Genomic DNA, 87,163 nt, shown 5'->3' with positions numbered 1-87,163 from the left:
GTGGTGGTGGGTGCCGTGGTCGTGGTGGTGGGTGCCGCGGTCGTGGTGGTGGGTGCGGTGGTGGTGGTGGGTGCCGTGGTCGTGGTGGTCGGTGCAGTGGTGGTGGGTGCGGTCGTGGTGGTGGTCGGCGCGGTCGTGGTGGGGGGCGCCGCCGTCGTGGTGGTCGGGGTGGCGCTGTTCGTCGGTGACGGTGTCGCCGTCCCCGCCGAGGTGCTGGTCCCGGTCGAGGGCGCCGCGGACGAGGTGGTGGTCGCAGCAGGGCTCGTCGGAGGTGGTGGCGTCTCCTCCGGTCGCACCGTCGTGGCGGGCGCCGGGGCGAGCGGCGTGTCCGTGGCCTCCTGCGGCGCAGCAGCCCCGCCTCTGCTGGTCCGGCGCTCGTCGGACGGCAGCGGCGCCGCGGGGACCGGCGGGGCCGGGACGGTCATCGGCTCGGCACGGTCGGAGGCCTGCCCGTCCGCGACCGAGGTGTCGGGGTCGGCCGCCGCCTGCGCACCTGCGGCCCCGCCGTCCGCGGAGTCCTGCGCGGCCTGGACGACGCCGACCCCTCCGAGGAGCACCGCCACGAGGCCCGCACCGGCCAGGAGGTGCCTGGCCCTCCGGGGCGCCCGGTGGGACCGGGCGGTCGCCCGACCGAGGCCCACGAGGCCCGCCAGGCCCGCGAGCCGCCGTGGGCGGGGGAGAGTGGCGTGGACGGCCGGGCGGGTACCCGGCCCGGCCCGGCCCGGTGGGGGTGGCGCGGAGGTCGGCGCTGCGAGGAGCCCCGCCGCCTGACGGGCCTGGATGCCGGACTTGTCCGACAGGGCCAGCTGCGGCAGGAACAGGAACACCAGGAAGCCGGCCGCGGCCACGGCGGCCACGACGAGGAACACCAGGCCGATGGAGTCGGCGAACCCGGTGCGGAACGGCAGCGCGAGGGAGCCGGGCAGGTGCTGGACGAAGGAGGTGTCCGACAGGTCCCCACCGGTGGGCAGCCGACCGCTGCCCACGGCGTCGGACACCCGGGGGTCGGTCGCCGCGGACGCGGTCACGGCCGCCCCGATGTCGGTGGGCAGGCGGCTGAAGAGCACCGACAGGAACGCCGCGGTGCCGATGGTGGCGCCCATCTGGCGGAAGAAGGTGACCGACGAGGTGGCCACGCCCAGCTGGGAGGGCGCGACAGCGGTCTGCACCGCCAGCACGGCGGGCTGCATGTTGAACCCGAGGCCCACCCCGAGGAGCACCATGAGCGGCGCCAGCGCCAGGACCGAGGTGTCCGCGCCGACGATGAACGACAGTGCGGCCAGCGCGACGGCCATGAGCACGGTGCCTGCCAGGGGGAACACCCGGTAGTGGCCGGTCCGGGAGATGGCGACGCCCGAGCTCGAGGCGCCGATCGCGATGCCGACGACCAGCGGGATCATCTGCAGGCCCGCGACCGTGGCGCTCGAGCCGTGCACGATCTGCAGGTACTGGGGGAGCAGCAGCAGGCCGCCGAACATGCCGGCGCCCACCACCGTGCTGCCCGCGGTGGCGACGGTGAAGGTGCGGTTGCGGAACAGCCGCAGCGGCAGCAGCGCCTCGTCGCCGTAGGCCCGCTCGGCGAGCAGGAAGAGCCCGAGACCGACGGCGCCGATCGCGTAGCACGTCAGGGCGTCGGTGGAGGTCCAGCCCCAGGTGCGGCCCCGCTCGGCGACGAGGAGCAGCGGCACGATGCAGGTGACCAGCGCCAGGGCGCCGGGCCAGTCGATGCGGTGCTCGCGCCGCTCGTGCGGCAGGTGCAGCACCCGGAACACCGCGGCGAACGCCAGCAGGCCCAGGGGCACGTTGACCAGGAAGACCCACCGCCAGCCCGCCACGCCCAGCAGCTCGGACCGGCCGGCGAGGAACCCGCCGACGAGCGGTCCCAGCACGCTCGAGGCGCCGAACACGGCCATGAAGAAGCCCTGGTAGCGGGAGCGCTGCCGCGGTGGCACGACGTCGCCGATGATCGCCAGCGCCAGCGACATCAGGCCGCCGGCGCCGATGCCCTGGACCGCGCGGAAGGCGGCCAGCTGGGACATCGAGGCGGCCAGCCCGCACAGCACCGAGCCGAGGACGAAGACGGCGATGGCGAACAGGTAGAACGGCCGCCGGCCGTAGACGTCGGAGAGCTTGCCGTACAGCGGCGTGGAGATCGTCGAGGTGATCAGGAACGCCGTGGTGGCCCACGCCTGCAGGTCGTAGGCCCGCAGGTCGTCGGCGATGGTGCGGATGGCGGTCGCGGCGACGGTCTGGTCGAGGGCGGCGAGGAACATCGCGACCATCAGCCCGGCGATGATGGTGAGGATCTGCCGGTGGGTGAAGGCGCCGTCCTCGCCCGGTGCGGCGGCGGCCGCGCGCGTCTCCCGGCGCTCGGCCGCGCTGGGGGAGTGACCCCGGGTCACGAGCCCGCCCCGGGGGACGGGGCGGCCGGCCCGTGGCCCGTGGAGCCGGTGAGCCTCGTCGCCGGGGCCACGATCCGGGACGGGTGCCAGGTCATGCTGCTCCTCGGTGCGACCGGTTCGCCGGTGACGACGGGCACGCGTCGCGGGCGGCTGCCGGCGTGTCGGCGACGTCCCCGGCGGATCCGGCTGCTGCTGCCCGACGGGGTCCGTGGGTCAGGACCGGCCCCACGCTAGGGCCGCTGTGGAGACGACCACATCCGTCGCAGGTCGCGTTCCGGGCATCCGACTCCCGTGTGGGGGGATCACGGTCCCCTGCGACCCGAGGAGTGGGTGGTCGCCGGGTCCGGCGTCGCACGAGCGGGACGCCGAGCGCTCGACGACGGCGCGGACGGGACGTCCGGCCAGCGAGGACGACCGCCTGGGACCGGGCTGTGCGGGCCGGCCCGGTCGGCGTGCGGCCGACGTGCGGCGTGGTCGTGGGGCCCTGGGTGGCCGGCGCGGGTGCCGCGGTGCTCGGCCTCCGGCGGCTGGTGCGCGCCGTCCGCGGCTGACGGTCCGGCCTCAGATCCGCCCGCGGCGCTGCAGGCCGACGAAGGCCAGCCAGCCGAACGGGGCCGGCAGCCAGAAGGTCGCCACCCGGAAGGCGAGCACCGCCGCCAGCGCCGGGGCGAGGGGCACCCCGGTCGCGGTCAGGCCGCCGACCAGCGCGGCCTCGACCGCGCCCAGCCCGCCCGGCGTGGGCGCCGCCGAGCCGACCGTGGAGCCGACCAGGTACACGACCGCGAGCGAGGACAGGGCGAGCGAGGTCGAGAAGGCGCGCAGTGACGCGTCGAGCGCCAGCACGTACCCGCCGTTGAGCAGCAGGACGCCGAGGACGGCCGTGCCCAGCCGGCGGGGCTCGGTCGCCGCGGCGAGCAGCTGCGGAACCGTGCGCCGGACCAGGGGGTCCACCCGCCGGCGCAGCGCCCGCCGGGTGCGCGGGACCGCGACCGCCACCGCGAGCAGGACGCCGGCGGCCAGCAGGACGGCGAGGACCGGCCCGCTGGGCAGCAGCGAGGGGCGCGACGGCGAGACGCCGCTGGACCAGCCGCACACCACCAGCAGCAGCAGCGTCACCGCGACGGTGACCACCTGGCTGACCGCCACCGAGGCCGCCGCGGTGGCGGTGGGCACGCCCGAGCGCTGCAGGTAGCGGATGCTCACGCCGACGTGCCCGACGGTCGGCGGGGTCACCAGGGTGACGAACGCCGACGACAGCTGCACGAGGGTGGTGCGGCCGAGGGGCAGCCGCTCGGGGACGAAGGCCAGCAGCCCCAGCGCCGCGCCCACGTAGGTGAGCGCCGAGCCGAGCACCGCGACCGCCAGCCAGCGCCAGTCGGCCTGCCGCAGCGCGGTGCCGATGCCGACGTCGGACAGCTGGGTGACCAGGACGTGCGCGCCGACGGTCGCCCCCGCGACGCTGACGACCGTGCGCCCCCGGATGCGCTCGAGCCGGGGCGGCGTCACCCGGGGGGCGTCGGGGCCGCCGAGGGCGGCGCGCAGGTCCTCGAGGACGGGTGTCCGGGCGGCCGCCCGGCGGACCGGCCGGGTCAGCGCGAGCGGCTGCAGCAGCGCCGCCCACCGGGCCTCCTCGGCCGGCCCGGTGGCGTAGCCGGCGCGCAGCGCCGCCACGGCGGCCGCCGCCCCGGCCGGTGCGGCCACCGCGACCAGCAGCGCCACCACGTCGAGGTCGCGCTGCAGCTCGCCGGCGGCCGGCTGGGCGTCCCGCAGGTCGGTGAGGCCGGCAGTGCCGTCGGCGAGGAGGACGACGGCGTCCGCGGTGAGCGCGCCGTGCGCGATCCCGGCCCGGTGCAGCCGGCGCAGCGCACCGAACCCGGCGGTGAGGGCCGGCACCCCCGGCGCGTCGTCGCCGGCCAGGGGTGCGCCCGGCAGGGGCCGCTCGACGAGGACGAGTGCCGGCCCCGCCGGCAGCAGTGCCAGGACCGGGGGGACGGCGACCCCGGCCGCGCGGGCCAGGCCCGCGACCAGGGCCCGGCGCTCGAGGACACCGCGCAGCGAGAGCGCCGGCCGCCCGACCGCCGAGGTGCGGAACCACAGCACGCGCCAGGCGCGGCTGGCGAGCGCCACGCCCCGCCGGTCGGGGTCCACCACGGTCAGCACGAGGTCGCCTCCGGCGTCCGCGGCGGCCCAGCGCACCCGGCCGGCGGCCTCCTCCAGCGGCCGCATGCCGCCCACGAGCGCGATGCCCGCCTGCGCCAGCGCCGCGGCGACGAGGGCCTCCGGCGGGCGGGCGGGGGCGACGCCGACGGCCACCCGCACCGCCAGTCCGGCGGCCGTGCCGAGCAGCACGGCGGCGACCGCGCCGGGCACCGTCTCGCTGCCCAGGGCCACGGCGCAGCCGGTCGCGGCGAGCAGCGCCGCGGCCGCCGGAACGGTCAGCCGCCCGCCCCGCGGCAGGTCCGCGCCGACCAGCAGCCCGACGGCGGCCGCGACCGGGACCACGGCCGAGTCGACCGACGGCCCGAGCGGTGTCACCCAGCCGGCCTCGCCCGCCTCCTGGGCGGCCACCGCCAGCCCGGCGCCGAGGGCGCACGCGGCCGCCGCCGGGAGCAGCGCCCCGCGGCGGTGGCGCAGTGCGTCGACCACCACGGCGGCCAGGACCCCCAGCACGGCGAGCGACGCGAGGGCGTTCGCGGCCGACAGGACGGCCCGCGGCAGGCCGCGCACCCCGTCGGGCACCGTGGTCCCGGCCGCGGCCGGCAGCAGCGCGGACAGCGCGCCGAGGGCCGCCAGCAGGCCGAGGGTGGCGGCCAGCCGGGCGACGTCGGAGGGGCGGCGGACCCGTGCCCGGGGGGACGCCGGACCGCCCCCGCCGTCGCCGTCCACGGGCAGCAGTATCGAGGGGCCGCCCACGGCCGCCGCCCGCCGCCCCGGGTGCCCGGCCACGACGGGACCGGCTGCGGGACGGGACGGGCGGCGGGCTCCGCGCGATGAGTCCCGGTGGGGTGGCGGGTCTCACCTGCACCGGCAGGTCCACCCGGCCGGGGCACCCGAGAGGAGCGAGGACCCGTGGGCAGAGTGGTGGCGAACGCGATCACGTCCCTCGACGGCTACGTCGCCAGGCAGGACGACAGCATCGGCCCGCTGTTCGACTGGCTGCAGAACGGCGAGGTCGCCCTCCCGACCCCCGCCGGCGACTTCACCGTCCACCTGACCCCGCCCAGCGCGGAGCACTGGCGGCGGTGGACGTCCTCACTGGGGGCGCTGGTCTGCGGCCGGACGCTCTTCGACGTGGCCGGGGGCTGGCAGGGTCGGCACACGCTCGACGTCCCCGTCGTCGTCGTGACGCACCGGCCTCCGACGGACTGGGTCGCGGCGCACCCCGACGCCCCGTTCACCTTCGTGACCGACGGGGTCGGGGCCGCGGTCGCCCGCGCCCGGGAGCTGGCCGGCGACCGGGTGGTCGCGGTCACCGGGGGGACCGTCGCCCGCCAGTGTCTGGACCTGGGGCTGCTCGACGAGGTGGCCGTCGACCTGGTCCCCGTCGTGCTGGGGGAGGGCAACCGCCCCTTCTTCGGCCGGCTCTCGTCCCCGGAGGTCCTGCTGGGCAACCCGACGGTGTGCGTGCCGGGCGACCGGGTGCTGCACCTGGTGTTCCCCGTGCTGCGCTGACCCGGCGGGTGCCGCCGGGCCTGCCGGGGGAGGAACGCCGGCCGTCAGCTCCAGGTGGTGGTCAGCCGCACGCTGACGCCGTCCGCGTCGCGGCGGATGGCGACGTGGTCGCACAGCTGCCGGGCCAGCCACAGCCCCATGCCGCCGTGGCTGAGGTCCGCGCCGTGCGCGGGCCCGTACCCGGCGAAGGGGTCGTCGAGACCGGAGCCGGAGTCGCGGACGGTGGCCACCACCCGGCCGGGGGCGGTCCACAGCCGCAGGCCGGCGGGGAGGGTGCCGTGCCGGACGGCGTTGGAGGTCATCTCGTCGACGGCCAGGAGGAAGTCCTCGAGCACGTCGTCCGGCCCGTCGACGGTGTCCAGCCAGGCGCGCACCCGGCGGCGCAGGCCGGTGTAGTCGCCGATGTCGTCGTCGGCCAGGGCCGGCGGCGTGGACTCCAGCGGCTCGACCGGTACCGGCAGGCTGCGCAGGTAGGTGGCCGGGTCGAGGAAGTCGGGGTTGGCCGACCGCCCGTCGGCGGTGACCAGCCGCGGGTGCGTCTTCCGGACCGAGGCCAGGATCGGCGCGGGCAGCGCGGCGTCGAACACGCACAGGCCCCACAGCGGCCACGGGCGCAGGGCGGTGTTGATGACCGCCTCGTAGGCCTGCCACTCCCGCCAGTCGGCGGCCGTGGTGCCGTAGTCGGTCTCCCCGACCACCCGCAGCCGGTGGCCGGGGGCGGCGTGCTCGTCGGCGAAGCGGCGGAACGCGGTGATCGCGGTGGGCGTGCGGGCGCGGTAGAGGGCGTGCCGCTCGACGACGAGCACCCGCGGGTCGTGTCCGACGGCCTCGCGCAGCGGCCCGGTGGTCGCCGGTCCGGCGGCGACGAGCGCGGCGTCGCCGGCGGCCAGCCCCTCGAGCAGCCAGGGCGCGGCTACGGCGGTGAGCGTGTCGACGTCGTCGTAGACGAGGGCGTCGTGCCGGTAGCCCGGCGACCTGCCGCCGGTGGCCGGGACCGGGCCGCCGGAGCCGGGCCGGTCGGTGTTCGTGCGGTGCACTGCTGCTGTCCCCTCGTGTGCCGGCTGCCGCGGTGCGAGCCGACGCGCAGACGGAGGCACCTGGACCCGTCTACCCGACGCGCAGCGACTCACGCTCGCGGCCGCCACCGGGGCCTGCGGGACCGGCGTGGCGGGTGCGCGGGGACTGGCCGGTGGGGCGGCGCGGAGGACGGCGTCCCGGCCACCGGAGGGCGCGGACGTGCAGGTCGATGGCCTCGTGGCCTGGTGCGCCATCAGGGACTCGAACCCCGAACCCGCTGATTAAGAGTCAGCTGCTCTGCCAATTGAGCTAATGGCGCGTGTCTCCCGGGCTGCCCCGGTCACGAGGAGGAACGATACCAGCGCCCGGGTCGGTCCCGTCGGGGACCACCTCCGCACGGACCCCACCGCTGCGCAGCAGCGGGGACACTGGGCACGCCGGCTCCGGCCGGAGCGGCGCAGGGGACAGGGGAGACGACGAGGGTGCGACGGACAGCGGCGCTGGTCACGGCGGGGGCGATCGCCCTGCTCAGTGGGTGCAACGGGACGGAGGACGCGCCGGCGACGGCGGCGCCGACCACCGCTGACGCCGCCCCGGCGCAGGTCGAGCTGACCCCGGCCGACGGCGCGACCGACGTCGCCCCCGGCGAACCGGTGGAGATCTCCGTCACCGACGGCGAGGTCACCGAGGTGACCGTCACCGACGGGTCCGGCGCCGAGGTGCCCGGCGCGGTGGCCGACGGCGAGACCGAGGGCAGCGAGGTCTGGACGCCGGAGACCCCGCTGGACTGGGGCACCACCTACACGCTCACCGCCGCCGCCGAGAACGCCGACGCCGAGCCCGCCGAGGCCACCAGCACGTTCACCACGGTGACCCCCGAGGACCTCACCACCCCCGCGATCGGCCCGCTCGACGGGCAGACCGTGGGCGTGGGCATGCCGATCCGCGTCTACTTCGAGGAGCCGGTGGTCGACCGGGCCGCCGTCGAGAGCCGCCTGCTGGTCACCAGCTCGACGCCCACCGACGGCCGGTGGAGCTGGTCCAGCGACACCGAGGTGCACTTCCGCCCGTCGGAGTACTGGCCCGAGAACACCGACGTCACCCTGGAGGCCGACCTCTACGGCGTGGAGATCGGCGCGGGCGTGTGGGGCGAGCAGGACCGCACGGTGGCCTTCACCATCGGCGAGCGGCACGTGTCGATCGCCGACGCCGCCACCCACACGATGGAGGTCTACGACGGCGACCAGCTGGTGCAGACCTGGCCGATGAGCGCCGGCAGCCCCGACAACCCGAGCTACAACGGCCCGCACGTGGTCACCGAGCTCAACGCCGACCGGGTCATGGACTCGAGCACCTACGGCGTGCCCGTCGACAGCCCGGGCGGCTACCGGACGCCGGTGCAGTGGGCGGTGCGGCTCTCCGACAGCGGCGAGTTCGTGCACGCCGCCCCGTGGTCGGTGGCCCAGCAGGGCCGGGAGAACGTCTCGCACGGCTGCATCAACCTCTCCACCGACCGCGCCCGCTGGTTCTTCGACTTCTCCCAGCCGGGTGACGTCGTCGAGATCCGCAACTCCTCCGCGGGCACGCTCACCTCCGACATCTCCGACTGGACCGTCCCGTGGGACGAGTGGGTGGCCGGCAGCGCGCTGTCGTGATCGTGGTTTCTCCCGGGCCGACCGCGGGCACCACCTGGGCGTTTTCCTGGGGAGGGAGCGTCGTGGACACCTGGTTGATCGTGCTGATCGTCGTCGTCGCGCTGGTCGTGCTGGCCCTGGTCGGGCTGGCCCTGGCCAAGCGCAGCCGCGTGGCCTCGGCCCGCCGCCGGGAGCAGCAGCGCGCCCAGGCGCGCGAGCACCTGGAGGAGGCACGGCTGCGCGGGGTGCAGGCGGAGAAGGAGCAGGCGCTCGCCGAGGAGCAGGCCGCCCGCGCCCGCCGCGAGCGCGCCGAGGTCGAGGAGCGCACCCGGATGGCCGAGCAGGAGGCGCGGCAGCGGGCCGCCACCGCGCAGGAGCACGCCAGCGCCGCCGAGCGGCTGCGGGCCGAGGCCGAGAAGCTCGCCCCGGGGCTGGCCGACCGGCAGGACCGCGGCAACCACGTCGTCGACCGTGACCCGGCCGGCAACCACGCCGTCGACCCGGACGCCACTCGCCGCATCGACGGGGCCCAGGCCCCGGTGACCGGCGACGACCGCGGCGGCGCCACCCGCCGCTGACGGCGGCTCCTCCGCTCAGTTCCGGTGACCGCCGCGGTCCCTCCTGCGGGAGGGGCCGCGCCGGCCCCGGGACGACCGGAGGGGACCGTGGCCGACCTGCTCGCCATCGGCACGCGCAAGGGGCTGTGGCTGGCCCGCAGCGACGACGACCGCCGCACCTGGACCCTGGACGGGCCGCACCTGCTCGCGCAGGAGGTGGCGGCGGTCGGCATCGACGTCCGCGGGCCCGTGCCGCGGCTGCTGGCCGGCGTCCAGTACGGGCACTGGGGACCCACCGTCACCTGGTCCGACGACCTGGGCGCCACCTGGTCGGAGACCGACGAGGGCGCCATCCGCTTCCCCGCCGACACCGGCGCCGCGCTCGCCCGCGTCTGGCAGCTGCGGCCCGACACCGCGCAGCGGCCCGGCGTCGTGTGGGCCGGCTGCGAGCCGCACTCGCTGTGGCGCAGCGAGGACGGTGGCCGCTCGTTCGGCCTCGTCCGCGGGCTCTGGGACCACCCGCACCGGCCCGGGTGGGAGCCCGGCGGCGGGGGCGGCGCGGTGCACACCGTGCTGCCGCACCCCACCGGCGAGCGCCTGGTGGTGGCGATGAGCACCGGCGGCGTCTACGTCAGCGAGGACGGCGGCGGCACCTGGCGGCCGCGCAACGCGGGCATCGGCGCGGTCTTCCTGCCCGAGCCCGCGCCGGAGTACGGCCAGTGCGTGCACAAGGTGGCCGTCGACGCCGGCGACCCCGACCGCCTGTACGCGCAGAACCACTTCGGCGTCTACCGCACCGACGACGCCGGAGGCGCGTGGACCTCGATCGCCGAGGGCCTGCCGGCCGACTTCGGCTTCCCGGTGGTCGCCTCGCCGACCACGCCGGGCACCGCCTGGGTGGTGCCGCTGGTCGCCGACGCGCAGCGGGTGCCGCCGGGCGGGCGGCTGCGGGTGCACCGCACCCGGGACGCGGGCGCGACGTGGACCGAGCTGGGCGCCGGGCTGCCCGACGCCGCCTGGACGGCGGTGCTCCGCGACGCCGTCTGCGTGGACGGGGCCGACCCGACGGGCGTCCACCTGGGCACCCGGGACGGCTGCGTGTGGTCCAGCCGCGACGAGGGCGAGTCGTTCACGCTGGTCGCCGACCACCTGCCCGACGTCCTCTGCGTGCGCGCGGCGCGGCTGCCGTGACCGTCGAGGTGCTGCTGCCGGGTGTGCTGGCCGACCTGGCCGGCGGCTCGCGGCGGCTCGCGGTGGACCCCGCCGACCCCACGCTGGCCGGGCTGCTCGACGCCCTGGCCGCCCGGCACCCGGTGCTCGAGCGGCGGATCCGGGACGAGGCGGGCGCGCTGCGCCGGTTCGTCAACGTCTACGTGGACGGCGACGACGTCCGCTTCGCCGCCGGGCTGGCCACGGCCGTGCCCGCGGGTGCGGTGGTGCAGGTGCTGCCCTCGGTGGCCGGCGGCTGACTGCCGGTCAGAGCTGGGCTCAGAGCAGGGCCAGGGTGGCGCACTCGGCGCACAGCTGCTGGTCCTCGTAGCCGTCCGGCGGCCACTGGAGCTGCTCGTCGACGGCGACGTAGGCGCCGCACAGCGACTTGCGGCTGCGGCCGGTCACCCGGCCGATCGTCGCGTGCGCCGGGCCGATCTGGCGGGGCTGCAGCCCCTCCGGGCTGCCGACCGAGCCGACCATGACGACCGCGTGCGCGGTCCCGTAGGAGTAGGCGGTGGTCATGGCGCCAGGGTCCGAGCCCGCGCCGGGCCGGGCCAGCACCTGCCGGTGCGTGTCCGGCACGCGGCGGCTCAGGCGACCCACCCGCCCCACCCGGCACGGGTGCCGCGCCGGCCGGGGGCGGCGGGGACGATGGCGGGGACCGGGAGGAAGGGGGAGCGGGTGCCGCTGCCGCGCGCGCTGGCGCCGCTGCGCTCCCCGGCCTACCGCCGGCTGGCGGCCTCCCTGGCGCTGTCGCTCGTCGCCAACGGCGCGTGGGCGGTCACCGTCGTCTGGCAGGTGGTCGCCCTCGGCGGCGGCCCGGCGGAGCTGTCGCTGGTCAGCGGGCTGTCCGCGGCGGGGACCCTGGCCGCGGCACTGCCCGGCGGGGTGCTGGCCGACCGGGTGCCGCAGCGGCACCTGCTGCTCGCGGTGACACTGCTGTCGGCGGTGCCGGTGGCCGCGGTGGGTGGGCTGTCGCTCGCCGGCGTCCTGCCGCTGCCGGTGCTCGCCGTCGTCGGCCTGCTCGGCGGGGTGGCGCTGGGGCTGCACTACCCGGCCTACTCGGCGCTGGTGCCCGCGCTGCTGCCGCCGGAGCAGGTCCTGGCGGCCAACGGGCTCGAGGGGGCGCTGCGCCCGGCGCTCTACCAGGTGGCCGGGCCCGCGGCGGCCGGGCTGCTCGTGGCCGCGCTGTCCCCGGGGGCCGCCTTCCTGGCCACCGCGGCTGCCTCCCTCGGCGCGACGCTGTGCGTCCTGGGCCTGCCGCTGCTGCCGGTGCACCGGGGCGTCGCGGCCGGCCACCCCGCGGGGGCGCTGCTGGCCGACTGCCGCGAGGGACTGGCGTTCCTGCGCCGCACCCGCTGGCTGCTGGCCACCCTGCTGTTCGCCTCGCTCGTGCTGCTGCTGACCACCGGGCCGCTGCAGGTGCTCGCGCCCTTCGCCCTGCGCGACCGGGCCGGCGGCGGCCCGGTGCAGCACGCGCTGGTGCTGGCCGCCTTCGGCGTCGGCGGGGCGCTCGGCTCGCTGGCCGTGGCCTCCCGCCCGCTGCCGCGCCGCTACCTGACCGCCACGACGGCGCTCTGGGCGCTGGGCTGCCTGCCGCTGGCGGTGTTCGGCACCGCCGAGCGCGTCTGGCCGATGGTCGCCGCCGGGCTGGTGGCCGGCGCCGGCATCCACGGCGGCCTGGTGGTCTGGGGCACGCTCCTGCAGCGCCGGGTGCCCGCCGCGCTGCTCGGCCGGGTCGCCAGCCTCGACTTCGTCGTCTCCGGCGCCCTGGTGCCGGTGTCGGTGGCACTGGCCGGGCCGCTGAGCGAGCGCGTCGGGCTGCCGGCGACCTTCCTGGTGGCCGGGCTGGCCCCGCCGGCGCTCGCCGTCCTCGTCCTGCTGGGAGCCCGGCTGCCCGCCGACGAGCGCGCGCACCCGCTGGACCCCCGGGCGGCGACGCCGGAGACGGCCGGGCACTGAGCGGGCGCGCGACCCCTTGCCCGCGCCCGGCCGGGGCGGGCAGGCTGGACGGCGTTCCGGGCCGGGTCGTCAGCCGGGAGGCCGCCGTGGAGGCGCACGTCGGGGACAGGATCGTCGTCCGTTCCACGCACCAGGGGGAGCCGGAGCGCACCGGCGTCGTCCTCGAGTGCCACGAGCCCGACGGCGGGCCGCCGTACCGGGTGCGGTGGGAGCCCGACGGGCACACCGGGCTCTTCTACCCGGCGGGGACCGCGGCGGTCGTCGAGCCGGACCCCTCGCAGGGCTGACGCGGAGCGGTCCCCGTCAGGGGATCGCGACGGCGGCGCCGGTGACGCCGATGCCGCTGCCCGGGTCCTGCGGGACGTCGACGGTCAGCCGGCTGGGGCGCCCCATGTCCGCGCCCTGCAGCACGGTCACGGTGGCCGGCGGGGTCACCAGCCCCAGCTCGCGCAGGTACCCGCCCAGCGCGGCGGCGGCCGCCCCGGTGGCCGGGTCCTCGACCACGCCGCCGGGCGGGAACGGGTTGCGCGCGTGGAAGGTCGTCGCGTCGGCCCGCCAGACCAGGTCGACGGTCGTCCAGTCCCGCCGCTGCATGAGCGCCGCGAGGGCGTCGAGGTCGTAGTCGAGCGCGGCCAGCCGGTCCCGGGTGCCGGCAGCGAGGACCGGGTGCCAGGCCCCGGCGTAGGCGACCCGCGGGGGCAGGGCGGGGTCCAGGTCGGCCGCGGACCAGTGCAGGGCGCGCAGCAGCTCGCGGAGGTCGTCGTCGCCCAGGGGGACGGACGTCGGCGCGACGCTGGTCAGCGTCGCGCGCCAGGACCCGTCGTCGGCCCGGGCGGTGCGCACGTCGACCGGCCCGGCGGGGGTGCGGTACAGCAGCCGGCCGGCCCCGTGGCGCTCGGCGTGCGCGACGGCGGAGGCGATGGTGGCGTGGCCGCAGAAGCTCACCTCGGCGCGGGGGCTGAAGTACCGGACGTCGAGGCCGTCCCCGCGGGGCAGCAGGAAGGCGGTCTCGGAGTACCCGACCGCGGCGGCGGTGGCCAGCATCTCCTCGGGCGTCATCGCGGTCGCGTCCAGCACGACCCCGGCGGGGTTGCCCCCGGCGGGGTCGGTGCTGAAGGCGGTGTAGCGCAGCACCTCGGGGCCGGAGGAGGTGCCGTCGGTCTGGGCTCGGTGCTCGGTGGTGGGCATCGGAGGACTCCACGGGGGCTCGGCGGGGGCTCGGCGGGCGGTGACCGGGGGCCACCGCCGCACCCAGGGAACCCGACCGTCCTGTCACCCGCCTGTCACACCCCCGGCGGGAGGGGCGGGGTCACGGGACGACCTCCTGGCGGGCGTCGATCCAGTACTCGGTGATGCGGCCGCCCTCGACCCGGTAGGTCGCCCGCCCGTGCTCGACCACCCGCCGCCCGGGGGCGCCTCCCGTCCCGGCCGCGCCGGTCTGCCGCCAGGCCGCCTCGACCCGGCCCGCCGCGGCGGTGACGCCGAGCACCTCGAACGTCCACGGTCCGGCGGCCGCCTGCATCTCCCGCACGTGCGCGGCGTACTGCCCGGGCGCGCGCCCGACGACCGCGCGCACCGCTCCCGGTGGGCCCTGGTGCGCCTGCACCCGGGGAGCGAGGTAGCGGTGCGCGCGGTCCGGGCGGGCGCCGGACCGGACGTCGCGCAGGAAACCCCGGACGACGTCCGCGGCGGCGCGCGGGTCGCCGGGCACGGTCACAGCTTGGCCGCCAGCCTGCGGGCCTCCTCGTGCGCCCGCTCCCGGGCGGTGTCGGCGTCGGCGGTGGCCAGGTTCGGCCGGAAGGAGACCTCCTCGACGTCGGAGACGCCGGCCCAGGCCAGCCAGTCGCGCAGGTAGGGGCCCTGGAAGTCCGACCCGAAGGCGGGCCCGCGCCCCGGGCCGTAGACGGCGCTGGTCAGCAGCAGGACCGCCTTCTTGCCGGTGAGCAGGCCGGTGTAGCCCTCCACGGGGTCGAAGCCGAAGACCATGCCGGGCTGGCTGACCACGTCGATGAACTGCTTGAGCACGTAGGGGATGCCGGCGTTCCACATCGGCACGCTGAACAGGTAGCGGTCGGCGGAGTCGAACCGGCGGAAGGTCGCCGTGGCCCGCTCCCACGCCTCGGCCGCGGCCCCCTCGGGCTGCTGCCCGGCGAAGACCGCCATCTTGCCGGCCGCCGCGGCCGGGCCGAACTCCGGCAGCGTGCCGTCCCACAGGTCGAGGGTGTCGACGGTGTCCAGCGGGTTCAGCTCGCGGTAGGTGTCGAGGAACGTGGCCGCCAGGGCCAGCGACTCGGACCGGGCGCCACGGGGTGACGCGGAGACGTGCAGCAGACGGGACATCGTTCCTCCTCGGGTGGACCGCGGCCCTGCGCCGCGTTCGTCCCGACCCTCGGGCCCGCCCCTGTCACGGCCCTGTCACGCGGGTGTCACCAGCCGCGCCGGCGCCACTGCTCCAGCGAGGGCCGCTCCCGCCCGACCGTGGTGGCCGGCCCGTGCCCCGGGTGCACCCGCACCGCGCCGGGCAGGGAGGAGAGCAGCCGCTCGACCGAGGCCATCACCGTGGCGAAGTCCGACAGCGGCCAGCCGGTCAGGCCGGGACCGCCGGGGAACAGGGTGTCGCCGGTGAGCAGGTCGTCCCCGGCGCGCAGGCACACCGACCCCGGCGTGTGCCCGGGGGTGTGCAGCACGTCGACGGCCAGCCGGCCGACGGCGAGCGGGACGCCGTCCGCCAGCGCGGCGTCGACGTGCCCGTCCCAGCCGGGGACCGGGGTGGGCGCGCCGGCGGGTGGCCGGTCCTGCCCCCAGTCCCACTGCCCGTGCGCCCGCAGGTGCGCCAGCTCGTGCGCCCACACCGCGGCCTCCGCCGGGTGGGCGAGCACCGGGCAGCCGTGCCGGGCGCGGAGGGCGCCGACGGCCTGCACGTGGTCCCAGTGGGCGTGGGTGAGGACGGCGGCGACGACGCGGCGACCGGCCAGGGCCGCGGTGATCCGCGGCTCGTCGTCGCCGGGGTCGACGACGGCGGTGTCCCCGGTCCGGGCGCAACCGAGCAGGTAGGTGTTGGTCCGCAGCGGCCCGACGACCAGGCGGGTGAGGACGACGTCGTCGTCGCGCCGCAGGACCTCGGCGCTCACCGCGCCACGTGCCGCGCCTGCGGTGGGTTGGTGTAGACCCGCTCGCACCGGACCAGCACGGCGGTGCGGCGCTCGGCCGCCATGACCCGGTCGTACTCGTCGAGGTCGTCGTGCGTGCCGCCCGCCGCGGCGAAGACGTGCCGCAGCAGCAACCGCTGCTCGTCGGCGGTCAGGCCCAGGCCGGGGTCGTCCGGGCCGGCGAGGTCGACGTCGCCCTCCACCGCGACCCACTCCCACCCGTGCCGCAGCACCAGGGTGAGCCGGCCGCGCCGGCGCAGGTTGGCGAGCTTGCGCGTGCCGCCCCGCGCGACGAACGCGACGACCGGCTCGCCGTCGGCCGGGTGGGCGACCACGCCCGCGTTCACCACCGAGGCCTGCACCCCGCCGTCGGCGCGGGTGGTGGCCACCACCGCGAGGCCGTGCTCGGCGGCGACCAGCCGTCGGACGAGGTCCAGGTCGGCGTCCATGGCGGTAGTTTCGCGCCGTCGCTGTCACGGCGCTGTCGGGGAGGAGCGCGGGTGGACCTCCTCGTGCTCGGCCCGCTGGAGGTCCGGCGCGACGGGCGGCCGGTGCCGGTGCGCCGGGGCCGGCCCCGCCGGCTGCTGCTGTCGCTGCTGCTGCGCCGCGGCGACCCGGTGCCGCAGGAGACCCTCGTCGACCAGCTGTGGGGCGACGAGCTGCCGGGCGACGCCGACAACGCGCTGCACGTCCTGGTCAGCTACCTGCGCCGGACCGTCTCCGGGGAGCGGCTGCGGATCGACCGCGCGCCCACGGGGTACCGGCTCGTCGTCGACCCCGGCGGCGTCGACGCGTTCCGGTTCGAGGAGCTGGTCGCGCGGGCCACCGCGGCCGAGGACGACCCGGCCGCCCGGTTGCGCGCGGCGGCGGAGGCGCTGTCGCTGTGGCGGGGGCCGGCGCTGGCCGAGGCGGCCGACGACGCGTTCGCGCAGGGCGACCTGGCCCGGCTCGGGGAGCTGCGGGTGCAGGCGCACGAGCTCCGCGGCGCGGCGCTGCTCGCCCTGGGCCGGCACGACGAGGCGCTGCCCGACCTGGGCCGGCTCGTCCGGGAGCACCCCTTCCGGGAACGGCTGCACGGCCAGCTGGCCCTCGCCCTCTACCGGGCCGGGCGGCAGGCCGACGCGCTGGCGGCGCTGGACCGGGTGCGCTCGGCGCTGGCCGAGGAGCTCGGTCTCGACCCGGGTCCGCAGCTGCAGGAGCTCGGCCGGCAGGTCCTGCGCCAGGACCCGGGCCTCGACGCCGTGCCGGCCCGGCGCGCGGTGCCGGCGGTCGTGCCGGGGCCCCCGCCGGCCCCGCAGTCGCCGGCCGCCCCGGAGGTGCCGGCGGCGCTCACCTCGCTGGTCGGCCGCGGGGACGACGTGGCCGCGGTGCGCGGGGCCCTCGCATCGCACCGGCTGCTGACCCTCACCGGCCCCGGTGGAGCGGGCAAGACCCGGCTGGCCGCGGAGGCCGTCCGCGCACCGGCCCCCGGCGCGGCGGTGTGGTGGGCCGATCTCGGCGCCGTGCCTGCCGGAGCGGGGGTCGAGGCCGCGGTGGCGGCCGCCACCGGCACCGGCCTGGCCTCCGCCGAGGACGCCGCGGCCGAGCTGCGCCGCTGGGTCGGCACCCGGGAGGCGGTGCTGGTCCTCGACACCTGCGAGCACGTCGCGGACGCGGCCGGCCGGCTGGTCGCCGTCCTCCTCGCCGGGTGCCCGGGGCTGCGCGTGCTCGCCACCAGCCGCCGGCCGCTGGGGGTCCCCGGTGAGCTCGTCCGGCCGGTGCCCCCGCTGGCCCTGCCCGACCCCGCCGGGGGGCTCGCGGTCGTCGCCGCCTCGCCCGCGGTGCGGCTGTTCTGCGACCGGGCGGCCGCCGTCCGGCCCGGCTTCGTCCTGGACGAGGGCAACGCGGGGGACGTCGCCACGGTGTGCCGGCTGCTCGACGGCCTGCCCCTCGCCATCGAGCTGGCCGCCGGGCACGCCGCGGCGCTGAGCCCGCGCAAGACCGCCGAGCTGCTCGGGGACCGCCTGCGGCTGCTCGGCGACGGCGACGGGCGGTCCGGCCGGCACGCCGGGCTGCGCGCGGCCGTCGACTGGAGCTACGGCCTGCTGTCGGAGGACGAGGCGCGCTTCCTCGACCGGCTCTCGGTGTTCGCGGGGGCCTTCCCCCTCGAGGCCGGCGTCGAGGTGGCCGGCGCGGGCCTGCGGGCCGACGGCCTCCGGCTGCTGCTGAGCCTCGTGCGGCAGTCCCTGGTCACCGCCGGCGACGACCGCTTCCGGCTGCTGGACACCATCCGGGCGGCCGCCGCCGCCCGGCTGGCCGCCGCGCCCGACGACGCGCTGGCCGCCGCCGACCGGCACGCCCGCTGGTACGCCGGGTTCGCCGAGGACGCCGACCGCACCATCCGCGGTGCCGACCAGGCCGGCTGGCTCGCCGAGCTGCGCACCGCGCGGGCCGACCTGCGCGCCGCGCTGCAGCACTGCCTGCGCGGCCCCCGCCCCCTGCCGGCGCTGGGCGCGCGGATCGTGTGCTCGCTGTCGTGGTGGTGGTCCTACGAGGGCTCCTTCGCCGAGGCGCGGACCTGGATCGCCGAGGCCCGGGCCGCCGGCCCGCACGAGCCGGGCACCGACGCCCGGCTGCACCTGGCGGCCGGGATGCACGCCGAGTCCGTCGGTGAGCTCCGCGTCGCGGAGGAGGAGTGCGCGGAGGCGGCCGCCGGGTTCGCCGCGATCGGCGACGTCCGCGGCGAGGCGCGCAGCCTCCTGCACCTGGGCACCGCCCGCTGGGCCCTGGGCCGCCCGGCCGAGGCGGCCGCGGCCCAGGACCGGTCCGTCGCCCTCTCCCGGTCGGCCCGGCACGACAGCGGCCTGGGCCTCGGCCTGGTGCTGCGCGCCCGCACCGCCCTCGACCAGGCGGACACCGTACTGGCCCGCGACCTGCTGCTCGAGGCCCGGCACGTGCTCCGGCGCGCCGGGGACCGGCACCTGGTCGGGCTCTGCCTCGACCAGCACGCCCGCACCTGCCTGGCCGACGGGGCCGTGGCCGAGGCGGGGGTGCTGGCCCGGGAGGGGCTCGACGTCTTCGAGTCGGTCGCCTACCCCGAGGGCGTCACGGCGTCGCTGCAGACCCTGGGCCAGGTCCACCTCGCCCTCGGTGACCCGGCGGCCGCCACCCGCGCCCTGCTGCGGGCCGCGGCGACCGCGGTCGACCTCGGGCACCGGGCCGCGCTCACCGAGAGCCTCGAGCTCCTCGCCGAGGCGGCGGCCGGCGCCGACCCCGGGGCCGCGGCCGGCCTGCTCGGCCACGCCGAGCTGCTGCGCACCGCGGGCGGCCTGGCCCGCACGGCCGCGCAGCGGCGGCGGCTGGACGGCTGGCAGCCGCGGCTGCGCCGCACGCTCGGCGAGCGGTACGCCGCGGAGACGACCGCGGGCAGCCTCGAGTCCGTCGAGGACCTGCTCGCCGCGGTCCGTCCCGCGACCGCCGCGGGGTCCCGGAGGGGGGACACCGCCCCCAGCCCGGGCTCGGCCGGCTGACCGGCCCGGGGGAGGGGCGCCCGGGTTCAGCGCAGCAGGCGCTCCACGTCGGCCCACGACCCTGCGACGGCGGCCACCCCCACCTCGGACAGGGCCCCGGCGCGGTCGCGCCGGTCGGCCTCGGGGACGAACTGCAGGAGCCCGATGGTCGGGTAGCCGGCGGCCACCGCCGACCGGGCGCCGTTGACCGAGTCCTCGACGGCGACCGCCTCGGCCGGTCCCACCCCGAGGGTGGCGCCGGCGTAGGCGTAGACGGCCGGGTCGGGCTTGCTGGTCGGCTCGGTCAGCGAGTCCTCGGCGCTGAAGCGGCGTCCGGGGTCGAACAGCGCGGCGAGCCCGGTGACCTCCAGGCAGGCGGCCAGCCGGGAGGAGGCGCTCGAGGTCACCGCCGCGAGCGCGAACCGTCCGGACAGGCGCTCCAGCGGCGCGCGCACCGCGGGGTCGGGGCGCAGGACCGTCCGCAGGTGGGCCGTGACGACGTCCTTCTCCTCGGCCACCCACTCCTCGAGGTCGGAGCGGGTGAGCTCCCGCCCGTGCGCGGTGGCCAGATCCCCGGCGGCCGCCCGGAAGTTCTTGCCGTTGGTCATCCGCTGCAGCTCGTCGGGTGCGTAGCTGCGTCCGGCCCCGAGGCCGGCGAGGAAGCGGTTGGTGACGCCGGCCGACGCGGCGTACGCCGGTTCCTCGGACGGGAACAGGGTGCCGTCGGCGTCGCAGAGCAGGGTGGTCACCGCGGCCGGGTCCAGCGGGCGGGACCGCCCGGCGCTCACGCGTGCCCCCCGCCGCCGAGGAACTCCGCGACGACCTCGCGCGGTCCCTGCCGATCGAGGGCGGACAGCGCCTCCTGCACGCAGCCGGCGAAGCGCGGGTCCTGCCCGACGTGGTCGAACACCGACTGCTCCGACAGCAGGGGCGCGGCGTCGGCGCCCGCCTCCTGCGCGATCGGCACCAGGTCCATCCGCGGCCCCTGCACCGGGACCTCGTCCCCCGCGTAGTCGTGGCCGCGGAGGAAGCGCAGCCAGCCGGCCACCGCCACGCACAGGAGCCGGTGCGGGCGCCCGTCCTCCATCGCGGCCCGCACGGACGGCAGCAGGTAGTTGGGGATCTTGGTGGAGCCGCGCCGGCCCAGGCGGGACAGCTGGTCGGCCATCCGGGGGTTGGCCAGCCGGTCGAGCAGCGTGGCCTGGTACTCGGCCAGGTCGACGCCGGGGACCTCGGGCAGGGAGGGCGCGATCTCCTCGGCCATGAGCCGGGTCAGGTACGCGCGGAACACCGGGTCGGCCAGGACGTCGGCCGTCGTCCGGTAGCCGGCGAGGTAGCCCAGGTAGGCGATGGCGCTGTGGCCGGCGTTGAGCAGCCGGGTCTTGACCGTCTCGTACGGCGAGACGTCGTCGACGAAACGGACGCCGACCTGCTCCAGCGGCGGGCGGCCGTTGCAGAAGCTGTCCTCGACGACCCACTGGCGGAACGGCTCGGTCACCACCGGCCACCGGTCGTCGACGCCGGTCCCGGCCGCGACGGCGTCCCGGTCCTCGGGGGAGGTGTTGGGCGTGATCCGGTCGACCATGCTGCTGGGGAAGGCGACGTGCTCGTCGATCCACGCGGCGAGGTCCCCGCCGCGGTCCCCGTCGCGCAGCCGGGCGAAGGACACCACCGCGGTGCGGGCCGCGGTGCCGTTGGACTGCATGTTGTCGCAGGAGAGCACCGTGAACGGTGGCAGCCCGGCCTCCCGGCGCCGGGAGAGGGCCTCGACCAGGTAGCCGAAGACCGTCTCGGGCGAGCCGGGGTCCTCGAGGTCCCGGGCGACGTGCGGGTCGTCGGCGTCGAACTCGCCGGTGTGCGCGTCGACGCGGTAGCCGGTGCCGGTGATGGTCAGCGTCACCACGCGGGTGCGCTCGTCGGCCAGTGCGGCCAGCACGGCCTCCGGGTCGTCGGGGCCGTACAGGTAGCGGGTCAGCGCGCCGACGACGGTGGCGCGGTCACCGTCGGCGGCGCGCTCGACGACGGTCCAGAGGCGGTCCTGGCCGGCGAGGACCTCGCCGATCTCCCGGCTGTGCAGGCCGACGCCCACCACGCCCCAGCCGGTCTCGCCCCGGCGGGCGAGCTCGTCGAGGTACACGGCCTGGTGGGCGCGGTGGAAGCCGCCGACGCCGATGTGCACGATGCCGGGGCGCAGCGCGGCGCGGTCGTAGGCGGGGACGGACACCTCGGGCGGCAGGTCGCGGAGGGTCCGGTCGGACAGGGGGACGGCGGGAGCCGCGGCCCGGGTCTGGGCAGGCGTCATGGGGATCTCTCGGGGAGGAGCGGCGGGACGGGGACGCTGTTCACCCCTGGCCGCTCAGGCTCTGTGCCCAGCCACGGTCCGCGCCAACCCGGGGCGGGGCGGGTGTCGGGCACGTCCTGGCGGCGGAGGCCGGCTACGGGGTGGACCGGCGGCCGGGAGGTGGCGGTCGCGCGCTGACCGCCGCACCCGGCGCGTTACGGGTGGGTTTCGTCCGGATCGGGCTGGGCATGTGCCCGACCGGCACGGCCGGGTGCAGAGACGCCGCCTCGCGAGCCGGGCTCGACTCCGGGTGGCGACACGTCGTGTGGCACAGCAGGTCCCGTCCGCCCTCCTCCGCGTCGGTTCCCGCGCGGGACGGACGGGCACGCCGTGGTCGCGCGGTCTGAGTCGCGGCGGCGGCCGCTGGCCGCCGTCCCGACGATCACCGGCACCCCCCGGCAGCCGCCGTCGCAGCACCAGCTGCGCGGCATGGACACCGATGCGGTCCTGGACCTCGGGTGGGGCCGGCTGGTGTTCGGCCAGACGTTCGCCGACCCCCGGCGGCTGGTCGGGACGCTGCGCGACGAGGCGGACGGCCGCCGGGACATCTGCGTCTACCCGCGCGACCCCCAGGTGCTGGTCGGGCTTGCGCCCGCGGACCTGTTCCTCGACCCCTCGCTGACCTTCCGGCTCGACCTGCACCGCTACCGGCCGCGCCGGGAGCTGATCCCCGACGTCTTCGTGCGCACGGTGACCTGCCCGGACGACGTCGCGGAGGTCGAGCGCATCGTCCGGCTCGCCGGCATGGTCCCTGGGGACCCGGCCACCGTGTGGCACAACCACTCGACCCGGACGGTCCGCTACCTGGTGGCGGAGGACCGGCGCTCCGGGCGGGTGGTGGGCACGGTCACCGGTGTCGACCACGTCCGGGCGTTCGGCGACCCCGAGGGTGGCAGCAGCCTGTGGTGCCTGGCCGCGCACCCGGAGGAGGCTCCGCCCGGCACGGGGGAGGCGCTGGTCCGGGTGCTCGCCGAGCGCTACCTCGCCCGGGGCCGCAGCTACCTCGACCTCTCCGTGCTGCACGACAACGCGCCGGCCATCGCGCTGTACCGGAAGCTGGGCTTCCGCCCGGTGCCGGCGCTCGTGGTCAAGTGCCGCAACGCGGTGAACGCGCCGCTGTTCACCCCCGCCCCGCCCGGGCTCGACCGGCTCGGCGCCGGTGCGCGGCTGCTCGCCGACGAGGCGCTGCGCCGGGGCGTGCGGGTCGAGGTGACCGACGCCGACCGCGGCGAGGTGCGGTTCACCCTGGGCGCCCGCAGCGTGCTGACGTGCGGGTCGCTCCCCGAGCTGACCTCGGCCGTCGCGCTGGGCCGCTGCGAGGACCAGCGCGTCGCCCGCCGGGTGGCGGCCGGCGCCGGGGTCCGCGTCCTCGACGGCGCCCCGCCTCCCGGCGAGGACGTGCGGGTCGTCGTCATCGACGCCGAGGTGGTCGCCGCCGGGGTGCGCCGGCCGGCCGCGGTGGTCGGCGACGGCGTCTCCGACCTCACGACGCTCGTCCGCAGGGCCGCCCGGCGCCGGGACCGCACCACCGGTGGCCGGTCGCGGCTCCCGCTCGACGACGAGACGGCCGCCGCCGTCGCCCGGGCCGGCTGGGCGATGGACGACGTCCCGCCGGCCGGGGAGCGCATCGCCGTCCGCCCGGGGACGGACGACGGCGGGACGGTCGAGGACGTCACCGGCCGGCTGCACCCGGAGATCGCGGCGGCCGCCGTCCGCGCGGCGGCCGCCCTCGGTCTCCCGGTGGCCGGCCTCGACCTCCGGGTCCCCGACGTCGAGCAACCCGGTCACGTGCTCGTCGGGGCCGACCCGCGGCCCGACCTCGCCGACCACCGCCTGCGGCCCGTCGCCGCCCGCTTCCTCGACCTGCTCCTCCCCGAGACCCGCCGCCGCTGACCGCCGGTCCGGTCCGGACCGCGGCGACCGACGGCACTCCTCCCTCGACCTCGAGGGGACCGCCCGGTCCGCGGACGGGGCCCGGTGGGTGCCCCGCAGCGCGAGGAGGCCCCGGTCAGTCGCCTGACCGGGGCCTCCACCGCGTGGGGTGAGTGACGGGGCTCGAACCCGCGACACCCAGGATCACAACCTGGTGCTCTACCAGCTGAGCTACACCCACCGCGTGCCCGCCCGGAGCGCGCGGCGCCGGGGAGCAGGGACGAGAATACCGGAGCCGGTCAGCTGCCCGACGCGGCCGGGGGGTCCTCGCCGGCCGCGGTCTCCGGCGGGGTGGCGTCGGCGGCGGTGAGGACGTCGGCGAAACCGCCCACCACCTCGCCGGCCGCGCGCTGGGCCTGCGACGTCGACGGGCCGGGGGCCTCGACGAACAGCGTCCGCCGGTAGTAGGCCAGCTCGCGGATCGACTCGATGATGTCGGCCAGCGCCCGGTGCGCCAGGCCCTTGGACGGCTGGGCGAAGTAGACCCGCGGGAACCAGCGGCGGGCCAGCTCCTTGATCGAGCTGACGTCGATCATCCGGTAGTGCAGGTGGTCGTCGAGCTCGGGCATGTCGCGGGCCAGGAAGCCGCGGTCGGTGCCGATCGAGTTCCCGCACAGCGGGGCGGTGCGCCGCTCGGGCACCCACCGCTTCACGTAGGCCAGCACCTGCTGCTCGGCCTCGGCCACGGTGAGCGTCGAGGCGCGCACGGCGTCGGTGAGCCCCGACTTCGCGTGCATCTCGGTGACCACGTCGGCCATGCCCTCGAGGTCGGCGTCGTCGGCCGAGATCACCAGGTCCAGGCCCGGGTCGAGGACCCGCAGCTCGGAGTCGGTCACGACCACCGCGACCTCGATCAGCTTGTCCCGGGTGAGGTCCAGCCCGGTCATCTCGCAGTCGATCCAGACCAGGTGCCCGCCGCTCTCCGCCACGACGGTCGACCCTACGTCCCGTCCGTCCCGCCCGCCTCGGGGCACCGCCCTCTACCGCACCCGCCACACCGGCGCCACTCAGGGGGTCGGCCGGAGCGGCCCGCGCCGCTACCCTCGGCGCAGCCCCACCCCGCACACCTGGAGTGCCCGTGCCGCAACCCGTCGTCCCCGCCCGAGCGGTGCCAGCGGCGCCGTCCTCGCCGGCCGCCGGGTTCCGGCACCCCGTCGCGCTGCTGCGCTGGCTGTGGCTCGCCTACATGACACCGGGCCGCCCCGGCCGCCCGACCGGCCAGACCGAGCTGCGCTGGATCTACACCGCGTGGCTCGGCGCCTTCCTGCTCAAGATGCTCGGCTCGTCGTGGGACGTGTCCTGGCACTTCAAGTGGCTGCGCGACGACCTGGCGCCCCCGCACCTGCTGAACTCGGCCGGCACCGCCGTCGTCGTCGCCCTCGTGGTGTTCCACAGCTACAGCGGCTACGGCGTCGACCGGCGGGCGCTGCGGCTCATGCAGTGGGGGATCGGCACCTTCCTGGTGGCCGTCCCGGTCGACATCGTCAACCACCGCGTCAACGGGCTGGACATCACCAGCTGGAGCCCCAGCCACGCGCTGCTCTACCTCGGCACGGCGGTGATGCTGGCCGGCGCCGTCCGCGGCTGGTGGCTGTACGCCGCCCCGGGCCGGGTGCGCGACCTCGTCTCGCTGGGCCTGTGGCTGTTCTTCGTCGAGAACGTGCTGTTCCCCAACCAGCACCAGGAGTACGGCGTCCTGTCGCTGCGCGCCTACGAGGCGGGGCGGACGACGGCCGAGCCGCAGCTGCTCGACTTCGCCGTCGCGCAGGGGCAGACGCCGACGACGTTCATGCTGCCCGTGCCCTCCTGGGTGCACCCCGCGTGGCTGGTCTGCGCCGGCCTGCTGTCGCTGGTGGTGGCCCGCCGGGTCGTCGGCCTGCGCTGGACCGCCACCGCGATCGCCGGCGCCTACCTCGCCTACCGGGCCGTCGTGTGGGCCGGCCTCGTGGCGCTGGACTTCCCCCCGTCGGTGCTGCCGTTCGTCCTGCTCGTCGGCGCGGTCTGCGTCGACCTGGCGGTCACCTCCCGGGTGCCGGGCTGGGCCGCCGCCCCGGTCACCGCGGCCGCGGTCTACGCCGCCGGTACGCTGCAGGAGCACACCGGGCTGCTTCCACCGTGGGACCTCGGCCTGTGGTCGACCGGACTGGTCGTGGTCGGGTTCACCGTGCTGTGGACGGGCGTGGACATGGTGGCCCGCAGCTCCTCCTTCGCCCGCTGGTCACAGCCGCTCGAGCCCGGGCGCCCCGAGGACGACGGCACCGCCGCCCCGTCCGCGCCCGGCGGCGCGTCGCCGCGTCGAGGGGCGGGACCGGACCGTCACATGTCGTAACGTCGGCTCCGGCCGACACCGTCGCCGGCCCGCCGGGCCCTCGACGAGCTCCCTCGCGCCCCCGAGGCGCCCGCCCCTGCACCCGACCCCCCGGAGGACCACGTGCTGGCCCTGACCCCGGCGCCGCTGCAGACGGCAGGGGAGCACGCGCTCTTCGCCGAGCTGACCCGGTGGGACCGCGGCGGCACCGTCCGCGGCGCCGTCGTCGCCTCGATCCCCGTCGTCGACGGACCCGTGGAGCGACGGGTCTCCGACGCCGTGCTGTTCGTGCCCGAGGGCCTGGCGGTCGTGCGCATCGTCGAGGTGGTGCGCCAGAGCGGCGTGGTCACCGCGACCCCCGAGGGGTCCTGGACCATCGGCCCCGGCGCCGGTCCCGGCGAGGTGCTGCAGCTGGCGGGCGGCGGGTCGACGCCGCTCGACGGGCTGATGCGGGCCGGCATGGACGCCGCCGTCCGGCTGCGCCGCGCCGGTCTCGAGCCCGGCCGGATCGCCCGGCTCACCGTGCTCGTGGGCGACCTCACCGGCCTCGTGCCGGCCGACGGCGACCTCGGGGAGGGCGACCAGGTCGCGCTGCTGGAGCCGCGGTCGCTGCTGCTCGGCATCGCCCGCTCGGCCCGCTACGCCGGCGTGGACAACCCGCGGCTGTGGACCACCGCCGACGTCCGCGCCGCGCTCACCGCGCTGGGGCTGCCGGGGCGCGGGCCGTCGGTCGAGGAGCTCAACGGCGAGGGGTTCCCCTACTCGCCCTACGTGCTGCGCAAGCGGGAGCTGCTCGCCCCGGCGGCGATGGCGGCCAGCCCGGCGATGGGCGGGGGGAGCGCTCCTGCCGCGGTGCCGCTGGTCGACCCGGTCGCGGCCGCGGCGGTCGCCGCCGCCGCGATCCGCGCCGACGAGGAGGCCGCGGCCCGGGCGGCGGCCGGCCTGGCCGCGGCGGAGGCCGCGATCCCGGTACCGGCTCCCGCCCCGGCCGCAGCCGGGCCCGCGCCGGCCCCGCACCCGCGGACCGCCCGCTTCACCGCACCCGCCGCCCAGTCGGGCGCGCCCGTCGCCCTCGTCCCGGCTCCCGCTCCCGCACCCGCCGCCGCCCCCGTGGCGGTCGCCGCAGCCCCCGCCCCGGCGCCCGTCGCCGTCCCCGCCGCGCCGCCCGCCGAGGCGCCCGCCGACGAGACCGGCGGTCTCGGCGGGCTGTTCGGCGACCTCGGGGCCGACGCGCCGCCGGTGCCCGAGCCCGCTCCCGCGGCGGCCGCGCCGGTCCCGCCGGGTCCGCCGATCCCGCTGGTCGGGCCCCGGCGCCGCTCGCCGGCCGCCCGGCGGCGGCTCGCGCTGCTCGCGGCCGGCGCGGCCGCCGCGGTCGTCGCGGTGGTGGCCGGGGTGGTCGGCCTCACCGGGGGCGACGACGACGCCGCGGCCGCCGGGACCAGCCCGGCGGTGGCGAGCTCGGCCCCCACGGCCGCGGAACCGGCGCCGCCGCAGCCCGGGGACCGCAGCGTCGTCGGTGGCCGCGGCTACGTGCTCCAGCAGGTGCGCACCGAGCACACCTGCACCGGCAACGCCTACGGCGACGTCGCCGACTTCTTCGAGTCCGGCGACTGCGCGGGCCTGTCGCGGTCGCTGTGGTCCACCGACGTGGGCGGCCGGGCGGTCGTCGTCTCGGTCGCCGCCGTCGACATGGGCGACCCCGCCGGCGCCCGCGCGCTGCGGGCGCTGACCGACCGCGACGGCAGCGGCAACGTCAGCGACCTGCTGCGCGAGGGGGTGAGCTACCCGGGCGGTCCCGCGGAGCTCTCCGGCGCGGAGTACGCCAGCACCACCGAGGGCTCCGTGGTCACCATCGTGGAGACCGCGTGGGTGGCCCCGGGCGGCACCGGTGGAGCGGCCGACCTCGACGTCGTCGCCGGTGAGGGTCTGTCGCTGCCGGTGCCCACCCCCTGACCGGCTACGCCGTGACGTCGACGAGGACCTTGCCCACGGCGCCCTCCTCGACGGCACGGTGCGCCTCGGCGGTCCGCGCCAGCGGGTAGACGTGCAGCGGCAGCCCCGCGTCCTCGCCGACCCGCACCGCGCCGTCGAGCACCGCGCTGTCCACGTCCTCGACGGCGAGCACCTTGGCCCGCTCCGGCTCGGTGTAGACCAGCACGAAGTGCCACTGCGCGTTCGCGCTCATGTGCGTGCGCACCGGCAGCGTCACCTCGTCGCCGCCGTTGTTGGCGTAGACGGCCACCGCGCCGTGCGGGCCCACCAGCTGCGCGTCGACGGCGGCGTTCACCGCGGGTGCCACCTCCACCACCACGTCCACGCCCTTCGGCGCCACCTTGCGCACCTCGGCCACGACGTCCTGCTGCCGGTAGTCGACGACGTGCGAGGCGCCGGCCGCGGCGGCCAGCTGCGCCTTGCGGGGGCTGCTCACGGTGGCGACGACGGTGGCGTCGGCCCAGCGGGCGAGCTGGATCGCGGCGTTGCCCACCGCGCCGGCACCGCCCTGCACGAGCACGGTGCGCCCGGTGAGCGCACCGGGGCCCAGCCGGTCGGGCAGTGCCTCGCCGAGGGTGAGGCAGCGGTGCGCGGTGAGGAAGGGGATGCCCAGCGACGCGCCGAGCTCGAAGGAGGGGGCCTCGCCCAGCAGCACCGCCTGCCGCACGGGCACGACGGTGTACTCCGCCGCCGTGCCCCAGCGCCGCTGCCAGGCCGCCTCCCACACCCACACCCGCTGGCCGGTGACGGCCGGGTCCACGCCCTGGCCCACCGCCTCGACGGTGCCCGCGCCGTCCTGGTTCGGGGTTTGGTGGTCGCCGGCGAGCGCGCCGGCGGTGGCACCGGAGCGGGACTTCCAGTCGGTGGGGTTCACCCCGGAGAACGCCAGCCGGACCCGCACCTCGCCGGGGCCGGGATCGGGCACGGGGAGGTCGACCAGCTCGAGGACGTCGGGACCGCCGGTGCGGCGGTAGCTGATGGCACGCACCCCGCCACCTTGCCCCGCTCAGGCGGACGGCACGACCTCGGGGGCGGTGCGCTCCCGCTGCACCCGCCGCCAGTGGTAGACGTACAGCGGCCCGGCGAGGAGCAGCGTGGTCCCGGCGCCGACGACCTCGAGCACCTCGTAGCGGCGCTGGGAGTCCAGCGACTGCTCGGCCAGCCGCTGCTCCTCCTCGTCGTCCAGCGTCGGGTCGCCGAAGTAGCCCACCCCGGGGTCGGGGTAGGCGATGCCGACGACGCCCTGCACCAGCTGCACGGTGGCGAAGATCGAGATGACCAGCGTGACCAGGCAGACCAGGTAGAGGTACACGTTGCGGAGGGTCAGGCGCTCGGCCACGGAGGCTCCCGTCGTCGGCCGGCGCAGGCTCACCGGCGGTGGCCGCCATGGTCCGCAGCCCGGCCCGGCCGCGGCGCCGACGGTCCGTGCCGCGGCCGAACCGTTACCCGGTGCCGCCGCCACGGGATGATCGGGCGGTGCGGCACCGGCTGGGGAGGGCGGCCCTGGTCGCCGTGCTGGTGGTGAGCGTCGTCGTGGGCCTGCTGTGGGCACTGCAGCGCCGGCTGGTGTACCTGCCCGGTGCCGGGCCGGTCGGGACCGCGGCCGCGGCGCTGCCCGGCGCCCGCGACGTCACGCTGACCACCGCCGACGACCTGGAGCTGGCCGCCTGGTACCTGCCCGCGGCCGATCCCGACGCCCCGGCGGTGCTGGTCGCCAACGGCAACGGCGGCCACCGCGGGCTGCGGGCCCCGCTGGCGCGGGCGCTGTACGCCGAGGGGCTGTCGGTGCTGCTGTTCGACTACCGCGGCTACGGCGGCAACCCGGGGAGCCCGAGCGAGGCCGGCCTGGCGCTGGACGTGCGGGCCGCCCGCCACCACCTGGTGGCGGACGCCGGGGTCCCGCCCGGGCGGCTGGTCTACCTCGGCGAGAGCCTCGGCGCGGCGGTGGTGACCGAGCTGGCCGCCGAGCACCCGCCGGCCGGGCTGGTGCTCCGCTCGCCGTTCGTCGACCTCGCCGCGGTGGGTGAGGTGCACTACCCGTTCCTGCCGGTCCGGGCGCTGCTGCGCGACCGCTACCCGGTGGCCGAGCGGATCGCCGCCGTCCGGGTGCCGACCACGGTCGTCCTCGGCACCCGGGACACGGTCGTGCCGCCGGAGCAGAGCCGCGCCGTCGCCGACGCGGCCGCGGACCTGCACCGCCTGGTCGAGGTGCCCGGCGCCGATCACAACGACGCGGTGCTGCTCGACGGCGAGCAACTGGTCGCGGCCGTCGTCGAGCTCGCCCGCGGCGGCTGAGCGAGGACGCCCCCCTGGTCGCGGAGCCGGCGGCCGGGGCGGGGGAGGTCCGCGCGCGGTCGTGCTCTGCCCACACCTGGTGGGCAGAGCACGACCGACCGCGGGAGGACCGCCGTCCGCCGTCCCTCAGGCCGGTGAGACGGACAGCGTGAGCCGGCGGCGGCCCTCCTCGGATCGGGCGGTGCGCAGCCGCTCGTCGGTCGGGGTGCCGTAGTCGGTGGTCCGCTGCCGGGCGGGCCGGCCGATGGACGCCGCGATGGCCTCCAGCTCGGCGATGGTCTTCAGCGAGCCGTTCTCGCTGCCGGCCATCCGGCTGATCGTCTCCTCCATCAGGGTGCCGCCGAGGTCGTTCGCCCCGCCCTGCAGGACCGCCCTGGTGCCGGCCTCGGCGAGCTTGACCCACGAGGTCTGCACGTTGGCGATCCGGCCGTGCAGCAGCAGCCGGGCGACGGCGTGCACCGCCCGGTTCTCCCGGACCGTGGGCCCGGGGCGGGCGACGCCGGCCAGGTAGATCGGCGCGTTGTGGTGCACGAAGGGCAGCAGAACGAACTCGGTGAACCCGCCGGTGGCGTCCTGCTGGGCGGCGACCGTGCGCAGGTGCGCCACCCAGTGGGCGGGGGTGTCGACGTGGCCGTACATCATCGTCGACGTCGTCGGCAGGCCGACCCGGTGCGCGGTGCCGATGATCTCCAGCCAGGTCGCAGCGGGCAGCTTGCCCTTGGTGAGCACCCAGCGGACGTCGTCGTCGAGGATCTCCGCCGCGGTGCCCGGGACGCTGTCGAGCCCGGCCTCCCGCGCCGCGGTGAGGAAGTCGGCGAACGACAGCCCGGTGCGGGCGGCGGCGTTGACGATCTCCATGGGGCTGAACGCGTGCAGGTGGATGTCCGGTGCGCGGCGCTTCACCTCGGCGATCAGGTCGAGGTAGGCGGTGCCGGGCAGGTCGGGGTGGATGCCGCCCTGCATGCAGATCTCGGTGGCGCCCGCGGCCCAGGCCTGGTCGACGCGGTCGCCGACCTCGGCGAGCGAGAGCGTGTACGCGTCGGCGTCGGTGCGCCGCTGGGCGAAGGCGCAGAACCGGCACCCGGTGTAGCAGACGTTGGTGAAGTTGACGTTCCGGTTGACCACGTAGGTGACGTCGTCGCCCACGGTGTCGCGGCGGACGGCGTCGGCCAGCGCGCACAGCGCCTCGAGGTCGGCACCGTCGGCGCCCAGCAGCGCCAGGTACTGCGCGTCCGACAGGCCGGCCGGGTCGGCCTCCGCGCGGCGCAGGGCGGCGTGCACCTCGGGGTCGCCGACGGCGAGCGCGGTGGAGTGCCCGTCGCGGGCGGCCGTGGTGCGCTCGCGCAGGTCGGCCCAGTCGCCGTAGACGGCGTCGAAGTCGCTGCGCCGGTCGCTGCTGCGCCCCACGGTGTCGACCTCGACGTGCAGGTCGGTGCGCCCGGTGGACACCCACGCCTCGTCGGGCTCCTGCCACGGCAGCCCGGCCGGGACCCGCTCCTCGACGGCCAGCCCGTCGGGCCCGGCGAGGGCGGCCACGTGCGGGCGCACCCGCGGGTCGAGCCACGGCTCGGGCTCGAGCACGTAGCGCGGCTGGGCGGCCAGCCGCTCGCGCAGGGTGAACCCGCCCTCGGCGGACAGCGCCGCGAGCTTGTCGGTGTTCGGCCACGGGCGCTCGGGGTTGACGTGGTCGGGCGTCAGCGGGCTGACGCCGCCCCAGTCGTCGACGCCGGCGCGCAGCAGCAGGCCCAGCTCGGTGGAGTCCGACAGGTTCGGCGGGGCCTGCACCCGCATCCGCGGCCCGAGCAGCAGCCGGGTGACGGCGACCGCGGCCGCGTACTCCTGCAGCGCGAGGTCGTCGTGCGCGGCCATCGCGGTGCGCGGCTTGGCGCGGAAGTTCTGGACGATGACCTCCTGCACGTGCCCGTGCCGCTGGTGCGCGGCGCGGATCGCCAGGATCGCCTCGACCCGCTCGGCCGGCGTCTCGCCGATGCCCAGCAGCACGCCGGTGGTGAACGGGACGGCGGAGCGGCCGGCGTCCTCCAGCACCCGCAGCCGCACGGCCGGCTCCTTGTCGGGGGAGCCGAAGTGCGGGCCTCCGGGCTGCGACCACAGCCGGGTCGCGGTCGTCTCGAGCATCATCCCCATCGACGCCGACACCGGCTTGAGCCGCTGCACCTCCTCCCACGTCAGGACGCCGGGGTTGAGGTGCGGCAGCAGCCCGGTCTCCTCCAGCACCCGGACCGCCATGGCCCGCAGGTAGGCCAGGGTGGAGTCGAAGCCGTGGGCCTCCAGCCACTCGCGCGCGACCGGCCAGCGGTCCTCCGGGCGGTCGCCCAGGGTGAACAGCGCCTCCTTGCAGCCCAGCGCGGCACCGTCGCGGGCGATCTGCAGCACCTCGTCGGGGGAGAGGAACGGCGCCTTGCCCTCCCGGCGCAGCTGCCCGGGGGTGGTGACGAACGTGCAGTAGTGGCAGCGGTCGCGGCACAGGTGGGTGAGCGGGATGAACACCTTGCGGCTGTAGGTCACCACCCCGGGCCGCCCGGCGCTGGCCAGCCCGGCGTCGCGCACCCGGGAGGCGGCGGTCAGCAACCGGTCCAGCGGCTCGCCGTCGGCCAGGCCGCGCGCCGACAGCAGCACCTCGGCCTCGCCGGCGTCGAGGGTCACACCCCGCTCGGCGCGGGCGAGGGCGCGCCGGAGCGCGGACGGCACGGGGGTCTGCGGCTCGCTCATCACCCGCGACGCTAGTAGACGGACCCTCCCGCCCCCAGCCCTCGCTCCGCTCGCGCCGGGCCCCTGCCAGGGGGCCGACCGCCCGCGGCTACGTGGCGTCGACGTAGCGGCCGCGGAGGCGGAGCAGGGGCGCAGCGTCCTCCCGCAGCACCGGGACGCCGACGACGGCCAGCAGCGCCAGCACGTGGTCGCCGGCCGGCACCAGCCGGTCGAGCCGGCAGTCCAGCCCGACGACGCCGCCGTCGAGGACGATCGCGTCGCTGCCCGGCGCCCGCGACCACGGCACCGACTCCAGCAGGTGCCGGGCGCCCGGCCGCCCCGCGGAAGAGAACCGGCTGGCCAGGATCGCCTGCCCGGCGGCCAGCACGGTGAGCGCGCACGACCCGACCGCCTCCAGCACCTCGGCGGGGTAGCCGTCCGCGGCCAGTCCCACGGCGACCAGCGGCGGGTCGGCAGAGACGCTCATCACCGAGGTGACCGTGGTCCCGACGTCGTCGGTGTCGTCGCGGACGGTCATCAGCGCCACCCCGGCGGGGTGGTGGCGCAGCGCGGCGGCGAAGTCGGCGGGCGACACGGACATGGCCGCCAGTCGACCACACCGAGCAGGATGGGCCGGGTGAGCAGCGCAGAGCAGACCTACGACGTCGTCGTGCTGGGGGCCGGGTCGACCGGGGAGAACGTCGCCGACGTCGTCGTCCGCGGCGGCCTGTCGGCGGTGCTGGTGGAGGAGCACCTCGTCGGAGGCGAGTGCTCCTACTACGCGTGCATGCCGAGCAAGGCCCTGCTGCGCGGCACCGAGGCCCTCGAGGAGGCGCGGGCGGTGCAGGGCGCCGCGGCCGCCGTCACCGGCGAGCAGGACGTGGCCGCGACCCTCGAGCGCCGCGACTCCTTCACCCACGACTGGGACGACAGCAGCCAGGTCGGCTGGGTGGAGGGCGCCGGCATCGGCCTGCTGCGCGGCACCGCCCGGCTCGACGGCGAGCGGACCGTGGTCGTCACCGGCCCCGACGGCGCGACGACGCGGCTGACCGCCCGGCACGCCGTCGCGGTGTGCACCGGGTCGGAGGCCGCGGTGCCGCCGGTCGACGGGCTGCCCGACGTGCAGCCGTGGACGCCGCGTGAGGCCACGAGCGCCAAGGAGGCACCGCGCCGGCTGCTGGTCGTCGGCGGCGGCTACGTCGGCTGCGAGATGTCCTTCGCCTGGAACGCGCTCGGCTCGCAGGTCACCCTCTTCCAGCGCGGCGACCGGCTGCTGCCCGCCGCCGAGCCGCAGGCCGGCGACGCGGTGGCCGCCTCGCTGCGCGACCACGGCGTCGACGTCCGCCTCGGCGCGCACGTGAGCGCCGCCCGCCGCGACGGCGACGAGGTGGTGCTCACCGTCGACGGCGGGGAGGTGCGCGGCGACGAGGTGCTCGTGGCCGTCGGCCGGCGGGCGCGCACCACCGCGATCGGCGTGGACACCGTGGGTCTGGAGCCGGGGGAGTACCTCGACGTCGACGACACGCTGCAGGTGCGCGGGCTGTCCTGGCTCTACGGCGTCGGTGACGTCAACGGCCGCCGGCAGCTCACCCACATGGGCAAGTACCAGGCGCGCCAGGCCGGGGCGGCGATCGTCGCCCGCGCCCGCGGCGAGGAGGTCTCCGGCGCCGACTGGTCGCCGCACGCGGCCACCGCCGACCACGCCGCCACGCCCTCGGTCGTGTTCACCCTCCCGCAGGTGGCCAGCGTCGGGCTGACCAGCGCGCAGGCCCGGGAGCGGGGCCTGCCGCACCGGGTGGTCGAGCACCCGATCGGCTCGGTGGCCGGCGCCTCGCTGTTCGCCGACGGCTACGAGGGCACCGCGATCGCCGTCGTCGACACGCGGCGGGAGGTGCTGCTCGGGGTCACCTTCGTCGGCCCCGCGGTGGCCGAGCTGCTGCACGCGGCCACGGTCGCCGTCGTCGGGGAGGTGCCGATCGCGCGGCTGTGGCACGCGGTCCCGGCCTACCCGACCGTCAGCGAGATCTGGCTGCGGCTGCTCGAGGCCTGGCGCGGCTGACGAAGGACCCCCCTGCCCCCCGCCACTCGCTCCGCTCGCGACGGGACCCTGCAGGGGGGCCGTTCCAGCACGTCACCGAGGGCGTGCTGGAGTGGAGCCGTGCCCGCACCGTCCCGTTCCTCCTGGCGGCGCTACGTCGCCCTCGGCGACTCCTTCACCGAGGGGCTGGCCGACGCCGACCCCGACCGCCCCGGTGAGTTCCGCGGCTGGGCCGACCGGCTCGCCGACCACCTCGCCGCCGCCGGTCCCGGCCTGGAGTACGCCAACCTGGCCATCCGCGGCCGGCTGCTGCACCAGGTGCTCGCCGAGCAGGTGCCCGTGGCCCGCGCCGCGCGGCCCGACCTGGTCAGCCTGGTGGCCGGCGGCAACGACCTGCTGCGGCCCGGCGCCGACCCCGACCGGCTGGCGGCCGCGCTGGAGGAGGCGGTGGCCGGGTTCCGGGCCGACGGCGCCGACGTGCTGCTGGCCACCGGTGTCGACCCGCGGCTGACGCCGATCATCCGGCGCACCCGCGGCCGGGTGGCGGTGTTCAACGCCTCGCTGTGGTCGATCGCGGCGCGGCACGGCGCCGTCGTCCTCGACCAGTGGGGCGCCGACTGGCTGCTGGACTGGCGGCTGTGGGACGGCGACCGCATCCACCTCACCGCGGAGGGCCACCGGCGCACGGCCCTGGCCGCGGCCGCGGCGCTGGGTGTCCCGGTCGCCGACGACGGCGGCTGGCGCACCCCCCTGCCGCCGGCGCCGCCGCGGGCGCTGCGGGCGGCGCTGGCCGAGGAGGCCGCCTGGGTGCGCGGCTTCGTCGCACCGTGGGTCGCCCGGCGGGTGCGCGGGCGCTCCTCCGGTGACGGCCGGGCACCCAAGCGCCCGGTGCCGCTGGCGCTCCCCTGACGGTCAGAGGCGGCGGCGGCCCTCGCCGGTGGGCGGGTCGTCGTCGACGACCTTGAGGAACGGCCGCGGCGAGGGCGGCGGCACGGTGTCCTCGAGCGGGAAGAGGTCGATGCCGTCGGCGCCGGCCGGGAGCCCGCGGACGTCGTCCCGCACGGCCTCGAGCTCGCCGGTGACCGCCTCTAGGACGGCGGCGGCCTCCTCGGCGGCCCGCTCGACCAGCGCCTCGGCCGTCCGCGCGCCGGTGCGGCTGGGCAGCGGCGCGGGCCGGCCGAAGGCGTAGCCCTGGGCCATCGCGCAGCCGTGCCGGCGCAGCCAGTCGGCCTGGTCGAGGTCCTCGATGCCCTCGGCGATCACCTGCAGGCCCATGCCCCGGCCGAGCTGCAGCAGCCCCTGCACGAGCGCGGCGGTGGAAGGCTGGGTGACGACGTCGGCGACGAAGGAGCGGTCGATCTTGACGGTGTGGATGGGCAGCCGGTGCAGCGCGGTGATCGCCGAGTAGCCGGTGCCGAAGTCGTCGAGGGCCAGCGTCACGCCGCGCTCGGTCACCTCCGACACCGCCTGCAGGGTGGCCTCGGCGGCGAACAGCGCCGTCGACTCGGTGATCTCCAGCTCCAGCCGCTCCGGCGGCAGCCCGGACCCGTCCAGCGCGGCGGCGACCAGGTCGCTGAAGCCGGGCTCGGCCAGGTGCCGGGCGGAGACGTTGACGTGCACGCGCAGCCCGGCCGGCCAGCCGGCGGCGTCGTTGCACGCCTGGTGCAGCACCCACGCGCCGAGCCGGGAGGTGAGCCGGTTGTTCTCGGCGGCGTCGAGGAAGGCGCCGGGCGGGAGCAGCCCGCGGGTGGGGTGCTGCCAGCGGATGAGCGCCTCGTAGCCCAGCAGCGTCTCGTCGGCCAGGGAGACGATCGGCTGGTAGAACAGCCGCAGCTCGTCGCCGTCCAGCGCCCGGCGCAGGTCGGTCTCCAGCTGCAGCAGGTCCACCTCGTCGTCGGTCAGGCCGCCGTCGTGCACCTCGATGCGGGCCCGGCTGCCGTCCCGCTTGGCGCGGGTCAGCGCGTTGTGCGCCTGGCGCAGCAGGTCGTCGGGGGCGACGTCGGAGCCCATCGTCAGGCCGACGCTGGCCGACAGCACGATCTCCCGGCCGCCGAGCTGGAACGGGTCGTCGAGGACGGCGAGCAGCCGGTCGGCCAGCGCGCGCAGCCCGTCGAGGTCCTCGACGTCCTCGGCGAGGATGAGGAACTCGTCGGCGCCCAGCCGGACGGCGGTGTCCTCGACGCGGGTGCTCCAGCGCAGCCGGTCGGCGACCTGGCTGAGCAGCTGGTCGCCGGCCTCGGTGCCGAGGGTGTCGTTGACCGCCTGGAACCGGTCGAGGTCGAGGTGCACCAGGCCGACCTGCAGGCCGCGGCGGCGGGAGAGCGCCAGCGCGTGGTTGAGCCGGTCGGTGAGCGCGCGGCGGTTGGGCAGCCCGGTCAGCGGGTCGGTGAACGCCCGGCGGACCAGGTCCTCCTCGGCGCGGCGGCGGTCGGTGACGTCGACCAGCGACAGGACGACGAACTGCGGCTCCCCGGTGCTGCGGTGCACCACGTCGTGCGACTGCTGCACCCACAGCTCGCTGCCGTCGGCGCGGCGCAGGCGGCGCTCGCCGTCCTGGCGCAGCCACGGGTCGAGGCCGGGCACGGCGCCGGTCCCGCCCTCGGGCACGGGGGCCTCGTCGGGGTGGGCGAGCAGGTCGACGTGCCGGCCGACCATGTCGTCGACGCCGCGGCCGGCCATCGCGCACAGCGCGTCGTTGACCACGAGCAGCCGGCCGTCGAGGTCGACGAGGGCCTGGGGGACGGGCGAGGACAGGAACAGCGCACGGAAGAGCTGGCCGCGGTCGGCCAGCAGCGTGTCGATGGCCCGCAGCCTCGTCCCCGCCGGGCCGCTGGGCTGCCCGGGCCGGTCGTCCCGGGGGCTCGGCACGTGGGGGGCGCTGAGAGTCACCCGGACAGGGTGGCCGACCGCGCGCCGGGAGTGACGGAACCCGTGCCCGGAATGTCGTGGTCAACCGGTCACACCGGGTGATGAGACCGTCCCACCGGGAACACCCGCCCCGTCGGGCGCGCTGGTGGGGACGTGACTCCTGGCACGGACAAGCGGATCGGGTTCCTGTCGTTCGGGCACTGGCAGCCGATCGCCGGCTCGCAGGTGCGCACCGCGCGCGACGCCCTGGTGCAGAGCGTCGAGCTCGCGGTGGCCGCCGAGGAGCTCGGGCTCGACGGCGCCTTCGTGCGCGTGCACCACTTCGCCCGCCAGCTCGCCTCGCCGTTCCCGCTGCTGGCTGCCATGGCCGCGCGGACCTCGCGGATCGAGGTCGGCACCGGTGTGGTCGACATGCGCTACGAGAACCCGCTCTACATGGCCGAGGAGGCCGCGGCCACCGACCTGCTCAGCGGCGGCCGGCTGCAGCTCGGGGTGAGCCGCGGCTCCCCGGAGACGGCGCTGCGCGGCTCGGAGGCCTTCGGCTACGTGCCGCCGGAGGGCTCCTCGGACGCCGACCTGGCGCGCGAGAAGACGGCGCTGTTCCTCGCCGCCGTCCGCGGGGCGACGGTCGTCGACGCCGACCCCGGGATGACCGGCGGCACGCGCGGCCGGCTCGCCGTGCAGCCGCAGTCACCGGGCCTGGCCGACCGGGTCTGGTGGGGTGCGGGCACCCGGGCGACGGGGGAGTGGGCGGCCCGTCAGGGGATGAACCTGATGAGCTCCACGCTGCTGGTGGAGGACACCGGCGTGCCCTTCGACGAGCTGCAGGCCGAGCAGATCGCCCGGTTCCGCGCCGCGTGGGCCGAGGCCGGGTGGGACCGCGAGCCGCGGGTGTCGGTGAGCCGCAGCGTCGTCCCGGTGGTCACCGACCTCGACCGCGCCTACTTCGGCGAGCGCTCCGGCGAGGACCAGGTGGGGCTGCTGGAGGGCGTGCGCGCCCGCTTCGGCAAGAGCTACGTCGGCGAGCCCGACCAGCTGGCCGAGGAGCTGGCCAAGGACGCCGCCGTCCGCGAGGCCGACACCCTGCTGCTCACCGTGCCCAACATGCTCGGTGTCGAGTACAACGCGGCCCTGCTGGAGAACGTCGCCCGGCACGTCGCTCCGGCGATCGGCTGGGTGCCCGCCGGCTCGCGCTGACCGACGCGCGCGAGCGGCCCAGGACCCGGGTGGGTCCTGGGCCGCTCGTCCTGCGTGGCGCCCGGGGTCAGGGGGCTCGGCTCAGCTGGCGTCGAAGGTGACGTTGCCCTCGGCGTCGACCAGGGCGGTCACGGTGCCCGTGTCGGTCGGGTCGTCGACCAGGGCCGCCTCGCAGGTGAGCTCCAGCCCGTCGGCGGCGACCAGGACGCTGCGGTCACCGGCGTCGCAGGTCGAGGTGACCTCCAGACCGGCCTCCGAGGCGAACTGCTCGGTCAGGAGCGCCTCGACGTCGGCGACCTGGACGAAGACACCGGTGCTGTCGATGCGCACGTTGCCCTCGTCGTCGGTCTGCTCGACGGTGTAGCCGACCTCCTGGCCCTCGACCATCGCGGTGCACTCGGTCACGGTGCCGGCGGCGAGCTCGACGTCCTCGGGGCAGCTGACGTCGGTGACGGTGACGCCGGCCTGCTCCTCGGTGAGCGCGGCGATCTGCCGCTCGGCCTCGGCGGTGTCGAGGTAGCTGGTGCTGAAGAGGAAGAAGGCGCCGATGCCGAGGCCCGCGACGACCAGGACCGCGACGATGCTGCCGACGATCGCGCCGGTGTGCGACTTCTTCCGGTGCTGCGGCCCGCCGAAGCCCCCCGGGGCCCCGTAGCCCGGGGCGGGGAACGGCGGCGGCCCGTAGGGGCCGGGGCCCTGCGGGTTCGGGGCGCCGTAGCGGGGGTCGTGGATCTGGGTCACGTGGGACTCCTCGATCGGTCCCGGGCCGTCCCCGGGTGCTCGGGGAGCACCGTGCCGGGACCGACTTGCAGCGCCCTGGCAGGCCACTTGCAGGGCACCGACCACCGCCCGCGCCCGGTCGGTTCGGGAGCCCGCGTACGAGGCGGTGTCAGGGCAACCGAGGAGTCCGCAGGGAGGTGGGCACCTGCTCCAGGTCCTGCGGGACGGGCCGTGGAGTGTCGGCGAGGAAGGACCGTCCCAGCCATCGGGGAACGGTGCGGCGGGCGGCGGGTTGGCCGTCGATGACCACGTCACCCGACCGCAACGTCTCGCTCCAGCTCGAGTCCCCCCGCCACAGCAGGGTGAGGGTGCGCAGCGTGGTCCGGACGTGCGCCCACACGTCATGGCCCTGGTCGAAGTCGCAGATGTCCACGCCCTGTCTGCGGATGACCATCCACCAGTGCCGCACCGGGGGGTCGACGTCGGAGAAGCTGAAGCTCAGCACCGTGGTGGTGTCCGGCACCGCCTCCAGGTCGAGGCTGCGTCGAATGTCCCACAACAGGTAGTACGGGTCCAGGTCGTCGTCGTGCAGTTCCTGCATCCAGCGAAGCCCCCAGCGGCCGATGGCCTCGAGGATGGGCATGAGTTCCTGGCCCGCCGGCGTCAGGTGATAGGTGACCTGCCTACCCTCGCAGTGCCGCTGGACGACTCCGGCTCTGACGAGGGTCTGCAGTCGCTTGGACAACAGGGTCGGCGACATCCGCGGCACACCCCGGCGCACCTCGTTGAAGTGTCGGCTGCCCAGCAGGAGTTCCCGGAGGACGAGCATCATCCACCGCTCGTCCAGCACTTCCATCGCCTTGGCGATCGGACAGAACTGCCCGTAGGTGGTGGGCACACCTCACGGTAGGCGGCCACGGGCCTCGGCAGTAGTACAGATCCGGTACTGGACTGCTACAGGTCCTGAACTGGAGGACGCCTCCACCTCGCCGCCACGCTCCTCCTCGTACCTCCTGTCCGCACGGGGAGACCCACCGAGGAGAACGACATGAGAACCGGATCGATCGTCCGCCGGGCTGCCGTGGCACTCGCTGCCGCGGTGACGACCGCGCTCACCGTCCCCGGGCAGGCCCAGGCGGCTGTCTTCCCTCCTGATCCTGTTCGCCTCACAGCCCCGGGCATCGACTTCGGTGACAACACGTGGGTGCTCGGAGCGCCCCTCGGGTCGGGGTCGGTCACCTGGGACGTCAACCAGTACGGGTTCTACCAAGCGACGTTGACGGGACGCCTGCACCTCGACAACGTCCCGCTCCAGTACGGCCGCATGCACATGGAGTACTTCGACGGGGCCGGGAACTCCCTGGGGACCCTCCATGGCGGTGCAGTGCGGGCCCCCAACAACAACAGCCACAACAGCTGGTCGGTGGACCTCCACTCGCCGGACCAGCTCCAGGTCGTCCAGGTGGAGATCTGCACGGAGACCAGCAGCAACGGCACCAGCTGGGCGCAGAGTCGCTGCACGGGGAGACTGCTGCTCTAGCCGCCGCCGGTCCTGCGGTCCCGATCGACTGGGGGAGCGGCCCACTGCACGACCCCTGTCCGGTGGAGTCCGAAGCCCCCCGCGCGGTGACCCGGGGGACGGGGAGGGCCTGCCGGTCGGCGGGCGGCATCGACGAGCTGCCGAACGGGTGCCGCCCTCACCGGCCGGCACGTCGTGGCGACCGCGACCCCTCGACGGGGTGCCCAGCGCCCTCACGTCTCGGCCGGCCGGTCGGATCGACAGCCGGGAGACCAGGTGCGCCCGGCAGGGATCGAACCTGCGACCAAGTGCTTAGAAGGCACCTGCTCTATCCGCTGAGCTACGGGCGCTCGGGTGCCGATGATGACACCGCTCAGCGACCGGCCGCGCCAGGCCACCGACGGGACGGGGTCGCGCCGTCCACAGGGCCGGCCCCGTCCACAGTCCGCCTGCGGTGTCGCCCGCCGGTTCCCGGCCGGGCCAGGGTCGATCCCGGGCCGGCGTGGTGCCGGTCCCCGAGAGCCCGAGGAGCACCGTGAACGACACCCACGTCACCGTCGTCGGCAACGTCGTCGACTCGCCCCGCCGCGTCAACCTGCAGAACGGCGCGGTCACCAACTTCCGCCTGGCCTCCACCGCCCGGCGCTTCGACACCCAGTCGCAGGCGTTCGTCGACGCCGGCACCTTCTGGGTCGACGTCGAGTGCTGGAACGACCTGTCCGGCAACGTCTCCGGCAGCGTCGCCAAGGGCGACCCGGTGATCGTCCAGGGCACGCTGACCACGCACAGCTGGGAGGGGGAGAGCGGGCGGCGCAGCACTCCGCGCATCCGCGCCCTGGCCGTCGGCCACAACCTGAACCGCGGCACCGGCGTGTTCCGGCGCACCCGGTCGGAGCGGTCGGCGGAGCCGCTGCCCGCCGGCGACGGCGGCCTGTCCGGCGAGGGCCTGCCCGGCGACGGCGACCTGCCCGGTCACGGCCTCGTCCGCGGGCGGGACTACGAGACGGCCCCCGAGACGTTGCACGGACTGGACACCCACGACCTCGCCACGGAGCCCGCGCACGCCTGATCGCCCGGGCTGGGAGGATCGACGGGGAGGACGCACGCGGGCGGGCCGGCACCCCCGGCCCGCCCGCCACTCGCGAATCGACGGAAGGCCTGCGAAGCCCAGTGGCTCAGTACATCTACTCCATGGTCCGTGCCCGCAAGGCGCACGGCGACAAGGTGATCCTCGACGACGTCACCCTGTCGTTCCTGCCCGGCGCCAAGATCGGCGTCGTCGGGCCCAACGGCGCCGGCAAGTCGACGGTCCTGCAGATCATGGCCGGTCTGCAGCAGCCCTCCAACGGCGACGTCGTGCTGGCGCCCGACGCCACCGTCGGCATCCTGCTGCAGGAGCCGCCGCTCAACGAGGAGCTCGACGTGCGCGGGAACGTCGAGGAGGCGGTCAAGCCGCTGCGCGACGCGCTGACCCGCTTCGAGGAGGTCAGCGCGGCGATGGGGGAGCCCGACGCCGACTTCGACGCCCTGCTGGCCGAGCAAGGCGAGCTCATGGAGACGATCGAGCAGCACGACGGCTGGGAGCTCGACGCCCGCATCGAGCAGGCGATGGACGCGCTGCGCTGCCCGCCCGGCGACGCCGACGTGACCGTCCTCTCCGGTGGTGAGCGCCGCCGCGTCGCGCTGTGCCGGCTGCTGCTCGAGGCGCCCGACCTGCTGCTGCTCGACGAGCCCACCAACCACCTCGACGCCGAGAGCGTCGCGTGGCTGGAGCAGCACCTGGAGAAGTACGCCGGCACCGTCGTCGCCGTCACCCACGACCGGTACTTCCTCGACAACGTCGCCCAGTGGATCCTCGAGCTCGACCGCGGCCGCGCCTACCCCTACGAGGGCAACTACTCCACCTACCTGGAGACCAAGGCGGCCCGCCTCAAGGTCGAGGGCGCCAAGGACGCCAAGCGGCAGAAGCGGCTCAAGGAGGAGCTGGAGTGGGTCCGCTCCGGCGCCAAGGCCCGCCAAGCCAAGAGCAAGGCCCGCCTCGCCCGCTACGAGGAGATGGCCGCAGAGGCCGACAAGTTCCGGAAGCTGGACTTCGAGGAGATCCAGATCCCGCCGGGCCCGCGCCTGGGCAACGTCGTGGTCGAGACCGCCGACCTCACCAAGGGCTTCGGCGACCGGCTGCTCATCGACGACCTGACCTTCACCCTGCCCCGCAACGGCATCGTCGGCGTCGTCGGCCCCAACGGCGCCGGCAAGACCACGCTGTTCAAGATGCTGGTCGGCGAGGAGAAGCCCGACGACGGCGACATCAAGGTCGGCGAGACGGTCAAGATCTCCTACGTCGAGCAGTCCCGCGGCGGCATCGACCCCAAGAAGACGCTGTGGGAGGTCGTCTCCGACGGGCTCGACCACATCAAGGTCGGCAACGTCGAGATGCCCTCGCGGGCCTACGTCGCGGCGTTCGGGTTCAAGGGCCCCGACCAGCAGAAGCCGGCCGGCGTGCTCTCCGGCGGTGAGCGCAACCGGCTGAACCTGGCGCTGACGCTCAAGCAGGGCGGCAACCTGCTGCTGCTCGACGAGCCCACCAACGACCTCGACGTCGAGACGCTCACCAGCCTCGAGTCGGCGCTGCTGGAGTTCCCTGGCTGCGCCGTCGTGGTCAGCCACGACCGGTGGTTCCTCGACCGCGTGGCCACCCACATCCTCGCCTACGAGGGTGAGTCGAAGTGGTTCTGGTTCGAGGGCAACTTCGCCGACTACGAGAAGAACAAGGTGGAGCGGCTCGGTCCGGAGGCGGCCCGCCCGCACCGCGCCACCTACCGCAAGCTGTCCCGCGACTAGGAGGACCTCCCTGCCCCCGCTGCTCGCGAGCTCGCAGCGAGGCCCTGCAGGGAGACCGTTCCAGGACGTCACACGGCCGGCCGGAGCACCTGCTCCGGCCGGCCGTCGGCGTCTCGGGGGACGGCGACCGGCACCACGCCGCCTGCGGCCGGTCGCGGCGATGCGGCAGGGTGGGCGCCGTGCGGTACACGGTGCAGGTCCCGATGCGCTGGTCGGACATGGACGCCTACGGCCACGTCAACAACGTCGTCCACCTGCAGTACTTCGAGATGGCGCGCGTCGCGCTGTTCTTCGAGCGCGCCTCCCTCGAGGAGCGCACCGGCCTGCGCCGGGGGACGGTCGTCGCCGCCCACGACATCCAGTACAAGCGGCCGGTCGTCTACTCCGCGCGCCCGCTCGACGTGCAGGTCTGGGTCTCCGGCATCCGCGCCGCGGCCTTCACCTGCCACTACGAGGTCTTCGACCACGAGCAGCTCGCGGTCACCGGCAGCACCCTGCTGGTGCCCTTCGACTTCTCGATCGACCGGCCGCGCCGGCTGACCGCCGACGAGAAGGAGTTCCTCACCCGCTGGCTCGACGAGCCCGCCACCCCGTGACCCAGCAGCCGGGAGCGTCCCCTCCGCTCGTCGACGTCTCCGCCGCCGCGGACCCGGTCGCGGCCTTCCTCGACGCCGCCGAGCGCGGGCACCTGATCGCACTGCGGACGTCGGGCACCACCGGCCGGTCCCGGGCCGTCGTCCGCACGCCCGCCTCGTGGACCGGCTCCTTCCCGCACGTCTCCCGGCTGGCCGGCCTGGACGCCGGGGCCCGGGTGTGGGTGCCCGGCCCGCTCGCGGCGACGATGAACCTCTTCGCCGTCGTGCACGCCCGCTGCGTCGGCGCCACGGTCGTGCCGGCCCCCGAGCAGGCCACGCACGCGCACCTGACGCCCGCGGCCCTCGTCGCCGCGCTGGCCGCCGGGACCGACCTGCGCGGCCGCACCGTCGTCGTCGCCGGTGACCGGCTGGCCCGGCAGGTGGCCGACCGTGCCGTCGCGGTCGGCGCCACCGTGCACCACTACTACGGCGCGGCGGAGCTGTCCTTCGTCGCGTGGGGGAGCGCCGAGGACGACCTGCGGCTGTTCCCCGGCGTGACGGCCGAGGTGCGGGCCGGCCGGCTGTGGGTGCGCTCGCCCTGGCTGGCGCTCGGCTACGACGGCGCCGACGGTCCCCTCGAGCGGGACGACGACGGGTTCGCCACCGTCGGCGACCGCGGCAGCCTCGACGGGGCGGCGCTCACCGTCCGCGGCCGCGGCTGCGACGCCGTGGTGACCGCCGGCGCCACGGTGCTCGTCGACGACGTCGAGACGGTGCTGCGCGGGGCCACCGGCGGCGACGTCGTGGTGGTCGGGGTGCCGCACCCGCGCCTGGGGGCGGTGGTGACCGCCGTGCTCGCCGACCCCGCCCTCCTGCCGGCCGCCCGGGCCGCCGCGCGCGCCGGTCTCTCCCCGGCGCACCGGCCGCGTCGGTGGCTGCACGCACCGGCCTTCCCGCTCACCACCGGCGGCAAGGTCGACCGGGCCGCGCTCGCCGCGCTGGCCGCCTCCGGGGCGCTGTCGTCGGCGGCCCGGGCGTGAGCCGTCCCGCCGCCGACGCGCCGGTGCTGGTCGACGCGCTGCGGACGCCGATCGGCACGGCCGGCCGGTCGCTGGCCCGCCTGACCGCCGCGGACCTCGCCGCGCCGCTCGTCGCCGCCCTCGCCGACCGCCTCGACCGGCACGGGATCGCGCCCGGGGAGGTCCGGGACGTCGTCCTCGGCAACTGCACCGGTCCCGGCGGCGACGTGGCCCGGGTCGCCGCGCTGCAGGCCGGCCTGCCCGTCTCGGTGCCCGGCCTCACCGTCGACCGCCAGTGCGGCAGCGGGCTGGCCGCGATCGCCGTGGCGGCGGCGCTGGTGCGCAGCGAGCCGGGCGCGGTGCTCGCCGGCGGCGTCGAGTCCGCCTCGACCGCGCCGTGGCGCTCCTGGCCCCCGCAGGACGGCGGCGAGCCGGTGCGCTACGAGCGGGCACCGTTCGCGCCGGCCGCCCTCGGCGACCCGGACATGGGTCCGGCGGCCGACCTGCTCGCCCGCGACCGCGGGGTCTCCCGCGAGGAGCAGGACCGGTACGCGGCCCGGTCGCACGCCCGCGCCGTCGCCACCCGGTGCGCCGGCGGCTTCGACGACGAGCTCCTCCCGGTGGGCGGCGTCGCCCGCGACGACCGTCCGCGCAGCGGGCTCACCGTGGAGCGGCTAGCCCGGCTGCGCCCCGCCTTCCGGCCCGGCGGCACCGTCACCGCCGGCAACGCCTGCGGGGTCAACGACGGGGCCGCGCTGGTCACCGTGGTCGACGCCGCGACGCACCGCCGGCTCGGCGTCCCGGGCCTGCGGGTGCTGGCCACCGCGACGGCCGGCGTGGACCCGGACCGGCCGGGCCGCGGCCTGGTGCCCGCCACCCAGCTGGCGCTCGACCGGGCCGGGGTGACCCTGGACGAGATCGACGTCGTCGAGCTCAACGAGGCCTTCGCCGGGCAGGTGCTCGCCTGCTGCGCCGAGCTGGACCTGGACCCCGAGCGGGTCTGCCCCGAGGGGGGAGCGCTCGCGCTCGGCCACCCGTGGGGCGCGTCGGGCGCCGTCCTCGCCGTCCGGCTGTTCTCCCAGCTCGTCCGCCGCCCCGGCGGCCGGCTCGGCCTGGCCGCCATCGCGGTGGGCGGCGGGCAGGGTGTCGCGGTGGTCGTCGAGGCCTGCGGCTGAGACCGCAGGCCCCGTCCGCTCAGCGGGCCGGCGCCCCCTGGACGACGCCGCCGCCGGCGTGCAGCCAGTCGCGCGGCGGCGTGGTGTCGACGACCCGCTTGCCCAGCGGGAACAGGCCGACGGCGGCGAGCTTGAACGACGCGATGCCGAACGGGATGCCGACGACCGTCAGGCAGAAGGCGACGCCGGCCACCACGTGGACGAGCGCCAGCCACCAGCCGGCCACCAGGAACCAGACCAGGTTGCCCAGCGCCGAGGCGACCCCGGCGCCGGGCGCGGGCACCGTCGTCCGCCCGAAGGGCCACACGACGAAGCCCGCGAGGCGGAACGCGGCGATGCCGAACGGGATGGTGACGACGAGGAGGCAGGCGACGACCCCGGCGAGGGCGTAGGCCAGCGCGAGCAGCCAGCCGTGCAGGACCAGCCAGACCAGGTTGAGCAGCGTGCGGAGGGTGTCCACACCCGTACCACGGGCCGCGCGGCGGGGAGGTTCCGCCGGCGGGTCGTGCTCTGCCCACGCAGCCGGGGCAGAGCACGACCCGCCGCAGGACCGCGCGGGCCGGGTGCGGGACCGGTCAGCCGGTCACGAGCCGGGGGACCGGCCGGTCGGCACCCGTGGGCGCCCCGCGCTCGGCCGCCTCCTCCTCGGGCACCGGCCGGACGACGGCCCCCTCGCCGACCTCCGCGCCGACGAACACGCCCGCGTTCACCCCGCCGCGGTGCACCATCGCCTTGACCAGCCGTGCGCCGGTGAGCCGCTCGAGGTGGGTGCAGGGCGGGCAGCGCTTGGCGCCGAAGAGCAGCGCGTCGCCGACGGCGAACCAGCGGCCCACCAGTGCGGGCAGGTCGACGCCGGTGGTGACCAGGTTGCGGCGGGTGTCCCCGGGCGCGAGCGCGACGCCCACCTCGGCGGCGACCGCGGCGACGTCGGCGGCGTCGATCAGCGTGAGCTGCTTCTCCAGCTCGGGGTACTGCGCCCACGTGCCGCCGCCGAGGGCGTAGCGGTCGCCCTCCAGTCCGCGGCCGGCCAGCAGCCGCGCGGAGGCCACCCGCCGCATGGGCGCCGCGGCCGTCGGGGTCAGCCAGATCTCGGTCAGCGTGCCGGTCATCGCGGGGCCTCCTGGGTGCGGCGGCGGCGGGGACGGGACGGGACGTCGTCGGCGCCGCGGGCGTCGAGCGCCTCGCTGACGTCGTGGGCCATCTGCAGCACCTGCACCAGCAGCGGCGCGACCGTCGTCCGCAACGCCCGGACCCCTCGGCCCGACCCTCCCCGCGCGGCCTGCGCCGCCCGGATCCGGTCGGCGCGCTCGACGAGCACCGGGATGAACCGCAGCGCCAGGGCGACCACCAGGCCCACCCGGGCCGGCCGGACGCCGACCAGCCGCAGCGGGGCGCACAGCCGCTCGACCACCCGGACCATCTCGCTGACCCGGGTCGTCGCCGTCACCACGGCCGCGGCGAGCACCAGGGTCAGCAGCCGCAGCGCCACCTGTGCGCCGGTCCGCAGGTCGGTGGTCAGCGCGTGGACGGCGAGCAGCGCCACCAGCCACCACCCGACCGCCCGTGCCTGCCGGGCCAGCACCGCCACCGGCAGCCGGGCGACGAGCAGCCCGACGGCGACCGTGCCGAGCAGCGCCGCGGCGGCCCCGGCGAGCGTGGGCAGCCAGAAGAGGGCGATGGCGAGGGTGGCGAGGGCGAGCAGCTTCGCCCCGGCCGGCACCCGGTGCACCACGCTGGCCCGGGGGACGTACAGCGCCAGGGTCACCGGACCGCCATCAGCGCGCGGTAGGCGGCCACCGCCGGACCCGGGGCGGCGTCCTCGACCACCCGGCCGCCGTCGACCACCAGCACCCGGTCGAAGCCGTCGAGCAGGTCGAGCTGGTGGGTGACCACGACCACCTGCTGGTCGAGCCCGGCGATCAGCTCGGCCACCCGGCGGGCGTTGACCAGGTCCAGCAGCGTGGTGGGCTCGTCGAACACGATGCGGGCCGGGCGCATGACCAGCACGCCGGCGATGGCCAGCAGCTGCTTCTGCCCGCCCGAGAGCAGGTGCGCCGGGTGGTCGGCGTGCCCGGCCAGGCCGTACCGCGCGAGCACCTCGGCGACGCGGGCGGCGCGCTCGTCCGGCGGCACCCCCTGGTTCTCCAGGCCGTAGGCGACGTCCTCGGCCACCGTGGGGTGCACGATCTGCGCGTCGGGATCCTGGAACACGAACCCGACGCGGCGCCGCACGGCACGCACCTGGGTACGGGTGTCCAGCCCGTCGACGAGCACCCGCCCCTCACTGGGCACGACCAGGCCGTTGAGCAGCCGGGCGAGGGTGCTCTTGCCCGACCCGTTGGCCCCGATGACCCCCACCCGCGCCTCGCGGAACGTCAGGTCGACGCCGTCGAGCACCACCCGCTCCCCGTACCGGTGTCCCACGCCGCGCAGCTCGATGCCGCGCGCGGGGTCGGCGACGTCGTCCGCGGCCGGGGCCGCACCGGGACGGCGGAACCTCACCGGGCGCCGGCGGCCCGCCGGGGACGCTCGATCACCGGGTAGCTGCGCCGCACGACGTCGGCGACGGCCGCGGCGACGAAGGCCTTGAACAGGTCGCCCGGGACGAAGAGCGCGGCGCCGGACCAGAGCGCCTCGGCCCAGGGCAGCCCGGTGGCGACCTTGAGCACCGGGACGCCGACGGCGTAGACGACGGCGAGGCCGCCGACGACGTTGACCAGCGTGCCGACCAGGACGTTGTAGCGGTCCCAGGTGCGCTCGGTCAGCAGGCCGATGACGAGGGCGGCCACCGGCCAGCTGAGCAGGTAGCCCGCCGTGGGCCCGGCGAAGGGGGCGAGGCCGCCCCGGCCGCCGGCCAGCAGCGGCAGGCCGACCGCCACCAGGACGAGGAACAGCAGCACCGCGAGGGCGCCGCGGCGGGCCCCCAGGACGGCGCCGGCCAGCATCACGCCGAGCGTCTGCGCGGTGATCGGCACCGGACCGACGGGGATGGCCGGCAGGGTCCCCAGCACCGCGATGATCGCGGCGAAGAGGGCGACGTAGGCGAGGTCCCGGGTCTTCACGGCGTCTCCTCCACTGGCGGCGGGCGGGGCCCGCGCGGTCTCGGCGGAAGGTACCCGAGGGTGGGCCGGTGGCGGCCGGCCGGGCGCGCCCGGGCACCGGCCGGGGGATCTCCGGTGCGGTCGCCGACGGTGGCGGCGCGCTCACCTGCGGACACGCCGGTCGGTTTGCCGGGTCCCCCCGGTCCGTGTTGTCTGGGGTTCCCGAGCCCTCGGCGAAGGCGGACAACGGCATGGCAACCGGGTGGTGGGCGTCCCTGTGGTCCCGGGGACGCGCCGCACCGCACGAGCTCCCCCCGGAGCCACCGCGGGCTCCCGACGGCGGGTCCCCGCCCGCCGCGCCGCCCCCCGCCGCCGAGCCCCCCGCCGCCGAGCCCCCCGCCGCCGAGCCCCCCGCCGCCGAGCCCCCCGCCGCCGAGCCTCCCGCGCACCGCGCCCCGGCCGGTGCGACGCGCGCCCCCGTGGCACCGGCGCCGGTGCACACCGCTCGCCGACAGACGTCCGGTCCGTCCGGTCGAGCCGGGTCGCTCCCCGACCCGGCGAGCAGCACCCCGCTGCGCTTCCCCCTCCAGAGGACAGGAGCTCCATCCGTGGCACAGCTCGACAACGTCATCGCCGACCTGCTCGCCATCGAGGGTGCCAACGGCGCCGCGATCGTCGACATCGACAGCGGCATGGCCCTCGCCGCCGGCGGCACGCCCGGCTTCGACCTCAACGTGGCCGCCGCCGGCAACTCCAACGTGGTGCGCGCCAAGCTGCGCACGATCAACGACCTCGAGCTCAAGGACGAGGTCGAGGACATCCTCATCACGCTGCAGAGCCAGTACCACCTGATCAACGTGCTCAAGGGGCAGGGCAACGCCGGCCTGTTCATCTACCTGGTGCTCAACCGCGTCACCGCCAACCTGGCGCTGGCCCGGCACAAGCTGCGCGCCGTCGCGGCGACCGTGGCCGTCTGACGGCCCTCGGCACCCGCCCCGACGGGGCGGGTGCCGGCGTCAGGCCGCGGCGGTGGCCGCCTCGACGATGCGCTCGCGCACGGAGTCGAGGGCGAGCTCGCCGGTGTCGATCCACCGGGCGACCCGGCCGTCGACCACGATGCCGACGCGGTCGCAGCACTCGGCGAGCTCGTCGGGGTCGACCGACACCACGACGACCGAGGTGCCGTGCGCGGTGGCGTCGTCGAGCAGCTGGCGCACCTGGCGGCGAGCCCGGACGTCGAGGCCCCGGGTGGGCTCGTGCAGGACGACGACGTCGCGCGCGGAGGACATCCACCGCGCCAGCGCCAGCTTGTGCTGGTCGCCGCCGGACAGCGCCCCGAAGACGGTGCGGATGCTCAGCGTCTTGACGTCCATCTGGTGCACGGTCCGGATGACCTCGCGCAGCGTCGCGATCTCCTTGCGCAGGTCGGTGAGCGAGCCCCACGCCTCCTGGGTGAGGGTGCGGGCGATCGTCTCGCCCGGGTCGACCCCGTAGGCGTCCTCGTCGGGGCGGTAGACCGGCAGCCGCAGCGTCCCGGCGTCGGCCGGCGGCTCGCCGTGCAGCTCGATCTCGTCGGTGATCGCCGGCAGCTCCCCGGACAGCGCGTCGGCGATCTCGCGGACGCCCGACGAGCGGTGCCCGGTCAGCCCCACCACCTCGCCGCGGCGCAGCAGCAGGTCGACGCCCTCGACCCGGCCGGGCACCCGCAGGTTGCGCACCCGCAGGGCCACCTCGTCCGACGGCGCCGGGCGGGCCGGGACGGGCGCCGCGGCGCCGTCGGGCACCGCGGCGTCGTCGGGCGGCACCACGTCGTCGGGCACCGCCGCGACCGTCTCCCGGCGGACCGGGACCGACACGGGCTCGCCCACCGTCTCGGCGGCCAGCCGGACCGGGTCGAGCGCCTCGCTCGGGCTGTCCAGGGCGATCCACCCGTCGCGCAGCACCAGCACCCGGTCGACCACCTCGAGCATCTCGGGCAGCCGGTGGCTGATGTAGAGGACGCCGCGGCCCTGCCGGCTCAGCCGCCCGGCGACGGCGTGCAGGCCGGTGACCTCCGAGGGCAGCAGCGCGGCCGAGACCTCGTCCAGGACGACCAGCCGGGTGGCCTCGGCCAGTACGCGGGCGGTCTCGACCAGGCCGTGCACGAAGTGCGGCAGGTCGCCGACGAGGGTGTCGGGGTCGACGTCGAGGGTGACCTCGGACAGCAGCACCTGGGCCTGCCGCCGCAGCTCCTCCTGCGGCCGGCCGGCCTGCGCGGTGCCGCGGAAGACGGCCTGGGCGACGGTGAGCGACGGGTCGATGCGGACCAGCTGCTCGACCACGCCGACGCCGACGTGGCGGGCGTCCGCGGCCGACAGCGGCGCGTAGGGGTGGCCCAGCAGCGTCATCCGCCCGGAGTCGGCCGGGGTGATGCCGGCCACGATGTCACCGAGGGTGGACTTGCCCGCCCCGTTGGTGCCGACGAGACCCACGATCTCGCCCTCGGCGATGCTGAAGGACACGTCCCGCAGGACGCGGCGGGCCCCGAACGACTTCGTCAGAGCCTCGACCTGCAGCAGCGTCATGGACGAGCGGACCTCCCCGACCGGGCACCGGACGGCGTCGGCCGGCCGTGCGTCAGCGTCCCCCAGCGACGCTCCGTTCCGGCACGGATGCTACCCGCAGGCGGACGGGCCGGCTCCGCGGTCGGGCCGGCGACGGACCGCCGGGCCGTCCCTCACCGGTTCTGCATGCTGAAGGCGGCCATCTCCATGTACCCCCACAGCGTTGCGTCCTGCTCGTCGGTCAGCCCGAGGGAGTCGACGGCGTCGCGCATGTGCCGCAGCCACGCGTCCCGCTCGACCTCGCCGATGGCGAACGGCGCGTGCCGCATGCGCAGCCGCGGGTGCCCGCGCTCCTGCGAGTAGGTGGTGGGCCCGCCCCAGTACTGCTCGAGGAACCGGCGCAGCCGGGTCTCGGCGCCCTCCCAGTCGTCCTGGGGGTACAGCGGGGCGAGCACGGGGTCGGACCGGACGCCGGCGTAGAACCGGGCGACCAGCCGCCGGAAGGTCGGCTCACCGCCGACCTCCTCGTAGAAGGTCCGTGCCGAGGGCAGGGACCGGCTCGCCTGGCTCATGGCACCGATGGTCCCCCAGCCGGACCGTCCCCTGCCACGGCGGGGCGGGTGCGGGCGAAGCCGAGCAGCGGCGGGACCACGGCGAGCAGGCCGATGCCACCGGCCAGCGCGACGACGGCGCCCGGCGGCACCTGCTCGGCGGCCAGGCCCGCGCCCAGGGCACCGAGGCCCTGGACGCCGTAGAGCCCGCTGACGGCCACCCCGAAGGCCCGCCCGCGGTAGGCCGAGGGCACCGCCTGGACGAAGGAGACGTTGAGCGGGATCGACCACGAGGCGCCGAGCCCCGCCACGAACAGCAGCGCGACGACGAGCGCGTAGGCGCCCCGGCTCGGCCCGGCGGCGACGGCGACCAGGCCGGCCAGCAGCAGGGGCGCCAGCGACAGCGCCACCAGCACCGGCATCAGCCGCTCGCTGCGCGCCGTCCCCAGCACGCGGGCGACCACCAGCCCGCCGATGGTGACGCCGAGCGGGTTGGCCGCCAGCAGCACGCCCAGCTGGGCCGGCCCCTCGCCCAGGGAGTCGGTGAGCGGGACGGCGATGCCCTCGGCGGCGTTGGCGAACATCGTGCCGGTCCACAGCAGCGCGATGATCGCCAGCAGGCGCGGGTTGCGGCCGATCAGGCGCAGGCCGTCGGCGGTGTCCTGCCACACCGACGAGGGCTCCGTCGCCTCCCCGGCCGGTGCCGGCCGGCGCTCGAGCGTGGCGGCCAGCCAGACGGCGGAGACGACGAACGTGGCCGCGTCGGCCAGCAGCACGACCGACGGGCTGAGGACGGTCACCAGGCCGCCGGCGAGCACGAAGCCGACCACCTGCGCCACCTGCAGGCTCACGTTGGTCAGCGACGTCGCCACCGCGTACCGCTCGCCCTCGAGGACGTCGGCCATGAGCGCCGAGCGGGCCGACTCGAACGGCGGCGCGAGCAGGGAGACCAGCAGCAGCAGGACCAGCAGCACCGGCAGCGGCGTGCCGGGCACGGCCATGCCGGCGACCAGCACGCCGCGGGCGACGTCGCTGGCGATGAGCACCCGGTGCCGGGGGAAGCGGTCGGCGACGGTGGCCAGCAGCGGGCCGCCGACCGCCCACGGCAGGAAGCTCAGCGCGAAGGTCAGCGCCGACAGCAGCGGCGACTCCGTGCGCTGGTAGACCAGGACGGTCAGCGCCACGCGGGCGAGCTCGTCGCCGATCGTCGACAGCGTGTAGGTGCCGAACAGCGGCCGGAACTCGCGGACGGCGAAGACCTCCCGGAAGGTCGCCGGCCGCCCGGGTCCGCCCGGTGGCGCGTCCTCGCTCACCGCGCGCCGGCCCCGGTGGCCGACGCGCCGAGCAGCGGCGGGGGCGTCCGGATGCCCTCGGCGACGAAGCGCTCCTTGAGGCGCATCCGCAGCTCCCGGGCGACCCGCCACTGGTCGGCGTTGGTCGAGCGCACCTGCACCCGCATGACCACGCCCTCGGCGGTGATCTGCTCGACGCCGAGGGACTCGGGCTCGGCCAGCAGCACCGCTCCCCACGCGTCCTCGGCGTACATCCCGTCGGCGACCTCCTGCATCGCCCGCCGGCAGCGCTCGAGGTCGGTGTCGTGGGCGACCGGCATGTCGATGACGACCTGGGCGTAGCCCTGGCTCTTGTTGCCCACGCGGAGGATCTCGCCGTTGCGGGCGTACCAGACCACGCCGTTGACGTCGCGCAGCCGGGTGATCCGCAGGCCCACCGCCTCGACGGTGCCGCTGGCCTCACCCAGGTCGACGACGTCCCCGACGCCGTACTGGTCCTCGAGGATGATCCCGATCCCGGCGATGAAGTCCTTGACCAGGTTCTGCGCGCCGAAGCCGAGCGCCACCCCGAGGACGCCGGCGCTGGCGATGATCGGCGCCAGGTTCACCCCGAGCTCGCCGAGCACCAGGACGACGGCGATGCCGAGCACCACGAACGACGCGATGCTGCGCAGCACCGACCCGATCGCCTCGGCGCGCTGCGTGCGCCGCTGCGCGATGCTCTCCACGCCGTCGGGGTCGGCGGCCCGGACGCGGTTGCGCCACGGCCGCAGGATCGTCGGCATCGACCCGGTGGCGGTGCGGTCGGTCAGCCGCCGGATCGCCCGGTGCAGCAGCAGCCGGACGACGGCGGCGAGCACCACCACCAGCAGGATCCGCGCCGGCTTCTCGATCAGGACCTCGGCGTTCGCCGCCAGCCAGTCCAGCCCGGACCACTGGTAGACCCGGGCGCACAGAGTCGTCGGGTCCTCGACGCAGGAGGGCACGGTCTCGGCGAGCACGCTGTCGGCAGCCATCACGGACGGTAGAGCAGTCATCACTCTCCATCGTGTCAGAGAGCGGCGGCCCCGCCGGGACCCGCGGCACCCCAGTCGGTCACACCCGTGGCGGCGGCGAGGAACGCCAGCTGGTCGGCGGCCAGTCCCACCGTGCGGCTGACCGCCCGGGCGCCGTGGCCCACCGACGTCTCCCGGCGCAGCACCACCGGCGCGCCGGCCGCGGTGGCCGCCTGCAGCGCGGCGGCGAGCTTGCGGGCGTGCAGCGGGTCGACGCGGGTGTCGGACTCGAAGGTGGTGAACAGCGTCGCCGGGTACGCGGTGCCCTCCCGGACCGCGTGGTACGGCGAGTAGCCGAGCAGCCAGCCGAGCTCCACCGGGTCGTCGGCGGTGCCGTACTCGTCGTTCCACGTCCGGCCCAGGCCGAAGCGCTCGTAGCGGACCATGTCCAGCAGCGGCGCGCTGCAGACGACGCCCGCGGCGAGGTCGGGCCGCTGGGTGAGCGTGGCGCCCACCAGCAGGCCGCCGTTGGACCCGCCCATGACCGCCAGCTGCGCGTGCGTCGTCCAGCCCTCGGCGACCAGGTGCTCGCCGGCCGCGGCGAAGTCGTCGAACACGTTCTGCTTGCGCTCGCGCATGCCGGCGCGGTGCCACTCCTCGCCGTGCTCGGAGCCGCCGCGCAGGTTGGCCACCGCCCACACCCCGCCCGCGGCGACCCAGGCCAGCGCCTGCGCCGAGTAGGCCGGGGTGAGCGCCACGTTGAACCCGCCGTAGCCGTAGAGGACGGCCGGGCGCGGGGTGTCCGGGGGACGGGTGGGGGAGGACGCAGCCGAGAGCACGAACAGGTGCACCGGCGTCCCGTCGCGCGAGGTCGCGTGCGTCTCGACGACGGTCACCTCCGGCACCTCGCCGGCCACCGGTGCCCGCTCGTCGGGCGTCAGGGTGTCCGGGGCGGTGGCGTCCCAGCGCAACACCGACGGCGGGGTCGAGTAGTCGGTGAAGCCGACCCACGCCGCCGTCCCGCCCTCCGGCGGGGCGCTGACGCCGGAGACGCTCCCCGGCGGGAGGCCGGTCACCTCGGCCAGCCGCCCCGAGCCGTCCCCGGCCCACACCGAGAGCCGGTCGGTGGCGTCGACGGAGTGGACGGCGAGCACCTGCAGCGTCCCGTCGGCGCCGTCGACCAGCGCGACGTCGGACAGCACGCCGTCGCCGGACTCCGGGACGACGTCGGCCCAGCGCTCCGGCGCCCAGGTCGCGGGGTCGGCCGGGTCGCCCACGGCCAGCCGCCAGCGCGGGGTGCCGCGGTCGCTCATCAGCCACAGCCGGCCGTCGCGGGCCACCCAGGCGGCGGTCTGCGCGTCGACGCCGACCTGCAGGGGCTCGAGCGTCCCGGCGCCGGCGAGGTCGGCCAGCCAGACGTCGTCGCGCGGCGCGGTGCCGGCCGAGGCGGAGACCACCAGCCAGCGGCCGTCGGCGCTGACCCGCACGCCGTAGTAGTTGGTGGGGTCCAGCCCCTCGCCGTGCACCAGGACGTCGCCGTCGGGGTCGGCGCCGACGCGGTGGCGCCACACGCGGCGGTGGAACTGCTCCTCGCCGGCGGGCACCTGGTCGGGCGCCAGCCGGCGGACGTAGAACAGCTCCTCACCGCCGGGCAGCCAGGCGACGGGGGAGTAGCGGCAGCGGTCGACCGGCCCGTCGAGCGCCTCACCGGTGGCGACGTCGAGGACGTGCAGCCGCGACTCCTCGTCGCCGCCGGTGGAGAGCTGGTAGGCCAGCCGGTCGCCCTCCCACGACGGCGCCCAGGCGTCGAGCGTCGTCGTCCCCGACGGGTCGACCGCCATCGGGTCGACCAGCACGCGCACGGTGCCGTCGGGCTCGCGGACCCGCAGCACCGCGTGCTCCTGGCCGGGGTCGCGGCGGGTGGAGAAGGCCCGGCCGCCGCGGTGCACCGGGACGCCGACCGCGCCGGCGTGCACGAGCTGCTCCAGGCGGGCGGCGAAGCCGGCGCGGGCCGGCAGCGCGCCGAGGACATCGGCGGCCAGCGCGTCCTGGGCCGCCGTCCACTCCCGCGTGCGCGGGTCGTCGGGGTCCTCGAGCCAGCGGTAGGGGTCGGCCACGCGGTGGCCGTGCAGGTCCTCGACCAGGTCGAGCCTCTCGGCGTCGGGAGAGCGCACGTCGGGGTATCGCACCCCCAGCACCGTACGGCGGCCGGTGGCTCCCCCGCGCGCCACCGGGCCTGGTCAGGGCACTATGGGCTTGCCCGCGGGCCGCCCCGGTACGGCGGTCCGGGGCCTCCGGAGGTGCTCCGTGTCGCGTTCCGCGTCCGGGTCGTCGCCGGCGGGCCACCCAGGTCCGCGCCGCGACCCCGTCCCCGTCCCCCGGCTGCCCGTGCCCTCGTCCGGCACGACGGCCGCCACCCTCCTGCTCAACGCCACCTACGAGCCGCTGTGCGTGGTCTCCAGCCGCCGCGCGATCGTGCTGGTCCTGGCCGAGAAGGCGGTGCCCGTCGACGACGCCGCCGAGGTCGTCCACGCCGAGCGGGTCAGCCTCGCCGTCCCCGTGGTCGTGCGGCTGACCCGCTACGTCCGGGTGCCCTACCCGGCGCAGGTGCCGCTGTCGCGCCGCGCGGTGTTCACCCGCGACGGGCAGACCTGCGTCTACTGCGGGAGCTCGGCCACCAGCATCGACCACGTGGTGCCGCGCAGCCGCGGGGGCACGCACACGTGGGACAACGTGGTGGCCGCCTGCCGGCGCTGCAACCACACCAAGGCCGACCGGTCGCTGGCCGAGCTGGGCTGGAAGCTGCCCAACCCGCCGCGCACGCCGAGCGGCGCGGCCTGGCGGCTGCTGGGCGCCCGCACGGTCGACCCGCGCTGGCGCGAGTGGCTCGGCGTCCCCGAGAGCGTCTCCGCGTGAGGGAGGACCGCGCATGACGTCGGCAGGCACGGCGCGCCGGCTGTGGGCACTGGCCGAGCCCTACCACGCGGTCACGTACTTCGCCGAGGAGTCGCGGGCCGCGGCGGAGGCGGCCGGGCTGACCGGCTTCTGGTCGGCCTACTTCGCGATGCGCGCCGCGCCGCTCGGGCCGGTGGGGCCGGAGGTCGTGACGGCGACCTTCGTCAACTTCGCGCCCTCCTTCGTCGCCCGCCGCGTGCCCGCGGTCTGGTCGGCGGTGACGCCCGCGGAGGCGCTGGCGGCCCGGCTGGCCGGCGTCGACGCCACGGTGCGCCGGGTGCTGGGGGAGTGGGCGGCCTCGGCCGAGGCGGCGGAGGCCGCCGCGCTGGCCCGCACCGCCGCCGAGGCGGTCGACCTGCCCGGCCGGCCGCTGGCCGCGGCGAACGCGGCGGTAGTCGCGCCCGACGAGCCCCACCTGTCGCTGTGGCAGTCGCTCACCACCCTGCGCGAGCACCGCGGCGACGGGCACACCGTGGCGCTGGTCGGCCGGGAGGTCTCCGGCGTCGGCGCCCACGTGCTGGTGGCCGCCGCGGGCCGGGTGGACCGCGAGTGGCTGCAGAAGGCGCGCGGCTGGGACGACGACGCCTGGTCGGCCGCCCGCGACGAGCTGGCCGGGCGCGGCTGGCTCGACGGGGACGGGCTGTCGGCGGAGGGCCTGGCGATGGTCACCGCGATCGAGGCCGACACCGACCGCCTCGCCCTGGCGCCGTGGCGGGCACTCGGCGACCCGCGCTGCGACCGGCTCGCCGAGCTGCTCGTGCCCGTGCGCCGCGCCGTCGTCACGGCCGGGCTGTTCCCCGACCGCAACCCGATCGGCGTCCCGCCCGAGGTCGACTGACGCCTGGGGATCAGGTGACGCGGCTGCGCTCCTCGGGGTAGGCGCGCCAGCCGCCGTCCTCGAGCAGGGCGCGGAACCGGTCGACGGCGTCCCACACGTCGACGTACCGCGTGTACAGCGGCGCCGGGCCCAGGCGCACCCGGTCGGGCGTGCGGTGGTCGGGGACGACGCCGCGGTCCACCAGCGCCTGGGTCAGCTGCCATGCGGCTGGGTGCGCCAGCGTGACGTGCGACCCGCGGCGGGCGGGGTCGCGGGGGCTGGCCAGCGCCACGCCGTGCGGCGCCAGGTGCGCGTCGGCGAGCGCGACCAGCAGCCCGGTCACCGCCCGCCCCTTGGCCGCCAGCCGCCTGATCCCGGCCTCGGCCACCAGCCGCGCGCCGACCTCCACCGCGGCGGCGGCCAGCACCGGCGGCGTCCCGACACCGAAGCGCCCGATCCCCGGCACCGGGTCGTAGGCCGGGCCCATCGCGAACTGGTCGCGCTGGCCGAACCAGCCCCAGATCGGCTGGCGCAGCTCCTCCTGCAGCTCCCGCCGCACGTAGAGGAACGCCGGCGCCCCGGGCCCGCCGTTGAGGTACTTGTACGTGCACCCCACGGCGAGGTCGACGCCGCGCGCGGCCAGATCCACCTCCACGGCGCCGGCGGCGTGCGAGAGGTCCCACACCACCAGCGCCCCGGCCTCCCGCGCGGCCGACGTCACGGCGGCGACGTCGGCCAGCGCGCCGGAGCGGTAGGCCACCGCCGAGAGGACGACGACGGCGACCCGCTCGTCCAGCGCGGCGGCCAGCACCGCGGGGTCCAGGCCCTCGTCGACGTCGGCCGGCACCTCCCGCACGGTCATCCCGCGCGCCTGCGCCACCCCGGAGACGACGTAGCGGTCGGTGGGGAAGTCGTCGGCGCAGCAGACCAGCACGTCGCGGTCCGGCCGGGCGTCCGCGGCGGCCACCAGCAGCTTGTAGAGGTCGACGGTGGTGGAGTCCGACAGCAGCACCTCGCCCGGGCGCGCCCCCAGGACGCCGGTGCCGATGACGTCGCCGACCCGGGTGCCGACGTCGATCCACGACCCCCACGAGCCGACCAGCCCGCGGCCCCACTCCTGCTCGGCCACCCGGGCCAGGGCCGCCGGGGTCTCCCGCGGCATGCGGCCCAGCGAGTTGCCGTCGAGGTACAGCAGCCCGTCCTCGGTTCCGGCGAAGCGGTCGCGGAAGGCGGCCAGCGGGTCGGCGGCGTCGAGCGCCTCAGCGGCGGCGCGGGTCAGGTCCACGGCACCGTGTCTACCGCCTCGGCGTCCCCCGACCGGAGGGCTGACCACCCGTGACCGGCCCGGCGCGCCATGTGACGTACCTCCCGGGGCGGCGCGAACCCGGGGCTAGCGTGTCGCCGCCCGTCACCCGCCGGGCCCCGACCCCGGAGGAACCCGTGCGCCGTCGCCTGCTGCCCGCCGCCCTGCTCGCCCTGACCGTGCTGACCGTGCCCACCGCCGCGTCGGCCGCCCCGTCCGACCCGCCGGTCACCGAGACCCGCTTCAGCAGCGACAGCGCCTGGGCCCAGGTCCCGCTCCCCGACGGGCGGGTCGCCGACGTCTCCGTCAGCCGGTACCGCGCCTCGGAGAGCGACGAGTGGCAGGGCTCCCTGTTCGTCAGCCTCCAGACGCCGTGCACCGGCTGGTCCTGTGCGTCCGCCTACGGCTCGGTCGCCCTGACCGGCGAGCAGGTGTCGTTCGACTCCCGACTGCAGCAGGCGTCGGTGACCGACGTGCCGATGGTCCTGTCCTCCCGTGCCCTCGGCGTCTCCGGGCACACCGAGGTGACGGTCTCGCTCACCGTCACCAGCACCGGCGCGCCGGTCCGCGACGTCTCCCACGGCGAGCAGTGCGGTGACGGCAGCACCCCGTGCCTGAACTCGGTGCGGCGCGACGTCACCCGCAGCGCCGACGTGGAGCTGCGGCTCGGGGAGCTGACCGGGGTGGGCAGCGGGACGATGAGCCGTGGTTCCTCCGTCGACGTCTACCGGACGCCGACCGGCGGGTGACTCCCGGGCGGCCGGGGCGACGGCACCCGGCCGCCCGGCTCCACGGGCCTCCCCGGACCGGTCCGGAGAGGCCCGGCCCGGTGCCGCGACGCACCCCCGGCGGAGTGGGACGCGCAGCGGTGGACGGCGATCCCGGTTGGGTAGGTTGTCGGGGTGACCGTCGTCGAGACCCTGCTCGTCTTCCTCGTCGCGCCGCTGTCCGTCTACCTCCTGCTGTGGGCGCTGACCTACCTGCCCGGCGGGCGCAAGCGGCAGGGCGTGCAGTACAAGCCCGGCCAGTCCTGGGACCACGAGCCGGTCTGGTACGAGCCGCAGCCCCAGGGCGCGCCGACGCACGCCGCCGGGGAGGGGGACACCCAGGCGGTCGGTTCCTCGCTGTACGGCGAGCCGGCGGCCCTCGGCTCCGGCGACGGCGTGGGCCCGGCGCACGGCGGGCACGGCGCCACCGCCCTCTCGGCCGGCGCGCCGACCCCCGCGACCGTCGGCCCGCTCGGCGGCGCCCGCGGGACCTGGTGACATGACCGGCCCGACCCCCACCCACCTCGCGACCGCTCCCGGAGGCCGGCGATGACCCGCGTCCTGCACGCCGATCCCCACGACACGGGGACGGTGGACACCGCGCCGAACCGTGCCGACGAGGGTTACGACACCGTCTTCAGCTACCGGGAGCTGGCCCGGCTCGACGAGGCGCTCACGATGTCCTCGCGCGAGACCGGCCTGCGCTTCACGCTCTACATCGGCGACCTCGGCAAGCAGACCCGGCTGCGCGCCGAGGAGCTGCACGCCCGCGGGGGCGACCCGGCCAACTCGGTGCTGCTCGCCGTCTCGCCCGGGCAGCGGGTCGTCGAGGTGGTGACCGGCCCCTCGGCCGCCCGCCGGCTCCCCGACCGGGCGTGCGCGCTGGCCGTGCTGTCGATGACGAACTCCTTCGCCGCCGGCGACCTCGTGGGCGGCGTCGTCAACGGCCTGCGCCAGCTCTCCGACCAGGCCGGCCACCCCCGCCTGGCCCGCGACCACCACTAGGAGCACCGCCCCACGACGCCACGGAGCCCGGCCGGACACCACGTCCGGCCGGGCTCCGTCGTGTCGGGCCTCAGCTCGCGGCGGCGTCCCGCCGGCGGGCGCGCAGCGCGCGGGCGATGCCGTCGCGGCCCTCCGACACCAGCCGGCGCAGCGGCGCGGGGTGCTCGCCGTCCTCCAGCCACGCGTCGGCCGCCTTGACCGTCCGCTCCTCGACCACCGGCGGGAACAGGTACTGGACGGCGTTCTTGGCGATCTCGCCCGGACGCCGCTCCCACATGGGGCCGATCTCGGCGAAGTAGCGGTCGACGTAGCCGGCGGTGAGCTCGCGCTGCGCGGGGTGCCAGAAGCCGGCGACCAGCGCCTCGTGCACGGCGTTGGGGACCTCGGCGTCGTGGAAGGCGCGCTGCCACGCCTCCTCCTTGGCCTCCGCCGTCGGCCGCAGCGCCCGGGCGGTCGCCGCCCGGCGGACCCCGGTGGCGGTCGCGTCCCGCTCCGCCTCGGCGTCGATCTCGGCGTCGCCGGCCGCGCCGATGGCCACCAGGCCGTTGAGGAACGCCCACCGCGCGTCGGCGTCGACGGCCAGCCCCTCGTAGCTGCGCGAGCCGTCGAGCAGGCCCCGCAGCACCGCGGCGTGCTCCCCGGTGCGGGCGGCCGCGGCCAGCGTGCGCGACCACTGCAGCTGCTCGTCGCTGCCCGGCGCGGCCGACTCCAGCGCCTGCAGCGCGGCGTCGGCCAGCGCCGCCCAGCCGGTCCCGTCGGCCCAGGCCGGGTCGGCGTAGGAGGTCAGCGCCGACTGCACCCGCGCGAGCAGCGACTGCACCACGCTGATCTCGGTCTCGGCGTCGATGCCGGCGAGCACCAGCTGCACCCACTCGCGGGCGGGCAGCTCGGCGTCGCGCGTCATGTCCCACGCGGCCGCCCAGCACAGCGCCCGGGGCAGCGAGTCGGGGATGGTGCCGATCGCCTCGCGCAGCGTGGTCAGCGACCGCTCGTCGAGGCGCAGCTTGGCGTAGGTCAGGTCGTCGTCGTTGACCAGCACCAGGTCGGCCGCGGGGTGACCGACCAGCTCGGCGACCTCGGTGCGCGGGCCGTCGACGTCGAGCTCCACCCGCGTGCTGCGGGTCAGCCCGCCGGGCCCGCGGTCGTAGAGGCCGACGGCGAGGCGGTGCCGGCGCAGCACCGGGTGCTCGGGGACGGCGGTCTGCTCGATGGCGAAGGAGGCGTAGCGGCCGTCGTCGGTGAGCTCGTAGACCGGGCGCAGCGTGTTGACCTGGCTCGTCTGCAGCCACTGCGCCGACCACTCGGTGAGGTCGCGGCCGGTGGCCTCCGACAGCGGGTCGAGCAGGTCGGCCAGCGTGGTGTTGCCGTACTCGTGCTCGCGGAAGTAGCGGCGGATGCCGGCGAGGAACTCCTCGCGGCCCACGTAGGCGACCAGCTGCTTGAGCACCGACGCGCCCTTGGCGTAGGTGATCCCGTCGAAGTTCACCTCGACGGCGGCGACGTCGACCATGTCGGCGGCGATGGGGTGGGTGGAGGGCAGCTGGTCCTGCGCGTAGGCCCAGGCCTTCTCGGCGTTGGCGAACGTCGTCCAGGCGGTCGTGTACTCGGTGGCCTCGGCCTGGCACAGCGTGGAGATGTAGGTGGCGAAGGACTCGTTGAGCCACAGGTCGTCCCACCAGCGCATGGTCACCAGGTCGCCGAACCACATGTGCGCCAGCTCGTGCAGCACCGTCTCGGCGCGGCGCTCGTAGCGCGCCCGGCTGGTGCGCGAGCGGAAGACGTAGTCCTCCAGCACCGTGACCGCGCCGGCGTTCTCCATCGCGCCGGCGTTGAACTCCGGCACGAACAGCTGGTCGTACTTGTCGAACGGGTACGGGTAGTCGAAGACCCGGTGGTAGAACTCGAAGCCCTGCTTGGTGACCCGGAACAGCTCCTCGGGGTCGAGGTGCTGGGCCAGCGACGCGCGGCAGTAGAGCCCCAGCGGGATGCCCTCGTAGGAGTCGGTGACCCGCGCGTAGGGCCCGGCGACGAGCGCGACCAGGTAGGTCGACAGCCGCTTGGTGGGCTCGAAGTGCACCAGCTGCGAGCCGGCGGGCCCGGCCTCGATGGTGCGGCCGCCGGTGTTGGAGACGACCTGCCAGTCGAACGGCGCGACGACGTGGACGGTGTGGGTGCCCTTCAGGTCGGGCTGGTCGAAGCAGGCGAACACCCGCTTGGCCTCGGCCGGCTCGAAGTGCGAGTAGAGGTAGACCTGCCCGTCCTCGGGGTCCTCGAAGCGGTGCAGGCCCTCACCGGAGTTGGAGTACCGGCAGTCGGCGACCACCTCGAGCACGTTCTCGGCGGCGAGGTCGGGCAGCGGCAGGCCGCCCTCCTCGGTGTAGGTGGCGACGTCGAGCGCGGTCCCGTTGAGCGTGGCCGAGTGCACCCGCTCGGCAACCAGGTCGATGAACGAGCTCGCGCCCGGCTCGCGGCAGGTGAAGCGCACCGTCGTCGTCGAGCCGAAGGTGTCCCGGCCCGGGTGGCCGGAGCCGTCGGTGAGGTCGAGGTGCAGGTCGTAGCTGTCGACGGCCAGCAGCCGTGCGCGGGCGGCGGCGTCGTCGCGGGTCAGGTTGGGTACGGCCACGCCCGGCAGCTTCCCACGGACTGCCGACACGCCCGGCGGGCGCGGGGGAACAACCGCCCGGCCGGGGCACTTGGCAGCCAGCAGCGGTCCGGGCGCGCCCCGCGCCCGGACGACGACGAGAGCGAAGGTGAGCGATGACCGAGGCAGTGCAGAGCGCCCCCACGAAGGCCCGGGTGGACTTCTGGTTCGACCCGCTGTGCCCGTGGGCCTGGCTGACCAGCCGCTGGGTCCTCGAGGCCGCGAAGGTGCGCGACATCGACCTGCACTGGCACGTGATGTCCCTGGCGGTGCTCAACCGCGGCCGCGACCTGCCGGCGGAGTACCAGCAGATGATGGAGCAGGCGTGGGGCCCGGTGCGGGTCGCCATCGCCGCCGCCGAGAAGCACGGCGATGGCGTCCTCGGCGACCTCTACACCGCGATGGGCACGCTGCGCCACCACGAGGGCAAGGAGCTCGACGAGATCGTCGCGCCGGCGCTCGAGCGCGTCGGCCTGCCCGCCGAGCTGGCCGAGGCCGCGACGTCCACCGAGTACGACGAGGCGCTGGAGAAGAGCCACCACGCCGGCATGGACCCGGTCGGCGACGACGTCGGCACCCCGGTCATGCACATCGACGGCGTGGCCTTCTTCGGCCCGGTGATCAGCAGGGTGCCCACCGGTGAGGAGGCCGGCAAGGCCTTCGACGGCGCCGTCCTGCTGGCCAACCTGCCCGACTTCTGGGAGCTCAAGCGGACCCGTACCTCCGGTCCCGACATGGACTCGGTGCCCGCCGACGCCCTGGAGCTGAAGGCCTCCTGACCCCACCCGGTGCACGTCCGCGGAGTGGCCCCGTGCACCTCCGCGGACGTGCACGGCTGGCATGCTGCCGGGCGTGCCGCGACCGACCCGCCAGCGCATCCTGATCACCGGCGCCAGCTCCGGACTCGGCGCCGGGATGGCCCGCCGCTTCGCCGCGCGGGGCCGCGACCTCGCCCTCGTCGCCCGGCGCACCCAGCTGCTCGAGCAGCTGCGCGACGAGCTGCTCGCCGCGCACCCCGGGATCCGGGTGGTCACCGCCGCGATGGACGTCGACGACCCCGCCGCCGTCGCCTCCGTGGTGCCGCGGGTGGCCGCCGAGCTCGGCGGGCTCGACCGGTTCGTCGCCAACGCCGGCATCGGCAACGGGGCGCCGGTCGGCACCGGCGCCGCCGCGGTGAACCGGGCGGTCCTGGCCACGAACGTGCTCGGCACCCACGCGCAGTGCGAGGCGGCGGTCGAGCTGTTCCGCGCGCAGGGCTCGGGCCACCTCGTCGTCATCAGCTCGGTGGCCTCGGTGCGCGGGATGCAGGGCTCCCGCGCGGCCTACGGCGCCAGCAAGGCCGCGCTCAACGCGCTGGCCGAGGCGATCCGTGCCGACCTGCTCGGCACCGGCACCCGGGTCACCACGGTGCTGCCCGGCTACATCGCGACCGACATCAACGCCGGCCGCCGCGGCCCGTTCACCGTCGACCTCGACACCGGCGTCGACGCGCTGGTGGCCGCGATCGAGCGCGAGCCGGTGCGCGCCTACGTGCCCGAGTGGCCCTGGCGCCCGGTGTCGGCGCTGCTGCGCGTCCTGCCCCTCCCGGTCCTCCGCCGCCTCACCTGAGACCTGCGCGGACACCTCAGAACGCCAGCTCGCGGCCCGTCCCGGCCCGCTGCGCGGCCGCCAGCACCAGGGTCGCCGCCGTCGCGTCCTGCACGGCGACGCCGACGGACTTGTACAGCGTGACCTGGTCGGCCGACGTCCGCCCGGGCCGGGCGCCGGTCACCAGCTCTCCGACCTCGACGACGTCCTCCTCGGCCAGGACGCCCCGGGCGAGCGGCTCGGTGAGGTCGGTGCTGCCGGCAGCGGTGACCGGGGCGAACGCCGTCCGTCGGGACTCGACGCAGACCAGCGCCCCGGCGACGGTGGCGTCGTCCACCTCCCGCCCGCCGGGGGCCCACCCCACGGAGGTGACGTGCACGCCGGGGGGCAGCTCGTCCCGCCGCACGACCGGCTCGGTGGGGTGCGTCGTGGCGCAGACGACGTCCGCGCCGGCCACCGCCTCGCGGGACGACCCGACGGCGCGCACGGCGACGCCGAGCTCCTCGCCCAGTTCGGCGGCGAGGGCCTCGGCGCGGGCTCGGTCGCGCCCGTGGACGCGAACCTCCTCGACGGGGGCCACGCGCGCCACCGCGCGGGCGTGCGAGCGGGCCTGCACGCCGGTGCCGAGGAGGGCCAGCACCGACGCGCCGGGCCGGGCCAGCAGCCGGACCGACAGCGCCGAGCCGGCGCCCGTCCGGACGGCGGTGAGCACGGTCCCGTCCAGCAGGGCGACGGGTGTGCCCGTCGCCGGGTCGAAGACGGCGACGACGGCCTGGTGGGTGGGCACGGGGGTGCCGGCGTTGCCCGGGAAGACCGAGACGAGCTTGGTGACCAGCGCGCCCTGCGAGGGGACGTGGCCGGGCATCGCCAGCAGCCGCCCGTCCACCGCGGGCACCACGGCGGCGACCCGGTCGGGCACCGAGGCGCGGCCGGCGCTGAGGTCGGCCATCGCGGGCGCGAGCGCGTCGATCAGCTCGTCGAGGTCGAGGAGGGCGGCCACCTCGTCGCCGGTCAGCACCAGCACGCGGCGGATCGTCCGCGCAGGAGCCGGTCGCGGTCAACGCCCCGGCGGCCGCTACCAGCAGATGCGCATCGGGCGGGCGCGCGAGTCGGTCGCGCCGTCCCCGACGCACTCGCCGACGCCGTCGGCCACCCGTCGCGCCGACCACGCGGCGGCGCAGGCGTCCAGCGCGTCGACCGCCGGCACCCGAGGCGGCGCCGTCAGCAGCGCCGCGTCGACGTCGACGACGGGGCGCAGTGCCGCCAGCCGCTGCGCGAGCCCGCGGGCGGTCACCTTCGGGTCGGTGACGCCCCCGAGTCCCCGCCGGAACGCCAGCTCGGGGTGGACCTCGACGACCCGCTCCAGCGGCGGGTCGCCGAGCGCGTCGTCGAGCGCGCGGATCGACCGGACCAGCTGGAACGCCTGCGCCGACAGCGACACCCCGCCGGTGGCCGCGACCGACAGCCGGCGCGCCTCGGCGTAGTCGTCGGTCGCGAGCACCGCCCGGACGGGAGCGGGGAACACCGAGCTCCCGGCGCTGCCGAGGAGTGCCCGGGCCTGCCGGTCGCAGGCGCGCACGCCGTCGTCCGAGAGGCCGATGGGCATGTCGATGCCGACCACCTCGACGTCGGGGACGGCGAGCACCGCGGGGACGTCGGCGAGGTCGAGCAACCGCACCGAACGGCCGTCCAGCAGGGCCCCCACCCAGCGGCCGCGCCAGCCGTCGACACCCAGCACCGCCACCGGCGCAGCCTGACAGACTCGCCGCCATGCGCGTCTTCGTCGGGACCGACCACGCCGGCCTGGAGTTCAAGGAGCACCTGAAGCAGGCGCTCACCGGCGCCGGGCACGAGCCGGTCGACTGCGGCGCGTTCGACTACGACCCGCAGGACGACTACCCGCCGTTCTGCTTCGAGGTCGGGGAGCGGGTGGTGGTCGAGCCGGGCACCCTCGGTGTGGTCATCGGCGGCTCGGGCAACGGCGAGCAGATCGCGGCGAACAAGGTGCCCGGCGTGCGCGCGGCGCTGGTGTGGAACCGGGAGACCGCCGAGCTCGCCCGTGCGCACAACGACGCCAACGTGTGCGCGATCGGCGCCCGGCAGCACTCGGTCGAGGAGGCCACCGAGCTGGTGCTGCACTTCCTCGCCTCCCCGTGGAGCGGCGAGGAGCGGCACGTGCGCCGGATCGGCCTGATCCACGACTACGAGCAGAACCGGCACCGCCCCGCCGGGGGGCTACCCACCCGCGGCGACGCGGTCTGAGGCCTGCAGGGTCTCCCTCGGGGTGCTGGCGAGGGGTGGGAGGAGCAGGCGCCCTGGGTCCCGTGAGACCTCAATCGGAGGCGGTGGTTCGAGGAGTGCGGGGGGCCTTCTGTGTCGGCATGGGACATTCCGTTGGCCGCCCTGCAGGGATACGGCCCAGCCCTGGTGGTCGTCCTACCGGTCGCCGTGACCAGTCAGCTGGCCGAGGCCCTCATCCTCCCGATCCTGGTAGCACACCCGAGGCAGACGCTTCGTAGACGCTTCGCGGACAATCGTCGTGTCGAGCTCCTCGACAGGCGTCGGAGGTGGCGTCGTGAAACGCATGCTGGATGCCGTCGTGAGATGCGTCGTGGTTGGCGACGCGAGTGGCGTCGTGTCAAACGCCTCGAGCGGCGGGCCAGGTTCGCCGCACTGACGCGAGGCGCGTGTGCAGTTGCCTTTGTCCTGCTGGGGGCACTCCTCACACCTGTCGTGGCTCTGCTGGTCACGGGTGGCGGCAACTCGACCTGGCTCAGACTGGCGGTCTACTGCGCATTGGCCCTGGGGCTGCAGCTCGGACACGCCCTGCTGGTCATCCGCACGGCCCGACGAGGCGCGCGACTGCACGCCGGCCATGGTGCGTGGAAGGCCAGGTACAGAGAGGGCAGGCATCTCTGGAGCGTCCTCACGTTCACGATGCCACTCCGTGCCCATGACTCCTTCTGGGTTGCGTTGGTGGCGGTACTCGGGCTCGTCTACCCGCTCGCAGTGCTCGTCCGCGAGGTGGACGGCTCGCCTGGGCCCTCTTCCTTCGTCCGGCAGTGGGCGATGTTCGGCGCCTTCACGGTCGTGCTGTTCCTGACCGCCGTCGCGCTCTCACTTCTCGAGCGGGCGACTCCGCAATTGACGCTGGCCCGCTGGGCCTCGAACGAAGTCCGGCTCGAGAAAGCACCGCGGCATGCTCGGCAGCCGGTGGGCCCACGCGTCGCCCCCTTCCTGGAAATCCACGCGCGTCGTCGACTCAAGCGTCTGCCCTCCTCTCTCAAGGAGAGGTATGTAGCGACGTGCGACAAGCTGATCGAGACGTCGAAGATCGGTTACATGCAACAGAACACGCGCCAGGCGGTGCACCGCGTCATGCGCGATGCCCTCCAATACAGCGCGCGGGTGGCGAACAGCCTGGATGCCTCGGAAGCCGAGCGTGTCGCGAACGCCTGGTTGGTCGAGCGGGGACTCGCCGACATCTCCCCGACGTCCCTGTCGAGTCGCCGGCGATTCCCGACGGTTCAGTACGTCGGGGAGGTCACTGACACCGTCAAGGGAGTCCTCGCCCTGATCGGTGCGATCGCGCTGGTGGTCATCTTCGTCATCAACGGCGCCGGACTGGATGAGATCATCAGCCAGCTCAAGTAGGGCGGGCAGCCGCTCGTGTGAGAGCACTGACCCCTGGGCCGCTCAGGCTCACCGCCGGCCATACGCCAAGTGATCCGCGGAGCAGGCGTCAGAACGTGTCCGGGCACCAGGGACTGACCGGCCAGGACAGCGCGGTCGCGGCCAGCGTGACTGCGCCCGGGCTCACCTCCGTCACCCGCCCGGCGGCCTGCAGCGTGGCCAGCGAGACCCCGCCGAGGTAGGCCGCGGCCAGCGCCTCGGCGTCCACGACCAGGTCCGGGTCGAGGTCGGTGCGGCCGCAGTAGCCGCCGGCCGGGTGCCCGGCCCACCGCCAGCGGCCCTCGTTCCACGGGCAGAACCGGTCGCGCACCTCGATCACCAGGTCGACCGGGGCGGGGTAGCGGCGGGCGGCCAGCGCCCGGTCGACGTCGACCAGCCGCAGCCACAGCCCGTCGGTGGGCCGGGCGTGCAGCGCCCGCGGGTCGGCCAGCAGGTGGCGCAGCGGCTCGTCGACGGCGCCCTGCGGGTACTCCAGCGTGCGGACGAGGTCGTGGTCGAGCAGGTAGCGCCACAGCGCCGCGTAGGCCGGGGTGTCCCGGCCGCGGACCTCGTCGACGAGCAGGGTGCCGTCGGGGTCGCCGTCGTCGAGGTCGCGGCTGCGCACCCGGAACGCGGCGTAGCCGGTGACCTCGCCGTCGGCCTCGGTGTGCAGCAGCAGTCGGCGCGCGGTGGCGCCGCGGCGGTCCTCGGGCGGGTCGCGCAGGATGCGCTCCCACCAGCCCGGGGAACGCTCGAGCGTCCCGGGCACCCAGCGGCGCAGCGCCTCGTGCACCCGCGGCGCGGCGGCCCGGAACCCGTCGAGGTCGACCGGCGCGACCGTGCCGGTGCCGAGGTCCACGCCGGGCCGGAAGGCCATCCGCTGGGTGGGGCCGGTGAGGGCGCCACGCCACACGGCGGGCGCGTAGCCGAACCGCCCGTAGATGCCGCCCTCCGCGGCCCACAGCGCGGCGACCGGCTCGCGCTGCTGCTCGTGCAGCTCGGTGAGCTGGCGGCGCATGACCGCGGTGAGCACGCCGCGGCGGCGGTGGGTGGGGGAGACGGTCACCCAGGTGACCCCGGCGCAGGGCACGACCGCGCCCGGCACGGTGAGCGTGCGGCTGTAGACCCCCGAGGTGCAGACCACCCGGTCGCCGTCCCACAGCGTCAGCGTGCGGTCGAGCTCGGCGGTGGCCGGCGGCGCCTCGACGAAGGACCCGCCGTCCGCCTCGCCGAAGACGTCGAGCATCGCGCGGGCGAAGGCCGGCCACTCGTCGGCGGTCACGGGGCGCAGGGTGGCGGGGTCGGTCACCCCTGCTGTCTACCGGGCGGCCCGCGGCGCCCGCGACCGCGTTGTCGTCGGCGGGCGGTGCCAGGCTGCGCGGCGTGCAGGGGCAGCGGCCGGTCGGGTGGTGGGTGAAGCGGCTCGACGAGCTGCTCGAAGAGGGGCTCGACGCCGTCGTCGGCGCCGAGGGGCTCACCCGGCGGCACTGGCAGGTGCTGCAGAGCGTCGTCGACGGGCCGGTCGAGCGGGCCGGGCTGCGCGCCGCGCTCGCCCCCTTCGCCGGGCCGGCGGAGGTCGACGGCGCCGTCGCCGACCTCACGGGGCGTGGCTGGCTCCGGGACGACGCCGGGCGGCCGGCGGTCACCGACGACGGCCGCGCGGCGCACGCCCGGCTCGCCGCGGCGGTCGGCGCGTTCCGGCGCTCGGTGGCCGAGGGCCTGAGCGAGGAGGAGTACGCGCGCACCGTCGCCGGCCTGGCGCGGATGGTGGCCAACCTGGAGCGCGCGCTCGGCGGCTGACCGGGCGGGACGCGGCCGCGTCGGTAGGGTCGCCGGCAGCCGGGCGCGCCGACGGCGTCGCGTTCCTCGCGCGGCCGCGTGCCCCGGCGGACGGAGGACCCGCGTGCGACGACGGACCGCACCCCTCGCCGTGAGCGCCCTGCTGCTGGCCGCCGGCTGCACCGCGTCGGCGGGGAGCGAGGACGCCGGGAGCGACGGCGGCTCGGCCTCCGTGACCGCCTCCGCGCCCGACCAGCGACTCACCGTGGTCGCCGACGCCGAGCCCGCCGCCGCCGCGGTGAGCACCAGCCGGGCGCTGTTCGACGAGGCCGGCGTCGTGGTGCTCGCCCCCGACGGCGACGCCGCCGCCACGCTGCTCGGCGCCTCCGCCGCGGTCGGCCTGGGCGTCCCGCTGCTGCTCGACCCCGAGGGTGAGGGGGCCGACGACGCGGTCGCCGCCGAGCTCGACCGCCTCGGCGCGGCCACCGTGCTCGTCGTCGGCGGGGACGCCGCGCCCGGCGGGGGCGACCGCGAGGTGGTCACCGTCCCGGCCACCGCGGAGGCCGTCGGCGCCGCCACCGGCCTCGACCTCGTCGAGGCCGACCCGGTGCCGGCCGACGGCGAGGCCGCCGCCGTCGCGGAGCTCGACCCCGACGCGCCCGCCGCGCTGGTCCCCGAGGACGGCGCCGCCGGTGGCGACGGCGAGGCGTCCGGCGAGCTGCCCGAGGTGACCCGCGCCGACCCGCTCGAGGACACCGTGGTGCTGGCCGCCGGCACCCCCGAGTCGCTGGCCGGTGTGGCCACCGCCCGGGCGGCCGGCGCGCAGGTGCAGCTCACCGGTGGGTCCACCGACCCGCGCGCCTCGGCCGACGTCGTCGACCTCGTGGCGCAGGACCCCTCCGGCACCGTCGTGGCCCTCGGCGCCGACTTCGGCACCGAGGAGGGCCTGGACTGGAAGCTCGAGACGGCCGCCACGGGGGCGCAGCTGCCCGGCGGCGGGCAGCTGCTGTTCCCGCAGCACTTCATGGTCGCCCTCTACGGCCACCCGGGCACCGGGTCGCTCGGCGTGCTCGGCGAGCAGGACGTCGACGCCAGCGTCCAGCGCGCCCGCGACACCGCGGCCCCCTACGAGGCGCTGGTGCCCGACGCCACCGTCGTCCCCGCGTTCGAGGTCATCGCGACGGTGGCCTCGCAGTTCCCGACCGAGGAGGGGGACTACTCCTTCGAGGCGCCGGTCGAGCAGCTGCGGCCCTGGGTGGAGGCGGCGGGGGAGGCCGGCCTCTACGTCGTCCTGGACCTGCAGCCCGGCCGCACCGACTTCGTCACCCAGGCCGAGCGCTACCGGGAGCTGCTCGTGCTGCCGCACGTCGGCCTGGCCCTCGACCCGGAGTGGCGGCTGGCGCCCGACCAGGTGCACCTGACCCAGATCGGGTCGGTGCCGGTCGAGGAGGTCGACCGGGTGGTGACCTGGCTGGCCGACCTGACGCGGGAGAACCGGCTGCCGCAGAAGCTGCTGGTGCTGCACCAGTTCCGGGTGGACATGATCCCCGGCCGCGAGAACGTCGACCTCTCCCGCGACGAGCTGTCGGTGATGGTGCACGCCGACGGGCAGGGCCCGCAGGGCAGCAAGCAGGAGACCTGGCGGGTGCTGCACGACGTGGGCCCCGCCGAGGGCCTGGCGTGGGGCTGGAAGAACTTCTACGACGAGGACCAGCCGATGCTGACCCCCGAGGAGACGATCGCGCAGGTCTCCCCGCGGCCGCAGCTGGTCAGCTACCAGTAGTCCTCCGGCCCGGCCACTCCCGCGGGGGTCCCGTTCTGTCCCTGGTCCGTGGTGGACTACCGCGGCCCGACGGGGGATGCCGACGAGGAGAGGCGGTCCTGAGGTGACCAGCGTGCTGACCGGGGTGCCCGGCGAGATCGACCCGCGGCTGCTCGAGCACCGCCGCGAGCTGACCGGCTACTGCTACCGCATGCTCGGCTCGTCCTTCGACGCCGACGACGCGGTGCAGGAGACGATGGTCCGCGCGTGGCGCAGCCTGGCCGACTTCGAGGGCCGCTCCTCGCTGCGCTCCTGGCTCTACCGGATCGCCACCAACGTCTGCCTCGACCAGCTCTCCGGCCGCCAGCGCCGGGCGTTGCCCATGGACCTCTCCGGGCAGGCGTGGTCGCCGGTGGAGGCCTCGCTCGCCGCCACCCGGCCGGCCGAGGCCTGGGTGGAGCCGGTGCTCGACCGCCAGGTCCTGCCCGAGGACGGCGACCCCGCCGAGCGGGCGGTGGCGAGGGAGTCGGTGCGGCTGGCGTTCATCGCGGCGCTGCAGCACCTCCCGCCGCGCCAGCGGGCCGTGCTGCTGCTGCGCGACGTGCTGCGCTGGCACGCCGACGAGGTCGCCACCCTGCTGGAGACCACCGTCGCCTCGGTCAACAGCGCGCTGCAGCGGGCGCGGGCGACGCTGGCGGGGCTGGGGGGCGACCGCGAGCCCCGGCCGCTGGACGCCGACAGCCGCGACCTGCTCGAGCGCTACCTCGACGCCTTCGAGCGCTACGACATCGACGCGTTCGTCGCGCTGCTGCACGAGGACGCCACCCAGCACATGCCGCCGTTCGAGATGTGGCTGGGCAGCGCGGCCGACATCGGCACCTGGATGCTCGGCCCGGGCAGCGGCTGCCGCGGGTCGCGGCTGCTGCGGACCGAGGCCAACGGCTGCCCGGCCTTCGCGCAGTACCGGCCGCGCGAGGGCGGCGGCCACGTGCCGTGGGGGCTGCACGTGCTGGAGGTCGAGGACGGCCGGATCCGGCACATCACCAGCTTCCTCGACCTCGACACCGGGCTGTTCGCCCGGCTGGGCCTGCCCGCGGCCCTCGAGCCGGAGACGCCCGCGGCCACCCCGTGACCGCCCGGCGGTAGCCGAACCCGGCGGTCCGGGTGTTCGGCTGGAGCCGGGGAGGGGTGGCGCCGGGCAGCCCTGGTGGGGCTGGTGGAGGCCGGTCGCCGGCTCGACGCGAACGCCGGCGTCGCCTCGGAGGTGGTGGCCGGCCTGCGCGAGGCCATCGGCGCGATCGCCACGGCGGCGGGCCAGGCGACGGCGACGGCCACCGAGGCGCGGGCCGGCTCCCGGGACAGCGCGGCCACCGTCGAGCGCCTGGCTGCCACGATGACCGAGATCGACCAGATCGCCGGGAGCATCTCGGCCATCGCCGACCAGACCAACCTGCTGGCCCTCAACGCGACCATCGAGTCGGCCCGCGCCGGCGAGGCGGGCAAGGGCTTCGCCGTGGTCGCCGGGGAGGTCGAGGACCTGGCGGCGGAGGCGGCGCAGGCCACCGAGCGCGTCCGCCGCGTCGTCGAGGCGGTCCGCGGGGACGTCGTCGCCGCCGGTGCGGCGCTGGGCAGGGTCCGGGAGGTGATGGGCGACGTGGCGGCCGCGCAGACCACGATCGCCACCGCCGTCGAGGAGCAGACGGCGTCGACCGCGCGGGCCCAGGACGCCGTCGGCGGCGCCTCGGGCGAGGCGGCGAGCACGGCCACCGAGCTGCAGCGGATCGTCACGGGCATGTGAGCGCACTCGGCGGCGTTGGAGGCTGTACCCCCTGGGGGTATGTTGGCCGGCACGTCGACCGAGGAGGGGACCGTGCACACGGACCAGGCACACGACACCCACGCACACGACACCACCGCACCGGACCAGCACGACGGGCACGGCGCACACAGCGGGCACGGCAGCGGCCCGGTCAGCTGGGCCATGGCCGCGCAGGCGACGCTGCACTGCCTCACTGGATGCGCCATCGGTGAGGTGCTCGGGATGGTGATCGGCACGGCGCTCGGCCTGTCGACCGGGGCGACGGTGCTGCTCGCCGTCGCGCTGGCCTTCGTCTTCGGCTACGCGCTCACCGTGCGCGGCGTGCTGCGCGCCGGGCTGACCTTCCGGCGGGCGCTGCGGGTCGCGCTGGCCGCCGACACGGTGTCGATCGCGGTGATGGAGCTGGTCGACAACGGCGTGATGGTCACCGTGCCCGGCGCGATGGAGGCGGGGCTGGGCTCGGCGCTGTTCTGGCTGTCGCTGGCCGGGGCACTGGTGGTGGCGTTCGTGCTCACCACGCCGGTCAACCGCTGGCTGATGGGCCGCGGCAAGGGGCACGCCGTCGTCCACGCGTACCACTGACGCGAGGCACCGCTGACACGACCGGGGCCGGGGAGCACGCGCTCCCCGGCCCCGGCGCCGGTCAGGACCGCGTGCGCAGCCAGACGGTGGTGTCCGGCGGCAGCTGCCCGCCGGTCAGCGGGCCGCTGGCCAGCAGCACCTCGCCCTCGGGCAGGTCGACGGGCGCGTCGCCGAAGTTGGTGACGCTGCCCCAGCCGGTGGCCCGCCGCAGGTGCAGCAGGTGGGTGCGGGCGACCGGGCCGGCGTCCACCCACTGCAGCGACTCGTCGGCCTGCAGCTGCCGGCGCAGCGCCAGCGCCGACCGGTACAGCTCCAGCGTCGAGCCCTCGACGCCGTCCTGGGCCTCGGCCGACAGCGCGCCGAACGACGCCGGCTGCGGCAGCCACGCGCCACCGTCGCCGAAGCCGAACGAGCTGCCCTCGCGGGTCCACGGCAGCGGCACCCGGCAGCCGTCGCGGCCCTTCTGCGCGTGCCCGGTGCGCTCCCAGATCGGGTCCTGCAGCGCCTCGGCCGGCAGGTCGGCGACCTCGGGCAGGCCGAGCTCCTCGCCCTGGTAGAGGTAGGCCGAGCCCGGCAGCGCGAGCATCAGCAGCGTGGCCGCGCGGGCGCGGCGCAGGCCCTGGTCGGCGTCGGGCTCGGGCGTCCCGCCGTCGGCGAGCAGCCAGGCGTCGAGGTCGGTGCCGGGGGGCAGCGCGTAGCGCGAGGCGTGCCGGACGACGTCGTGGTTGGACAGCACCCAGGTGGCCGACGCGCCGGCGACCGCGGCCGCCGAGAGCGCGGCGTCGATCTCCACGCGGAACTGCTCGGCCGACCACGGCTGCACCAGCAGCTCGAAGTTGAACGCCTGGCCGAGCTCGTCGGGCCGGGCGTAGAGCACCCGGCGGCTGGTGGTCACCCACGCCTCGGCGACGGCCGACCGCGGCGGGTCGTAGGTGTCGAGCACCTTGCGCCACTCGCGGAAGACCTCGTGCACCTCGTCGCGGTCGAACAGCGGGTGGCTGCCGTCGAGGGGCAGCTCGGTCATCGCGTCGGGGTGCACGCCGCCGTAGTCGCGCAGCGGCTCGGAGAGGTCCTTGGTCAGGGCGTGGGCGACGTCGACCCGGAAGCCGTCGACGCCGCGGTCGGACCAGAACCGCAGGGTGGCGAGGAAGTCCTCGCGGACCTCCTGGTTGTCCCAGTTGAAGTCGGGCTGCTCGCGGGCGAACAGGTGCAGGTACCACTGGCCGTCGGGCACGCGGGTCCACGCCGGGCCGCCGAAGTGGCTCATCCAGTCCGAGGGCGGCCGGCTGCCGTCGGGGCCCCGGCCGTCGCGGAAGACGTAGCGGTCGCGGGCGGGGGAGCCCGGCGGGGAGGCCAGCGCCTCCCGGAACCAGGCGTGCCGGTCGGAGCTGTGGTTGGGGACGACGTCGACGACGACCTTCATGCCGAGCTCGTGCGCCCGGGCGATCATCGCGTCGGCGTCGGCGAGGGTGCCCAGCCGCGGGTCGACGTCGCGGTAGTCGTCGACGTCGTAGCCGCCGTCGGCCAGGGCGGAGGGGTAGAAGGGGCTCAGCCAGACGGCGTCCACGCCGAGCTGCTGGAGGTAGGGCAGCCGCGAGGTCACGCCGGGCAGGTCGCCGAGGCCGTCGCCGTTCGCGTCGGCGAAGCTGCGCGGGTAGACCTGGTAGACGACGGCCTGGCGCCACCAGTCCGCGTCGGCGGTCCGGTTCGGGGCAGGGGTGTTCACGGGCACGGTCTCCTGGGGGAGTGGTCTCGGGAGGAGCGGGCCGGTGCGTCGGCGCACCGGGGCGGCTGCGGGTGCCGGCCGAGGGGCTCCGGGCGGGGCGACGGTGCCCGGCCGGGAGCACTCCACTGTAGGAGCCGCGCGCCCGCACCCGCGCGGCGATCCGCGATCGGGTGCGGCACCGTGTCGCGGGGAGGGTCCCGCCCGCGGACCGCCGGGAGGAGCGTCGTGAAGGTCTACCTGTCCTCGGACATGGAGGGCACCGCAGGCGTCGTCGACTGGGGCCAGTGCCGGGGACCGGGCGCGGAGTACGAGCACTACCGGCGGCTGCTGCAGGACGAGGTCAACGCCGCCATCGCCGGTGCCCAGGAGGCGGGGGCCACGGAGTTCCTGGTCAACGACGCGCACTCGTCGATGCAGAACCTGCGGCCGGCCGAGCTGCTCGGCAACGCCCGCTACCTCTCGGGCCGGCACAAGCCGCTGTACATGATGGAGGGGCTCGACGCGTCCTTCGACGCCGTCTTCCTCGTGAGCTACCACGGCTCGGTGGCGGGGGAGCCCTCGACGCTGTCGCACACCTACGACCCGCGCACGGTGGCCCGGGTGCGGCTCAACGGGGTCGAGGTGGGCGAGGCCGGCATCAACGCCCTGGTCGCCCTCGGCCACGGGGTGCCCGTCGTGCTGGTCACCGGCGACGAGGTGACGGCGGAGGAGACCCGGCGGGTGTGCCCGGACGTCGCGGCCGTCGTCGTCAAGCGCTCGGTCACCCGGTTCGCGGCGGAGAGCCTGCACCCGGCGGAGGCGTGCGCGCGGATCCGGGAGGGCGCGGCCGCCGCGGTCCGGGGGCTCGGCACGGCGCGGCCGCCGCGCATCGAGCTGCCCGCGACGCTGGAGGTCGGCTTCCGCACCGCCGACCTGGCCGAGCTGGCCACCCGGGTGGTCGGCGTGCGGCGGACGGGGACGCTCGAGGTGTCGATGACCGACGCCGACCCCGTGGAGCTCTACCGGACCTTCGTCACCGTGGTGCTGCTGGCGCGCGCGATCGCGGAGTGAGGGTCAGGGCCGCGGGTTCGTCCGGGTCCAGCCGCGGTCGTCGCGGCGGGCGCCCGTCCCGGCCCGGCAGCGCCGGCAGACGTCGGCCACCTCCTCGGCGTGCCGGCCCGACTCCGGCTGGACGTCGGCCCAGCTGACGTGCGGGAAGCGGGCGAGGCCGGAGCGCGACAGCGACAGCCCGCAGACCGTCTCGTTGCGCCCGCGCTCCCACGCGTGCACCTCACCGGAGGGGTAGCGGACGCCGTCGTCGGGGTCGACCCACTGGCCGGCGGCCGCGACGGCCGGGTTGCGGACTGGCACGGGAGGCCGGTACCCACCCGGAGCGGTCCGCGACGCGACCTGCGCACGTGACTGCCGCGACGGGTGCAACGGCCGGTGCGGGGTGGACGACGACACGCGACGGCAGGACACGGAGATCGGGCCGTACCGGAACGGCGTGCCTACGTTTCCCCGGTCATGCCAGCGGCGGACGACCCCGCCACCACCCCAGGACGTGTTGTGACTGCTCAGCTGACTGCGCCCGTGAAGCTCTGCCCCCACTGCAGTGCGCAGGCCCAGACCGTGGACAAGAAGTGCCCGCACTGCGGCAAGAAGTACAAGAAGGGCAGCCTCGCCCTCAAGATCCTCCTCGGGCTCGCGGTCCTCATGATCGTCGTCATCGGTGGCTGCACGGCCCTCCTCGGTGCCGGCATCAACGAGGCGGTCGAGCAGCTGGACGAGCAGCAGGCCGCCAGCGCCATCTCCCAGGAGACGTTCGACGCCATCCAGGTCGGTGCCACCCGGGCCGACGTCGAGGCCGCCGTGGCGCCCGCCGTCCCCCAGGACACCCAGGAGTTCACGCAGGACGGCGTCCTCGACGCCGCGGACATCAACCAGTCCTGCCTGTACTTCAACCGCGAGGGCGGCGAGTTCGGCGACGTCTTCCAGTTCTGCTTCGACGGCGACGTGCTGACGACGAAGAACTCCTACTGACGCACCGCGGGAGGAGCGGGCGCGCCGCGTCCGCTCCTCCCGGCCGGACCGGGTCCGCGCGCGGTCCCGGGAGCGCCGTGAGCCCCGTGTGACGCCCGGGGCCGGCGCGACGACAGGCCGTGCTCGCGGTCGGGGACGGCGACGGAGCGCACGTACTGTCCGGCGAGGCCGTGGTGTCCGACGAGTGGGCGAGATCTCGATGACCAGTGGTACCGGCGCAGGGGAACCCCTCCACGTCACGGACGAGGACGGCTACCTCCTGACCGAGGAGATCGTCCAGGCCCGGGCGCGGATCCTGCGGGCCCGGGTGCTGGGCGGGCTCCGGCGCCTCAGCCTCGTCGCCGCTCCGGCGCTGCTGGTCACCGCCGCGCTGCTCCCGTGGGCGGTGCGCACGCTCACCCCGGTGTGGATCGTGCTCGAGGTGGCGGCCGCGTTCGCCGTCCTCCTCGTCTGCCTGACGAACGGGTGGGTCAGCGGCGCGGTGCGCGCCGTCCTCGAGGTCCCGGAGGACATCGTCGAGGCGTCGCAGGACCTGGCGGAGCTCGAGGACGAGGCGCGCCGGCGGCGCAGGGAGCGGCGGGCGCACCGGGAGGCCTCCGAGCGCCACCGCGAGGAGTCGGCCGAGACGCGCCGCCGAGCGGTGTTGAAGGACATCACCCGGGTCCGGGACCGGTGGGAGAGGTCGGGCCGGCGGCTGTTCCGTCTCCTCTTCGCCTGCCAGACCGCCGTCATCCTCGCCTCCGGCGTGGCGGCGCTCTTCCCGGGGTCGGACTGGTGGAACCGCGCGCTCGTCGCCGTCCCCGGCTTCCTGACCGCGTTCACGTCCTTCGGGAAGTTCGGGGAGAAGAGCACCGTCTACAGCCTCGGCGGAGCGCAGCTGCGCTACGAGATCGCCTCCCACGACCTCGAGGTCGGCGACTACGCCGGCCTCGACGGCCGGGCGCGCCTGGACCGGCTCGTCGGCACCTTCCACGGGCTGCAGCTGGAGGTCCAGAACGGCACGCCCGCGCTGCCCGACGTGCCGGTCCCCGGCGTCGAGGGGGCCGACGGTGCCGCGGCGGCCCCGGTGCAGAGCACCCCGCCGCCTCGGACGGTGACGGCCGCGCGGGTCTGAGGTCGCCGACGCGGCACTCCCGGGACGCGCGGGGCAGGAGTGGCCCGAGGGTCTCCTGGGACGCCGGACCCGCGCCGGTTGCGATCAACCTCACACGGCGGCGGCCGAAAGGACCGGTGCACAGCCCCCGTCGCCGCGTGCCCGCTTGGAGCGTCCCTGTGAGCGTCAAGACCCGCCTGGTCGTCAGCGTCCTGACCGTCCTCACCGTCACCCTCGGCGGCCTGGTGGCGGTGATCGCCACGCTGGCCACCGGCCAGGCGCAGCGCGACGGCCTGCGCAACGCCACGGCGGTGGCGGTCGAGCAGGCGCACGAGATCGAGGCCGCCCTCGGCCGGCAGCGCAGCACCGCGGAGTCGCTGGCGGAGGCGATGGCGGCCCTGACCGACGGCCGGCGCGGCGACCGCCCCTACGCCGACGCCCTGCAGGCCCGGCTGCTCGCCGCCGACCCCACGCTGATCGGGGTCTGGTCGGCGTTCGAGCCGCAGGCCTTCGACGCGGCCGACGCCGCCTTCGCCGGGACGGCGGGCACCGACGCGACCGGCCGCTACGTGCCCTACTGGTACCGCGACGGCGACACCATCGCGGTGACCGCCCTCGTCGGCTACGAGACCCCCGGCGTCGGCGACTACTACCTGCTGCCCCGGGACACCGGCCGCTCGGTGGCGATCGAGCCCTACCCCTACGAGGTCGCCGGCGAGGAGGTGCTCATCACCTCGCTGGCCACCCCGGTCGCCGTCGGCGGGCGGACGATCGGCGTCGCCGGCGTCGACATGCCGCTGGCCGCCATCCAGGAGCAGGTCGGGGCCATCCGCCCCTACGACGTCGGCCGCGCGGCGCTGGTGTCCTCGGCGGGCCTGGTGGTCGGCAGCAACCGGACCGGTGACGAGGTCGGTGCCGCCGCCGCGGGCCCGGTGGCCGAGATCGCCGCGGCCGCCGTGGCGGACGGCGAGACCGTGCAGCGCACCGTCGAGGGCGACGAGGGCAGCACCGTCTACGTGGCCGCGCCGATCGAGGTCGGCGCCGGCCAGCACTGGGCGGTGCTCGTCGAGATCCCCGAGGACGCGATCCTCGCCGACGCCCACGGCCTGCGGACGACGATCCTGGTCGGCGCGCTCTGCACGCTGCTGCTCGCCGCCGGCGCCACCCTGCTCGTCGCCCGCCGGGTCGTCGCGCCGCTGGACGCGCTGCGCTCGCGGATGGAGGAGATCGCCGACGGCGACGGCGACCTGACCGCCCGGGTGGACGAGAGCCGCCGGGACGAGATCGGCCGGCTCGGCGCGGCGTTCAACCGCTTCGTCGCCAAGGTGGCCGACACGGTGACCGGCATCGGCCGGGCCTCGGGGTCGCTGGTGGAGCTCTCGGCCGGCATGTCCGGGGTGTCCGGGCGCCTGGCGGGGTCGGTCGAGCAGACCAGCGCGCAGGCGCAGCAGGTGTCCGCCGTCGCCGAGCAGCTCTCCCGCAACGTGCAGACCGTGGCGGCCGGCGCCGAGGAGATGGGCGTGAGCATCCGTGAGATCGCCTCGAACGCCTCCGAGGCGGCCCGGATCGCCGGTGAGGCGGTGCTCGTCGCGCAGTCGACCAAGCAGACCGTGGCCACCCTCGGCGACTCGTCGCGGGCCATCGGCGAGGTGGTGCGGGTGATCACCGGCATCGCGGAGCAGACCAACCTGCTGGCCCTCAACGCGACCATCGAGGCCGCGCGCGCCGGCGAGGCGGGCAAGGGCTTCGCCGTCGTCGCCACCGAGGTGAAGGACCTGGCCCAGGAGACGGCGAAGGCCACCGAGGACATCACCCGCCGCATCCAGGCCATCCAGGGCGACACCGACCGCGCCGTGGCCGCCATCGCCCGCATCGACGAGGTCGTCAGCCAGATCAGCGACTACCAGACGACCATCGCCAGCGCCGTCGAGGAGCAGACCGCGACGACCAGCGAGATGTCCCGCGGGGTCACCGAGGCCGCCCAGGGCACCGGGTCGATCGCCGACGCCGTCGTCACCGTCTCGACGGTGAGCACCGAGACCGAGCAGGACGCCCTGCAGGCGCGCTCGGCCGCCGACGGGGTGGCCGAGGTGACCGCGGAGCTCTCCCGGCTGGTGTCCCAGTTCAAGGTCTGACCGGTGGGTCACCACCTCGTCCCGCGTCGGAGGTGACGAGGTGGTGACGGCGCCGTGATGCCCCCCTCCCGACGATCGCCGGGACAGGCACACGGAGCAGTTCGGGAGGACCACCATGACCAGTGACGGGACCCGCGGGGACGGACGGCGGTCCTACTGGGCCGCCGGCGACCGGGTGGAGCTCACCCCGTCGCCGACCTTCGTCGCCGTCCGCGAGGCACCGGGCGGCGAACGGGGGACGGCGGCCGTCGCCGAGCGGATGGCGGGCATCGCGGGCGCCGGGCGGGTGATCACGCTGCCGGACCGCGGTCTCGTCCTCGTCGGCGCCGACGGCGGCGCGGCCGCCACCCGCTCGACCGAGGGCATCCGTCAGGCCCTCGAGCACGACGAGCAGGTCGCGGGCGGGCCCACCGTGTTCGAGACCGCGAGTGCGCCCGGCGTCTACCTCGTGCCCGACGGCGAGGTGATCGTGAAGTTCCGCGAGGGCGCGGACGGCGGTGCCGTGCAGGCCGTCCTGGCGCGCCACCACGCCGCGGTGGTGCGCACCGACCACCCCGAGCCCGGCGCCCTCCTCGTGCAGGTGGCCGACGACGACGCGGCGGTCGAGGCGGCCAACGCCCTCCACGAGGAGGAGCTGGTCGAGTACGCCGAGCCCAACTTCGTGCAGATCACCCGGCCGCCCGGCCCCGCCGTCCAGGTCCTCGACAGCGTGCCCGCCCCGGCGCGCCCGGTCGACGACATGAGCGCGCTGGTCAGCACGGCGGACGGGACCCGGGACGGCGGGCTCGCCGACCCCGGGTTCGCCTCCCAGTGGGGCCTGACCAAGATCCGCGCGCCCGAGGCGTGGGGCATCTCGACCGGCAGCAGCGCGATCAGCGTCGCGGTGGTCGACGAGGGCAACGACGTCGCCCACGAGGACATCTCCTACCGGCTGCCCGGCTTCGACGCCTACGACGGCGACAACGACCCGAGCCCCGCCGGCAGCGACGCCCACGGGACGGCGTGCGCCGGGATCGTCTCGATGCGCAAGGACAACGGCAAGGGCGGTGTCGGCGTCGCGCCGGGCTCGCCCGTGCTCCCCGTGCGCATCGCCAAGGGCATCGGGGGTGGCGCCTGGGACACCGACGCCGCCAAGGCCGCCACCGGCATCCGGACCGCGGTGGACCGCGGGGCGGACGTGCTGTCCAACAGCTACAGCCTCGCGCCCAGCACCGCGGTGGCCAACGCCCTGCAGTACGCGGCCACCAACGGCCGGGGCGGCCTCGGCTGCGTGATGGCGGCGGCCGCCGGCAACGGCGACCAGCTCGGCGTCATCTTCCCGGCCCGGCTGTCGCCCTCGATCCGGGGACTGCTGGCCGTCGGGGCCTCCAACGAGTGGGACCAGCGCAAGAGCAAGACCAGCCTCGACGGCGAGAACTGGTGGGGCTCGAACTGGGGACCGGAGGTCGACCTCGTCGCCCCCGGGGTGCACGTCTACACGACCGACATCACCGGTGCGGCCGGCTACGGCGGCGGCAACTACGTGACCACCTTCAACGGCACGTCGTCGGCCACCCCGCACGTCGCGGGCGTCGCCGCGCTGGTCCTCTCGGTCGACCCCCAGCTGCGCGGCTGGGAGGTCGAGGACGTCCTCAAGCTGACCGCCCGTGACCTCGGCACGCCCGGCCGGGACGACTTCACCGGTTTCGGGCGGGTGGACGCGCGCGCCGCCCTCGAGGCGGCCAGCCGGCTGTGGGCCGACGTCGCCCCGAAGGTGGAGTTCGTCGCCGGCCGGGCCTTCCTGCGGATCGACGCCCGCCTGTTCAACCCGGGGATCAACACCGTGCGGGTCGACTCGTTCACCCTGAGGTCCCTCACGGCCGACGGGACGAGCGAGCTCGACCGGTTCGAGTACCGGCCGGCCCCGGGCAACGTGCTCCTGCCGCGCAGCGGCCACGAGGTGCGGTTCAACCAGCTGCTGTTCAAGGCCAACGGGACGCCGCAGGCGTGGTCCTACCGGTGGGCCGCGAGCTGGACCTACACCTACTGGCGGCCCACGGCCCCCGGGTTCCCGCTCACCACCGGCACGGTGAGCCTCGACGAGGCCATGGCCGGACCGCAGGGGCGGGGCGAGGGTCAGCTGCAGGGCGAGGCCGGCGGCTCGGCACCGGCCGGGCAGGACGGCGTCGCCGGGGCCGACGGGGAGGTCGTCCGCGCGACCGGCCGGCGCACCATCACCATCACGATCGACTGATCCGACCGGGGGCTTCCGGCCCTGTCCCCGTCCCGGGCGCCGCTGCCAGGGTGCCCGGAACGGGGGCAGGGCCCCGCGCCGCGGAGGAGGCACCATGGCGATCACCGACACCGGCCGGCCGGGACCCGTGCGCGACGAGGCCCTCGCGGCACTGGCCGCCGACCTGCACGGGACCCTGCTCCGCCCGCGCGACGACGGCTACGACGCGGCGCGGCGGGTCTGGAACGGCAACGTCGACCGGCGCCCGGCGGCGATCGCCCGGTGCCTCGACGCCGCCGACGTCCAGCGCGCCGTCGGCTTTGCCCGGGACGAGGGGCTGCTGCTCTCCGTGCGCGGCGGCGGGCACAGCGCCCCGGGGTACGGCACCAACGACGGCGGCCTGGTGGTCGACCTGTCGCTGCTGAGGACGATCACGGTCGACCAGGGCGCACGCACCGCGCAGGTCGGCGGCGGCGTGGTGTGGCGGGAGCTGGACGAGGCGACCCAGCGTGCGGGCCTGGCCACCACCGGGGGAACGGTGTCCAACACCGGGGTCGCCGGGCTCACGCTGGGCGGCGGCCTGGGCTGGCTGATGGGCAAGCACGGCCTGGCGGTCGACAACCTGGTGTCGGCCGAGGTGGTCACCGCCGACGGCGAGCTGCACACCGTCGACGCGGACGACGAGCCCGACCTGTTCTGGGCGCTGCGCGGCGGAGGCGGCAACTTCGGCGTCGTCCCGTCGCTGCGGCTGCGCCTGCACCCCGTGTCCGAGGTGCTCGGCGGGATGGTGGTGCACCCGATCGACCGGGCCCCCGAGGTGCTGCGCTTCTACCGCGACTTCTGCGCCACGCTGCCCGACGAGGCCGAGGCCTACTGCGCGCTGCTCACCGACCCGCAGGCCGGGGTCCCCGTCATCGCGCTGCTGCTCGGCTACAACGGCCCGCTGGACGAGGGGGAGCGGGTGCTGCGGTCGGCCCGGGAGTTCGGCCCGCCGCTGGCCGACCTGGTGGCGCCGATGCCGTACGCGGCGCGCCAGTCGATGCTCGACGAGCCCAACGCCGTGCACGGGCTGCACCGCTACTGGCGCTTGGCCTTCACCGAGCAGCTGGACGACGGCCTGATCGAGGCCGTCACCGCGGCCGCCGCGGGCGCCACCTCGCCGCTGAGCGCCGTCATCTTCTTCTACGTGCACGGTGCGGCGACCCGCGTCGCGCCCGAGGACACCGCGTTCGCCGCCCGCCGCGCGCAGTGGGACGTCGACGTGATCGCCCAGTGGACCGAGGCGGGGGAGTCGGCGCGGCACACCGACTGGCTGCGCTCGACCTGGGCGGCGGCCGAACCGCACATGTCGGGCAGCGCCTACGTCAACCACCTCGGCACCGACGACGCCCCGGAGAAGGTGCGCGCCTCCTTCGGCACGAACCTCGACCGGCTGCGCCGGCTCAAGGCCCGCTACGACCCGGGGAACCTGTTCCGGCTGAACCCGAACATCGCGCCGCCGGCGCCGCCGCCGCGCCGGTCCGCGGAGTAGGCGGGACGGTGGGCACCGCCGCCCCGACCCGGTAGGAAGGGCGGGTGAGCCGCATCAACGACGTCGGCGGGATGGCCGGGTTCCCGGCCATCGCCGAGGAGCCCGACGAGCCGCCGTTCCACGCCGACTGGGAGGCGCACGTCTTCGCCCTCAACGGCGCGCTCATCAAGCGGGGCGTCTACAACCTCGACGAGTTCCGCGACGCGATCGAGCGGATGCCGCCGGAGGAGTACCTCGCCGCCTCCTACTACGAGCGCTGGTTCACCGCGATCACCACGCTGCTGGCGGAGAAGGGCGTGGCCTCGCCCGGCGAGCTGGACGTCCCGCGTGGCTGAGCTCGCCCCCGGGATGCGCGTGCGGACGCGCACCGCCGACCCCGAGGGCCACACCCGCCTGCCGCGCTACGCCCGCGGCGCCGTGGGCGTGCTGGTCGAGCAGGCCGGCGTCCACCCCCTCGCTGACGACCGCGCCCGCGGCCGCGCCGCCTCACCCCAGCAGGTGTGGCACGTGCGGTTCGCGGCCGCCGACCTGTTCGGCTCCGGCGACCACACGGTCACCGTGGAGCTGTGGGCCGACTACCTGACCCCGATCGAGGAGCCCGCATGAGCGCCGACCACACCAGCTCCGTCATCTCCGCCCGGGTGCGCCACGTGGAGGCGCTGCTGGAGGGCCGGGGCCTGCTCGACGAGGGCGAGATCGACGGGCGGATCG

General features: G+C 76.3%; 81 protein-coding genes and 3 tRNA genes (1 of these 84 running past the window's edge). 45 read left to right on the top strand and 39 right to left on the bottom strand.

The window, feature by feature from the left end; translation table 11 throughout:
- Together BLQ97_RS15885 and BLQ97_RS15880 are read right to left on the bottom strand one after the other, a co-directional pair.
- Positions 1-2,402, bottom strand: a 2,402-nt coding sequence (locus BLQ97_RS15885; protein ID WP_245692253.1) for an MDR family MFS transporter, incomplete at its 3' end; no start/stop codon positions are given.
- 561 nt (positions 2,403-2,963) lie between these two features.
- Entirely contained in the window at positions 2,964-5,288 is a 2,325-nt protein-coding gene (locus tag BLQ97_RS15880) for a lysylphosphatidylglycerol synthase domain-containing protein (RefSeq protein WP_139173701.1), read from the bottom strand.
- A 183-nt stretch (positions 5,289-5,471) separates the two neighbouring features.
- Here BLQ97_RS15880 and BLQ97_RS15875 point away from each other — a divergent pair, with 183 nt between their 5' ends.
- Positions 5,472-6,074 carry a dihydrofolate reductase family protein gene (locus BLQ97_RS15875; RefSeq protein WP_091366933.1) on the top strand — a complete coding sequence of 201 codons (603 nt, stop codon included), beginning with the start codon at positions 5,472-5,474 and terminating at the stop codon, positions 6,072-6,074.
- 44 nt (positions 6,075-6,118) lie between these two features.
- Here BLQ97_RS15875 and BLQ97_RS15870 read toward each other — a convergent pair whose 3' ends face one another.
- Positions 6,119-7,111 carry a sensor histidine kinase gene (locus BLQ97_RS15870; protein ID WP_245692250.1) on the bottom strand — a complete coding sequence of 331 codons (993 nt, stop codon included), beginning with the start codon at positions 7,109-7,111 and terminating at the stop codon, positions 6,119-6,121.
- Between the two features lie 223 nt (positions 7,112-7,334).
- Positions 7,335-7,410: transfer RNA gene (locus BLQ97_RS15865), tRNA-Lys, on the bottom strand.
- Positions 7,411-7,573: 163 nt separating this feature from the next.
- Between BLQ97_RS15865 and BLQ97_RS15860 the strand changes: the two genes are divergently transcribed.
- From BLQ97_RS15860 to BLQ97_RS15845, 4 genes are all read left to right on the top strand, one after another.
- Positions 7,574-8,746 carry a L,D-transpeptidase gene (locus BLQ97_RS15860; RefSeq protein WP_245692247.1) on the top strand — a complete coding sequence of 391 codons (1,173 nt, stop codon included), beginning with the start codon at positions 7,574-7,576 and terminating at the stop codon, positions 8,744-8,746.
- 62 nt (positions 8,747-8,808) lie between these two features.
- Positions 8,809-9,303: a hypothetical protein gene (locus BLQ97_RS15855; protein WP_175471768.1), complete on the top strand. Its 495-nt coding sequence runs from the start codon at positions 8,809-8,811 to the stop codon at positions 9,301-9,303.
- Between the two features lie 87 nt (positions 9,304-9,390).
- Positions 9,391-10,473, top strand: coding sequence for a WD40/YVTN/BNR-like repeat-containing protein (locus BLQ97_RS15850; protein ID WP_091366931.1), 1,083 nt, complete (start codon positions 9,391-9,393; stop codon positions 10,471-10,473).
- Positions 10,470-10,751, top strand: a complete 282-nt coding sequence (locus BLQ97_RS15845) for a ubiquitin-like small modifier protein 1 (RefSeq protein WP_091366930.1) — start codon at positions 10,470-10,472, stop codon at positions 10,749-10,751. Before BLQ97_RS15850 ends, BLQ97_RS15845 begins: the two co-directional genes overlap by 4 nt.
- 19 nt (positions 10,752-10,770) lie before the next feature.
- Here BLQ97_RS15845 and BLQ97_RS15840 read toward each other — a convergent pair whose 3' ends face one another.
- Positions 10,771-11,016 (bottom strand): hypothetical protein, encoded by a 246-nt coding sequence (locus tag BLQ97_RS15840; RefSeq protein ID WP_091367018.1) that lies wholly within the window; start codon positions 11,014-11,016, stop codon positions 10,771-10,773.
- 159 nt (positions 11,017-11,175) lie between these two features.
- On the opposite strand from BLQ97_RS15840, the gene BLQ97_RS15835 reads away from it, so the two are divergent.
- Positions 11,176-12,456: an MFS transporter gene (locus tag BLQ97_RS15835; protein ID WP_245692245.1), complete on the top strand. Its 1,281-nt coding sequence runs from the start codon at positions 11,176-11,178 to the stop codon at positions 12,454-12,456.
- Positions 12,457-12,542: 86 nt separating this feature from the next.
- A complete protein-coding gene (locus BLQ97_RS15830; RefSeq protein WP_175471767.1) occupies positions 12,543-12,743 on the top strand; it encodes a DUF1918 domain-containing protein in 201 nt (66 codons plus the stop codon).
- Positions 12,744-12,759: 16 nt separating this feature from the next.
- On the opposite strand, the gene BLQ97_RS15825 is transcribed toward BLQ97_RS15830, so the two are convergent.
- From BLQ97_RS15825 to BLQ97_RS15805, 5 genes are all read right to left on the bottom strand, one after another.
- The gene (locus tag BLQ97_RS15825) at positions 12,760-13,644 is read right to left on the bottom strand and encodes a PhzF family phenazine biosynthesis protein (RefSeq protein WP_091366928.1); all 885 of its coding nucleotides are present in this window, start codon (positions 13,642-13,644) and stop codon (positions 12,760-12,762) included.
- Between the two features lie 121 nt (positions 13,645-13,765).
- On the bottom strand, positions 13,766-14,167 hold the full coding sequence (locus BLQ97_RS23410) for a nuclear transport factor 2 family protein (RefSeq protein WP_175471766.1): 402 nt from the start codon (positions 14,165-14,167) through the stop codon (positions 13,766-13,768).
- A gap of 2 nt (positions 14,168-14,169) precedes the next feature.
- Positions 14,170-14,796, bottom strand: coding sequence for an FMN-dependent NADH-azoreductase (locus tag BLQ97_RS15815; protein WP_091366926.1), 627 nt, complete (start codon positions 14,794-14,796; stop codon positions 14,170-14,172).
- 86 nt (positions 14,797-14,882) lie between these two features.
- A complete protein-coding gene (locus tag BLQ97_RS15810) occupies positions 14,883-15,587 on the bottom strand; it encodes an MBL fold metallo-hydrolase (protein WP_175471765.1) in 705 nt (234 codons plus the stop codon).
- Complete coding sequence (locus tag BLQ97_RS15805; RefSeq protein WP_091367016.1) at positions 15,584-16,054, bottom strand: TIGR03618 family F420-dependent PPOX class oxidoreductase; 471 nt, start codon at positions 16,052-16,054, stop codon at positions 15,584-15,586. The genes BLQ97_RS15810 and BLQ97_RS15805 overlap by 4 nt, the downstream gene beginning before the upstream one ends.
- Before the next feature lie 51 nt (positions 16,055-16,105).
- Between BLQ97_RS15805 and BLQ97_RS15800 the strand changes: the two genes are divergently transcribed.
- Positions 16,106-19,114: an AfsR/SARP family transcriptional regulator gene (locus BLQ97_RS15800; protein WP_175471764.1), complete on the top strand. Its 3,009-nt coding sequence runs from the start codon at positions 16,106-16,108 to the stop codon at positions 19,112-19,114.
- A gap of 26 nt (positions 19,115-19,140) precedes the next feature.
- Here the strand turns inward: BLQ97_RS15800 and BLQ97_RS15795 are convergent, their stop codons facing one another.
- Positions 19,141-19,881 (bottom strand): HAD family hydrolase, encoded by a 741-nt coding sequence (locus tag BLQ97_RS15795; RefSeq protein WP_091366923.1) that lies wholly within the window; start codon positions 19,879-19,881, stop codon positions 19,141-19,143.
- Complete coding sequence (locus BLQ97_RS15790; RefSeq protein ID WP_091366922.1) at positions 19,878-21,395, bottom strand: mannitol dehydrogenase family protein; 1,518 nt, start codon at positions 21,393-21,395, stop codon at positions 19,878-19,880. Before BLQ97_RS15790 ends, BLQ97_RS15795 begins: the two co-directional genes overlap by 4 nt.
- A gap of 369 nt (positions 21,396-21,764) precedes the next feature.
- Between BLQ97_RS15790 and BLQ97_RS15785 the strand changes: the two genes are divergently transcribed.
- Positions 21,765-23,327, top strand: a complete 1,563-nt coding sequence (locus tag BLQ97_RS15785; protein ID WP_245692243.1) for a GNAT family N-acetyltransferase — start codon at positions 21,765-21,767, stop codon at positions 23,325-23,327.
- Between the two features lie 144 nt (positions 23,328-23,471).
- Here BLQ97_RS15785 and BLQ97_RS15780 read toward each other — a convergent pair.
- Positions 23,472-23,547: transfer RNA gene (locus tag BLQ97_RS15780), tRNA-His, on the bottom strand.
- A gap of 58 nt (positions 23,548-23,605) precedes the next feature.
- Positions 23,606-24,295 (bottom strand): oligoribonuclease, encoded by a 690-nt coding sequence (gene orn / locus BLQ97_RS15775; RefSeq protein WP_091366921.1) that lies wholly within the window; start codon positions 24,293-24,295, stop codon positions 23,606-23,608.
- 149 nt (positions 24,296-24,444) lie between these two features.
- On the opposite strand from orn, the gene BLQ97_RS15770 reads away from it, so the two are divergent.
- Both BLQ97_RS15770 and BLQ97_RS15765 read left to right on the top strand, forming a co-directional pair.
- Positions 24,445-25,695, top strand: coding sequence for a hypothetical protein (locus tag BLQ97_RS15770; protein WP_245692240.1), 1,251 nt, complete (start codon positions 24,445-24,447; stop codon positions 25,693-25,695).
- Positions 25,696-25,797: 102 nt separating this feature from the next.
- Positions 25,798-27,627: a hypothetical protein gene (locus BLQ97_RS15765; RefSeq protein ID WP_091366920.1), complete on the top strand. Its 1,830-nt coding sequence runs from the start codon at positions 25,798-25,800 to the stop codon at positions 27,625-27,627.
- 4 nt (positions 27,628-27,631) lie between these two features.
- Here BLQ97_RS15765 and BLQ97_RS15760 read toward each other — a convergent pair whose 3' ends face one another.
- A complete protein-coding gene (locus BLQ97_RS15760; RefSeq protein ID WP_091366919.1) occupies positions 27,632-28,654 on the bottom strand; it encodes an NADPH:quinone reductase in 1,023 nt (340 codons plus the stop codon).
- 18 nt (positions 28,655-28,672) lie between these two features.
- Positions 28,673-29,005, bottom strand: coding sequence for a hypothetical protein (locus BLQ97_RS15755; RefSeq protein ID WP_091366918.1), 333 nt, complete (start codon positions 29,003-29,005; stop codon positions 28,673-28,675).
- 137 nt (positions 29,006-29,142) lie between these two features.
- Here BLQ97_RS15755 and BLQ97_RS15750 point away from each other — a divergent pair, with 137 nt between their 5' ends.
- Positions 29,143-29,961, top strand: a complete 819-nt coding sequence (locus BLQ97_RS15750) for an alpha/beta hydrolase (protein ID WP_245692238.1) — start codon at positions 29,143-29,145, stop codon at positions 29,959-29,961.
- Positions 29,962-30,087: 126 nt separating this feature from the next.
- Here the strand turns inward: BLQ97_RS15750 and BLQ97_RS15745 are convergent, their stop codons facing one another.
- A complete protein-coding gene (locus BLQ97_RS15745; RefSeq protein WP_091366917.1) occupies positions 30,088-32,691 on the bottom strand; it encodes a bifunctional FO biosynthesis protein CofGH in 2,604 nt (867 codons plus the stop codon).
- A gap of 88 nt (positions 32,692-32,779) precedes the next feature.
- Positions 32,780-33,271, bottom strand: a complete 492-nt coding sequence (locus BLQ97_RS15740) for a flavin reductase family protein (protein ID WP_091366916.1) — start codon at positions 33,269-33,271, stop codon at positions 32,780-32,782.
- 36 nt (positions 33,272-33,307) lie between these two features.
- Between BLQ97_RS15740 and BLQ97_RS15735 the strand changes: the two genes are divergently transcribed.
- Positions 33,308-34,729 (top strand): dihydrolipoyl dehydrogenase family protein, encoded by a 1,422-nt coding sequence (locus BLQ97_RS15735; RefSeq protein WP_245692235.1) that lies wholly within the window; start codon positions 33,308-33,310, stop codon positions 34,727-34,729.
- A 99-nt stretch (positions 34,730-34,828) separates the two neighbouring features.
- Positions 34,829-35,617 (top strand): SGNH/GDSL hydrolase family protein, encoded by a 789-nt coding sequence (locus BLQ97_RS15730; protein WP_091366914.1) that lies wholly within the window; start codon positions 34,829-34,831, stop codon positions 35,615-35,617.
- Between the two features lie 3 nt (positions 35,618-35,620).
- Here the strand turns inward: BLQ97_RS15730 and BLQ97_RS15725 are convergent, their stop codons facing one another.
- Positions 35,621-37,597 carry a putative bifunctional diguanylate cyclase/phosphodiesterase gene (locus BLQ97_RS15725; protein ID WP_245692232.1) on the bottom strand — a complete coding sequence of 659 codons (1,977 nt, stop codon included), beginning with the start codon at positions 37,595-37,597 and terminating at the stop codon, positions 35,621-35,623.
- Positions 37,598-37,729: 132 nt separating this feature from the next.
- Between BLQ97_RS15725 and BLQ97_RS15720 the strand changes: the two genes are divergently transcribed.
- Positions 37,730-38,773 (top strand): LLM class flavin-dependent oxidoreductase, encoded by a 1,044-nt coding sequence (locus BLQ97_RS15720; RefSeq protein WP_091366913.1) that lies wholly within the window; start codon positions 37,730-37,732, stop codon positions 38,771-38,773.
- A gap of 81 nt (positions 38,774-38,854) precedes the next feature.
- Here the strand turns inward: BLQ97_RS15720 and BLQ97_RS15715 are convergent, their stop codons facing one another.
- Together BLQ97_RS15715 and BLQ97_RS15710 are read right to left on the bottom strand one after the other, a co-directional pair.
- The gene (locus BLQ97_RS15715; protein WP_175471763.1) at positions 38,855-39,514 is read right to left on the bottom strand and encodes a DUF4333 domain-containing protein; all 660 of its coding nucleotides are present in this window, start codon (positions 39,512-39,514) and stop codon (positions 38,855-38,857) included.
- A 148-nt stretch (positions 39,515-39,662) separates the two neighbouring features.
- Positions 39,663-40,391 (bottom strand): winged helix-turn-helix transcriptional regulator, encoded by a 729-nt coding sequence (locus BLQ97_RS15710; RefSeq protein WP_217637218.1) that lies wholly within the window; start codon positions 40,389-40,391, stop codon positions 39,663-39,665.
- A gap of 150 nt (positions 40,392-40,541) precedes the next feature.
- Here BLQ97_RS15710 and BLQ97_RS15705 point away from each other — a divergent pair, with 150 nt between their 5' ends.
- Positions 40,542-41,033, top strand: coding sequence for a hypothetical protein (locus tag BLQ97_RS15705; protein WP_091366911.1), 492 nt, complete (start codon positions 40,542-40,544; stop codon positions 41,031-41,033).
- Positions 41,034-41,289: 256 nt separating this feature from the next.
- Here the strand turns inward: BLQ97_RS15705 and BLQ97_RS15700 are convergent.
- A tRNA-Arg gene (locus BLQ97_RS15700) sits at positions 41,290-41,362 on the bottom strand.
- 185 nt (positions 41,363-41,547) lie between these two features.
- On the opposite strand from BLQ97_RS15700, the gene BLQ97_RS15695 reads away from it, so the two are divergent.
- The 5 genes from BLQ97_RS15695 to BLQ97_RS15675 all read left to right on the top strand — a co-directional run bounded on the left by BLQ97_RS15695 (position 41,548) and on the right by BLQ97_RS15675 (position 46,622).
- Positions 41,548-42,081, top strand: a complete 534-nt coding sequence (locus tag BLQ97_RS15695; protein WP_091366910.1) for a single-stranded DNA-binding protein — start codon at positions 41,548-41,550, stop codon at positions 42,079-42,081.
- A gap of 101 nt (positions 42,082-42,182) precedes the next feature.
- On the top strand, positions 42,183-43,853 hold the full coding sequence (gene ettA / locus BLQ97_RS15690) for an energy-dependent translational throttle protein EttA (protein ID WP_091366909.1): 1,671 nt from the start codon (positions 42,183-42,185) through the stop codon (positions 43,851-43,853).
- A gap of 179 nt (positions 43,854-44,032) precedes the next feature.
- Positions 44,033-44,449, top strand: coding sequence for an acyl-CoA thioesterase (locus tag BLQ97_RS15685; protein WP_091367012.1), 417 nt, complete (start codon positions 44,033-44,035; stop codon positions 44,447-44,449).
- Positions 44,446-45,468, top strand: a complete 1,023-nt coding sequence (locus tag BLQ97_RS15680; protein ID WP_091366908.1) for an AMP-binding protein — start codon at positions 44,446-44,448, stop codon at positions 45,466-45,468. Before BLQ97_RS15685 ends, BLQ97_RS15680 begins: the two co-directional genes overlap by 4 nt.
- Positions 45,465-46,622 (top strand): thiolase family protein, encoded by a 1,158-nt coding sequence (locus BLQ97_RS15675; RefSeq protein ID WP_091366907.1) that lies wholly within the window; start codon positions 45,465-45,467, stop codon positions 46,620-46,622. The genes BLQ97_RS15680 and BLQ97_RS15675 overlap by 4 nt, the downstream gene beginning before the upstream one ends.
- A gap of 19 nt (positions 46,623-46,641) precedes the next feature.
- On the opposite strand, the gene BLQ97_RS15670 is transcribed toward BLQ97_RS15675, so the two are convergent.
- The 5 genes from BLQ97_RS15670 to BLQ97_RS15650 form a co-directional block, all read right to left on the bottom strand.
- Entirely contained in the window at positions 46,642-47,082 is a 441-nt protein-coding gene (locus BLQ97_RS15670) for a YccF domain-containing protein (protein ID WP_091366906.1), read from the bottom strand.
- Positions 47,083-47,197: 115 nt separating this feature from the next.
- A complete protein-coding gene (locus tag BLQ97_RS15665) occupies positions 47,198-47,731 on the bottom strand; it encodes an MOSC domain-containing protein (protein WP_091366905.1) in 534 nt (177 codons plus the stop codon).
- The gene (locus BLQ97_RS15660; RefSeq protein ID WP_091366904.1) at positions 47,728-48,387 is read right to left on the bottom strand and encodes an energy-coupling factor transporter transmembrane component T family protein; all 660 of its coding nucleotides are present in this window, start codon (positions 48,385-48,387) and stop codon (positions 47,728-47,730) included. The genes BLQ97_RS15665 and BLQ97_RS15660 overlap by 4 nt, the downstream gene beginning before the upstream one ends.
- On the bottom strand, positions 48,384-49,124 hold the full coding sequence (locus BLQ97_RS15655; RefSeq protein ID WP_175471762.1) for an energy-coupling factor ABC transporter ATP-binding protein: 741 nt from the start codon (positions 49,122-49,124) through the stop codon (positions 48,384-48,386). The genes BLQ97_RS15660 and BLQ97_RS15655 overlap by 4 nt, the downstream gene beginning before the upstream one ends.
- Positions 49,121-49,684: a biotin transporter BioY gene (locus BLQ97_RS15650; protein ID WP_091366903.1), complete on the bottom strand. Its 564-nt coding sequence runs from the start codon at positions 49,682-49,684 to the stop codon at positions 49,121-49,123. Before BLQ97_RS15650 ends, BLQ97_RS15655 begins: the two co-directional genes overlap by 4 nt.
- Positions 49,685-50,271: 587 nt before the next feature.
- Between BLQ97_RS15650 and BLQ97_RS15645 the strand changes: the two genes are divergently transcribed.
- The gene (locus BLQ97_RS15645) at positions 50,272-50,640 is read left to right on the top strand and encodes a hypothetical protein (protein ID WP_091112456.1); all 369 of its coding nucleotides are present in this window, start codon (positions 50,272-50,274) and stop codon (positions 50,638-50,640) included.
- A gap of 39 nt (positions 50,641-50,679) precedes the next feature.
- Here the strand turns inward: BLQ97_RS15645 and BLQ97_RS15640 are convergent, their stop codons facing one another.
- The 5 genes from BLQ97_RS15640 to BLQ97_RS15620 form a co-directional block, all read right to left on the bottom strand.
- Complete coding sequence (locus BLQ97_RS15640; protein ID WP_091366902.1) at positions 50,680-52,227, bottom strand: ATP-binding cassette domain-containing protein; 1,548 nt, start codon at positions 52,225-52,227, stop codon at positions 50,680-50,682.
- Positions 52,228-52,379: 152 nt separating this feature from the next.
- Positions 52,380-52,778, bottom strand: a complete 399-nt coding sequence (locus BLQ97_RS15635; protein ID WP_091366901.1) for a globin — start codon at positions 52,776-52,778, stop codon at positions 52,380-52,382.
- Positions 52,775-54,070 (bottom strand): MFS transporter, encoded by a 1,296-nt coding sequence (locus BLQ97_RS15630; RefSeq protein ID WP_139173692.1) that lies wholly within the window; start codon positions 54,068-54,070, stop codon positions 52,775-52,777. The genes BLQ97_RS15635 and BLQ97_RS15630 overlap by 4 nt, the downstream gene beginning before the upstream one ends.
- The gene (locus BLQ97_RS15625; protein WP_245692229.1) at positions 54,067-55,065 is read right to left on the bottom strand and encodes a mechanosensitive ion channel family protein; all 999 of its coding nucleotides are present in this window, start codon (positions 55,063-55,065) and stop codon (positions 54,067-54,069) included. Before BLQ97_RS15625 ends, BLQ97_RS15630 begins: the two co-directional genes overlap by 4 nt.
- 35 nt (positions 55,066-55,100) lie before the next feature.
- Complete coding sequence (locus tag BLQ97_RS15620) at positions 55,101-57,233, bottom strand: prolyl oligopeptidase family serine peptidase (protein ID WP_245692227.1); 2,133 nt, start codon at positions 57,231-57,233, stop codon at positions 55,101-55,103.
- A 199-nt stretch (positions 57,234-57,432) separates the two neighbouring features.
- Between BLQ97_RS15620 and BLQ97_RS15615 the strand changes: the two genes are divergently transcribed.
- On the top strand, positions 57,433-57,960 hold the full coding sequence (locus BLQ97_RS15615) for an HNH endonuclease (RefSeq protein WP_245692225.1): 528 nt from the start codon (positions 57,433-57,435) through the stop codon (positions 57,958-57,960).
- Between the two features lie 13 nt (positions 57,961-57,973).
- The gene (locus tag BLQ97_RS15610) at positions 57,974-58,837 is read left to right on the top strand and encodes an SCO6745 family protein (RefSeq protein WP_091366898.1); all 864 of its coding nucleotides are present in this window, start codon (positions 57,974-57,976) and stop codon (positions 58,835-58,837) included.
- A gap of 10 nt (positions 58,838-58,847) precedes the next feature.
- On the opposite strand, the gene kynU is transcribed toward BLQ97_RS15610, so the two are convergent.
- A complete protein-coding gene (gene kynU / locus BLQ97_RS15605) occupies positions 58,848-60,101 on the bottom strand; it encodes a kynureninase (RefSeq protein ID WP_091366897.1) in 1,254 nt (417 codons plus the stop codon).
- A gap of 155 nt (positions 60,102-60,256) precedes the next feature.
- Between kynU and BLQ97_RS15600 the strand changes: the two genes are divergently transcribed.
- The 3 genes from BLQ97_RS15600 to BLQ97_RS15590 all read left to right on the top strand — a co-directional run bounded on the left by BLQ97_RS15600 (position 60,257) and on the right by BLQ97_RS15590 (position 61,891).
- Positions 60,257-60,868: a hypothetical protein gene (locus BLQ97_RS15600; RefSeq protein ID WP_091366896.1), complete on the top strand. Its 612-nt coding sequence runs from the start codon at positions 60,257-60,259 to the stop codon at positions 60,866-60,868.
- Positions 60,869-61,021: 153 nt separating this feature from the next.
- Positions 61,022-61,384 (top strand): aa3-type cytochrome oxidase subunit CtaJ, encoded by a 363-nt coding sequence (ctaJ, locus tag BLQ97_RS15595; protein ID WP_091366895.1) that lies wholly within the window; start codon positions 61,022-61,024, stop codon positions 61,382-61,384.
- Positions 61,385-61,435: 51 nt separating this feature from the next.
- The gene (locus BLQ97_RS15590; RefSeq protein WP_091366894.1) at positions 61,436-61,891 is read left to right on the top strand and encodes a DUF5130 family protein; all 456 of its coding nucleotides are present in this window, start codon (positions 61,436-61,438) and stop codon (positions 61,889-61,891) included.
- Between the two features lie 70 nt (positions 61,892-61,961).
- Here BLQ97_RS15590 and pepN read toward each other — a convergent pair whose 3' ends face one another.
- Entirely contained in the window at positions 61,962-64,514 is a 2,553-nt protein-coding gene (pepN, locus tag BLQ97_RS15585; protein WP_091366893.1) for an aminopeptidase N, read from the bottom strand.
- 134 nt (positions 64,515-64,648) lie between these two features.
- Between pepN and BLQ97_RS15580 the strand changes: the two genes are divergently transcribed.
- Positions 64,649-65,311, top strand: a complete 663-nt coding sequence (locus BLQ97_RS15580; protein WP_091366892.1) for a mycothiol-dependent nitroreductase Rv2466c family protein — start codon at positions 64,649-64,651, stop codon at positions 65,309-65,311.
- Positions 65,312-65,384: 73 nt separating this feature from the next.
- Positions 65,385-66,140, top strand: coding sequence for an SDR family oxidoreductase (locus tag BLQ97_RS15575; RefSeq protein ID WP_091367008.1), 756 nt, complete (start codon positions 65,385-65,387; stop codon positions 66,138-66,140).
- A gap of 16 nt (positions 66,141-66,156) precedes the next feature.
- On the opposite strand, the gene BLQ97_RS15570 is transcribed toward BLQ97_RS15575, so the two are convergent.
- Together BLQ97_RS15570 and BLQ97_RS15565 are read right to left on the bottom strand one after the other, a co-directional pair.
- Positions 66,157-67,143, bottom strand: a complete 987-nt coding sequence (locus tag BLQ97_RS15570) for an ornithine cyclodeaminase family protein (RefSeq protein WP_091366891.1) — start codon at positions 67,141-67,143, stop codon at positions 66,157-66,159.
- 51 nt (positions 67,144-67,194) lie between these two features.
- A complete protein-coding gene (locus BLQ97_RS15565) occupies positions 67,195-67,863 on the bottom strand; it encodes a DUF429 domain-containing protein (RefSeq protein WP_091366890.1) in 669 nt (222 codons plus the stop codon).
- Between the two features lie 26 nt (positions 67,864-67,889).
- Here BLQ97_RS15565 and BLQ97_RS15560 point away from each other — a divergent pair, with 26 nt between their 5' ends.
- Entirely contained in the window at positions 67,890-68,381 is a 492-nt protein-coding gene (locus tag BLQ97_RS15560; RefSeq protein ID WP_091366889.1) for a ribose-5-phosphate isomerase, read from the top strand.
- 471 nt (positions 68,382-68,852) lie between these two features.
- Entirely contained in the window at positions 68,853-69,773 is a 921-nt protein-coding gene (locus BLQ97_RS15555; RefSeq protein WP_091366888.1) for a hypothetical protein, read from the top strand.
- Positions 69,774-69,861: 88 nt separating this feature from the next.
- Here BLQ97_RS15555 and BLQ97_RS15550 read toward each other — a convergent pair whose 3' ends face one another.
- Positions 69,862-71,100 (bottom strand): GNAT family N-acetyltransferase, encoded by a 1,239-nt coding sequence (locus BLQ97_RS15550; protein WP_091366887.1) that lies wholly within the window; start codon positions 71,098-71,100, stop codon positions 69,862-69,864.
- Positions 71,101-71,174: 74 nt separating this feature from the next.
- Here BLQ97_RS15550 and BLQ97_RS15545 point away from each other — a divergent pair, with 74 nt between their 5' ends.
- The 5 genes from BLQ97_RS15545 (at position 71,175) to BLQ97_RS15525 (ending at position 75,733) form a co-directional block, all read left to right on the top strand.
- Positions 71,175-71,591, top strand: coding sequence for a hypothetical protein (locus BLQ97_RS15545; RefSeq protein ID WP_091366886.1), 417 nt, complete (start codon positions 71,175-71,177; stop codon positions 71,589-71,591).
- A 103-nt stretch (positions 71,592-71,694) separates the two neighbouring features.
- Positions 71,695-73,353 carry a prolipoprotein diacylglyceryl transferase gene (locus tag BLQ97_RS15540; RefSeq protein ID WP_091366885.1) on the top strand — a complete coding sequence of 553 codons (1,659 nt, stop codon included), beginning with the start codon at positions 71,695-71,697 and terminating at the stop codon, positions 73,351-73,353.
- A 103-nt stretch (positions 73,354-73,456) separates the two neighbouring features.
- Positions 73,457-74,464, top strand: coding sequence for a sigma-70 family RNA polymerase sigma factor (locus BLQ97_RS15535; protein ID WP_217637217.1), 1,008 nt, complete (start codon positions 73,457-73,459; stop codon positions 74,462-74,464).
- 84 nt (positions 74,465-74,548) lie between these two features.
- A complete protein-coding gene (locus BLQ97_RS23680) occupies positions 74,549-75,130 on the top strand; it encodes a methyl-accepting chemotaxis protein (protein ID WP_281181420.1) in 582 nt (193 codons plus the stop codon).
- A 72-nt stretch (positions 75,131-75,202) separates the two neighbouring features.
- Complete coding sequence (locus BLQ97_RS15525) at positions 75,203-75,733, top strand: DUF4396 domain-containing protein (protein WP_245692221.1); 531 nt, start codon at positions 75,203-75,205, stop codon at positions 75,731-75,733.
- A 61-nt stretch (positions 75,734-75,794) separates the two neighbouring features.
- On the opposite strand, the gene BLQ97_RS15520 is transcribed toward BLQ97_RS15525, so the two are convergent.
- Positions 75,795-77,459: a glycoside hydrolase family 13 protein gene (locus BLQ97_RS15520; RefSeq protein WP_245692220.1), complete on the bottom strand. Its 1,665-nt coding sequence runs from the start codon at positions 77,457-77,459 to the stop codon at positions 75,795-75,797.
- A 225-nt stretch (positions 77,460-77,684) separates the two neighbouring features.
- Here BLQ97_RS15520 and BLQ97_RS15515 point away from each other — a divergent pair, with 225 nt between their 5' ends.
- Positions 77,685-78,509 (top strand): M55 family metallopeptidase, encoded by an 825-nt coding sequence (locus tag BLQ97_RS15515; RefSeq protein WP_091366880.1) that lies wholly within the window; start codon positions 77,685-77,687, stop codon positions 78,507-78,509.
- A 3-nt stretch (positions 78,510-78,512) separates the two neighbouring features.
- Here the strand turns inward: BLQ97_RS15515 and BLQ97_RS15510 are convergent, their stop codons facing one another.
- Positions 78,513-78,809 carry a hypothetical protein gene (locus BLQ97_RS15510; protein ID WP_091366879.1) on the bottom strand — a complete coding sequence of 99 codons (297 nt, stop codon included), beginning with the start codon at positions 78,807-78,809 and terminating at the stop codon, positions 78,513-78,515.
- 222 nt (positions 78,810-79,031) lie between these two features.
- On the opposite strand from BLQ97_RS15510, the gene BLQ97_RS15505 reads away from it, so the two are divergent.
- From BLQ97_RS15505 to BLQ97_RS15475, 8 genes are all read left to right on the top strand, one after another.
- Positions 79,032-79,481, top strand: coding sequence for a hypothetical protein (locus BLQ97_RS15505; RefSeq protein ID WP_091366878.1), 450 nt, complete (start codon positions 79,032-79,034; stop codon positions 79,479-79,481).
- A gap of 199 nt (positions 79,482-79,680) precedes the next feature.
- Positions 79,681-80,595: a hypothetical protein gene (locus BLQ97_RS23405; RefSeq protein ID WP_175471760.1), complete on the top strand. Its 915-nt coding sequence runs from the start codon at positions 79,681-79,683 to the stop codon at positions 80,593-80,595.
- Between the two features lie 158 nt (positions 80,596-80,753).
- Entirely contained in the window at positions 80,754-82,709 is a 1,956-nt protein-coding gene (locus tag BLQ97_RS15500) for a methyl-accepting chemotaxis protein (protein ID WP_175471759.1), read from the top strand.
- Positions 82,710-82,824: 115 nt separating this feature from the next.
- Positions 82,825-84,942 carry a S8 family serine peptidase gene (locus BLQ97_RS15495; RefSeq protein ID WP_091366876.1) on the top strand — a complete coding sequence of 706 codons (2,118 nt, stop codon included), beginning with the start codon at positions 82,825-82,827 and terminating at the stop codon, positions 84,940-84,942.
- Positions 84,943-85,036: 94 nt separating this feature from the next.
- Positions 85,037-86,452, top strand: coding sequence for an FAD-binding oxidoreductase (locus tag BLQ97_RS15490; RefSeq protein ID WP_091366875.1), 1,416 nt, complete (start codon positions 85,037-85,039; stop codon positions 86,450-86,452).
- A 44-nt stretch (positions 86,453-86,496) separates the two neighbouring features.
- Complete coding sequence (locus BLQ97_RS24270; protein WP_091366874.1) at positions 86,497-86,787, top strand: SH3-like domain-containing protein; 291 nt, start codon at positions 86,497-86,499, stop codon at positions 86,785-86,787.
- Positions 86,780-87,058 carry an SH3-like domain-containing protein gene (locus BLQ97_RS24265; protein WP_217637216.1) on the top strand — a complete coding sequence of 93 codons (279 nt, stop codon included), beginning with the start codon at positions 86,780-86,782 and terminating at the stop codon, positions 87,056-87,058. Before BLQ97_RS24270 ends, BLQ97_RS24265 begins: the two co-directional genes overlap by 8 nt.
- Positions 87,055-87,163 carry the 5' end (the start) of a nitrile hydratase subunit alpha gene (locus BLQ97_RS15475; protein ID WP_091366873.1) on the top strand. 482 nt of this gene lie beyond the right edge of the window, so only the first 109 of its 591 coding nucleotides appear in the window; the start codon lies at positions 87,055-87,057; its stop codon lies off the right edge, out of view. The genes BLQ97_RS24265 and BLQ97_RS15475 overlap by 4 nt, the downstream gene beginning before the upstream one ends.

It is taken from the genome of Geodermatophilus telluris (assembly GCF_900102745.1).
GTDB lineage: Bacteria > Actinomycetota > Actinomycetes > Mycobacteriales > Geodermatophilaceae > Geodermatophilus > Geodermatophilus telluris.
This window is presented reverse-complemented; position numbering and strand designations above follow the sequence as displayed.

Coding starts and splice junctions, on each gene's coding strand:
- BLQ97_RS15590 (WP_091366894.1), top strand. CDS start 61,436: ATGACCCGCGTCCTGCACGCCGATCCCCACGACACGGGGACGGTGGAC.
- BLQ97_RS23405 (WP_175471760.1), top strand. CDS start 79,681: ATGACCAGTGGTACCGGCGCAGGGGAACCCCTCCACGTCACGGACGAG.
- BLQ97_RS15560 (WP_091366889.1), top strand. CDS start 67,890: ATGCGCGTCTTCGTCGGGACCGACCACGCCGGCCTGGAGTTCAAGGAG.
- BLQ97_RS15840 (WP_091367018.1), bottom strand. CDS start 11,016: ATGACCACCGCCTACTCCTACGGGACCGCGCACGCGGTCGTCATGGTC.
- BLQ97_RS15745 (WP_091366917.1), bottom strand. CDS start 32,691: ATGAGCGAGCCGCAGACCCCCGTGCCGTCCGCGCTCCGGCGCGCCCTC.
- BLQ97_RS15490 (WP_091366875.1), top strand. CDS start 85,037: ATGGCGATCACCGACACCGGCCGGCCGGGACCCGTGCGCGACGAGGCC.
- BLQ97_RS15815 (WP_091366926.1), bottom strand. CDS start 14,796: ATGTCCCGTCTGCTGCACGTCTCCGCGTCACCCCGTGGCGCCCGGTCC.
- BLQ97_RS15640 (WP_091366902.1), bottom strand. CDS start 52,227: ATGACGCTGCTGCAGGTCGAGGCTCTGACGAAGTCGTTCGGGGCCCGC.
- BLQ97_RS15580 (WP_091366892.1), top strand. CDS start 64,649: ATGACCGAGGCAGTGCAGAGCGCCCCCACGAAGGCCCGGGTGGACTTC.
- BLQ97_RS15805 (WP_091367016.1), bottom strand. CDS start 16,054: ATGGACGCCGACCTGGACCTCGTCCGACGGCTGGTCGCCGCCGAGCAC.
- BLQ97_RS15635 (WP_091366901.1), bottom strand. CDS start 52,778: ATGAGCCAGGCGAGCCGGTCCCTGCCCTCGGCACGGACCTTCTACGAG.
- BLQ97_RS15790 (WP_091366922.1), bottom strand. CDS start 21,395: ATGACGCCTGCCCAGACCCGGGCCGCGGCTCCCGCCGTCCCCCTGTCC.
- BLQ97_RS15610 (WP_091366898.1), top strand. CDS start 57,974: ATGACGTCGGCAGGCACGGCGCGCCGGCTGTGGGCACTGGCCGAGCCC.
- BLQ97_RS15495 (WP_091366876.1), top strand. CDS start 82,825: ATGACCAGTGACGGGACCCGCGGGGACGGACGGCGGTCCTACTGGGCC.
- BLQ97_RS15665 (WP_091366905.1), bottom strand. CDS start 47,731: ATGACCGGCACGCTGACCGAGATCTGGCTGACCCCGACGGCCGCGGCG.
- BLQ97_RS15740 (WP_091366916.1), bottom strand. CDS start 33,271: ATGTCCGTGTCGCCCGCCGACTTCGCCGCCGCGCTGCGCCACCACCCC.
- BLQ97_RS15625 (WP_245692229.1), bottom strand. CDS start 55,065: ATGGCTGCCGACAGCGTGCTCGCCGAGACCGTGCCCTCCTGCGTCGAG.
- BLQ97_RS15705 (WP_091366911.1), top strand. CDS start 40,542: ATGAGAACCGGATCGATCGTCCGCCGGGCTGCCGTGGCACTCGCTGCC.
- BLQ97_RS15825 (WP_091366928.1), bottom strand. CDS start 13,644: ATGCCCACCACCGAGCACCGAGCCCAGACCGACGGCACCTCCTCCGGC.